The sequence below is a fragment of the Streptococcus infantis genome (genome assembly GCF_047460685.1).
Lineage (GTDB): Bacteria > Bacillota > Bacilli > Lactobacillales > Streptococcaceae > Streptococcus > Streptococcus infantis_AD.
Genome location: NZ_JASHFS010000001.1, coordinates 115,344 through 200,139 on the forward strand (window position 1 = coordinate 115,344; position 84,796 = coordinate 200,139).

At 39.7% G+C, this 84,796-nt stretch carries 72 protein-coding genes, 1 tRNA gene and 2 pseudogenes (1 of these 75 running past the window's edge); 10 read left to right on the plus strand and 65 right to left on the minus strand.

What is annotated here, in order from left to right; translation table 11 throughout:
- The 5 genes from QM917_RS00530 to QM917_RS00550 all read right to left on the minus strand — a co-directional run.
- Positions 1–20, minus strand: partial view of a hypothetical protein gene (locus QM917_RS00530; protein WP_414284303.1) — the 5' end (the start) only. The gene continues 409 nt to the left of window position 1, outside the view; 20 of the gene's 429 nt are visible here — the first part of the coding sequence; it begins with the start codon at positions 18–20; its stop codon lies beyond the left edge, outside the window.
- A gap of 351 nt (positions 21–371) precedes the next feature.
- Positions 372–755 (minus strand): hypothetical protein, encoded by a 384-nt coding sequence (locus QM917_RS00535; protein ID WP_248035827.1) that lies wholly within the window; start codon positions 753–755, stop codon positions 372–374.
- Positions 756–1,108: 353 nt separating this feature from the next.
- Positions 1,109–1,654: a T6SS immunity protein Tdi1 domain-containing protein gene (locus QM917_RS00540; RefSeq protein ID WP_414284304.1), complete on the minus strand. Its 546-nt coding sequence runs from the start codon at positions 1,652–1,654 to the stop codon at positions 1,109–1,111.
- A 173-nt stretch (positions 1,655–1,827) separates the two neighbouring features.
- Positions 1,828–2,034, minus strand: coding sequence for a hypothetical protein (locus tag QM917_RS00545; protein WP_414284306.1), 207 nt, complete (start codon positions 2,032–2,034; stop codon positions 1,828–1,830).
- 25 nt (positions 2,035–2,059) lie between these two features.
- On the minus strand, positions 2,060–2,566 hold the full coding sequence (locus QM917_RS00550) for a hypothetical protein (RefSeq protein WP_414284308.1): 507 nt from the start codon (positions 2,564–2,566) through the stop codon (positions 2,060–2,062).
- A gap of 537 nt (positions 2,567–3,103) precedes the next feature.
- Between QM917_RS00550 and QM917_RS00555 the strand changes: the two genes are divergently transcribed.
- Positions 3,104–4,315 (plus strand): ATP-binding protein, encoded by a 1,212-nt coding sequence (locus QM917_RS00555; RefSeq protein ID WP_371608508.1) that lies wholly within the window; start codon positions 3,104–3,106, stop codon positions 4,313–4,315.
- A 354-nt stretch (positions 4,316–4,669) separates the two neighbouring features.
- Here the strand turns inward: QM917_RS00555 and QM917_RS00560 are convergent, their stop codons facing one another.
- Positions 4,670–7,273, minus strand: a complete 2,604-nt coding sequence (locus tag QM917_RS00560) for an SEC10/PgrA surface exclusion domain-containing protein (RefSeq protein WP_414284310.1) — start codon at positions 7,271–7,273, stop codon at positions 4,670–4,672.
- Positions 7,274–7,405: 132 nt separating this feature from the next.
- Between QM917_RS00560 and QM917_RS00565 the strand changes: the two genes are divergently transcribed.
- Complete coding sequence (locus QM917_RS00565; protein ID WP_128863751.1) at positions 7,406–7,744, plus strand: helix-turn-helix domain-containing protein; 339 nt, start codon at positions 7,406–7,408, stop codon at positions 7,742–7,744.
- A 368-nt stretch (positions 7,745–8,112) separates the two neighbouring features.
- Here the strand turns inward: QM917_RS00565 and QM917_RS00570 are convergent.
- The 9 genes and pseudogenes from QM917_RS00570 to pbp2b form a co-directional block, all read right to left on the minus strand.
- Positions 8,113–8,567, minus strand: a pseudogene (locus QM917_RS00570) (IS630 family transposase); the annotation flags it as partial.
- Between the two features lie 123 nt (positions 8,568–8,690).
- On the minus strand, positions 8,691–9,083 hold the full coding sequence (gene rpsI, locus QM917_RS00575; protein ID WP_000075973.1) for a 30S ribosomal protein S9: 393 nt from the start codon (positions 9,081–9,083) through the stop codon (positions 8,691–8,693).
- 18 nt (positions 9,084–9,101) lie between these two features.
- Entirely contained in the window at positions 9,102–9,548 is a 447-nt protein-coding gene (gene rplM / locus QM917_RS00580; protein ID WP_001044622.1) for a 50S ribosomal protein L13, read from the minus strand.
- Positions 9,549–9,707: 159 nt separating this feature from the next.
- Positions 9,708–10,415, minus strand: a complete 708-nt coding sequence (locus QM917_RS00585; protein ID WP_414284312.1) for a TIGR02206 family membrane protein — start codon at positions 10,413–10,415, stop codon at positions 9,708–9,710.
- Positions 10,416–10,535: 120 nt separating this feature from the next.
- The gene (locus QM917_RS00590; protein ID WP_414284314.1) at positions 10,536–11,147 is read right to left on the minus strand and encodes an NUDIX hydrolase; all 612 of its coding nucleotides are present in this window, start codon (positions 11,145–11,147) and stop codon (positions 10,536–10,538) included.
- On the minus strand, positions 11,134–12,507 hold the full coding sequence (locus QM917_RS00595; protein ID WP_414284315.1) for a UDP-N-acetylmuramoyl-tripeptide--D-alanyl-D-alanine ligase: 1,374 nt from the start codon (positions 12,505–12,507) through the stop codon (positions 11,134–11,136). Before QM917_RS00595 ends, QM917_RS00590 begins: the two co-directional genes overlap by 14 nt.
- A 53-nt stretch (positions 12,508–12,560) precedes the next feature.
- Positions 12,561–13,604 (minus strand): D-alanine--D-alanine ligase, encoded by a 1,044-nt coding sequence (locus QM917_RS00600; protein WP_414284316.1) that lies wholly within the window; start codon positions 13,602–13,604, stop codon positions 12,561–12,563.
- A 174-nt stretch (positions 13,605–13,778) separates the two neighbouring features.
- Positions 13,779–14,375, minus strand: a complete 597-nt coding sequence (gene recR, locus QM917_RS00605) for a recombination mediator RecR (protein WP_315639846.1) — start codon at positions 14,373–14,375, stop codon at positions 13,779–13,781.
- A gap of 10 nt (positions 14,376–14,385) precedes the next feature.
- Entirely contained in the window at positions 14,386–16,443 is a 2,058-nt protein-coding gene (gene pbp2b, locus QM917_RS00610; RefSeq protein ID WP_414284318.1) for a penicillin-binding protein PBP2B, read from the minus strand.
- Positions 16,444–16,617: 174 nt separating this feature from the next.
- Here pbp2b and QM917_RS00615 point away from each other — a divergent pair, with 174 nt between their 5' ends.
- Positions 16,618–17,463, plus strand: a complete 846-nt coding sequence (locus tag QM917_RS00615; protein ID WP_075231529.1) for a MurR/RpiR family transcriptional regulator — start codon at positions 16,618–16,620, stop codon at positions 17,461–17,463.
- 324 nt (positions 17,464–17,787) lie between these two features.
- Here QM917_RS00615 and QM917_RS00620 read toward each other — a convergent pair whose 3' ends face one another.
- From QM917_RS00620 to QM917_RS00700, 17 genes are all read right to left on the minus strand, one after another.
- On the minus strand, positions 17,788–25,137 hold the full coding sequence (locus QM917_RS00620; protein ID WP_414284319.1) for an SIALI-17 repeat-containing surface protein: 7,350 nt from the start codon (positions 25,135–25,137) through the stop codon (positions 17,788–17,790).
- 323 nt (positions 25,138–25,460) lie between these two features.
- The gene (locus QM917_RS00625) at positions 25,461–26,345 is read right to left on the minus strand and encodes an ROK family protein (protein ID WP_414284320.1); all 885 of its coding nucleotides are present in this window, start codon (positions 26,343–26,345) and stop codon (positions 25,461–25,463) included.
- Between the two features lie 15 nt (positions 26,346–26,360).
- On the minus strand, positions 26,361–27,278 hold the full coding sequence (locus QM917_RS00630) for a dihydrodipicolinate synthase family protein (protein WP_248035138.1): 918 nt from the start codon (positions 27,276–27,278) through the stop codon (positions 26,361–26,363).
- A gap of 164 nt (positions 27,279–27,442) precedes the next feature.
- The gene (locus QM917_RS00635; protein ID WP_070460764.1) at positions 27,443–28,093 is read right to left on the minus strand and encodes a YesL family protein; all 651 of its coding nucleotides are present in this window, start codon (positions 28,091–28,093) and stop codon (positions 27,443–27,445) included.
- 20 nt (positions 28,094–28,113) lie between these two features.
- Entirely contained in the window at positions 28,114–28,566 is a 453-nt protein-coding gene (locus QM917_RS00640; RefSeq protein ID WP_311523630.1) for a YhcH/YjgK/YiaL family protein, read from the minus strand.
- Positions 28,567–28,766: 200 nt separating this feature from the next.
- The gene (locus tag QM917_RS00645) at positions 28,767–29,609 is read right to left on the minus strand and encodes a carbohydrate ABC transporter permease (protein WP_001183246.1); all 843 of its coding nucleotides are present in this window, start codon (positions 29,607–29,609) and stop codon (positions 28,767–28,769) included.
- A 15-nt stretch (positions 29,610–29,624) separates the two neighbouring features.
- A complete protein-coding gene (locus tag QM917_RS00650; RefSeq protein ID WP_075227343.1) occupies positions 29,625–30,491 on the minus strand; it encodes a carbohydrate ABC transporter permease in 867 nt (288 codons plus the stop codon).
- A 233-nt stretch (positions 30,492–30,724) separates the two neighbouring features.
- Positions 30,725–32,050, minus strand: coding sequence for an ABC transporter substrate-binding protein (locus QM917_RS00655; RefSeq protein WP_153225117.1), 1,326 nt, complete (start codon positions 32,048–32,050; stop codon positions 30,725–30,727).
- Between the two features lie 114 nt (positions 32,051–32,164).
- Positions 32,165–32,863, minus strand: a complete 699-nt coding sequence (locus QM917_RS00660) for an N-acetylmannosamine-6-phosphate 2-epimerase (RefSeq protein ID WP_001135642.1) — start codon at positions 32,861–32,863, stop codon at positions 32,165–32,167.
- 387 nt (positions 32,864–33,250) lie between these two features.
- Positions 33,251–36,772 carry an SIALI-17 repeat-containing surface protein gene (locus QM917_RS00665; protein ID WP_414284321.1) on the minus strand — a complete coding sequence of 1,174 codons (3,522 nt, stop codon included), beginning with the start codon at positions 36,770–36,772 and terminating at the stop codon, positions 33,251–33,253.
- Between the two features lie 623 nt (positions 36,773–37,395).
- The gene (locus QM917_RS00670; RefSeq protein WP_414284322.1) at positions 37,396–41,955 is read right to left on the minus strand and encodes an SIALI-17 repeat-containing surface protein; all 4,560 of its coding nucleotides are present in this window, start codon (positions 41,953–41,955) and stop codon (positions 37,396–37,398) included.
- A 368-nt stretch (positions 41,956–42,323) separates the two neighbouring features.
- Positions 42,324–43,307 carry an acetylxylan esterase gene (locus QM917_RS00675; protein ID WP_414284323.1) on the minus strand — a complete coding sequence of 328 codons (984 nt, stop codon included), beginning with the start codon at positions 43,305–43,307 and terminating at the stop codon, positions 42,324–42,326.
- A gap of 539 nt (positions 43,308–43,846) precedes the next feature.
- Positions 43,847–44,773, minus strand: a complete 927-nt coding sequence (locus tag QM917_RS00680; RefSeq protein ID WP_414284324.1) for an ATP-binding cassette domain-containing protein — start codon at positions 44,771–44,773, stop codon at positions 43,847–43,849.
- A 10-nt stretch (positions 44,774–44,783) separates the two neighbouring features.
- Positions 44,784–45,851, minus strand: coding sequence for an ABC transporter ATP-binding protein (locus QM917_RS00685; protein WP_414271179.1), 1,068 nt, complete (start codon positions 45,849–45,851; stop codon positions 44,784–44,786).
- A gap of 8 nt (positions 45,852–45,859) precedes the next feature.
- Positions 45,860–46,786 (minus strand): oligopeptide ABC transporter permease OppC, encoded by a 927-nt coding sequence (gene oppC, locus QM917_RS00690; RefSeq protein WP_414271180.1) that lies wholly within the window; start codon positions 46,784–46,786, stop codon positions 45,860–45,862.
- A complete protein-coding gene (locus QM917_RS00695; protein WP_371620815.1) occupies positions 46,786–48,282 on the minus strand; it encodes an ABC transporter permease in 1,497 nt (498 codons plus the stop codon). Before QM917_RS00695 ends, oppC begins: the two co-directional genes overlap by 1 nt.
- 65 nt (positions 48,283–48,347) lie before the next feature.
- The gene (locus tag QM917_RS00700) at positions 48,348–50,327 is read right to left on the minus strand and encodes a peptide ABC transporter substrate-binding protein (protein WP_414271181.1); all 1,980 of its coding nucleotides are present in this window, start codon (positions 50,325–50,327) and stop codon (positions 48,348–48,350) included.
- Positions 50,328–50,507: 180 nt separating this feature from the next.
- On the opposite strand from QM917_RS00700, the gene QM917_RS00705 reads away from it, so the two are divergent.
- Both QM917_RS00705 and QM917_RS00710 read left to right on the plus strand, forming a co-directional pair.
- A tRNA-Cys gene (locus QM917_RS00705) sits at positions 50,508–50,578 on the plus strand.
- A gap of 300 nt (positions 50,579–50,878) precedes the next feature.
- Positions 50,879–51,070 carry a hypothetical protein gene (locus tag QM917_RS00710; protein ID WP_414284326.1) on the plus strand — a complete coding sequence of 64 codons (192 nt, stop codon included), beginning with the start codon at positions 50,879–50,881 and terminating at the stop codon, positions 51,068–51,070.
- 621 nt (positions 51,071–51,691) lie between these two features.
- Here the strand turns inward: QM917_RS00710 and QM917_RS00715 are convergent.
- The 11 genes from QM917_RS00715 to QM917_RS00765 form a co-directional block, all read right to left on the minus strand.
- Positions 51,692–53,023 (minus strand): hemolysin family protein, encoded by a 1,332-nt coding sequence (locus QM917_RS00715; RefSeq protein WP_414284327.1) that lies wholly within the window; start codon positions 53,021–53,023, stop codon positions 51,692–51,694.
- A 116-nt stretch (positions 53,024–53,139) separates the two neighbouring features.
- Positions 53,140–53,970, minus strand: coding sequence for a DNA/RNA non-specific endonuclease (locus tag QM917_RS00720; protein WP_414284329.1), 831 nt, complete (start codon positions 53,968–53,970; stop codon positions 53,140–53,142).
- Between the two features lie 151 nt (positions 53,971–54,121).
- A complete protein-coding gene (locus QM917_RS00725; protein WP_414284330.1) occupies positions 54,122–54,310 on the minus strand; it encodes a DNA-directed RNA polymerase subunit beta in 189 nt (62 codons plus the stop codon).
- Positions 54,303–55,589 carry a UDP-N-acetylglucosamine 1-carboxyvinyltransferase gene (murA, locus tag QM917_RS00730; RefSeq protein ID WP_414284332.1) on the minus strand — a complete coding sequence of 429 codons (1,287 nt, stop codon included), beginning with the start codon at positions 55,587–55,589 and terminating at the stop codon, positions 54,303–54,305. The genes QM917_RS00725 and murA overlap by 8 nt, the downstream gene beginning before the upstream one ends.
- Positions 55,590–55,614: 25 nt before the next feature.
- Positions 55,615–55,845 carry a DUF1146 family protein gene (locus tag QM917_RS00735; protein WP_414284334.1) on the minus strand — a complete coding sequence of 77 codons (231 nt, stop codon included), beginning with the start codon at positions 55,843–55,845 and terminating at the stop codon, positions 55,615–55,617.
- Positions 55,846–55,900: 55 nt separating this feature from the next.
- Entirely contained in the window at positions 55,901–56,938 is a 1,038-nt protein-coding gene (locus tag QM917_RS00740; protein WP_414284336.1) for a SepM family pheromone-processing serine protease, read from the minus strand.
- Positions 56,922–57,410: a pantetheine-phosphate adenylyltransferase gene (coaD, locus tag QM917_RS00745; protein ID WP_414284338.1), complete on the minus strand. Its 489-nt coding sequence runs from the start codon at positions 57,408–57,410 to the stop codon at positions 56,922–56,924. The genes QM917_RS00740 and coaD overlap by 17 nt, the downstream gene beginning before the upstream one ends.
- On the minus strand, positions 57,400–57,939 hold the full coding sequence (rsmD, locus tag QM917_RS00750; RefSeq protein WP_371608428.1) for a 16S rRNA (guanine(966)-N(2))-methyltransferase RsmD: 540 nt from the start codon (positions 57,937–57,939) through the stop codon (positions 57,400–57,402). Before rsmD ends, coaD begins: the two co-directional genes overlap by 11 nt.
- A gap of 60 nt (positions 57,940–57,999) precedes the next feature.
- Positions 58,000–58,992: an aspartate--ammonia ligase gene (asnA, locus tag QM917_RS00755; protein ID WP_075230243.1), complete on the minus strand. Its 993-nt coding sequence runs from the start codon at positions 58,990–58,992 to the stop codon at positions 58,000–58,002.
- A 252-nt stretch (positions 58,993–59,244) separates the two neighbouring features.
- Entirely contained in the window at positions 59,245–59,928 is a 684-nt protein-coding gene (locus tag QM917_RS00760; protein WP_049549553.1) for a Bax inhibitor-1 family protein, read from the minus strand.
- Positions 59,929–59,982: 54 nt separating this feature from the next.
- Positions 59,983–60,723, minus strand: a complete 741-nt coding sequence (locus QM917_RS00765; protein WP_414284339.1) for a TrmH family RNA methyltransferase — start codon at positions 60,721–60,723, stop codon at positions 59,983–59,985.
- Between the two features lie 33 nt (positions 60,724–60,756).
- On the opposite strand from QM917_RS00765, the gene QM917_RS00770 reads away from it, so the two are divergent.
- Positions 60,757–61,035 carry an acylphosphatase gene (locus tag QM917_RS00770; RefSeq protein ID WP_001174500.1) on the plus strand — a complete coding sequence of 93 codons (279 nt, stop codon included), beginning with the start codon at positions 60,757–60,759 and terminating at the stop codon, positions 61,033–61,035.
- Between the two features lie 77 nt (positions 61,036–61,112).
- Positions 61,113–62,039: a membrane protein insertase YidC gene (yidC, locus tag QM917_RS00775; protein ID WP_414284340.1), complete on the plus strand. Its 927-nt coding sequence runs from the start codon at positions 61,113–61,115 to the stop codon at positions 62,037–62,039.
- A gap of 142 nt (positions 62,040–62,181) precedes the next feature.
- On the opposite strand, the gene QM917_RS00780 is transcribed toward yidC, so the two are convergent.
- The 18 genes from QM917_RS00780 to QM917_RS00865 form a co-directional block, all read right to left on the minus strand.
- Complete coding sequence (locus tag QM917_RS00780; RefSeq protein ID WP_414284342.1) at positions 62,182–63,270, minus strand: sensor histidine kinase; 1,089 nt, start codon at positions 63,268–63,270, stop codon at positions 62,182–62,184.
- Complete coding sequence (locus QM917_RS00785; protein WP_414284344.1) at positions 63,240–63,926, minus strand: response regulator transcription factor; 687 nt, start codon at positions 63,924–63,926, stop codon at positions 63,240–63,242. The genes QM917_RS00780 and QM917_RS00785 overlap by 31 nt, the downstream gene beginning before the upstream one ends.
- A 61-nt stretch (positions 63,927–63,987) precedes the next feature.
- The gene (locus QM917_RS00790; RefSeq protein ID WP_414284346.1) at positions 63,988–64,707 is read right to left on the minus strand and encodes an ABC transporter permease; all 720 of its coding nucleotides are present in this window, start codon (positions 64,705–64,707) and stop codon (positions 63,988–63,990) included.
- A gap of 1 nt (position 64,708) precedes the next feature.
- Positions 64,709–65,494 carry an ABC transporter permease gene (locus QM917_RS00795; protein ID WP_414284348.1) on the minus strand — a complete coding sequence of 262 codons (786 nt, stop codon included), beginning with the start codon at positions 65,492–65,494 and terminating at the stop codon, positions 64,709–64,711.
- Between the two features lies 1 nt (position 65,495).
- Positions 65,496–66,206 (minus strand): ABC transporter ATP-binding protein, encoded by a 711-nt coding sequence (locus QM917_RS00800; protein ID WP_414284350.1) that lies wholly within the window; start codon positions 66,204–66,206, stop codon positions 65,496–65,498.
- A gap of 198 nt (positions 66,207–66,404) precedes the next feature.
- The gene (pflA, locus tag QM917_RS00805; protein WP_001287990.1) at positions 66,405–67,199 is read right to left on the minus strand and encodes a pyruvate formate-lyase-activating protein; all 795 of its coding nucleotides are present in this window, start codon (positions 67,197–67,199) and stop codon (positions 66,405–66,407) included.
- A 133-nt stretch (positions 67,200–67,332) separates the two neighbouring features.
- Entirely contained in the window at positions 67,333–68,586 is a 1,254-nt protein-coding gene (locus QM917_RS00810; protein WP_414284351.1) for a diaminopimelate decarboxylase, read from the minus strand.
- A 72-nt stretch (positions 68,587–68,658) separates the two neighbouring features.
- Positions 68,659–69,483: a pur operon repressor gene (gene purR, locus QM917_RS00815; RefSeq protein ID WP_414284353.1), complete on the minus strand. Its 825-nt coding sequence runs from the start codon at positions 69,481–69,483 to the stop codon at positions 68,659–68,661.
- 102 nt (positions 69,484–69,585) lie between these two features.
- Positions 69,586–70,527: a 3'-5' exoribonuclease YhaM family protein gene (locus tag QM917_RS00820; RefSeq protein WP_000703215.1), complete on the minus strand. Its 942-nt coding sequence runs from the start codon at positions 70,525–70,527 to the stop codon at positions 69,586–69,588.
- On the minus strand, positions 70,517–71,773 hold the full coding sequence (rmuC, locus tag QM917_RS00825; RefSeq protein ID WP_414284355.1) for a DNA recombination protein RmuC: 1,257 nt from the start codon (positions 71,771–71,773) through the stop codon (positions 70,517–70,519). The genes QM917_RS00820 and rmuC overlap by 11 nt, the downstream gene beginning before the upstream one ends.
- A 1-nt stretch (position 71,774) precedes the next feature.
- The gene (locus QM917_RS00830) at positions 71,775–72,437 is read right to left on the minus strand and encodes a thiamine diphosphokinase (RefSeq protein ID WP_414284356.1); all 663 of its coding nucleotides are present in this window, start codon (positions 72,435–72,437) and stop codon (positions 71,775–71,777) included.
- Positions 72,400–73,056, minus strand: coding sequence for a ribulose-phosphate 3-epimerase (gene rpe / locus QM917_RS00835; protein ID WP_414284358.1), 657 nt, complete (start codon positions 73,054–73,056; stop codon positions 72,400–72,402). The genes QM917_RS00830 and rpe overlap by 38 nt, the downstream gene beginning before the upstream one ends.
- A 10-nt stretch (positions 73,057–73,066) precedes the next feature.
- Entirely contained in the window at positions 73,067–73,945 is an 879-nt protein-coding gene (rsgA, locus tag QM917_RS00840; RefSeq protein WP_414284376.1) for a ribosome small subunit-dependent GTPase A, read from the minus strand.
- A gap of 1 nt (position 73,946) precedes the next feature.
- Entirely contained in the window at positions 73,947–74,819 is an 873-nt protein-coding gene (gene rsmA / locus QM917_RS00845; RefSeq protein WP_414284360.1) for a 16S rRNA (adenine(1518)-N(6)/adenine(1519)-N(6))-dimethyltransferase RsmA, read from the minus strand.
- A gap of 19 nt (positions 74,820–74,838) precedes the next feature.
- Complete coding sequence (locus tag QM917_RS00850; RefSeq protein WP_414284361.1) at positions 74,839–75,552, minus strand: dimethyladenosine transferase; 714 nt, start codon at positions 75,550–75,552, stop codon at positions 74,839–74,841.
- An 89-nt stretch (positions 75,553–75,641) separates the two neighbouring features.
- Positions 75,642–77,069 (minus strand): SseB family protein, encoded by a 1,428-nt coding sequence (locus QM917_RS00855; protein WP_414284362.1) that lies wholly within the window; start codon positions 77,067–77,069, stop codon positions 75,642–75,644.
- Between the two features lie 132 nt (positions 77,070–77,201).
- Complete coding sequence (rnmV, locus tag QM917_RS00860) at positions 77,202–77,765, minus strand: ribonuclease M5 (RefSeq protein WP_075232259.1); 564 nt, start codon at positions 77,763–77,765, stop codon at positions 77,202–77,204.
- Complete coding sequence (locus QM917_RS00865) at positions 77,762–78,538, minus strand: TatD family hydrolase (RefSeq protein WP_414284363.1); 777 nt, start codon at positions 78,536–78,538, stop codon at positions 77,762–77,764. The genes rnmV and QM917_RS00865 overlap by 4 nt, the downstream gene beginning before the upstream one ends.
- 155 nt (positions 78,539–78,693) lie before the next feature.
- Between QM917_RS00865 and QM917_RS00870 the strand changes: the two genes are divergently transcribed.
- Both QM917_RS00870 and QM917_RS00875 read left to right on the plus strand, forming a co-directional pair.
- Complete coding sequence (locus tag QM917_RS00870; RefSeq protein WP_414284365.1) at positions 78,694–80,538, plus strand: APC family permease; 1,845 nt, start codon at positions 78,694–78,696, stop codon at positions 80,536–80,538.
- A gap of 81 nt (positions 80,539–80,619) precedes the next feature.
- Entirely contained in the window at positions 80,620–80,790 is a 171-nt protein-coding gene (locus tag QM917_RS00875) for a hypothetical protein (RefSeq protein ID WP_414284367.1), read from the plus strand.
- Between the two features lie 43 nt (positions 80,791–80,833).
- Here the strand turns inward: QM917_RS00875 and QM917_RS00880 are convergent, their stop codons facing one another.
- From QM917_RS00880 to QM917_RS00895, 4 genes are all read right to left on the minus strand, one after another.
- Complete coding sequence (locus tag QM917_RS00880; protein ID WP_414284369.1) at positions 80,834–82,798, minus strand: peptide ABC transporter substrate-binding protein; 1,965 nt, start codon at positions 82,796–82,798, stop codon at positions 80,834–80,836.
- 133 nt (positions 82,799–82,931) lie between these two features.
- On the minus strand, positions 82,932–83,066 hold the full coding sequence (rpmH, locus tag QM917_RS00885; RefSeq protein ID WP_000831905.1) for a 50S ribosomal protein L34: 135 nt from the start codon (positions 83,064–83,066) through the stop codon (positions 82,932–82,934).
- 507 nt (positions 83,067–83,573) lie between these two features.
- Complete coding sequence (gene cadX / locus QM917_RS00890; protein ID WP_049549049.1) at positions 83,574–83,912, minus strand: Cd(II)/Zn(II)-sensing metalloregulatory transcriptional regulator CadX; 339 nt, start codon at positions 83,910–83,912, stop codon at positions 83,574–83,576.
- A gap of 11 nt (positions 83,913–83,923) precedes the next feature.
- Positions 83,924–84,538, minus strand: coding sequence for a CadD family cadmium resistance transporter (locus QM917_RS00895; protein WP_414284371.1), 615 nt, complete (start codon positions 84,536–84,538; stop codon positions 83,924–83,926).
- 28 nt (positions 84,539–84,566) lie between these two features.
- Here QM917_RS00895 and QM917_RS00900 point away from each other — a divergent pair.
- Positions 84,567–84,671: pseudogene (locus QM917_RS00900) on the plus strand (FanG protein); the annotation flags it as partial.
- Between the last annotated feature and the right edge of the window lie 125 nt (positions 84,672–84,796).

Sequence of the window (84,796 nt, forward strand, 5' to 3'; positions counted from 1 at the left end):
AATTCTCTATAGCAATCCATACTAAAAACTTTCCTCCGTTAAGAAAGTAGCTCCCTAACTATCATAATATCTTACAAGTCAACAGTCAAGTCCAGTATCGTCAGCCACTTCACCCTTATAGGCAACTGGCTGACAAAACTTGTCTGTACTTGTCTTTCTTGCGCTTTAGAGGCTATCGTGACTGGATTCTAGAGCTTGTCCATCCTTGGTCTGGCATGTCACAGAGTCTGATATAAAGATAAGTCTCGCATTATTTGAATGATTATTGGGAGACTTTGTGCCTATTGAACAGTAAAAACACTTGAATCAATCTCTTCAAGTGTTCTTTATCTGATAATTCTAATTTGCTAATTGTTTATTGTCTTAAGATCTTATAACTCTTTGATTTCTATGGACTTGCAAACTATATTATATCCATCATAACCATCAAGATATAAAGAATAATGCTTTAATTCTTGATTCTTGTTCATTTCTTCAAAAAGATTCCTGTTGGCTTCCATTAACTGTAGTATAATTGAAGAATTAAATATTTCTAAAACTTTATCATAAGCTTCAATTGTGTTTGCCGAAAACAATGCGTTCGTCTTTGAAAAATAGTGGACTTCTTGAAAGATCAATTCAACTTCTGAATAGATATCATCACAATCGTATCCCTTTAAATTGATACAAATAGTTGTACCTGAAAAAGTTATTTGAGGTAACTCAGACAGAAGTGAAGAAAACATTGGAAGAGTGTATATCGTTTTATTTTCCATTATTCGTACCCCCTCTAGATCTTACAGTAGAAATAGTTAGTTTATTACGTAGCAGCTGCTCAACAGTAGTTTATTATGAAATGAGTTAGCGATAGTATCAGGTACATAGCACTGATCTAGGAACTCCTGCAACTGTTAACGCTTGAGAGGTTCTTGTGTTTTTTCTAACAACGAAGGGGTTATGATTAACTCTCTCTATCTCAGTTGCAATACCTACCATAGTAGTTAATCCCTGAATTCCTAATAATTTAGGCTCTTTAGCCAATAATTCTCCAAGCTCTTTACAGAAAAAGTTACCTTTAAAATGAAGTTGAGACCACATTATCTCAACTTCACTTTATCATTATTTTTCCTTAGCTCTCAAATCCCACTCCGCCTGTAATCTGGGTAATGAGGTCTAAATGTTCTTTTATGCCGACCTTGTCAATATTGGTTAGATCCCTTTTTCCTCCCAGTACCAGAAGAGGAACAAAGCCAAAGCATTGATTGTAATCCAAGCTCCCATACTCCTTAACCGCTTCTTCATAGAAAGGAATATCAAAAAAATCTTCTAAAAAACTATCATCATCTAAAAATTTGATAAAATGATCCATCCGTTGTGTCATCACATCAAAATCATTGTTCGCATAATAAATGATATCAATAAAGCCGTTCTGAGTGTAGATAATTAGATCCCCAAAACAAGTAACAAATAATGGAACTCCATTTACTCCTCTGAAATATGTAGCTTCTACAAATTCTATATATTCTTCTGGATTGATAATTTTTAGATAACCATCAAGTAAAAATCCCAGTCCATATTGTTTCCACAATTCCACTAATTCATCTGGAACCTTTGAGGCATACTGTTTAATGACTTCTTCTGGCATAGCTGCAAATTTGGTAAATTGTAAGTTCATTTTTTCTCCTAGTATTGTAATTTAACATTTAAGTAAATTTTATTTAAGTCTTCAAAAGGTGTGGTTCTAACGATTTCATCCACAACATTATCTTTAATAGTAATTGCTGTAATATTTTTAGACTATAGCGAAATTATCGTAGAATCTATCCCAAACTCTAGAAAATTTTATTTTTAACCGAAGTAAAAAAATAAATCTTTACAAAAATCAATCTCCTCTTGAGTTAAATCTCCGTTTTTTTCTTTGTCTAAACTATATAGCACACCTCTCACAGTATTAACAGACTTTGCTTGCTCTAACATTTGTAAACGTATGTCTGGATTATCAATGTATTTAATAATAATATTACATAATTTTTCTTTAACATCATCATAATTCATATTAGTCACCTATAAGATCCACTTTTTAAAATTCAATTACCGAATTAGTTTTCAATTGTGGATAGCTTCCTTTCCCATATTCGGGATAATAAGATGTGATTGGCTCCAAAACTTTTCCTGTATCTCCGGCTTCCTTAGGAACATACACATTATCCATTATCTGAAGTGTATCAAACTCTCCACGAAGCTTCGCATTACTCCAAGCAGGAGATATTTGATAAGCATCTTGCACCTTACTAGCTGAATCAAATTTAGATAAACCGATGTAACTTCCAGGGGCTTCCATAGTTCTCATTGTCTGTTCAGCATACTTAGAATCCATATAACGATAGGCCGTTGATGACAAAATTCTGCCATCAGGCGATACATAAAAATCCGATTTAGATGTAACTTTAGGCGCTGGTAAAGCTAACACAGGATCTGGTGCCAGCAAGGTCTTACTAGTCGGTCCAGGCAATGCTAGTTGCTGAACAGGAGTTACATCCTTGCGTGGCCTCGTGACTAGTAAATCCCCTGCCGTCAGCTTCGTCATAAGCACATCAACCGTAGGAACTCAAACTATTTGGCACTTAGGCCTTCAGTCACTGCCTTAATAAACTGCCGTCCTGACTATCATAATATCTTTCTCATACATAGTCAAGTTCAGACACCAAAAAGACATCCAAGAGAAAATCCTTGAATATCCGTAAACGTTGACAGCATCTTATTGATTAAGGTTTTGAGGCAATTAACTTTGTCAGTTCACAGTTACATTTATAAGCAACTAATTGTGGCAAGCACAACATATAGAACTTTGAAAATTCAGGAGGTTATCACTTTTTGTTTTTGTAGCTTATGTAGTTGAGAAATACGAACTACTGCATCACAAAGATGATATAGTTTGATAACAAATGTACAGTTTCTTCGTGTCAATGCAATTTTTTCTATCGTCGTTTTCTATCCTAAAGACATTTAAATAGCCTTATGTTTTATTTCTAATAAATTGAAAATAATAAAATAAATATAAAATTATTTACAAAAATTTGAAAATAATTTCTATTTATATTATACTATATTTGAGGTATCTATTATGAACTATATTAAAAGACCACATTATTTAGATTTTTTAAGAAGACATCGTGATCGACAAGTCATCAAAGTTGTGAGTGGAGTGAGACGAGCTGGTAAATCTGTTCTCTTTCAACTCTATAAAGAGGAACTACTAGCAACTGGGGTAGACGAAAATCAAATCATATCCATCAATTTTGAGGATCTAAGTTATTATGACCTGCGACATTTTCAAACATTATTTGCTTATATAAAAGAGCAGTTAGTTGGAGAGAAAACATACTATATCTTTTTAGACGAAATTCAACATGTTGAAAAATTTGAACTAGTAGCAGATAGTCTATTCATCTTACCAAATGTTGACCTCTATTTGACTGGATCCAACGCCTACTTTATGAGCAGCCAATTAGCTACAAATTTGACTGGTCGGTATGTTGAGATAGAGGTTCTTCCTTTATCATTTGAAGAATATCTATCAGGTCAATCTCTCACAGAGAATTTGAATACAACAGAAATTTTTAACAATTATCTCTTTAGTGCTTTCCCTTACTTATTACAAACAGCATCTTACGCTGAAAAAATTGATTATCTCAGAGGAATCTATAACTCAATACTGTTAAATGATATTGTCACTAGATTAGGAAATCCAAATCCTACAATTATTGAGCGCATTGTCCGAACCCTTCTCAGTAGTACGGGAAGCTTAATATCGACAAATAAGATTCGCAATACCCTGGTCAGCCAAAACGTTTCAATCTCCCATAATACTTTGGAAAATTATTTGACGACTTTGACAGATAGTTTACTTTTTTATTCCGTTCCACGTTTTGATGTAAAAGGTAGAGCATTATTGCACCGCTTAGAGAAATATTATCCCGTTGATTTAGGTTTACGACATCTCTTATTACCAGACCACAAAGAAGACATTGGCCACATCTTAGAAAATATTGTATATTTGGAATTAAGACGTAGATATTCACAAGTATATGTTGGTAATTTAGATAAATATGAGGTTGATTTTGTTGTTGTAACTGATCTTGGTCACTACGCTTATTATCAAGTCAGTGAAACAACACTTGCTCCAGAAACATTAGAAAGAGAACTTAGACCACTAGAAGCCATTAAAGATCAATTCCCAAAATATCTATTAACAATGGATACGATTCAGCCAACAGCCAATTACAATGGTATTGAGAAGAAAAACATTATAGATTGGTTACTAGAAAAATACTGAACCCATAAATTGAGACACAAGAAAAACACTCCTGTCAAAATTTAGTGAAACTATGAACAGGAGTGTTTTGTTATGACTGAAAAAGCTTATTCAGTAGAAGCTAATTTAGCCTTCATCAAAATACTGGAATACATCATCACTTCCATCAAGCTGTAGGAAACTTATAGAAAAAGTATTAAATAATTACCAAAAGTAAAACAGTTACGCCTACATGTAAAATTACTAAAAAGCATCGAATCTTGATAAGATAATCGATAAAATAAGTATTAACGAATATCAAAAGTTTACCTTATATAAAATTTTTACATATCAGAGCAACACCATAGAAAAGAGAGCATGGCGCTCTCTTTCTTTTTATCTATTATATTTTCGTTTTCCTACTAAAGCGATGAGTCCAAGACTTGCTCCAAGCGCCGCTAGGAGACTTGATTCTCTCGTTCCAGTATTTGGAAGTTGTTTCTTGGATTCTGCTTTTGCATTGGTAGCTTGTGCAGGCGCTTGATAAGTTTTATCGTCTTTAGTTCCTACCGTTACTTTCTCTGCTGTGTAATCAACCACATTCCCTTTACCATCTACTACTGGTACTGGTTTGTAACCTGCTTTTTCAATCTCTTTACGCTTAGCTTCTACCTGCTCGCTATATAAGGCGAAGAGTTTATCATAAGCCTCTTGGTCGATTTTTTGTTCTTCCAACAACTTGTCAAGGATAGCTTGTGATTCTTTCAAAGCAGTTACTTTCTGATTAAGAATAGTTTCTTTTTCAGAAAGGACTTTCTTAGCTTTAGCAAGGTTAGGCTCTGCGTTAAGCAAGGATTCAAGGTCAGCTTTAGCTTCTTCAAGCGTCTTAGTAGCTTGTACTACTTTGTCTTTAGCAAGGTCAAGATTGTTTTCAGCAATCTGTACTAGTTTTTCAAGTTCAAGCAATTTATCTTGTTCAGTTGCTAGGTTGTTCTTAGCATTAGTAAGGTTAGCTTCTTTTTGAGCAAGGACATTCTTAGCATTAGTAAGATTTTCTTGTTTTGTTTTCACATCAGCAGTTAAAGCTTCTAGTGCTTTCTCAGCATTTTCTAAGCGCTTGTTAGCATTAGCAAGGATGTCTTGCGCTTGTTCAAGTTTGCTTTGAGCAGTCGGCGTTTTCAAAGGTGTAGCCTTAAGAGCATCCAATCGTTTTTGAATTGTTTCCTGCTCCCCTTTAGCCTTGATATTCGCAAGCGAAGCACTTGTTTTTTCACGTTGTGCCTGAGAGTTTACAGTCTGAGCATTTAATAAAGCAGAATTTGCAGTATTATAGGCTTTTACAATACTTTCTGATGTATTATTGTTAGGTACTTCAGTCCTATCCAGCTTGTTTCCAGCTTGATTATCAAAAACTGAGATGAAGTGTGCGCTTGTACGTCCTAGACTCTTAGAAATATCTAAAGCAAAATATTCTTTAGTAGCACCTCGAACAGAAGATACACCTGTTAAGTTTTGAGCGTGCATCCACTCCCAACCATTAAATAGCAAGTCAGAAATACTTTTATAAATCCAATTCTTAGCATCATTCATTGTATGGATTTTATCACCATCATTGCTACTGTTGAGATTTTCAAGGTATTGTTGAGTATCATCCTCATAAGTAGGCAATCCATACTTCCGAGCCACGTTATTTACTGCTTTACTATCGTGACCTTTTCCGAATCCCCAATCATCAGCTACGTAACCGTCAGTCACTTCGTCAGCAACTTGAAGCATACCTTTTGTTACAACAGTTTTAGGCGTTCCAAAACGCTCGCGGATTTGGTTAAGTAGATCACTCGCAAATAGAGAAAGCTCTGTCATTTGCTCTGTTGTCAAGTTATTAGCATCAACACTAATAGCTTTATCATTAGCATTTCCTTTGAATTTATTCAAATTCAAATTTTCTTGGTTGACCGATTTTAAGATAGACTCTACTTTCTCTCTATGTTCTTTCCACTTATCACGTTCATCCAAAATGTCATAAGGATTATTTACATAGGATTTCAAGGCGTTAACATACTCATCAGTAACTTGGAAAGTGTTAATAGACTTATAGCTAGCTTCAGCCACAGTAAATGTATCCTGTGCTTTTTCAAGAGCAGTTTGTGTCTGGTCAGCTTTATTAGTAGCATCAGTCAGTGTAGACTCTGTGCTTACCACTACCTTACTCGCTTCTGTCAACTCGTTTTGGACGCTTGAAATTGCATCTTCAAGATTTTTGTCGTCTGACTTAGCTTGTTCCAAGACCTCCTCTGCATTCGTCAACTGTTCTTGTGCTTGTTTTTGGAAAGTCTCAGCGTTTTCCTTTTCTTCGACAACTTTCGCTTGACCTGTACCGTCCAAAATAGCTTGGGCATTATCTACATCGTTCTGAGCATCTTTAACCTCATTTAAAGCATCCGCTACTTTTTTCTCAGACTTATGAACTACATGTTCTTGGTCTGCGACAACCTCTTTTGCTTTGTTAAGGTCTTTTTCAGCATTCTTCTCTTGGTTTTCTGCGTCAGTTTTACCTTTTTCAGCACTAGCAACTGATTGCTTGTGCTTTTCAATGTTTTCTGGAGTCGCTTTATCCTTGGCTTGTTGAGCATTATCTACTTCAGACTGAGCATTATCTTTTTCAGTCTGCGCTTGGTCTTTTTCAGTCTGCGCTTGGTTTTTCTTAGCTTGTGCTTCTCCTACTGCTTGGGTAGATTTGTCAAGTTTATCCTTGGCCTCGTCAACTTGACCTTTTGTGACTTCCTTAGTAGGAACTTTCACTTCAGTTTTCTTAGGCGCTTCTTTCTCTACCAAGGCTGGTTCGGTTTGAGCAGTTGTAGGCAATGGAACCTCTACTGTATCTGCGTGAGCAGTTCCGATTGTGCCGACAAGACTTGCAGTTGCTGCGATGGCAGAAATAACCGTACCCGTATACAATTTTTTAGCAGTACTATGACTATTTTCCGTAGCTTTTGACATTTATAAACTCCTTTTGTACAATGCCCTATGCATTTTATTAAACTATAGTACTATTTTACCATACTTTTATCGTTTTTGGATAGTTTATTATACTTATTTTTAGAGAAAACAGATAGTAAAATGGTAGATAACATGGAATATAATAAATTACAAAAGCATATCGCTTTTCGCATACGTGAGTGTAGAAAAGCACAGGGATTAAGTCAAGAAAAATTATCTGAAATCGCTGGCCTAGGTGTTAAAGCGATTCAAAATATAGAAAACATGAAGTATGATTTTAAGATAAAAACTCTTGAATCCGTAATCAAAGCTCTAAATCTAACAGTAGAAGAGTTTTTTAATCTACAATCATATGAATCAGAAAGAGAAGACTCCCCAGAAATACTTTTTGAAAATTTAACAAAGTTACCAAAAGAAAAACAAGGAAAAATTATATCTTCATTTAATGAAATTGTAAAGAATATCAAATAAAACCCAGCCAAAATAAATTTTGGTTGGGTTTTATTTTACAATCTTGCTTATTTTAACAAATTTCTTCAAAAATTCATTAAAAATTTTCTACTTTTGTTCTACCTTTTATTTTTACATACGATTTCATTAACCTATCAAAATCTTCACCATCTGACTTTAACTCTAAATTGAGTGAATAAGCTACAAACATAACACATAATATAAAAAAATAACTTCCTATTGCTACAAAATAGGTTTGTTGATACTATCACGCTTTTGATTATAACAACTATGATTTCTCTTTGCATTGTACAATCATAATAAATAAGAACTAACATGTTCTGTATTTTAGAAAAACGTATAAAGTCAAATTTTTTGGCTCTATATAGTCAATTGAAACAGGACAAAAGAGCCTCGAAAAAAGTATTGCAACTTGGCAATACCTTTTTGAGGTGTTTTTTGATATGAGCCCATTTCTTCTCAATAGGATTGTACTCAGGTGAGTAGGGAGGAAGTGGTAAAAGTTTATGACCAAATTCTTCACATAAGAGCTCTAGCCTACCCATTCTATGGAATCTTGCATTATCCATAATACTAACTGATGGTGTATTTAATATTGGTAAGAGAAACTTCTGAAACCAAGCTTCAAAAAGGTCGCTCGTCATTGTTTCTTCGTAAGTCATTGGAGCGATTAACTCACCATTTGTTAGCCCTGCAACCAAAGAAATCCTCTGATATCTTCTTCCAGACACTTTACCTCTTATTGCCCTTTTAATGAGCGACCATATTCTCGATAAAAATAAGTCTCGAATCCTGTTTCATCAATATAAACAGGTGCTAAGTGCTTCTCTAAAACAATAAGGTGAAAATAAGGTGGACTTCGAGGTGAACTTTTTCAAAAAACACGAAAAAAGCACCCATGAGGTAAACTCTTGAGTGCTTTGAAACGTTGATATAATCGTATTGATTAACGTTTTGAGAATTGTGATGCTTTACGAGCTTTCTTAAGACCTGGTTTCTTACGCTCAACTTTACGTGAGTCACGTGTAAGAAGTCCTGCGCGTTTCAATGAATCGCGGAAGTCTGGGTCTACTTGAAGAAGGGCACGAGCGATACCGTGACGGATAGCTCCTGATTGACCAGCGTATCCACCACCTACAACGTTAACGAAAACGTCGTATGAACCTACAGTTGAAGTAACTGCGAATGGTTGGTTGATGACAAGACGAAGGTCAGCGTGTGGGATGTACTCTTCAACATCTTTTTTGTTAACAGTGATTTTACCAGTTCCTGGAACAAGGCGAACGCGTGCAACAGCGTTTTTACGACGTCCAGTACCTGCATATTGTGCTTGTGACATACTTTATTGTTCCTTTCCTTAGATAAGTCCTGAAATATCAAGAACTTCTGGTTGTTGTGCAGCGTGAGTGTGCTCAGCTCCAACGAATACTTTCAATTTCATACCTTGAGCGCGGCCAAGAGTATTGTGTGGAAGCATACCTTTAACTGATTTCTCGATCAAACGTACTGCATTTTTAGAACGAAGTTCACCAGCAGAGATTGATTTCAATCCACCTGGGTGGTTTGAGTGAGTGTAGTAGATCTTATCAGATGCTTTTTTACCAGTCAATTTAACTTTTTCAGCATTGATAACGATTACGAAGTCACCTGTATCAGTGTGTGGTGTGAATGTTGGTTTGTTTTTTCCGCGAAGTACGCTAGCAACAACTGCTGAAAGGCGTCCAAGAGGTACATCAGTTGCGTCAACAACGTACCATTTGCGTTCTACTTGGCCTGGTTTAGCCATGAATGTAGTTTTGTTCATGATTTCTCCTATATGAATATCGTTTTTGTTTACAGGGCGGATGTTCCGGTCCGCAAGTTATTTGAAAGGTTCCGGGGCCTTACAAATGGGGTAAACAATACCGTCTACTATTGTATCAAAATTCTCAGATAAAAGTCAAGAGATTGGGAAAATATTTTTTTATTTCTGCCAGATTCTCAATCTTTTTTCTTCCTGCTCCTGAAGGATTGTCTGAAAAATTTTAGAGACTAAATAAATGGCACAAGTCAGGAATAGCGTAACCACTAGATAATTGATCAAACGACCGTGGTCTCCAACCAATGGCGGTTTTGTCAAAAAGCCATAATCTCCACCCGTCATTAGATTGACCACAAAGATCACAGCATTCAGTGAAGATGTGATGATTAGGGTTCGTTTGAAGTCCAATAAGCTAGCATCGTAGTCCTTCAAAAGATAAATCAAGGAATTTCCAAAGAGAGCTAAGTGTCCGAAAATAAAGGACAGGATGGCAATGTGGGGGAAGGGATAGGGATCTGGCACTGGATAAATAAAAGCTGCCAAGGGGCCAACGGTTCCAAGTAGAGTAAAATATTGCTTGTATCTAGATACTCCAGGAAGCAAAAGCACTACAAACATAGCCAAACGGCAATGATAAAGGGGTAGACTTTCAGTTAGAGGCATCTGATTTACTAAATACCATCCGTAGAGCAGGATTAGCTGTACCGCCTGTAAAATCTGGAAAAATCGCTGACAGGCCTTTTTCTCACCATAACGATAGGCAAGAAACACAGTCAATGCTAATAAGGTAAATAGACTTCCATACCAAAGAAGGTCAAACTGGGGTGGCTCCGTCGGCTGCGTACTAAATAAAGCTTCCCAAAAATTCATGTAACTTTCCTCATTTTCATATAAGCCAATCTCTTACTGATTTTTATAGAGCCTAGCTTACATTTATTTCTTATAATTTTGTGTAAAAGAAACTGTCGATCTTAATATAAAACAAAGCTTCTAATCAACATATTGTTCCCGCTCACCCTGATAGACCTGCCATAGAATTTCCATTTGTTCTTGGGTTATTCGTTTTTCAGATAGGGGTGGGAGATTCTTGATATCAAAAAATTCAAGTTCTGCAATTTCTTGATTTTCTTGAAATTGTCCATCCAATAACTGACAGTCAAAGACGAACTTGGCATACTGTTTGTTCTGAAGTTGAAAGCGATTGGTATCAAAAACCGCTAATAAAGAGCCTACTTCTGCCGAAAAGCCTGTTTCTTCCTGAACTTCTTTTCGGATATTTTCCTTGGGAGAATATCCTACCTCGCCAAAGCCACCAGGTAAGGCCCAAGTATCCTCTCCTTGCCCTCTAACCAAACAAATCTTCTGATTTTGAACAATCCATGCCCTTACATCCATCAAGGGAGTTGCATAGCTACCTGTCGGTTTTAAAATTGCAGTCAATTCCTCTTGATCAAGCTCTGTTTGATCCTGCAAGACACTCCATAAAATCTGACGTAAATCCTCATAACGTTCACGGTCATAAGGATCCTTTGAATAGGTCAAGCCAGTATCAGTGATAGCTAACATTCTCTGAATAGCTTTGGCGAAATCAGTTGTGCTCATTTTCTAGGCTTTCTACTAGCTTGGCTAGATTCATAGAGTTCGAACCTTTAAGCAGAATCTGGTCATGTGCGCCAAGACTTTCCTTGACCTGCTTGACCATAGCTTCAAACTGGTCTTCTTCAGCTGTTTTCTTGAAGTAGTACACATGACCGATTGGGAACATTTGACTGGCTAATTGAGCCAAGTCAGCGATGTCTTCACCGTAGAAAATTACGGTATCAAGGGCATCGGGTGTAATGCTCAAAATCATTTGATTATGAAGTTGAACAGACTGGTCTCCAAGTTCTTTCATATCCGCCAGAACTGCGAGTTTCTTGCCACCTTCATTGGCTGGGATGGCTGAGAAAGTCTCCAAAATCAACTTCATAGCTGTTGGATTTGCATTGTAGACATCTGATAGGATATCCGCACCGTTGGCTGCTTTTTTCCACTCGGTACGATTGCGGGTCAATTCTAGATTTTGGAAGGCTTGACCAATCTGCTCCTCAGTCACTCCCTCTTGAAGAGCAACATAAGATGCAATCATGGCATTGGTCGCATTATACTTACCAGTCACAGGCAAGTCAAGAGCCTGCTCTAAGAAATTGGCCTTGAAGGTTAAGCTATCCTTACGCTCAATCAATTCTGTAATTTCGAGTTCTGCACCTGGACCAAAACGAACTACTTTTTGGTCAGCAGGTAGATAATCCTCTACAATGGGGTCAGCCGGTGCCAAAAGCAAGGCACCCTTTTCCATCCCATCAGCGATTTGTAATTTCCCTTTTGCAATTTCAGAACGGTCCTTGAAGAAGGCCAAATGAGCTTCTCCTACCAAGGTCACAATAGCTGTCTTTGGATGAGCTAGTTCAGATAAGAGATGGATGTCTCCTAGGTGATCCTGTCCCATTTCCAAGACCAGCTTTTCGGTATCATCCGGCATATGGAGAACCGTGTAGGGAAGGCCAATCTCGTTATTATAGTTCCCTTGTGTTTTGTAGGTTTTGTAGCTTGTTGAAAGCAAATGAGCCAACATATCCTTGGTAGTAGTCTTCCCATTCGAACCTGTAACAGCAAAGACATCGACACCAGTCTTTTGAAGGTAATAGGCCGCAAGATTTTGAAAGGCTGTCAAAACATCTTCTACCAAGATATAAGGATGACCTTCTACTTCTTTCTCTGATAAGGTTAAAGCTGCGCCATTTTCAAAAGCTGTCTCGATAAAGTCATGACCATCACGCGCCCCCTTGAGTGGCAGAAATAAATCCCCCTCAGAAATCAATCGACTATCAAACTCTGCCTTAACTAGTGGACTATCCACATAGCTAGTCACATCATTTTTTGCACCGACGACACGCGCAACTTCGTGAATCGTAAGTTTCATATTTACTCCTTTAAAAAGGGGCAAGAAGTCTCTTCCCGCCCTTATGTCTGTCTTTACAATAGGTGCGCTTCACGCTTATTAAAACTTTCCTTAGCAAGATCAACCAAACGCTCGATTAGTTCTGGATAGCTAATTCCCATATTGTCCCAAAGCAAGGGATACATAGACCATTGGGTGAAGCCTGGCATGGTGTTAAGCTCGTTTAGGAAAACTTCTCCCTTATCTGTATAGAAGAAGTCGCAACGCGACAATCCAAGTCCACCGATAGCACGGAAGGCAGTTTCTGCATTTTTACGCATGACAGCTACCACGTCATCACTGATTTTGGCTGGGATGTCCATACTAATCTTGTTATCGATATACTTGGCATCATAGTCATAAAAAGCTACATCTTTGACAACTTCACCAGGAAGCGTGCTTTTGACATCATAGTTTCCTAAGAGACCAACCTCGATTTCACGCGCGTTGACTCCCTGCTCTACTAAGACACGACTATCGTACTTGAAGGCAAGCTCTAAAGCTTGATGGAGTTCTTCTTTATTTTCAGACTTAGCAATCCCAACACTAGAGCCCATATTGGATGGTTTGGTAAAGACTGGGTAACTTAATTTTTCTTCTACTTCTGCAATCTTAGAAGCCAAATTATCCCCTTCAACGATAGCTACGTAAGGAACTTGGTCAATCCCAGCAGACTCCAAGACACGCTTGGTAGTAATCTTATCCATAGCAAGACTCGAAGACAAGATGTTGCAACCAACATAAGGCATTTTCAAGACTTCTAGAAAACCTTGGACAGAGCCGTCCTCTCCCATCGGTCCATGAAGGACTGGAAAGACTACTGCTCCTTCTTCGTAGATAGCACTTGGAGCAATTTTCTTGTCCCAATCGATTGTTTCATTGGTCATGAGACGGTCTTCCTGCCCAGGAGTTTGGGTAAATTCTTGGGTTTTGATAAAGTCTCCAGACTGGCTGATAAAGAAGGTTTTTACTGTGAAACGATCATAGTTAACCGCACGCATGACACTCTCAGCTGACAAGATAGACACTTCACGCTCTGCACTGCGTCCACCATATAATAGAATAATTGTTTGTTTCATATGATTGTCCTATTTCTACTAGAATACTCGCCTTTTAGTATATCACATTTGTCTATTTTTTTAAACTTGAATAGCATAAAACAAGAAAAGAGACTGGAAGAAAAATGGTCCAGTCTCTGTGTTCTTAAAATTTTATACCTGCTAGCTAATTATTTAGCGATTGAACCTCATAGACTAGAGTTCGGTACGATTTTCGATGGCTCTTAAGAGTGTTACTTCATCCGCATACTCGATATCAGCTCCCACTGCTAGACCTCGTGCTAGACGAGTAACCTTGATCCCTGCAGGTTTAAGAAGTCGAGAGATATACATAGAAGTCGCCTCACCATCAGCAGTTGCATTGGTGGCTACAATGACCTCTGAAACCTCGCTATCCATGAGACGTGTCATGAGACTTTTAAGATTGATATCGTCAGGGCTAATCCCATTCATTGGTGAAATGAGGCCGTGCAAGACATGGTAAAGTCCGTGATATTCTTGGATATTTTCCATAGCCGCCACGTCTCGACTATCCTCTAATACTAGGATAGTTGATTGGTCACGGCTAGGATCAGTACAGATGGAACAAGGATCATCATCCGTCAGACGTCCACAAACAGAGCAATAGGTCAATTCTCGTTTAGCTGCTAGAAGATTTTTAGCAAATTCATTGACATCGTCATCAGACATCCCAATGGTATAAAAGGCCAGTCGGGTCGCTGTCTTAATCCCGATACCTGGAAGTTTAGAATAGCTGTCAATCAACTTAGCAATAGGTGTTGGGTAAAGCATGGCTTCCTTTCTAGTTCATTGGATGGTGTTGGTTGTAAAGATTGATAATATCGCGCGCAATCGAAGGTCCGACACCGTTGGTTAGGTTGGTATTGTGAGGGAAGACAACTGCAACTGCAATCTGAGGATTATCGGTTGGGGCATAGGCTACTGCGTTGGTATTGTCGGATTTTTGGCCACCATTGACGTAACTTTCGGCTGTACCGGTTTTTCCGCTGATGGAGACTGCTGCCCCATTTGAAAAGGCACGACCTGTCGTAAGAGCACTTGTCCCGTGCGATACTTGGTAAAAGCCTTGTTGCAAGATAGACATGTCAGACTCAGAAATATTGATTTTATTCATTTCCGTGCTGTCATTTTGCTTAATGAGTTCTCCTAGACCACCTTGTTCGTTGTTGTCGTAGACTCCTTCCACGATATGAGGAGCTAAGCGGACACCATTATTGGCAATCGTTGCCACATACTGAGCTAACTGCATCGGTGTGTAGTTGTCGAACTGTCCAAAGGCATTATTTAGATAGTTGGCCAAATCGTAGTCTTTAGGAATAAAACCTGTTGACTCATCTGGTAAATCGATCCCTGTTGACACGCCCAAACCATATTCACCAAAGGTTGAGCGAAGTTTTCCCATGGCAGATTCAAGATTGTTGGTTCCTACTGTCATATTAGGCTGATAAGTTTGCCCCATAATTCCAAGAGCTGTCTGGACCATGTAAGTATTGGATGAATATTCCAAGGCCTCAACAGCTGTGATCGGGAAGGAACCGTAAGAAAGGGTGTACCATGAATTGATCGGTGCAGAACCTTGAAAGACAATTGGTTGGTCTGTTAGGGTTTGATTACCTGATAACACACCATTTTCCCAACCTGAACTGATGGTTGCTGCCTTAACGACAGAACCTGGAACAAAAACATTGGTCACTGTGCCTAGTGAGTCTGGAGTCAATTCACCAGATTCCAGATTGTGCTTGATCCCTGACATGGCTAGAACAGCTCCTGTCTTAGGATTGAGGGCAACCGCATAGACACCTTCCGAATATTGGGCACCTCCGTTTGCAAGTTCAGAGTTAAAATAGCTTTTCAGAAGGCTATCTACACTATCCTGGAAGGCCAAATCAATGGTCAGTTTAATGTTTTTACCCTTGCTACCTTCCTCAATATTTTCTACACTTTCCATATCTCCATGTTTGTCGAGATGGATTTCTTTAACAGTACGTTTCCCTTGTAGGACTTCCTCATATTGTTTCTCAAGGTAAGAGGTTCCAACACGGTCATTGAGGGAATAACCTTTTTTAAGATAGGCATCTACTTCCTCAGCTGGAAGGCCTGATTTTTCACTTGAAACACTTCCTACGATAGAGGCCAGAGAGGTTTCAAGAACCTTGCGATCCCACGAAGTCGAGATGCTAATCCCAGGTAACTCTTTAGAGGCAGAAGCAATTTGAGCGACCTGAGTATCGCTTAAGGGATCCGTTTGGATATTGCCTGTTGCAAAATTTCCAACTGCATTGAGCTGACTAAAGAGATAAATTACCTTCTTTTCATCCTCTGTATAATTAGTTTGGCTAGAGGTAACACTCTCAACAGCATTGTTATAAAGATCCGATTCAGAAAGTTGATTACCATCTGAGTCAAAACGCTTATCTTTTGGAAGAGCCTCTACCGTTTTTTTATAGACAGCTGGGTCCGCTAGATAATAATCAGCCATCTGACGTTCTGTCAAATTTGGAGAGGAAACTGTTACATACGTTAAAAGTTTAGTAGAAATATCCTTTAAATCTGTAGCCGTCATCTTATTACTTCGTGTGAAAGCCACGACTTGTTTGACGGTATTTTCTACCAAGGGTTTTCCAGCTGCATCATAGATTTCTCCACGAGCAGACCCCGTTGTTACTCTAGTTTGGCTAGCAGATGCTAACTTGGCTTCATAGAAATCCTTATTTACAAATTGCATATAGAGCAAGCGACCAATGATGGTCATGAAGAGCAAAATAACGATTGCAAACAATAAATTAAGCCGAGTCGGTATCGAATGGCTATTAAATTTTCTCATACAAGGCAGTCTCATTTCTAATCAAAATCTTACTCTTCATTGTACCATAATTTGATGAGAAAATTATGGAAAAAGAAAAGACTTTTCCTTTTTATCCAAAAAACAAAGCAACTGTGGTATAATTAAAATGAGCGCTATTTTATAGATTTCATTGATAAAAATTTTAACAAATAACTACAAGGGAGGCCCATGAACAAGCAAGACATCTCTACGATTATTGATCTTCACTTTGAAGAAATGACCGATTTAGAGCAAGAGATTGCCCGCTATTTTTTGCAGGCAGATACCATTCATGATGACTTGTCTTCTCAGCAGGTCACTCAAAAACTTCATATTTCTCAGGCCGCTCTCACTCGCTTTGCCAAAAAATGTGGCTTTACGGGTTATCGAGAGTTCATTTTCAAATACCTACAACAAATTGACAACCTTTCAGTCCCTCAGCAGGATATGAACCCCTTGACTCAACGAGTCTTGAGAAGTTATACAAATATCCGTGAAATGTCTCAAGAATTGATTGATGATGACCAACTGGAGCGCATTGCCCAAATGATTGATCAATCAGAACGCGTCTATTTTTTTGGGACTGGAAGTTCTGGCCTCGTTGCACGTGAGATGAAATTGCGTTTCATGAGACTTGGAGTCGTTTGTGAGGCTTTGACAGATCCAGATGGTTTCGCCTGGACAACCAGTATCATCGATGAAAAATGTTTGGTCTTTGGCTTTTCCCTTTCAGGAACAACTCCATCCATCATTGACAGTCTACTAGACGCTCAAGATATGGGGGCTAAAACTGTTCTTTTTACTAGTACGCCTAGCAAGGAAACTCAGGAATTTACAGAAACTGTACTGGTAGCAAGCCAGAGTCAGGCTTCCTATATCCAACGCATTTCTGCCCAACTTCCTATGTTGATCTTAATTGATCTACTCTATGCTTATTTCCTAGAAATTGACCGTGAGAGTAAAGAAAAAATCTTTAACAGTTATTGGGAAAATAAAAAACTAAATGGCTATCGTAGAAATAGAAGGTCTAGATAAGCCTTCATCCCTATCAAGTAAACAAGCATATGAGTAACCAGCGATTAAAGTCGCTGGTTTTTAGTTTGCTCAAGTCCTATAACTGATGACTTATGCACATAGAACTTTACACCTGATTCTTGATATAAAAAAGCGAACAAGACCAGCTTCTGTTTATCAGAAAACTCGTTTTGCTCGCTTTTTATAATTGAGATTAGTTATTGGTTCCAATCTCTAAAGTTTGGACAGTTATTACAGCAGTTTCTTTAAACAATGCTACTATTCTGCAATAACTTCCCACGAAATCTATACTTTCTCAAAAGTGTTTCTTGAGTTTGACAGATTCTATTCGTCTTCTTTTTTCTTTCCCATTGCAGCTAAGCCAAGAAGTGCTCCTACAGCTCCCAAGCTTGCAAGGGTAGCAGTTTCTTTTGCTCCTGTTTCAGGGAGAATGTCTTGACGATTTGCAGGTGCTTGATAAGTCTTTTCTTGTGACATAGCCTGAGCTACATGTGACTGCTCATCCTTGTATTCTGGGAGCTCATGGACAGTTGCCTCTGCTCCATTGACACCACCTGTGAACTCTGGAACATCATGGATAGCTGCTTCTGAACCATTTACTCCACCAGTAAACTCTGGAAGTTCATGACTAGCCGCTTCTGAACCATTGACACCAACAGTAAACTCTGGAAGTTCATGACTAGCTGCTTCTGTTCCATTGACACCACCTGTGAACTCTGGATCTTCTCCACGAATAACTGCTTCAGAGCCATTTACTCCACCAGTAAATTCAAGAAGTTCATGACTAGCTGCTTCTGTTCCATTGACACCACCTGTGAACTCTGGATCTTCTCCACGAACAACTGCTTCAGAGCCATTTACTCCACCAGTAAATTCAGGAAGTTCATGACTAGCTGCTTCTGTTCCATTGACACCACCTGTGAACTCTGGATTTTCTCCACGAACAACTGCTTCTGAGCCATTTACTCCACCAGTAAATTCAGGAAGTTCATGACTAGCTGCTTCTGTTCCATTGACACCACCTGTGAACTCTGGATCTTCTCCACGAATAACTGCTTCTGAGCCATTTACTCCACCAGTAAATTCTGGAAGTTCATGACTAGCTGCTTCTGTTCCATTGACACCACCTGTGAACTCTGCTACTTCATGAATCGCTGGATCTGTTTTACCTGTTTCAAATTTCTTAGTTCCGACTAGTACAATCTCATCTTGTGGTTCTTCAACAACTTCGCGAAGTTTTTCAGTACGGCTTCCATCCAATGCTACTTCGGTGATGATACGTTCTTTACCTTCACGACCTACTTGAGACACGCTAGTTTTACCTTCTGGAAGAGTTGGATCTTCTTGCTTCACTGTCTTGAAGCCTCTTGGTTCTTCAACTACCTCAAGACTTGGTTGACTAAAGCTCAATTCTTTAACACCTTCAGCTGGCTCAGATGTTCCTTCATAAGTACCAACTTCGATGACACGATCTTGAGCTTCTTCACGTTCAACCTTAACTGTCTTACGTGTATCTCCCTCTACTTCTACATAAGTCGTTACTTGACCTGCTTTACCTTCTGAAACAACTTGTTCCTTACCTTTAGCTAGGAAGGCATTCTCACGACGAACAGTATTAAAGGCGATTGGTTCTGTCGTTACTTCAAGGCTTGGTTGCGTTTGAACTAAGACCTTATCTCCTTCAGCTGGAACTGTTGAATGTTTTACTTCCTCTTTCGGAGTCGCTTGAAGTTGGTTGATAAAAGTTAGAGCTGCTTGCAAGGCTTTGTCTACCGCATCCTGTGTCTTAGCATCTCTGATGGCAGTAAGGGCTTGCTCTCCAAGTTCAACCAGTTTTTCCTGTGCAGCTACATCATCGACAAGTTCAGCAGCTTTTTTCTCGACTGCTGCAGCCAATTCTGCAATCGCCTTATGGCGGTCAACTTTAGACTCTTCTGGTTTCGGATCCTCTTTCGGAGTTGCTTGAAGTTGATTAATAGCAGCTAGAGCAGTTGCCAAAGCCTTATCTACTGCATCCTGACTCTTAGCTTCTTCGATAGCAGCAAGAGCTTGTTCTGACAACTCAACTAGTTTCTTCTTAGCTTCTTTATCGTCACCAAGTTCTTTAGTCTTTCTTTCGATCGCTTCTCCCAGACTTGCCATAGCCTTGTCGTAGTCGATGGTTGGCTCTTCTGGTTTGCTTGGTTCTTCTGGTTTTGGTTCCTCTTTCGGAGTCGCTTGAAGTTGATTGATAGCAGCTAGACCTGTTGCCAAAGCCTTATCTACTGCATCTTGAGTCTTAGCTTCTTGAATAGCTGAAACAGCTTGCTCTGCCAACTCAACTAATTTCTTCTTAGCTTCTTTATCGTCACCAAGTTCTTTAGTCTTTCTTTCGATCGCTTCTCCCAGACTTGCCATAGCCTTGTCGTAGTCGATGGTTGGCTCTTCTGGTTTGCTTGGTTCTTCTGGTTTTGGTTCCTCTTTCGGAGTTGCTTGAAGTTGATTGATAGCAGCTAGACCAGTTGCCAAAGCCTTATCTACTGCATCCTGAGTCTTAGCTGCTTCAATCGCTGCGATTGCTTGCTCGGACAACTCAACTAATTTCTTCTTAGCTTCTTTATCGTTGCCTAGTTCCTTGCTCTTGTTTTGGATGGCCTCTGCCAGACTTGCCATAGCCTTATCATAGTTAGGTTCTTCTGGTTGGGCTGGTGGTTCTGGTTTTGGTTCCTCTTTTGGAGTCGCTTGAAGTTGGTTGATAGAAGTTAGAGCTGCTTGCAAGGCTTTGTCTACCGCATCCTGAGTCTTAGCTGCCTCAATAGCAGCAAGAGCTTGCTCTGATAACTCAACTAGTTTCTTCTTAGCTTCCTTATCATCACCTAGTTCCTTGCTCTTGTTTTGGATGGCCTCTGCCAGACTTGCCATAGCCTTATCATAGTTAGGCTCTTCTGGTTGAGCTGGTGTTTCTTCGACACCGTAGTTTTCTTCCTTATCAAGGATCGTTTGCAGAACTGTTGCTGTTTTCAGAACTTCTTGTGCATTTGCAGAACTTGCTGAAAGTTGTTCTGATAATTTGTCCAAGTTTGACTTGAAGGCTTGACGAGCCTCTGGAGTGTTTTTCAAGGCTGTTTGGTCAAATTTAGCCAATTCATCCTTCCAGTTTTTCATAGCTTGAACTAATTCTTCTTTGGTATAAAGAGCGCTATCCTCTCCACGAGTGATGAACTTATCAACTTGAATACCAATATTTCTAGAGGTATCATTTCGTTTTGGATCCAATTGCAAGGTTACAGCGTGCCAACCTTCTTCAAGTCCAGTCAAACGAACAAGAGTCTGATCACCTTGACGTGTAGTTGCTGTTCCACTGAAGTACTTCTTACCATTGACATCAGTAGCATTTCCTTGACCATCTTGATACTCAAGTTCTTTACCATCCAGAGTTACCTTGTAGATACCATGTCCAGGATCAACAAAACCTTTGATTTCAAGACCTGTTCCGTAGAAGTAAGCTGTTACGCTAGCATTTTTCTTTTGCTCTTCAGTCAAACGACCAAAGGATGCCCAAGACTCAGTGTTTTGGTATTTGCCAGAAGAATTGGTTTCATGGTGCCAACCTGGGCTATAGTCAAGTTGACTGGCCTGATCATCATGACTGACTTGATCTTTTTGAAGCAATTCAGCTTTCATCACTCGAATCGTTGCTTCTGAAGCAAAGCCAAGCAAAGCTTCATCTGAAGCACTCGTCATTTTCACTTTGAAGTCAAAGATAGAGTCAGCTTGCTCCGTAAAGTCAATTGTCGGAATTGTCAAAGTCTTTTCTGTTTCACCATCTTGGAAGGTCAAATCAGCCGTTGTATCCTTATAAACTTTACCGTGAACCCCTGTTCCTGGCTCAGTCACAACATGAACTGTCGCAGCTCCCTTGCTACCACCAACACGTTTGATGGTTACAGTAACTGGTTGTCCTTTTTGAACTTCATAGGTTGTTTCTTTCAACTCAAACATACCTTTACCAGCATTGTTGAGCGTGTAGATACCTTCAGTTGCAATAGCTTTTCCAGTCTTGTTAACGAGTTTGATGGTATGTTCACCTGGAGCCAAGTCATCTGTTTCATAAACCATCTGGCTACGTTTACGAGCTGCATTATTGGTTTGTACATCTGCAACCTTTTGACCATCCACGTAAACCGACATTTCACCGTGGTTTGGATCCACTGTAGATACGACATAAGCCTTAGTTCCGTTGAAACGGTAGGTTACGCTTGCATCTTTTTGGTTAGTCCACATAGATGTTCCGCGGATACCTTCAGATTCGTCATACCAAGTTGTATTTGCTTTATCTGCTGTTGTATTTGAATGGTAGTCCAATCCAAGAGGGTAACCATCTGTCTTCTCGATACTGCTTGGAGTCTTATAAACAGAGAAGTTTGTCAAAATAGGTGTTGCTTGCGCACCAGTAATAGTCACACGAATCTTTTGTGCTTCTACTGGTTGACCTTGGATTAGGCGACGATAACCAATAGTTGAGCCTTCACCGTATGGTACCCAACGGCCATTGAGTTCAACTTCAACCTTGAAGCCAGAGATACGCTGACCTTTAGCGATATCTTCTTTGAGTTCAATCACGTCAAAGCGTCTCTTTTGACCAAGATCGACAGTAAATTCACCTGTCTTAGCATCATTTGCTAATGCCCAGCTAGTATCATCCTTACCATCTGTTAGGTGGCTTGCTTGATACAAGTGATTCTTACGAGTAGAGCTTGCAGTTACAGTTGCACCCTTAGCAAAGTCAGTCGCATACATTTGATCCAAGGTTGCTCGGAATTCTTTCAAACGAGCGACGTCTGCATCTGCGAATTTACCTTCTTTATTTGGTGGAATGTTGAGTAGAAGTGGCGTTCCACGACCAACAGACTTGAAGTAGATATCCATCAAATCTTTGATTGATTTCGGTTGTTGATTGTCATGGTAGAACCAACCTGAACGGATAGAAACGTCTGCTTCACCTACAGAGTACATATCACCATCTGGATCCCCGTGGTTGAGATAGTCATTTCGAACATCATCAGTGATTTTAGCTTTCTTGACCTTATGCCAGACTGGATCTCCTGCGATACCACGTTCATTACCGATCCAACGGACACTTGTCGGTTGAGCAGAGAAGATAGCGATATCTCCTTCAGCTTCCTTGATGTACTTGAACCATTCGTCAAAGGTATAAGTTACTTTTTGAGCTCCACTACCACGCGCACCGTCCATCCAAACTTCGATGAATTTACCATTGTTACCGTATTTAGGATTTCCAAGGATTTCCTTGAGTTGGTTGAGATAGTATTCGTTATACTCTTTTTCAGTTGAAACATGATATTTAGGGTTATTAGCATCCCATGGTGATAGGTAAACACCCATATTCATGTCATACTTAGTCGCTGATTTAGAGATTTCTTCGAGAAGGTCTCCCTTACCATCTTTCCATGGACTAGCAGCGACAGTATGTTTTGTGTACTTAGATGGGTAAATTACAAATCCATCGTGGTGTTTTACAACCATGATTGTTCGTTTGAAGCCAGCATCCTTCAAAGTCTTAATCCACTGGTCTGTATCAAGGTTAGTTGGGTTAAAGTTTTGAGGATTTTCTCTACCGTTCCCCCACTCAGAGTTGGTATAAGTATTCATACCATAGTGGATGAAGGCCGCCAATTCTTCCTTGTGGTAGTCCAATTGAGCCTTGCTTGGAAGTGGTCCGTAAGCAGCAATTTCTGTTTCTTCATCTTTTGGATCAACTACTGGAGTGACTGGTGTTACTGGTTTTGGATCTTCAATCTTTTCGTATTCAAAAATAACTTGGTTCACTCCTTTGTGTTGGATGGTAGCTTCTTGACTTGCATTTACTGCACGGTAGCCCGTGATTTCTTTAGCTTGGAATCTATGGACAAAGGAAACTTCATATTCTTTTCCTTCGTTGTTGTCCACAGTTGCAGGTGCCAATTCTTGCTCTGTACCTTTCAAGCGGTAACGAAGGTCGAAGGAACCTTTATTGACTTTATAAACAACCTTGATAACGCGAGTTCCTGCAGGAGCCTTGCTCACAACGCTATAATCCTCTCCCCAGGCATCTTTTAGCTGTTTATTGACAGCTTTGCCATCAATTGATACAATCTCATATTTTTCTTTATTCTTCTTGAAGAAGTCAGTCTTTTCAATTTCTGTTTTATAGTTATAGTCGAACTGAGTTCCAACTTCTGTCTTTTCAACAAAAGTATCGTTTTCTTTGACTGGATTATCTTTCTGGTCTACGTGTTCGATAACAACTCGTCCATATTCAACACCTTCAAGAAGAGTTGCTACACCGCTTTCATCGAAAGAGTATTTATTTTCGCCAATAACTGCTGTCTTATTTCTGAGCATTTCTCCCTCTGGAGTGAAATAATAACGGCTACCGTTATCGCCTTGATACCAGCCTTTAACACCGTATTTATCAATGATTTCTTTGACCCATGCCAATTGTTCTGGCGAGAGGACAAGACCTCCACCGAAACGGTCTTTTTCAGGAATGTTCATATTATCAACTGTACCACGTTGGTGAATACCGATAACTTTACCATCACCGTTGATGATACCTCCACCTGAAAGACCTGATACAGAAGTCAAACGGTAAGTTACACCAACAGTTCCCTTATCATCATACTTTTCAGTACCTTTAACAACACCATCAGCCTTATACAATTGACCAGGTACGATTGGTTCTTTCAATTCTGGAGAAGTAGAATCTGTTGGGTAGCCGATCGTGCTAACTGGCTCACCAGGGTTATAGGTACGGTATTCAGCTAAAGGAGTAAAGGTTGCAGCCTTATTTGGGCTTGCAATCTGTACTGGAACTGGAGCCACAACCAAGGCTAGGTCATTTTTGTACCCTTCACCAAACTTCTCTTTATTCCAGAAATGGATGTCCTTTTCTTGGAACAAAACAGTTTTTCCTGAAGTTGGTAAAGAATTATTCTTAGCAGAATTTGAACCTACATTGTAATAGAACTTAGCAGTGTCACCGCCTAAGATATTACCAGCATTGGTTTCGGCATCCTTCTTCAAGAAATTGTGAGCCACTGTCAACATGATGTTTGGAGCCACAAAGATACCAGAACCAGAATTGAGGTAACGCTGAGTTCCACCACCTGCTAGAGGTGAACTGAAAATTGTATAAACCATCGCTGCTGATGTAGCTGGTTGACCGTCATAATTGATATGCTTAAGGTCTTGTCCGCCATTGATAATAGCTCTATTTTCTTTTTCGCTTTCAGATGGAGCCACTTCTGTAGGTTTCAAAATGCTCTTAGTCTCTACTTGTGGACTTTCTTTCTCTGAAACAATGGCTGAAGTGTCCAGTTTTTTCACTGGCGTATCAGGATAAGCTCGATCAGGAATTTCTTCAGGGAGTAAATCACCTGATTCTTCTACTGCATTTTCTGCAAGAGGAGCTGGTTTTTCAGCTACTTCTTTGGCAACTTCTGGAGTTTCCTTGTTTGTATCTGCCACTTCTTTTGCTTGACCATCCACTTCAAGTTTTGGTTCTGTCACAAGTTCACTAGCCGCAACATTCCCAGAAGCAAAAAAAGCAAGACCAACTGCGACAGAAGCAACACCAACAGTCAGTTTACGAATACTAAATATTCTACCTTTTTCTAAAAAATATTGTTTCATCAAATACTCCTACTATTCTAGAGCAGTCAGCTACTGCCAAAGCCCAGCTTTAGCTGGCGACATTTTTTATTTGATTCCCTAGCTTAAAACTCTGTTCCTAAGCTATTTATTTTTGGGTAAGTTCTTTTAGAGAAATCGCTTACATTTTTTGAAAATAAAATAAGGCTCAAATTAGCAAAAATTTTACCTAGAGTTTCTGCAGTATAATAAATATACTATATTATCCCGAAAAATGCAAGGGCTTCCAAAGCTTTAACTAGATTTTTACTAAATGCTTTTGCTACTATTTACCACTAAAAAAATCCTAAAGTGGCAAGGCCAGCTTAGGATTGTTTTGTTTTGAAGTGATAGTATGCACCAAGCATACCTGCAGTATTTTGATGATGCGCAAATTCTAATCTTGTTTTTTCCGCTAGACTTGGAACAAGCGCATTTTTTAGAGCTTTACGAATTTTCGGTTTCAAAATCGCTTCCTGCCCCATAATACCACCACCTAGTATAACAACCTCTGGATTGGCAACATAACAAATGTTAGCAAGACCTTTCCCAAGATAGTCTACCATACGGTCAATTCCCTCCATACAGAGTTTATTGCCTTCTGTAGCTTCTTTGAAAATTCTACGACCATTCCAATGGGCTACTTCTTCACCATGAGCCTTAGCTACATACTCAACCAAGGCAGTTGTAGAAGCTAAATCTTGGAAAGCCCCATCTTGCATATGCATATAGCCAACTTCACAGGCAGAATTACTAAATCCATGGAAAATCTGGCCGTCAATGATTAAGCAACCGCCGATACCTGTTCCGATGGTCAAACATAGCGTTATTCCTGCACCTTTTCCAGATCCAGAAACAGCTTCTGCTAGCCCTGCACAGTTGACATCATTTTCAATTTCACAAGGAACTTGGAAACTTTCTTCAATTTCTTTCTTAAATTGAGTCCCTGCATAGTTCGGGATCTGTGGACCAGCATAGAAAATCTCACCCTTATCAGGATCAACCATTCCCGCTGAGGAAATAGCCACACCTGTCACCGGTCCTTTTTCTAGATAGCTAGCGACAATATCTTTTGTTTTCTGTAAGATATGTGGACCGCCCTTATGAGCCTCAGTCGCTACTTCGTGAGACTCAACAAGTTGTCCATCTTGGTCAATCAAACCATATTTGATATTAGTTCCACCAATATCAATTGCAACATAATTAGTCATAAAGCCTCCTATTGATTAGAGGAAACGCTCCTTAGTTTCACGAATCAATTGAGCAGCTGCTTCTACAACTGGACGATCTTCTTCGGTCACTGGTGTAAGTGGAGAACGAACTGATCCGATATTAAGTCCTTCATTGATTTTCAAGACTTCTTTGATAACGCCGTACATATTTCCATGCGCAGCAGTCAATTTACCAATAATAGCGTTGATAGCATATTGCAATTCACGCGCTGTTTCTAGGTCTTTGTCCGCAATCAATTGGTTGAGTTTCAAGAAGAGTTCTGGCATAGCACCATAAGTACCACCGATACCAGATTTAGCACCCATGAGACGTCCACCTAGGAATTGTTCATCTGGACCGTTAAAGACGATATGATCATCACCACCAAGACTAACAAAAGTTTGGATATCTTGAACTGGCATTGAAGAGTTTTTAACACCGATAACACGTGGGTTCTTCAACATTTCTGTGTAAAGACTTGGAGTCAAAGCAACACCTGCCAATTGAGGAATGTTGTAGATAACGTAGTCTGTGTTTGGTGCTGCTGCACTGATGTCGTTCCAGTATTTCGCAACTGAGTACTCAGGCAAACGGAAGTAAATTGGTGGGATTGTTGCGATAGCATCAACACCCAAGCTTTCTGCATGACGAGCAAGTTCGATACTGTCTTTAGTATTGTTGCAAGCCACGTGAGCAATAATGGTCAATTTACCTTTAGCAACTGCCATGACTTCTTCCAAGATCAATTTGCGGTCTTCTACGCTTTGGTAGATACATTCACCTGAAGAACCATTGACATAAAGTCCTTGAACACCTTTATCAATAAAGTATTGCACCAAAGCACGAGTACGTTCTGGGCTTACTTCGCCCGCATCATCATAACATGCGTAGAAGGCAGGAATGACGCCTTCATATTTTTTTAAATCTGACATAGATTTCTCCTAAGATTTCTTATTTTCTGCTCTGGGCAGATGATTTTTTACTATTTTAGTATACACCTTGTGAAAAGCGCTTTCAATACATCTCAGCCACTTAGATTTTAATTTCTATTCATCTCCCATAGCTTTTCATGTTTGAAAGTAGTTTCATATCATTTTCAATCTGCTTGATATTTAGCAAACAATTTTTCCATTAATCCAGCTTGGCAAAAGGCAAGAAGGCCAAAGCCAAAAAGTAGAAATGCTGATCCACCGAGCACTAGAGTAAAGCCCGATAGATAGAGAAGCATCATGATTAATAAAATAATCGCAAACATCAAGAAGAACCACACGAAGTTAAAGCTAACTAAGAGCAAGCCCTTTTGAAGAACTTCTTTCCAAGTTAAGTCATAGCGTGCTGCAATTGGATAACTAGCCAACATAACTAGGGTTAAAAATATCAGTATTCCCAAGCAAATGGCTTTAATGAGCTGGAAGCCTAGGCTGGTTTGCCCCCAGAATAGAGATAAATCAACAACGCTAATCAGAAAAATTCCTAGTTCCAACAAACCTAACTGGAGACCTAATTTCAAATTTTGCTTAAAGGCTCTCATATAAGTTTTAAAAACAGGAACACGACGACTACTCTTAACTTCGAAGATTGTCTGATAGAGACTGATTTTTGCAACACCGATCGTCACAATAGGCAAACAAGACACAACAAAGAGCAGATTAACCGTCACGATATCTAAAACCTTCTCACAAAATCGCATAAGAAAGTTATCCGTATCGAATGCCGCTTTTATCAATCCAGATCCTTTATGTGCCATTGTTTGCTCCTCCTAACTGACTAATCGATTAAAATTTTAAATAAGTATTTGCGAACTTTATCTTCCATACCTGCATAGCCATTAGGCTGATGAGGTTCACCTGGGAAAAAGACTGCAAAATTGTGATAACCCAATAAAAGTGGGTATTGTTCGTGGCAATGAACAAAGCCGATATCACTAGCTTCGTCAAAGGCTACAGCCTCATCTTTGACACGAGAACCATAGCTAGAGTACTCATGCCCTTCAACCAACAAATGCAAATCTGCATATTTTTTATGATGCTCAAAGCGATCATTTTCCTCTTGGTTAAGAACATTTTCCTGTACAACTAAGAAAACCTTATCCCCATCAATCTCGTATTTTCCTAATTCAAAGCTATCCTTACGATGCTCATAGAGATAATCGATGGCCTTATCGAGATTTGGATGAATTCCCTTGTAAAAGCTAATGTTTTTTAAATCATCAAAAATCATAGTAATTTCCTTTACCTGATTGTTACCTTCAGACATACGATGTCTAGCCAGTAAGTTTATAAGTGTCTAACAAAACTTCGTGAAGCAAGCAACTCCTCTCCATTTTGTAGACACTTATATATCCTGTATTCTCTTAGTCTATCAACTATACTGCTGCATACTGATAAACAGATTGTACTATATTCAATTTTCGCAGAGTACTATCCTTTGACTGCTCCCATAGTAATCCCTTGAGTGAAGGATTTTTGGAAGACAAGAAAGACTGTTACGATTGGTACAGCTGCAAGGGCAGCCCCTGCCATGATCAAACCATAGTTAGTTGCCATCTCGGCCTGCATAGTCGCAACCCCGAGTGAGATGGTCAAGTTTTGACGTGAAGTCAACATTACCAATTGCATGAAGTAGTCATTCCAAGTATTGATGAAAGTGAAGATTGCAAGAGCTGCAAATCCTGGTTTTACAATAGGGAAGGCTACGCTCCAGAAGGTACGAATCTCGCCACATCCATCGATTTTAGCAGATTCGAGCAATTCTGTAGGAATGTTTTCACTGAACTGTTTCATAAGGAAGACCCCGAATGGCCATCCGATTAAAGGCAAGATAACTGCCCAAAGAGTGTCATGGATTCCCATGAAGTTGACGATACGTACCAATGGTACAAGGACAACTTGTTTTGGAAGAGCCATGGCAGCGATAAAGATTGCAAAGAGAATGCGTTGTCCATAGAAACGTTTCTTAGCCAATACATAACCTGCTAGTGAAGAGGTTGCACAAACCAAGAACATGGTTACCAAAGAAATGAATACTGAGTTCCACATCCATTGCAAGGCTGGGTTTTGCACCATCAATTGTTGGAAGTTCTCCATTGTTGGAGCTTTAGGGAACCATTGTGGTGGAATCATAATGGTATCTGGTTGTGATTTGAATGCACCTGTCAAGATCCAGTAGAATGGGAAGATAAACAGTACAGTCAACAAGAGCAAAATGATTGTTGAAATAACAGTAAAGGCTGTTAATGGTTTCTTTTGTTGTGTAGGTTGCATAGCTGTCTCCTTTCCTTAGTATTCTACATCGTTTCCGAGGATCTTGAATTGAGCGAAGCTGACAAGGGCAATCATAACTGCCAAGAATACACCAATAGTATTGGCATAGCCATATTCAGTCAATTGGAAGGCTTTTTCGTAGAGGTAGTACATAAGTGTACTTGTTGAGTAGTTTGGACCACCAGATGTCAACAATTGAATCAAGGCGAAACACTGGAATGAGTTGATGGTTGTAATGATTGCGATATAAAGAGTTGTTGGAAGGAGGCTTGGCCATTTAATCTTCCAAAACACTTGGAATTCAGTCGCACCGTCAACACGAGCTGCTTCTACAAGTGAGTTATCAATATTACCCATTGCAGCGATGTAGAGAATGATTGGTTGACCAACTGATGTTGTCAAAAGGATAATCATAATCGCCATCAAAGCCCAGTTTTTATCTCCCAACCAAGAAATGTTTTGGCTGATGATATGGCTTGACTTAAGCACGAAGTTCAAAATACCTGATAGTGGATCGTAGATCCATTTCCATACTACTGTTACGGCAACACTACCTGTTACTACAGGAAGGAAGAAGACGAAACGGTAGAAAGATCTAGCGATGGCATTTTGTTGGTAAGTTTGTGATGCTACAAAGAGCGAGAAGAGTACAACGACTGGTACAGACCCGATAACCAAGATTACGGTATTAATCAAAGATTTTGTAAACACAGGGTCTTTAAACATACGAATGTAGTTGTCCAAGCCCACAAACTCAAAGCTAGTCATCGAATAGTTGAAGAAACTTGTGATGAAGCCCATGATCATTGGAGCTAAAACGAAGACGGTAAAGAAGATTAATACTGGTGCTAGGAATGCGTAGGAAATAATAGTTTCCCGCATGCGAATTTTATTGATTTTCACAGTTGGCACCTCACTTTCACATAGTTTTGTTTTTTTGACTGTTATCTGACCCTGATCTAAAATCAAAATGAAATTTTTCTAAGATTCGTCAATGTAAAAACTTCATTTTAATTTTGACCTGTCAGTTGCTTCTATTTCAAACAAAAGTCCCCCTTTTCATACACAGATATGCTCAGGGAAAAGGGGGGAACTCAGTTTTTATTTAGGGCTTATTATTTAGCTGCTTTTTTGATTGTTTCATTCGCTTTTTCAGTGAATGCTTTCAATGCTGCAGCAGGTTGTTCGTCACCATTTGATACAGCTTGCAACATTGGGAACCAAAGTGTTCTCATTTCAGCAAATCCGTCGATTGTGTTGTAATATGGTGAGTAGTATTGAGTCCAACCACTGATTGTTTCCATACGTTTGTCATCGTAAAGTTTTCCAAATGAAGTACGAACTGGGAATGCTCCTGTACGAACTACGTCTTTAGGACCCCACTCTTTATCATCAGCGATAAATTGGATAAATTTCTTAGCTGCAGCAACTTTCTTTTCATCTTTGTTGTTAAATACTGCAAATCCGTTTACAAGGTATTCAAGAGCTGGTTTGCCAGAATCAGATGGGAATGGAACTTCAACCACTTCAACTTTACTTGCTTCCAAAAGTTTAGCTTGGATACCGTTTTGAGCTGGTGCCCAAAGGATTGTGTAAGAAGTTTGACCGTTTGCAAAGTTTTGGATGTCTGCTCCACCGTCAAATTGTGAACCGTTATTCAACAAACCATCTTTGATCCAGCTAGCTGCTTTTTCAAGACCTTTAACGAATTTAGGATCGTCAGTTGTGTATTTAGTTACTTCTTTATCAGTTACAGAACCGCCGTAAAGGTTAGAGATGAAGGCACGTGTTCCTTGGTCTCCCCCTTGACCAGAACTGAACAATGAACCTGGAGTGTATCCTTTATCTTTAAGTGCTTTCAAGACTTTTTCAAAATCATCAGTTGTCCAACCTTCTTTAACAAGGTTAGCTACACCAGCATCTTCCAACATTTTCTTGTTCATAGCCATGTAGAATGGTGCAGAACTGATTGGATACATGTATGCTTTGTCACCAGCTTTACTTGCTTGTACGATGTTTTCGTTGTTAACATCTTTCACAAATTCATCTGTAAAGAGGTCATTCAACTCAGCCAATTTACCATTTTTACCGTAATTGATGATACGACCTGGTGCATCGAAAAGTACATCTGGAGCTGTACCAGCTTCGATAGCTGTTGTGATTTTTTCTGGTCCAGATTTGAAGTCGATTGTTTCTAATTTAACTTTGATATCTGGATTTGCTTTTTCGAAAGCTTCGATGATAGATTTTTCATAAGTTCCAACACCGTCACCAGATTTTTCTTGAGTAAATACCGGGAATGCCCACCAAGTAATTTCTGTTGTTGCTGCTGCATCGCCTGATTTGGCAGCATCTTTGTTAGCGTCTGATTTGCCACAAGCAGCAAGTGATAGAACCGCAGCACCCGCAAGTACTGTACAAGCTAGTTTTCTAAATTTCATTTGTATTCTCCTAATTGATAAGCGTATCCATATTGGATAATGAGCAATGTCGACTTTGTATACGTTTTCATTTTTTCCTACTAATCAACCACTCTCCTCGTTTTTTATATTGTGTTATTTAAGACCCGCAACAAATCGTTCCGTAATCTCTTTTGGTCTAGTAATAGCGCCACCAACTACGATACCTCGCACTCCGTAACCTAGGATTTGCTTAGCTTGTTCTGGTGTGTGAATTTTTCCTTCAGCGATGACGTCCACCCCTGCATCACAGAGTTTCTTGATGAGTTCAAAGTCTGGGCCATCCACTTTTGGACTGTAAGAAGTGTAACCTGATAAGGTTGTTCCGACAAAGTCAATTCCCGCTTCAACTGCTGTTAGACCTTCCTCAAAGGTACTTGTGTCAGCCATCAAGAGTTGATTTGGATATTTTTCTTTGATCTGACGGATAAATTCTTGGATCTCCAAGCCATCATGACGTTCACGCTTGGTACAGTCAAGAGCAATGACTTCGATGTCAAGAGCCGCTAGTTCATCCACTTCCTTCATTGTAGCAGTAATGAATGGTTCTTGCGGTGGATAGTCCCGCTTGATAATCCCGATAATCGGAAGTTTAGTGACCTCTTTAATTTCCTTGATATCTCGAACACTGTTTGCTCGGATACCGACTGCACCACCTTGTTCAGCTGCTTTCACCAACAAGGGGATAACTCCTCCCGCTTCTGTGTAGAGCGGTTCATGAGGAAGTGCCTGACAAGAAACGATGATTCCATCTTTGATTTGTTCAATCAAGGCTTCTTTACTAATTTGTGGCATCTACTTTCCTCCTTTTCTTTTCCTTTGTGTTTATGTGACTATTATAGCTTATTATTAAAGCGCTTTCAACAACTTGTGCTAGAATAGATTGGAGTTTCAAAACAATTTTATGCAACAGTTTCTTCTGAAAGTAGTTTCAGGGATCTAACATCTATCCCAACACCTCTTAAATCTTAAAACCAGCCCTTTTTTAAAGAAAAAGGCCGTAACTAATTTTCGTTACGACCCTTTCTAACTAATACTCTTCGAAAATCAAATTCAAACCACGTCAGCGTCCCCTTGCCGTACTCAAGTACAACCTGCGGCTAGCTTCCTAGTTTGCTCTTTGATTTTCATTGAGTATAAGATTTAGTTTCACTAAGGAAACCTTCAATTTTAACGATTTGACTAATCTTCTTTTCTCTTCCCCAAAGCAAACATACCAAGGAGCATCCCAACAAGTCCTACAAAAGCAAGGACAGTGGCATCTTCACTTCCTGTCTTAGGAAGAACATCTTGACGAACTGCAGGTGCTTGATAAGTCTTATCTTGTGCCGTAGCCTGAGATACAATAGACTGCTGACCTGTGAACTCTGGGACTTCCTGGACTGCAGATTCTGCAGCATTGACTCCACCTACAAATTCTGGAAATTCTGCTTTTGCTGCTTCTACTGCATTCACACCACCTGTAAATTCTGGTACTTCATACACAGCTGCTTCACTACCATTGACTCCACCTGTAAATTCTAGAGATTCTGCTTTTGCTGCTTCTACTGCATTCACACCACCTGTGAATTCTGGGACTTCATGCACAGCTGCTTCACTACCATTAACTCCGCCTGTGAATTCTGGAAGTTCTGCTATCGGTGCTGCTTCTTCGCCTACTGTACCAATAGGTTCAGTATACTCTGGGAGCTCCGTTACAGCAGCCTCTTCGCCATTCACCCCACCTTCGAATTCTGGTACTTCATGTACAGCTGCTTCGCTTCCATTAACTCCGCCTGTGAATTCTGGAAGTTCTGCTATCGGTGCTGCTTCTTCGCCTACTGTACCAATAGGTTCAGTATACTCTGGGAGCTCCGTTACAGCAGCCTCTTCGCCATTCACCCCACCTTCGAATTCTGGTACTTCATGAACAGCTGCTTCACTACCATTGACTCCACCAGTAAATTCTGGAAGTTCAGCAATCGCAGCTTCTACACCATTAACACCACCTGTGAATTCTGGTACTTCGTTAACAGCTGCTTCACTACCGTTGGCAGCTCCAGGAATACCTGCTCCTTCAAGACTCACCGGAAGGTTGTGCATACTCTCGATCGCTCCAGAAGCAAGGCCAGTTATCTCCTGACCTAGATCTGACTTATCTATTGTGAATAGAAGAGTCTTAGTATCGTACTGGGTCATAAAGTTTATTTTTTTACCATTTGCCAACTGAAGTGTTGGGATTTTGTTAACCAAAACTTCTGAATCAAACTCTACTGCAAGAATTCCTGGCCATTTTTCAATAACATTTTTAACTTTGGTTTCTTTAGGAGAAATTCTTTCCTTCGTCAAGAAATCCCAGTTGAATTTCTTGAAGGATAGAGTATAAGGATTGCCACCAGCTTCATGATGTTCATACAAGAGACCAAATTCTTTTGGTCCGATCTGTTGAAGTGAGTTATAGGCATACTCCCCTTCTTGAATCAAATGATGATGCAGCCAAGTCAACTCGCCATCTTCTTCTACACGAGCCACTCGAATGTAACCATTCTTACGACCTGGGCCATTGGCATTTGCTAGAAGGATGTACTCTTTACCATCTTGAACCGTATGAGTCGCCGCCATTTGAACATAAACATCAGGTACATCATAGCGTGCTACATAGTTGTCCCATGTAATACCACCATCATTACTTGTCGCAACCTGCAAATCACCTGTCAAACCACGCATAAAGAGTTTCAACTGACCATTATTCAATTGAACAACAGAAGCTTCCGTATTTTGAGCGTAGTAATTGTTCATGTTGCTTGAATCAACTACTGTACCATCATAAAGTGTACGGTTATCATTGACACCGCCACCCATATGCCAAGTCTTACCATGGTCATCTGAGTAGATGATACGAGATGATTGAGAACCGTTGAGGTGGTTAGTACGGTTTGTCGTATAAACAGGAACGACGATACGACCTTTATGAGGTCCATTCTGGAGGGTAATGCCCACTCCAGGTCCCACACCTAAGAATTTCATCCAATCAGCTTTGACCATTGGGGTAATATCTTGTGGTGCAGACCAAGTCTTACCGTCATCATCACTGTAAGACATCCATAGGTAGCTGTCTTTAGCAATTCTAAATGGAGAAGTTTTATTGCTTGTAAAATAGATATTTCCTAGCAGTTGCTCACCCTGATAAAGATCACCTTTATCACTATAAGCCGGCTTGACTGGATTTACAACAACACGGTAATCCGTTGCCTGACCATCTGGTGTGTAGACAACACCATTTTCACGAATGGTATAGGCTCCATTTTCTCCTTCACGATAGAGAATTTGGTAGGTTTTCCCATTAATTTCTTTATAAGCTTCCTCTTTTTCAGCTGACATCCCAAAGATACCTTTTCCTTCTGGGAACATATCATAGACAGAAAAGATGCGCTTGGTTTCAGTATCTTGGGCTAAAACCATATCGATATTTACTGGTGAACCAACAGATGGATCAGTAGCTTTTGGATTGTCGCGTAGATTCGTAAGTGTGATACGATCGCCCCATGTTTGACCCTGATCTTCACTTCGTTTGACGACCATACCGATATCGCCCCAGTCATAGTGGTGCAAACGACGTTCGTCAGCTCCAGCAATCAAAGTTCCCTTGTCAGTCTTAAGGAGGGCTGGAATACGATAGCTATTAATGCCATCTGGATTTGACTGCCCATTTTTACCAGCTTCAAAGACATCCTTTTTATCTGTTATCTCAGCTCCTTCTGGAAGCTTTTTCTCTAATTCGGATCTTTCAAATAGGTAGCTACGATTTTGAACTTCTTCTGGACTCAAGGCACGATCATAAACAGTTAGATTACGAACTTGTAAACCTGCCCCCCAAACCATACTTCCTGCACGATTTGTGGTACCAATTTGCATATGATTCACATCAGGCATATCTTTGATAAAGCGTCCTGATTTCTTACTTGTTCGTGACAAAACTCCGTTTACATAGAGACGAACTTGCCCATCTGGAGAATCTGCACTTGGTCTTTCAACTGTAAAGGTTACTGAGTTCCACTGACCTGGTTTGACAGTTAATGGTGCGTCTGTGTATCTATCATAAAATTGGTCGCCGTTTTGATCGCGGCCCTCAATCAAGGCAACGTTGTTGTAAACAGCCATGGTGAAATATTCATTTCGAACCTTATCACTTGAGACTGAGAAAAGGTTGTAAAATGCTGGCGCAGAAGCATCTGGTTTGAACTCCATATGAATGGTCGCGTTTTGAAGTTGTTTCAGTTTGCCTAATTGCTCTGTCAGATCAATTCTATTGCTATTTGCAGCATTAGTCTCTACATCTTCCTTTTCAAGAACAGTATTGACATTTTCCAACTCTCTAGCATAGTAATCACGTGGAAGTGCAGCTGGATCTTTTTCGGTTTCTCTAGTTGCTGTTGCAGTTGTCTCTGTTGCAGTTGTCTCTGTTCCAGTATGTGCTTCTGTAGATGCATGTGTGACTGTATCTACCCCATTAGATTCCGTAACATTCTTTTCAACGATCTCTGCTTTTTCAGGCTGTTCCTTTTCGACACTAAGCTCGGTGGTCTCTTTACTAGTGACCGTTGATTCTTGTGCCAATACTGGCGATGCACCAAAAACAACTGCTCCAATAACGACTGAAGCGGCTCCTACTGTAAATTTGCGAATTCCGTATCGTTGTTTTCTATCCAACTGATTATGCTTCATCTTTCTTCCTTTCATTTTTAAAAATAAAGCGCTTTCTTTTTCGCTTAAAATTTTTAGCCATCTGACTAAATGACAAAAATTACTTTTTCACGAATGGTTACACTCGCTCTTTCAAATTTTCTCTCACTTAACGACCCATCGTTAACTAGAGTCTCCTACTCCTTTCAAATTTTATCTTATTCTCATTATATAATAAATCCTCCCCTTTTAAGAGAGATTGAGATAGAACAGATTATACTTTCAGTTTTTGAAACATAAGTTCAGACATTCGAAACTACTTTCGGATGCTTTGGATTTTTCTAACAGAAAATTGCTTCATTCGGTTGAATCGTTTTTTTAATGAACTTTATCTCAAACTTATACTCAATGAAAATCAAAGAGCAAACTAGGAAGCTAGCCGCAAGCTGCTCAAAACACAGTTTTGAGGTTGTGGATAGAACTGACGAAGTCAGTAACACATATACGGTAAGGCGAAGCTGACGTGGTTTGAATTTGATTTTCGAAGAGTATTAACTATTTGACTCCTGATTTATCTAGATCAAAAAGGCCGTAACTAGTTCTAGTCACGACCCTTTCTAATATAAGATCAAATTTCTCTATGAATTTCGTTGATTTTAACTATTTCATTGATCTTCTTTTTTCTTACCTAGGGCAAACATGCCGAGGAGTATTCCTACAAGTCCTAGAGAGGCAAGAGGAGCAACAGCTTCACTTCCTGTTTCAGGAAGAAGTTGATGACGAGCAGCAGGGGCTTGATAAGTTTTATCTTCTGCCATGGCCTGAACCACAATTGACTGTTCTCCCTTATACTCTGAGACCTCATGGATAGCAGCTTCTAGCCCATTAACACCACCTGTGTACTCTGGAACTTCTAACTTAGCGGCCTCTACTCCATTGACACCACCTGTGTACTCTGGAACTTCTAACTTAGCAGATTCCACTCCATTGACACCACCTGTGTACTCTGGAACTTCTAACTTAGCAGATTCTACCGCATTGACACCACCTGTATATTCTGGCACCTCTAACTTAGCAGATTCTACTCCATTGACGCCACCTGTGTATTCTGGAACTTCTAACTTAGCAGCCTCTACTCCATTGACGCCACCTGTGTACTCTGGAACTTCTAACTTAGCAGATTCTACTCCATTGACGCCACCTGTGTATTCTGGAACTTCTAACTTAGCAGATTCTACCGCATTGACGCCACCTGTGTATTCTGGGACTTCTAACTTAGCAGATTCTACTCCATTAACACCGCCTGTATATTCTGGCACCTCTAGCTTAGCAGATTCTACTGCATTCACACCGCCTTCGAACTCTGGACTTTCTGCCTTAGCTCCTTCTTCGCCATTGACACCACCTTCAAAGGTTGAAGTGTCTGACTTAGCTGCTTCTACTGCATTAACACTGCCTTCGAACTCTGGACTCTCTGCCTTAGCTCCTTCTTCGCTATTGACACCACCTTCAAAGGTTGAAGTGTCTGACTTAGCGGACTCTACTCCATTCACACCGCCTTCGAACTCTGGACTCTCTGCCTTAGCTCCTTCTTCGCCATTGACACCACCTTCAAAGGTTGAAGTGTCTGACTTGGCTGCTTCTACTGCATTAACACCTCCTTCGAACTCTGGACTTTCTGCCTTAGCTCCTTCCTCACCATTGACACCGCCTTCAAAGGTTGAAGTGTCTGACTTAGCTGCTTCTACTGCATTCACACCGCCTTCGAACTCTGGACTCTCTGCCTTAGCTCCTTCCTCACCATTGACACCGCCTTCGAAGTCTGAAGCGTCTGACTTGGCTGCTTCTACTGCATTCACACCGCCTTCGAACTCTGGACTTTCTGTCTTAGCTCCTTCCTCACCATTGACACCACCTTCGAACTCTGGACTTTCTGCCTTAGCTCCTTCCTCACCATTGACACTGCCTTCGAAGTCTGAAATTTCATGAACCGCAGCTTCCCCTTTTGAAGTTTCCACTGGAATATATTCTGGAACTTCATGGAAAGCGGCTTCTTCTCCGTTCACACCACCTTCAAAGGCTGGCACATCATGAACGGCTGCTTCGGCATCATTGACTCCACCTTCAAATTCCGGAACTTCGTTAATAGTTCCTGGTGGATTTTCTTCAACCTCTATTTCTGGAATTTCATGAACGGATGCTTCCTCGCTGTTCACACCACCCTCGAAGTCTGAGACTTCATTGACTGCTGCTTCAGCACCATTCACACCGCCTTCGAATTCTGGGACTTCGTTAATAGTTCCTGGTGGATTTTCTTCAACCTCTATTTCTGGAACTTCATGAATAGCGGCTTCTTCGCCGTTCACGCCACCATCAAAGGCTGGCACATCATGAACGGATGCTTCCTCTCCGTTAACGCCACCATCAAAGGCTGGATCCTCCTGAACTGTACCTTCACCATTGACTGCACCTGTAAATTCTGGGACTTCATGAATTTCCACTTTTGCACCATTTTTCCCACCAGGGACTCCTGCACCTTCAAGACTTACAGGCAAATTATGCATGCTCTCAATTGCACCATCAATAATTTCTGTAATTTCTTGACCAATATCTTCCTTGTTTACTGCAAATAACAATGTTTTGGTATCGTATTGCGTCAAGAAAGCAGCAAAGTTCCCATTTGCCAGTTTAAGAACTGGTGGTTGATTCACCAATACTTCAGAATCAAATTCTAGAGCAATGACATTTTTGCTCATCTCCACAGCATTTTTCACAGTTGCTTTTGTTGGAGCAATTCTATCCTTGCTTAAGAAATCCCAGTTGAATTTCTTATAAGACAAGGTGTATTCATTTTGAGTGGCAGTTGCATGCTCATAAAGCAAGCCAAATTCACCATTTCCAAGATCTTGCAATGAGTTATAAGCAAATTTACCACTTTGAATTGGATTGTGCTTGAGCCAAGTCAAATCTCCGTTAGCTTCCACTTGTGCCAAGTGTACCAAACCATTGTAACGTCCTGGACCACCTGCGTTGCTGAGAACGATATATTCCTTACCATTTTGTACAGTGTGAATAGCAGACATTTGAACGTAAACATCTTTGATTTCTGAATAGCGTTTTACATCTTTTTCCCAAGTCGCTCCGCCATCTTTACTTGTCGCTACTTGAAGATCACCTGTCAATCCACGCATGAAGAGTTTGAGATCCCCATTATTCAACTGAACAACAGTTGACTCAGTATTTTGAGCACCTGGATTATTCATGGTTGAAGAGTGAATTGTTTGGTTGCCTACTGGGCGGTTATCATTGACAGCTTCACCAGCGTGCCAAGTTTCACCATGGTCATCTGAGTAAATGACGCGTGAAGACTGAGAACCACTTAGGTAGGATACGTTATTTGTAGTATAGGCAGGGATAACAAGACGCCCTTTATGAGGTCCTGAATGTAAGGCAATACCTGTACCAGGTCCAGTACCTAAGAAGTGCATCCAGTCCTTACGAATGCCGTATGTAATATCTTTAGGTGCAGACCAAGTTTTTCCATCGTCATCGCTATAAGACATCCAGAGATAGTTGGTGTTTGAAACTCTAAAGATATTCTTGTCGCTATAATCGAAGTAGACATTACCAATCAGTTCTTCACCTTTATACAAATCACCCTTATCACTATAGGCTGGTTTCTTAGGATCAACTACAACACGGTATTCTGTCTTTCTATTTTCAGGGTCAAAGACTTCACCTTTTTCACGGATTGTATAACGTCCTGCTTCACCTTTTTTGTACAGAACTTGGTAAACCTTGTCACCAATTTGCTCATAGGCTTGTGGTGCTTTTCCTGGTAAATCTCTGACAGCTTCACCTTCTACGAACATATCAAAAATAGAGAAGATTCTCTTAGTTTTCGGATCTTGGACTAGGGCCATGTCAATGTTGACTGGTGATCCCGCATGAGCTCTTCTGGCATTCTCATTATCACGAGGATTTGAGATGACAATTCTATCTCCCCACGTTTTGCCCTTATCATCACTACGACGAACAACCATACCGATGTCGCCCCAGTCAGAGTGATGCAAACGTCTCTCGTCTGCTCCAGCAATCAAGGTTCCCTTATCAGTTTTCAGCAGAGCTGGAATGCGGTAGCTTGCGATACCATCTTTATTTGGCTTGCGGTTCTCACCACCTTCAAAAACATCCAGTTTATCAGTAACTTCTGCTCCTTCAGGAAGTTTCTTCTCCAACTCTCCTCTTTCAAAAAGTTGGCTACGTTTTTTAACTTCTTCTGGAGAAAGAGTACGATCATAAACCGTTAGATTACGGACTTTTAGATTAGCACCCCAGAAGTTTTTGCCTGTACGTTTTGTTGTACCGATTTGTACATGGTTGACATCTGGCATGTCTTGGATGAAGCGACCAGACTGAGGACTTGTTCGCGACAATACACCATTTACATAGACGCGAACCTGACCTTTTGGTTGGTCTGCATTTGGTCTTTCAACTGTAAAGGTTACAGAGTTCCACTCACCTGGCTTAATTTTCAAAGGAGCAGTTTTATAATCACCATAGAATTGGTTTCCATTGGCATCACGACCTTCAACGATAGCTGTGTTATCAAGGATGGCCATAGTGAAATACTCATTTACTTTGGTATCACTAGAAACTGAGAAAAGGTTGTAAAAACGTGGAGCAGATGCATCTGGCTTAAACTCCATATGAATGGTCGCATTTTGAAGTTTTTTAAGCTTGTCGAGCTCCTCCTTCATGTCAACTCTTTGACCGTTTGAAGGATTGGTTTCAACATCTTCCTTCTCTATAACAGTATTGGCATTTTCCAACTCTCTGGCATAAAAGTCACGGGGAATGTTTCCAACTTCTTCTTCGTCTTCACTCTCTGTAGCTGGAGTTTCGTTTGATGCTTCTGTTTCTGTTGGTTTTTCAGAGCCTGGGTTTGCTTGCAACTCTTCACGGCTCACTTCTGTTCCACTATTATTTACTGTGGTTACTTGACCTGCAAGCTCCTTATCTAAATTAGCTAGACTTCCTGTCTCTACTTCCTTAGGCAATTCTGGCAAAGATTGCCCCGCTGTTTCACCATTCGCTGATGGTACCTCTTGAGCCAAAGCAGGGGCAGCACCAAAAACAACCGCTCCAATCACTACTGAAGCTGCTCCAACTGCAAATTTCCGAATTCCATATCGCTGTTTTCTATCAAAATGTCTCTGTTTCATGTGTTCTCTTCCGTTATTTTAAAAAATAAAGCGCTTTCTTTTTTGCTTAAAATTTTTAGCCTTTCAGACTAGCTGCAAATAAGAAACTGTATTATTGAATGGAATTGCCATTCTTTGTAAATGAAATGCTGTTGCTCTTTTATAAATTCCAAGTTAAAAGATTCGCAACTAGCTATACTCCTTTCACTTTTTATCTTAACCATATTATATAATAAATATTCTAAATTTTAGACTTTATAATCCATAATAGATTCTACTTTCAAAGATATTTAGAAGTTTCAAACTACCTGAAACTACTTTCTCATTATCTGAGTCACATAAAGAAAAGACTGTAGTTCATTCGAAACTACAGAGCTTTTTTTCAATTTTTAGTGACCAAGATAGGTAAAGGGGATCTCACTACCACACAACCAGTTGTAAACTTGATCATTGACATGAACATTCATGGCTTCGTGAGCATATTCAGGCATGATACGATAACTCTTTTCACAAGTCAAACGGTTGTAAATAGCAAACTGAGTGATTGGATAGCAGACATCGTCATCAAGTCCAGTAATCATCCGAACTTCCCCCTTAATACGATGGGCAAGATTTTTTACATCGATATAGCTAAGTGTTTCCATAATCTGCTCTTCTGTCTCATGGAATGGGTCATGGAACTTAAAGTAACGAAAAAGCTCATCATAGGCTTCGCTGGTATTTCCAATCTCTATCACTCGTCTAAAGTCTGATAAAAATGGATAAATAGCAACGGTTCGCTTGATACGTGAATTTAACCCCGCAGCCACTAGAGCCAGCGCTCCTCCTTGAGAAGCTCCATAGCTTGCTAATTGGCCTTCATCCACTTGTGGGAAGCTAGCGACAATCTCAACTAATTGATAAATATCAAGATAAACATCCTTATAGAAGAGTTGCTCTTTTCCTTCTACTGCACCACGAATGATTTGGCCCTTAACTGTATTTCCAAGAGGCGAGCGTAACCCATCTTGCGAATAACCAGACTGCCCACGGACATCCATAGATATGACACCATAACCAGCGACTGTAAAGGCTAACATATCTGTCCAATCCCAACAGCGTCCCATATACCCATGGAAGTGGAAAATGACAGGTACTTTCTTTTCTGATTTTGGTAAGACCACTCTCGCATAAACGAGCCCATCACGTGTACCTTTAAAAGTTAGCTCATAACACTTCACATTTGGAATACGAAAATCACGTTCCTCTAGTTGGTAATCTGGCAAGACTGAAACCTTCTCTATTTCCCCATCCCAAAAATCGTCAAAGTCTTGCGGAACTTCATCTCGCCCTCTGTAAGTTTTCATTTCTTCTATTAGTGCTGGATTTCTCATAAAACCCTCCTTAATTTTGTAACCGTTACCATAACTCTAGCACATAAAGGAAAGCAATGCAAGACTGATATTTTAAATAGAAAGTGATTTTAATTTTGAAGATTCATCAGAGCTAGTCTGAAAGTAGTTTTATCCATTCCATTCTGTATACATTCAATACACTTTCAAAGAATAACAGCTTCTTTTCTCTCTTCTCCAAGAGTCATTGAAGACTAATCTTATACTAATTCAAACTAGGTCAGCTTTATCTGCAACCTCAAAGCCGTGCTTTGAGCAACCTGCGGCTAGCTTCCTAGTTTGCTCTTTGATTTTCATTGAGTATTAGCATGTTTTCGGGTATATATAGTGGATTGAAATAAGATGCGAACAGAGAGATTAGGAAAGTCAAACTAATTTCTAGAAATATTTTTAGCAGTTGTAGTGTACTGTTCTAGATTCAATCTACTATAGTTGTCTATCTTTAAACTAGTGTTTTTTACAAAATAAAAAAGTTTCATAATCTTAATAGAATTGTTCTACCAAGATTACAAAACTCTTTCTTATTTCAAATCTTTTTTATAGCGTTCCAACTCTGCTTGGTTTGCCCAAACATAGTGACCTGGACGAATTTCAACCATAGACGGTTTGTCAGTCTCATAGTCATGTTGATCTGGATCATAAACTTTCAAGACTTTTTTACGTTCCAAGATCGGATCAGGGATTGGAACCGCTGATAGGAGAGCTTGAGTATATGGATGGATTGGATTGTTAAACAATTCTTCCGTCTCAGCCACCTCAACAATGACACCCTTGTAAATTACCGCGATACGATCAGAGATGAAACGAACTACTGACAAGTCATGGGCAATAAAGAGATAAGTCAAGCCCAATTCCTTTTGGAATTTCTTAAGCAAGTTCAACACTTGGGCACGAACAGAAACGTCCAAGGCTGAAATTGGCTCATCAGCAATAACAAAGTCTGGTTGCATAACCAAGGCACGAGCGATACCAATACGTTGACGTTGTCCACCTGAGAACTCATGTGGATAACGTGTCAAGTGTTCTGCCAAAAGTCCAACTTCACGAATGATATTTTGAACTTTTTCTTTTCTTTCTTCCTCATCTTTAAACAGATGATAGTTGTATAGACCTTCAGAGATAATGTAGTCAACGGTTGCACGCTCATTCAAGCTAGCTGCTGGGTCTTGGAAAATCATCTGAATTCGACGGATTAACTCCGAAGCTTGTTCACGTGATTTCTTTCCGTTAATTTTTTGCCCTTCAAAAATGATGTCCCCATTGCTGGTGTCATTAAGACCGATAATAGCACGACCAATCGTTGTCTTACCACTTCCAGACTCTCCAACAAGTGAGAAAGTTTCTCCTTTGTTGATAAAGAAATTGGCATTCTTAACAGCTACAAACTTTTTACTTCCTTCACCGAAGGAAATCTCTAAGTCTTTAATTTCTACTAATTTTTCAGACATTTCCTTCCTCCTAGTCCTCAAGATGTGTAAAGCCCATCTTTTCACGAATCTTGTCGTGTAAATCTGCAATCACCGATGGTTTTTCAACTTTTGGAGCTTGTTCATGAAGCAACCATGTCTTAGCCCAATGAGTATCAGATACTGCAAACTGAGGTGCTTTTTCCTCGAAGTCAATCTTCATAGCATAATCTGAACGAAGAGCAAAAGCATCTCCCTTCAATTCAGTATAAAGCGATGGAGGTGTTCCAGGGATTGAGTACAATTCACCTTTGTCATCCGCAAGTTGTGGCAAGCTTGACAAGAGGCTCCATGTATATGGATGACGTGGGTCGTAGAAGATTTCTTCAACAGTACCATATTCAACAATTTCACCAGCATACATAACTGCAACTTTATCAGCGATACTTGCTACGACACCTAGGTCGTGGGTGATAAAGATTGTTGTAAAGTGGTATTCGTGTTGAAGTGACTTCAACAAATCAATAATCTGTGCCTGAATGGTCACGTCAAGAGCTGTTGTCGGCTCATCACAGATAAGAATGTCTGGACGACAAGCAAGAGCAATCGCGATAACGATACGTTGACGCATTCCCCCAGAATATTGGAAAGGATACTCGTCAAAACGTTTCTCAGAATCTGGAATACCAACTTTATTCATATAGTCAATAGCCATCTCTTTAGCTTCTTGCGCAGTCTTGCCTTGGTGTTTAACAATAACTTCTGTGATTTGACTTCCGATTGTCTTGATAGGGTCTAAACTGGTCATCGGATCTTGGAAGATAGTTGCAATCTTCGCACCACGAATACTTTCCCATTCTTTATGAGAAGATAAGGTTGTCAAATCTTGTCCTCGGTAATTAATACTACCTTGTGCAACACGACCATTTTCTTCCAACATTCCTGTGAATGTTTTTGTCAAAACTGATTTACCTGAACCTGACTCCCCAACTAACGCGAGGACCTCTCCCTCAATCAAATCGATGGAGACACCTCGAATAGCTGTCAAAATCTTGTCACGAACATCAAATTCCACGACAATATCTTGAGCAGTCAAAATTACATTTTTTCCTTTTATCATGTCTACTCCTATCTATGTGTACGTGGATCACTAGCATCCGCTAGGTTTTGACCAACAACGAACAGTGACAAGGATACCAAGACCAAAGTTGTCAATGGAATCCAGAAGAGGTATGCATTTGTCGTTACGTTTTGAGAGTAATCTGAAATCAAACGACCCAAGCTAGGAACTGTAATCGGCAATCCAAGTCCAAAGAATGATAGGAAAGCTTCATATGAGATAAAGGCTGGAAGCATTTGCGACGTACTCGTAACAATAACAGATACCAATTGTGGCATAATGTTTTTCACAATAATCTTATAACTTGGTGTTCCCAAGGTTCGTGAAGCAAGGTTATACTCTAAATCACGGTATCGTAACATTTGGATACGAATTGAGTGAGCAACATTAATCCAGGTTGTTACACTCATGGCAAAAATCAAGTTCCAGAAACCTGCACCGATAGAGTAAGTCAAAACAATAACGATCAAAAGTGATGGGATATTGTTGATAACGTTGTAGACCTCCATCATGATACGGTCAACTGATTTTGAGATCCCCCAAATTCCACCAATGACAACACCGATAAAAAGGTTGACAAAGGTCGCAATGACAGAAATCAAGATAGAATTACGAGCTCCAAACCAGACACCATCAAAGAGAGATTTACCATTACTATCTGTACCAAACCAATGCTCAGCATTTGGTTTAATGTAACGAGCGCTAAAATCATTTACCTTACTTACATCATTGAAGTCAAAATCAGAGAACATTGGGTAAATGAAACTCATCAAAACAACTGCAATCAAGATACCTAGCATGATTACTGTTGATTTCTTCTTCAAAAATTGTCTAAAAACAGAACCCCAGTATGAATAGGCAGGAGCATCAATTGCTTCAGAGGCATAATCATCACGTTTTACAAACTGAAATTTTTCATTACTAATTGTAGACATTATTTGCCTCCTTTCTCTGTCAATTTAATACGTGGGTCAATAATGGTCATCCAAATATCTCCAATAAGGTTTGAGAAGATTGAGACACAAGTGAAGATAAAGACGAGACCAACTACCATATTATTGTTTGAAGCTTTTACAGAGTCGATCAACATTTTACCCATACCTGGGAAGGCAAAGACTGTTTCAGTAAGAGTTGCTCCACCAATAACACCAATAATTGAGCCTGGGATACCAGAAACGAGTGGTACCATAGCATTTTTAAAGATGTGCTTATCAGAAATCTCTTTCTCAGACAAACCTTTAGCACGAGCAAAACGAACGAAATCTTGTGATTGCAAGTCAATCATATAACGGCGAATCCAAATTGCCATAGTAGGTGCTCCTAGCAAGCCCAGAATCACTGCAGGAAGGACATAAGAACGCCAATCACCAGCACCCAAGATTGGGAATGAGTCTGGGAAGCCGATTGAAGAACCAATCAAACGAATAATATAGACTAGGGCAATCGTTGGAAGAGCCAACAAGAACGTTAGAGTCCCTGTTGAGAAACTATCAATCCAAGTGTTTTTGAAACGAGCCATTGCTGAACCAAGAGGAATCGCAATCGCATATGAAATCGCAAGACCAATCAAACCAGTGATAGCAGAACTTGCAATCATAGATGGGTACTGATAGTTGCTCTCAGTAGCTGTATATGGATCATCTTTACCGTAGTTGGCTACTTCACGAGCATCAGCTTGACTCGGAGATTTATAAGTTCTTGAGTAAATATTTACTGATGATGTTTTCTTACCAGTTGGGAATTGAACTTCAGAAGTCTTCGTTTGTCCTTGTCCTTGTGTAATAACTTGAAGAACAGGAGTATTTGCATAAGTTGGATAAGAATCTCCTAGGTTCAAGTTGACAAAGTTTTGGTGAACAAATGGGAACTGACTATTGAAGTACAAGAGGTATTTGTGTTTAGTACCTGAACCCACAAGAGACCAACCGATAGCAGGATCATTCTCAAAGCGCAAATAACGCTCTAAGTTAGGATTCTCAGGGTCTTGGATCTTGTTTGTATGGTCAATATCAAGCAAGTTTGCATAGAATTTAAACACACGTTCAAAAATAGGAATTTCACGTGTAGCGTAGAATTGTCCACTCTCTGTAAACTCACCTAGAGTCCAACCATTCCCAAGTTGTTGGATATATTTTTCATAGATTGCTTTATTTGTATCATTTGCATCTACTGTAACAGAAGAGTCAATGCTACTAGCTTTTTCCTGCAACTCTTTCGTATCATAATATTCGATATAACCCATACGCTCAAAGACGGTATTTTCATAGTTATCACGTTTATCAGCTGTGGTTGCAATTTTATTGTAGTTAGTATCTTGTTTGAAGATCAACTTCCGTGGAACCATCGTATAGATGATTGTGTAAATCAAGGTCGTTACTAAGAAAATAGAAACCAACGACCGCAAGATACGCATAAAAACATATTTTTTCATATTATTTCCTTTAAAATCCCAAAAGAACCTTCTCCTTTAGGAGAGAAAGTTCTGATGAGCATTATTTATTTCACATGACTCGCTAACTCTTTTTGAGCTTTTTCGTTTGATTCAGCTTTTTCTTTGAGCCATTTTTCACGAGCTTCTTTGTACTCTTTGGTTGTTACAGTGTTAGCTTGCAATTTAAGGTACTTGAAGTATACATCTGAACCTTTATCACCAGATTGAGTGTAAGAGGCCGAGAATGGTACTACACGAGAAATAACTGGCGCTGCTCCTGAAGATGACATAGCTGGAAGGAAGAGTGAGCTATCTGTCAACCAAGCTTGAGCTGCTGCATATTTCTCATAACGTTTGTTAAGGTCACTTGTTTCATTACCAGCTTCTTCAAGCAACTTGTCGTAGTCTTTCAAACCAACTTGGGTAACTGCTGGATTTGATGGATTGTCATAACCCATATAAGTCTTTGTTTGCTCGCTGTTACTTGTTTGCAAGATATCAAGGTAAGTTGATGGGTCTTGATAGTCTGGGTTCCATCCAACGGCACCTGAAAGATCCCAATCCTCAGCTGCTGCATTCGGAGCATAGTAAGTGATGTTAAATAATTCATCTTTTGTTACTTGTTGGATATCGATGATTACATTTTCTTCACCAAGAACTTTTTCAACAGATTGTTTGAAGGACTGAATACGCGCAATGTAGCTCTTAGCAGTTTGGTCAACTGGAATATCCAAATGAATTGGGAATTTCACGCCATCTGCTTCCAAAGTCTTCTTAGCTTTAGCAAATTCTGCTTTCGCTTTATCAGCATTGTAAAGACCATCTTGGCCATCCGCAAAGTTTACATCTTTCCACTCATCACCATAAGAAACAACTTTCTCAGTGACCAAGTCACCAAATGTTTTTTCACCTGCAGAAACAAAGTCTGGTTTTACAAATAGATTACGAACAGCAAGGGCTGCTCCATCTTCACCATTGATCTGAGCAGAGTATGCTGTACGGTCAAATGCAAAGTTCAAAGCTTGACGGAAGTCTTTGTTAAGAAGGGCTTTCTTAGTAGAAGTCTTTTCATCATCAGTTGTTTTTGATGTATATTTATAGCTTTGACGGTCAATATTAACACCCAAACCAGCAATACCAGCTCCTTGTGGAGTATAGTAAATGTTGTCTTTGTATGTTTCTGCGATTTTAGAATAATTTGAACTTGTTGGGAAGAGACGGGCGTAGCTGTATGCACCACTTGTAAAGTTACGTTCAATTGATTCTTGGTCTGAACCATCATAGAATGCAAGCGTCACAGTGTCTAAGTGAACATTATCTTTATCCCAATATTGCTCATTCTTCACAAACTCAACAGAAGACTTAGCAGTTAATCCTTTAAGCAAGAAAGGACCATTGTAAAGCAATGATGTTGGATCTGTTGACTTACCAAAGTCTGAACCTTTTGATTTTTCAAACTCTGCATTCAAAGGCCAGAAGATTGCGTAAGACATTTTAGAATTCCAATATGGCTCTGGTTTGTTCAAAGTGTATTGAAGAGTGTAGTCATCAACAGCTTTTACACCAACAGTTGAAAAGTCAGTTGAGTTCCCAGCCACATAATCTGCCAAACCTTTTACAGAATCTTGAGCAAGATACAATGCTTCTGATTTCTTATCAGCTGCGTGTTTCAAACCTGTAACAAAGTCATTAGCAGTTACTTCTGCATATTCTTCACCATCAGCTGTGAGCCATTTTACACCTTTACGAATCTTATAAGTGTATGTCAATCCATCTTGAGACACTGACCAATCTTCTGCAACTGCAGGAGTGAGGTTACCATATTTATCATTTGTAAAGAGTCCATCGATACCATTTGAAGTGACAACTTTTGTACTTTGCTTACCAGAGATAAGGTAGTCCAAAGTTTCTGGATCAGCTGTATATACATATCCGTATGCTTTTGGAGCCTCAGCATTAGATGATTTTGAAGAACCGCAAGCCGCGAGAACACCTGTTGCAAGTAGGGCTACGCCTGCTACTGCAAAAATCCGACTTTTTTTCATATTACTTAACTCCTCTTTTGAAATTAATAAGATAATGCTTATTATACCACAACCACTTCAAAAAGTAAACGAATTTTCAGAATATTTTGTCGCACACATTTTGAAAGTCGGAAAACTTACATTTTCAGAAAAGAAACTATTGACGAGATTTAATTTAAAAGGTATAATAATAAAAGTTAAGGCGGTATAGCCAAGTGGTAAGGCACGGCTCTGCAAAAGCTTGATCGTCGGTTCAAATCCGTCTACCGCCTTTTTTATACTATTTTATAGGAATTTATCTGAAAAGAAAGCCCGATTTTACGGGCTTTTTTGTTTTTCTTTTAGGATAAAAAAGGATAACTTTAAAAAATATTTGGGGCGAGTTTGGGGTAAAAAAATTTCATCTAAGCTATTGATTTTATCTAACTTTAGTTGCAGAATGGATATGTAAGGTACAAAAAACTATGGAAGTAAATTTAAAAATTAGAAAAACCACCAAGCGTGAAAAAGTTGAATTTTTTATTGGACTTCTTCTACTCCTATTTGTAGTTTGGTATTTTATGAGGTAATATATGCTAGTAAATATTGAAGATATCCGCTGGCTTTTAGACAATGCCACAGCCTATGCTATCAGCAAAAATTGTGGCGTATCTATTCAAGCTGTGGATAAATATAAAAATGGTGTGTCAGATATTATGAATATGCGTTTAAAACACGCTATCAGCATGACTGCTTATTCCCACACACTACAAGAAAAACAGTGAGCCTTATCGCTGTTTTTTCTGATTTCAGGCCAGATAAAAAATCACGAACATTTTATATTTATAATTTAATTATTAGTTAAAAAGGAGAGTTTTTACTGTTGTTTAGGGTTTAGGGCGAAAAAAAGCCCCAACATTGAATTGGGACTAAAGATTATAGGCGGACGGATTTCAACCGTCGTCTTGATAATCGCACATGCTTCAATAGCTAGATACTACTAAATTTCGTGTACCCTCGCTAGATCCATCACTTTCCAATGGTGCTATACCACGTTTTCACTCGTAAACTACTATCCTATTTCTTTTTCTACTATAGCAAGATTTGACCGTTTTTTCAACTATTTTCATATCTTCAGAACTCAAAGCATGAGTTCCTCCATATTCGTCATGATTATAACCATAGCGCACATGTGACAAAATTTGAACTCCGTTTACCTTATGGAGTTCACCTTCAAGATCAATCTGCTTGTTTCTTTTGTTAACAAAATCATGATAAGTTACTGACTATTTTACACCTTATTTATTGATTCTACCGCCTCTATATTATCAAAGGCTCCTACAGGAGTCTTTTCTTTTTAACTACTAGAAAAGCTTTATCAGTTCTGCTCTGATAAAGCTTTTGTTTTATTCTGTTTCTTCTTCTGATTCAAGTTCTTGAATTTGAACCTTAAGCTTGGTTACACGTCCATTTTTGACCTTATCATTAGTTAGGGTGATATGCTTATTGCTACTTTCTAACTCATAGCTAAGTTTTTCTGATGTTGGAATAGTTCCCACACCGGTCAAATAGTAACCAGCGATTGTATCTACATCATCACTTTCAAGTTCAACATCAAAGTAAGCATTAAAGTCATTTAAATTCATTGTCCCTTGGACGATATAGGTATCTTCGCCAATTGTATGAACATAAACTTCAGCGCGGTCAGTTTCATCATCAATTTCACCGACAATCTCCTCAAGGAGATCCTCCAGCGTAACTAGACCAGCCATACCTCCATACTCATCCAGAAGGATAGCCATCTGTCTTTGAGTATTTCTAAACTCTTTTAATAAATCATCCACAAAAATAGTTTCAGGTACAAAGAGTGGATCTTGTAAGATTCGCTTCCAGACGATATTGTCAAACCCGCTGACAAAGGCTTCTTTAAGGAGACTCTTAGTATGAATCAATCCAATAACATTGTCCTTATCTCCATCATAAACAGGAATCCGAGAAAAATTCTGTTTTAAGATACTTTGGATAATGGTTTGAGTGTCATCCTGAATATTTACCATGAAAGCATCGGTTCGAGGAACCATGACTTCACGTGCCATGAGCTCGTCTAGCGAGAAAATCCCTTGTAACATTTCAATTTCATCAGCATCCAAGGTTTCTTCACTCTTAGACAACATGTACTCAATCTCATCACGAGTCATTTTTTCATCTGCATCGTCAAATGTCATCGGTGTCAATTGACTCAAGAGATTAGTTGATGCTGAGAGCATCCAAACGAAGGGACTCACAATCTTACCAAGAGCAATAATAAACGGAACTGTTCTGATAGCCAAGGCATCCTTAAGATTTAGAGCAATTCGCTTAGGATAAAGCTCACCAAAAACAATAGAAATATAGGTCAAGAAAGCTAATGATAAGAAGCTAGCTACCGCATAGGCAGTTTCACTATTTCCCATCCAAGAGGCAATTAACTCTCCAAGTGAATCTGCTAGTTTAGCCCCTGACAAGATGGTGATCAAGGTGATACCAACTTGAATGGTTGATAAAAAGTGATTAGGGTTTTCAAGCACCTTTAGCAAACGGATATAGCGTTTATCTCCCTCTTCAGCTTTTTGCTCAACACGTGAACGACTAAGTGAAACCATGGCCATTTCTGTTGCAGAGAAAAAGGCATTTAAAAAGGTCAAAACAACTAATAAAACAAATTGCAGTAACAAATCCTGACTGCTCGGGTCTTCCATTTTCCTTCTCCTAAAAAGTATAATTGAAACTATTATACCATATTTTCCAATTTCTACACATTATTTTACGATTTCAATAGTTAATCCCCTATCTGAGGAGATAAGGGATTTTTAGTCTATTTTGCTTTGGTAACCGTAACTTGACCTGTTCGGTAGTCAAGCTGAATTCCATTTTGGACATTCGGAATGACGACGTTAAACTCCAACTCCCCATCAGAGGACTTGGCTTCAATCTGAGAAGCTGATGGTACCAAATCTTGCTCAGTAGCATAGAGTAATGTCACGCGGTAACGAACTCGTTTGTTTTGATCTAGAGCTTTTCGAACCAAGCTCTCATAGTAGTTTTGGCCTGTCGAATCTTCGGCACGCGCTTGGTTGGCCCAAGCTGTCTGAACAGCGATATTTTTAGGATTGCTAGTAGAAGCATCAAAGCCATCTAACCCACCGATCAAGGCATAGCCCAACAAATGCCCTCTATCGACCGCATGGTTGTAACTTCCCTTTAGATTCTTAACCTGATGCCAGCCTGCTGGCGTCCAAGAAGTCGAGCCATTCCCAGTCTCTTCACGATCTTTGTACTGTCTTGTCGCTTTTGACATAAGGGCATTAGCGACGGTTGGAACCGTCTCCCCACCTACAGTTTTTGTCTTGTTATCAGCATAGGGTTTGCTTGAAACCTTTGCATCCAAATTTGTCTTATTACCATTGACGATAAATGCTCCTGCTCCATTCCATTCAAGAGAACCCTTTATTTGTTTTTTGATAGAATCTGTCAGGACACTTTCAGCTAATTCTTGACTTGGAGCATCCGATGCTTGCGACTTCTGCTTTACTTGCGTCTGAGGCGCAGAGTTGGAAGTCTGCATCTCCTTGATATAATAACTTCCTGCTGACAAGAGCAGAAAAAGCAAGAGACCTACTAGAGTCTGTCTAGTTTTTTTATTCATATTTTCTCCTTATACTCTTCGAAAATCTCTTCAAACCACGTCAGCTTCACCTTGCCGTACTCAAGTAGAGTCTGCGGCTCTCTTCCTAGTTTGCTCTTTGATTTTCATTGAGTATTACATTCGATTCCTAGAAAAAGGCTGGTGTCCCAGCCTATTTCCCTGTAAATTTTGTGATAAGTTCTTGCCATTTTGCTGGCGCCAAAATAGCCCAAGGGTCTTCCCCTTTTCCTAGTATGCCATAGCCAATCATCAAACCAATAGCAAGAGCTAAAACACCTAGAAGGAAAACTAGCATAACCAAGACAAAACGACGCAATACATATTTGGCTTCTTTATTCATCTTCATCAGCTTCCACACTTACCCGTTCAATCTTAGCGCCTAACTGAGCCAATTTTTCATGGAAACGGTAGTAACCTCTATCCAAGTGGACAAGTTTCCCAACAACCGTCTCACCTTCAGCCACTAAGCCTGTCAAAATCAAGGCTGCACTGGCACGTAAGTCTGTCGATAGAACTTCTGCACCTTGGAGAGGCTGTCCTCCGACGATACGGGCTGTATCACGGATGATTTCAGAGTGCAAGCCCATACGACGCATTTCCTCTAAATGTTGGAAACGATTCTCAAAGACTGTCTCTACCATGGTTGACTCACCTTGAGCAACAGTCATCAGAGCAGTGAACTGCGCTTGCATGTCTGTCGGAAATCCTGGATGTGGTAATGTCTTAACATGAACCGCCTTTAGCTTGTCCCGCTGTGAACGTACACGAATCCCTTCATCCTCATCAATGACTTCAACACCCATTTCGAGCAATTTAGCTATCAAGGGACGGTTGTGTTCCCAAATGGCATCTTGAATCAAGACATCTCCACCGGTCATAGCAGCTGCTACCATGAAGGTTCCAGCTTCGATACGGTCTTGCACAACATTGTGAGTCGCACCGTGCAATTTCTCAACACCCGTAATGGTAATAGTTTCTGTACCAGCACCTTTGACTTTGGCACCCATTTTATTTAGGAGAACAGCTAAGTCTACAATCTCGGGTTCACGCGCCGCATTTTCAATGACAGTAACGCCATTAGCAAGAGTTGCTGCCATCATCAAGTTTTGAGTAGCACCTACACTAGGGAAATCCATGTAAATATGAGCACCTTTCAAGCCTTCCGCCTTAGCCTCAATATAACCTGCTGTCTGAGTAATTTGAGCCCCCATTGCTTCGAGTCCCTTCAGGTGAAGGTCGATAGGGCGACTACCGATGGTACAGCCACCTGGCATAGAGACCTTTGCATGTCCTACACGAGCCAAGATTGGCCCCAATACTACAATAGAAGCACGCATCTTGCTGACATACTTGTAGGGAGCTTCTTCTGTGATATCCCCAGTTGCATCAACTTCGACAATATGGGTATCCTGATCAAAGTCAACTTGAGCATGCAATCCACGAACCACTTGGTTCATGGTAAAGACATCTGATAAGATTGGAACATTTTTTAAAACAGTTTTTCCTTCACTTGCTAAAATAGTTGCCGCTAGCAGAGGCAAAACTGCATTTTTTGCGCCCTCGATGGTGACACTTCCAACCAAGCGATTATCGCCACCTCGAACTACAATTTTTTCCATAAAATATTTTCCTTTACTTACAATTTTAGAATAGCGCTCTAACTGCTTCTTGCCAGAGTTGGTAGAGATTTAGGAAAAAGGAACTTATCAGATATCCTAAACCGATACTACACAATACTACCAAGAGTCGAATCTTCCCCACATTGTCCTTGGTCACCTTCAAAATCTGATCCCATTTGACCAAATCTTTCAAGAGTTGAAAAACCAGATAGACAAAAAACATATGGCTACTGAGGGTAAAAAACAATTGAATCATCGGCCTATTATACCATCTTCTCTTTTTCTACGCTAGTTTATGGCTCCCCTACTTTTTAGGGATTATTTTTCAAATAGTCAATCGCATCCTGAAGTGTTTTTACTGGAACAATCTTCATATCTGTCTTGATCATTTCAGCAGCTTCTACAGCTGTGTCATAGTTACTTTTTGCATGTGGATTGGCCTTTTTAGCTTCTTCCGTTACTGGATTGTTAGGAGCAAAGAAGACTGTTGCTCCTTTTTTAGCTGCGGAGACAACCTTTTTATCAATTCCACCAATATCACCCACATTACCATCTCTGTCAATGCTTCCTGTACCAGCTACAATACGACCATTCCGAAGAGTTGGTTCTGCAATCTGTGTATAAATGGATAAACTAAACATGAGCCCAGCACTCGGCCCACCAATTCCTGCTGTTGAAAAACGAATTGGGACATCGCTAGTCACTTCCGTGCGGTCAATCAGGCCAATCCCGATTCCATTTTTCCCATTTTCCAGCGTAATAATTTTCCCTTCGGCAGACTTGATTTGTCCATCTTCTTCATAAGTGACCTTAACCTTATCTCCCAGAGTTTGAGAATTGACATAGTCGACTAAATCTTTAGAACTCTCAAAAGTCTTGTCATTAACCGCTGTTACTGTATCAGCAATATTGAGAACCCCCTTGAAAGTCGAGTTATCTGTCACAGTCAAAACATAAACACCCAGATATTTGAGCTCAATTTCCTTACCTGCCGTCTTTAGGCCTTGATATTTGGCCATGTTTTGCGAAGTTTCCATGTAAAACTGGTTGATTCGCATAAATTCCGCATCTGACGAACCACCAGTCATTTCTTTGGCGCTATGTATGTCCGTGAAAGGAGTTAGCCAGGCATAGACTAAGTCAACCATTCTAGCGTGCTTAACTCCAACCGTCACAAATTGGTAGGAACCTTCCTCTTGGTCAGGTTGGTTATTAACTTGTAAAACCTTTCGAATATCTTCAGAAGTTCCCGGCACCTCGATATAATAAGGCAGGGGCACCGTAAAAGCGATAAAAGTGATAATGAGCCCAATAATGAGATATAAGGGCCATCTAGTTTTTTTCTTCATTGTTTAACTCCTCTAGGACAGCATTTGGTACATACCCGCTGATATCTTGACCAAATTTCAATAGTTCTCTCACAGCTGAAGAGCTGATGTATACATGCTCTGGGCGACTGTGGAGGTAGATTGTCTCCATTTCTCCTGCTAGTTGATGGTTGTAAAAATCAAAACTGGCTTCATACTGAAGATCTGTTGCATTACGCAAGCCACGCACCAAGACCTCTGCGCCTAATTTTCTAGCAACATCAACGACTAATTCATCGTGAGAAGCTATGACTTGAACATTTTTGAGATGTGTCACTGCTTTTTCAACAGTTTTCTTTCGGCTCTCTATCGTCAAAAATCCTGTTTTATGAGGATTATAAAAAATTCCCACATACAATGTATCAAAGAGCTTACTTGCACGCTCAATGAGATCCAAATGTCCATTGGTCATCGGATCAAAAGAACCTGTAAATAGCCCAATCTTATCTGACATAAACCGTCACCTTACTAATCCCATATATTTTTTCCTTCCAGATACCCAAACAGGCGATTTCTTCTGGAAGTTCTACTGTTTTATCTGTTTCGCAAACCACCATGACATCTTCTGAAAAAAGATTTCTCTCTGCCATTTTTTCAATATCTGACACGATTTGTTCTTTTGCATAGGGAGGATCCAAGAAAATAAGATCAAAGACTCCATCCACCTGCTCCAAAGCACGACTGGATTCCATTTTCAATAATTGAAATTTAGAGGTTTCCTTAGTCATCCGAATATTTTCTGCGACAATACTCTGGGCCCTGCGATCTTTCTCAACCAGTACTGCACTGGACATTCCCCTTGAGACAGCCTCGATGGATAAACCGCCACTACCAGCATAAAGATCTAACACACGTCCACCTTCAAAGTAGGGACCAATCATATTAAAAATAGCGCCCCTGACCTTATCTGATGTCGGTCTAGTTGTTTTCCCGTCTAGCGTCTTTAATGGACGCCCTCCGTAGATTCCTGATACGATTTTCATACCGTATATTATACCAAATTCTTATCAAAAAAAGAAAATCGAACCTTACGGCTCGATTGATTAAAGAATATTTTCGTAAGTATCTCTCACTTCTTGAGGCCAAACACTGGTTTGAACTTCTCCGATATGCTTTTTACGAAGCAGGAACATAGCCATACGAGACTGACCGATCCCTCCACCGATTGTCAATGGGAATAGTCCATTTAGGAGAGCCTTATGCCATTCTAAAGTTAAACGGTCTTCGTCTCCTGTAATAGCTACCTGACGGCGAAGAGTGTCTTCATCGACACGAATTCCCATTGAAGATAACTCAAAGGCTGCACCAAGATTCTCATTCCAAACTAGAATATCCCCATTCAGACCCTTATAGCCATTTTCAGATTCTGTTGTCCAGTCATCGTAGTCCGGTGCACGACCGTCATGAGGTTTTCCGTCTGATAGCTCTCCACCGATACCGATCAAGAAGACCGCTCCAAATTCCTTACAAATGGCATTCTCACGTTCTTTTGGAGTCAAATCCGGATAACGTTCGACCAATTCTTCTGTATGGATAAAGGTAATCTGTTTTGGTAAGATAGACTCAATATCGTAGCGTGCTTCGACTGCAAGTTCTGTCAAACGGATGGCCTTATAAATCTTTTCTACTGTTTCTTTAAGATAAGCAAGATTGCGTTGTCCGTTTGGAATAACTTTTTCCCAGTCCCACTGGTCCACATAGACTGAGTGAGTTGCATCTAGCGAATCTTCATCTGGTCGAAGAGCTTTCATGTGAACAAAGAGACCTTCTCCTTCACCAAAACCAAATCGAGCCAAGGTATGGCGTTTCCACTTAGCAAGTGAATGCACCACTTCATAAGTTGCATCGGGAATTTGGAGAACCTTGACTTCCACGGCATTCTCCACACCTGATAAATTGTCCTGCATCCCATCCCCAACCTTACTCAAGATAGGACCTTGTACCTCAACCACTTCTAACTTATCTTTTAAATACTGGGTAAAGGTGTTTTTTACAAAGGAAATTTCTTCCTGTTGATGGATAAAACTTTTCTTCATACATCTCTCCTTTTGAATAATAAGATGATTATACCCTTTTGCCAGTAAAAATGAAAGTAAAAATTAAAAAAGAGGCTGGGACTTTTGTCCCAGCCTCTCAATTGTCTTTGGATTGTCGAGCAAGACGCAGTGGTTGAGTGGGCTCTACTACGCTGATTTCATCAGCTTTTACAGCCCTACTCAACTGTGCGGAGGTGGGACGACGAAATCGAATTCTACCGAATTACCGATTTCTGTCCCACTCTCAAAAAATCAATCGTCACTACCGAAAATACGGAGCAAGCTAAGGAATACGTTGATAAAATCCAAGTAAAGACTGAGCGCCAAAGAAACTGCCCAACCTGTTGCAACCTGACCACCTGACTCCTCATAAACATAGCGAATCTTTTGGTTGTCCCAAGCAATCAAGCCTGCAAAAACGAAAACCATGATAATGCTGATGATATAGTCAAAAAGGCTACTGTTTAAAAAGATATTGACAATCATAGCTAGTATGAGGCCCACTAAAGCTGCCAACAAGGCACGTCCCATACCGCTCAAATCCTTCTTAATCACAACTCCGATAAGAGCCATCACAAAGAAGAGAGCTGCACTAGAAACAAAGGCTGTTAAAACAGTACCTGGGGTATAGAGCGAAACAACGAAACTCAGTGTAAAACCGTTTAAAACGGAATAAAGCAAGAAAATTGGCAAGGCTGCTGGACTGTTTTTTAAAGCCATACTACTCGCTACATAGACCAGAGCAACTTCTACAAAGCCCGCAACTATTAGCCATACACGAGCATTCATCATAATTTGAACGAGCAAATCCTGGAAAGTTGTCAACATGAGTCCTGAGACAAGGGCTGATAATCCAATTCCCAAACCTACAAAAGCATAGACTTTTGCATAGAACTGATTCAAACCAGAACGTTCTTGAATAATTGTTTGATTCATATCTTTTTTCTCCTTATGAAATCTTTTTACTGATTATAACAAAAATAAACTATTTTAACTCAAATAAAACATGAGTATGCCTGCAGCAATAGCGACATTGAGGCTTTCAGCCTGCCCTTTCATGCTGATATGAACCAGTTGGTCCGCCTGGTCTGTCATGAATGGACTAATGCCTTGACCTTCATTCCCCATGACTAAGACGAAATCCTCTAGTCGAGCAAGTTCACGATAATCTTTAGAATTTTGGGACAAGGTAGTTGCTAGAATGGGCAAGTTATTATTTTTAGCCTTTTCTACAAATGTTTCAACAGACATGCGATAAATAGGCAAATGGAAATGGCTGCCTTGCATGGAACGAAGAGTTTTGAGGCTATAGATATCTGCTGACTTGCTTGAGACAATGACTCCAGAAAAACCTGCCGCATCTGCCGTTCGAATCATAGTCCCCACATTTCCCGGATCCTGCACATCTTCTAAAAAGAGATACTTGCCTTGGCTCAAATCTGGTAAATGCTCCTCCTCCTTTTGAACAATGGCTACAATGCCCTGAGGAGTTTGTGAATCTGCCAAATCAAGCAAGATTTCTTCTGTCACAAGGACAGTCTGAGGATAGTCTACTAATTTTTCACCATACTCTGCGAGAGCAAAAATTTTCTCAATCTTTGCACCAGCCTGAATAGCTTCTTCAAACAGATGCCAGCCCTCAATCAAGTAAGAGGTTTTCCGATATTTTTTTTGATGCAATTTCTTGGCATTTTTCACCACAGAATTGGATTTAGAGGTTATAATAGTCATAGAAATATTATAACACACTCAAGGAGGTTTGGTATGCAAAAGGTTAAAATGATCGCCCAAGGTCGCGTCCAGGGAGTGGGCTTCCGTTGGGGAGTCTATAGTCTGGCTCTAGAACTAGGTGGCATCACGGGTCGTGTCTGGAATAACGATGACGGAACAGTTGAGATTTTGGCTCAAGCTGAGTCTTCTGCCATTATGGCTAAGTTTATCCAAGAGATCCGAAAAGGCCCTACACCTTTCTCTAAAGTAACCTACCTAGATGTGCAAATGAGTAACTTCCCATCCTATTCGGATTTCAAAGTCGCAAATTAGGTCCAGAGAACTATTGTATATTTTCCAAAAAAACAGTAGAATAGAAAGGTATAATTTTTAAAGAAGGAATAAAAACAGTGAAATCAATTAAACGAATCGCTCTCTCAGTCATGGGAGTGGCTATGCTATTAGTCTTGACAGGTTGTGTCCAGGTTGATAAAGCAACAGGTAAGCCAATTGGTCCCGTTTGGGATTTCTTGGGTGCTCCGATGGGAGAAGCTATCAAATACTTCGCTAATGACCAAGGCCTCGGTTTCGGTGTTGGAATCATCATTGTAACCATTATCGTCCGCTTGATTATCCTCCCACTTGGTATCTACCAATCATGGAAAGCAACGCTTCACTCTGAGAAGATGAATGCTCTCAAGCATGTTCTTGAACCACATCAGACTCGTCTGAAAGAAGCAGAAACACAAGAAGAAAAACTCGAAGCCCAACAAGCTCTCTTTGCTGCTCAAAAAGAGCACGGCATCAGCATGTTTGGCGGCGTGGGATGTTTCCCTATTCTCATTCAAATGCCTTTCTTCTCTGCTATCTACTTTGCTGCCCAACATACTGAAGGAGTTGCCCAAGCAAGCTACCTAGGAATTCCTCTAGGCTCACCTAGTATGATTTTGGTTGCCTTTGCTGGTATCCTTTACTATCTTCAATCACTCCTTTCTTTACATGGAGTTGAGGATGAAACTCAAAGAGAACAAATCAAGAAGATGCTCTATATGAGCCCTCTCATGATTGTCGTGTTCTCTGTCTTCTCACCAGCCAGCGTTACACTTTACTGGGTTGTCGGTGGTTTCATGATGATTCTTCAACAATTTATCATCAACTACATCGTTCGTCCAAAACTTCGTAAAAAAGTACGCGAAGAATTTGCTAAGAACCCACCAAAAGCAAGCAAAACTTCAAGCACTCGTAAAGATGTTACCCCTGAACCAGCAACAGCTATCACAACTTCTAACAAGAAGAAAAACAAAAAACGCAATGCTGGAAAACAACATTCTAGATAAAGCTACGTGTGTTATCCAATAATTAAAAAAACGAATGATGATAAATAGTTTTCATGAACTAGGTATCATCATTCGTTTTTATTATCCACTTTCACATCTTAATTTATTTCAATCCTATGATAACAAATTAGTAAGTAAATCACTATGATTTAATACACTTCACAGTCATTAAAACTTCTGCTCCCTCGTCTCTATTCCTCAGTTCGACTTGACCTTTATGCAGTTTTGCAACTCTACATACAAAACTAAGTCCAATACCATAATGTTGCTCTTTAAACGATCTAGCTTTATCCATACGATAAAAGAGCTTCCCAAAATTAGTTAAAACTTCTTCTGGAAATTCAGAGCCATTATTCCATATACCTATTTTTAATTCTTTTCCCTCTTGCTCTACTCTAATTCTAATTTTAGGATTCTGTTTATCTGCGTACTCCAAAGTATTTGTTAATATATTTTGTATCGCTCTAACCAAAAGATTTAAATTAATGTGATAAACCTCATCATCTCGAATAGACTGTTCAAAATTTATTTTCATTTGATTTTGAATGATGAAATATGCCTCATGCTCCAGTATATTTACAAAATCTAAAGCATCACAATACATCCATTCCGCCTCATCATCATAGTAAGTTTTAGAATAATGAATCAACTGATTAAAATAATCAAGTAAGCATTGACTAGCACGAACAATATCTGCTAAACATTCTTTAGACTGCTCATCTTTAGTGGAAGTGTGCAAAAATTCTGCATTCCCTTTGATGATAGTTAGAGGTGTCTTCAAATCATGAGAAACTGCTGAAACCTGAAACATCAAGTCTTCTTTCTGTTGCTTCTCATCATCTAATAGCTGTCGAATACGATCTTGCATCACAATAATTCGATTTCCTGTCTCACGAAATTCCTTAACTGTTAATCTTTCTGTACATTCGCTTTCTAGCCACATACTATTTTCATAAATCAAATTCATTTCATAACTTAGTTTTTTCAACAATTTACCAATGTGATAACTTATTAAAATAATCAATAAAACACAAATATATATCCATGATGACACATTGAAAAAAATTGATTGAACATCATTATTTTTAAGAGGCTTCCCATCCTCCATTATTTGTATGGATACAGAAGCTAAGGGAATAAGATAAGCTAATAATAAACCAAGACCAAACTGCCAAATAATTCTCCAACAGGTTTCTCGAATTAATTGTCTAAAACTTTTGACTCTACCCATTGATATCCTCCACCGTACAAGGTTTTAATTGGATTCAGCTGATAAGGTTTCAGCTTTTGACGAATTTGATAAATATACTCTGAAACCGAACGTAAAAGAGCTTCTGAACTTTGTGGATATAGATAATTATAAATTTCCTCAATTGAGTATATTTTATTTGGGTGACTTGCTAGAAGGCTGACAATATCAAATTCCCTTCTCGTCAATGGAACCTTATCATTCTTTATAAATAGTTCCTTACTATCAGTATATAGTACAAGGTTCCCGCTTTTTATCTGATGAGCAGTTCCTTTAGTTCGTTCTTCACGACGTAGGTGCATTTTCACACGCGCTAAAAGCTCCTGCATACTAAAAGGTTTCATAATATAATCATCGGCGCCTGCATTAATTCCAGCTACCAAATCTTCAGCCATATCCTTAGCAGTTATAAAACAGATAGGAACAGTTATCTGATCGCGAATCATCTGACAGATTTCTAAACCACTAACAGGCATCATAATATCTAACAAAATCAAGTCAAATTCTGTAAAATCACAAAGATCAATCTCTTCTATGTTATTTCGTATGACTACTTCATATTTTTCATATTCTAGTACCTTTTTAATTAGGCGAAGAATAGCAAGATCATCATCTACCACTAATATTTTGTAAGCCATAACTCACCCCCTTGAATATATTATAACACTAACTGAGAAAAAGACAGGATAGCCCCTATCTTTAGCGTACATTTCTTTCTCTAAGTATCAGTGCAGCAACTATAAAAATAAGTAATAACCAAACTATTTGTATCCCTAAGCCTTGCCACACTGGATAATAAAGTGATAAAGGATGGATATAGTAACAGTTCATACTAGCTAGTAAGGGGAAATTTCTAAATAAAAAACTGAATTGTAATAACATTTGCCCTAGCCCCAATAAAAGCGATAAACTTATTCCCAAAATTAAGGTAAAAGACCGGAAAATAAATACAAAAATACCACTTAAAAGAGAGAAGGTTAAAATAGAAATACAAACTGGAAATAGGATTGTTAGAATATTTTTAATGTTGCTAAAAAGATTGATATTGTAATATCCTTGAGCAAATAGTATACATACTGATATTACAGCTAGCAATAATACAATTTCCACACATAACACAATAGCTAGTTTACATATTATAAATTTTAAACGATTTGGACAGGTAAGAAAACTTGTACGAAGGCTAGAACCTGTAAATTCTTGACCGATAAATAGTACAGCTAGACTAATAAAACCTGCCTGTCCTAAATAGAGACTTTGCAGCAGCTGTTCCAAAACAAAGTATAGGGTCAACTGATCCGGTTTACTATTTAAAAAAATAACCATCGGCGGAACGCAAAGTAATAGAGCACCTATAATCAACCAATGCCAAGGATTCATAATAAACTTGAGATACTCACTTTTTAATTGCTCTTTCAACTCATTCCCCTCCTCCAACATCTGACTGAAGTACGCGGTAAATTGCCAAAGCCAAGAATGACAAATTCCAACAAAGTAAAAGCAAAATATTTTGTAAACTATTCTGTTCTAACATTTGTGGAGATGTAGCAATCAATCCATAGCTCAATGAAACTGGAAGAAATTTTGCAATTGATATATGATCGGCTAAGAATGTTCCTAAATTGTAGACTTGAGGAAGCAAAAACAATAGGGGAACAAGGGCTTTTTTAAATGTTAAAGCCAGAATATAGGCTAAAAGTCCCAACAATGTCCAAGCTATACTGTCCAAAAACATATAGAACCAAACTGTCCCATTTAGTGAAAAAAGCAATAAACCATCTTGTCCTAAAACATAATGTGTCATGTTAATCGTCAGAAATATTGATAGGAAGGAAATGACAAAAGAAAATACCAGCCAAATGAATGTCTTTGAAACTAGGAGAGTAATTCGACTCGTATTAGAGAGGAGGCTTGTGCGAATAGCAGAGCCTTTATACTCTTCAGCTCCGTAGATTGAGCCTAAGATAATCATAAAAAAAATGCCAACTAGAGTAACATCAAATCCTAAAAATTCAATAGGTGGAATAGCTTCTACTAACTCTGGATTTGTCTCTGGTGTAGCATGGATACCAACTGAAACAATTTGAGAAGCACCAATATTTGCTAAAAACGTTTGAAATACCAGTATCAAGAATAGTACAATACGAGTAGCTCTCTTATAAAGTAATTTCAAGATTTCAGAATGAAGAGAGTAAATAAGTCCCATGTCACTTCCCTCCCTCTGTTAAACTAAAGAAGACTTCCTCTAGTGAAGAAAGATTTTTCATCACTTCTTGTAAAGTCCCTTTTATAAGAACTTTGCCTTTATTTATGATAACTACATCATCTGTTACTGCTTCCACTTCCGATAATATATGAGATGACAGTAAGACGGTCTTCCCTTCTTGAGCTTGTTTTTTTATAAACTCTCTAAACCACCGAATTCCTCTTGGATCCAAACCATTTGTCGGTTCATCCAATATCAGATATTGAGGATTCCCTAATAAAGCTGTTGCAATTCCCAAGCGTTGCCCTTCTCCTAATGATAATTTCCCAATTTTAGATTTTTTCTTATGGCTAATATCCACCATATCCAAGACTTGCTCAATGCGCTGACTGGATATCCCATTACTAGCAGCAACAATTTTCAAATGTTGATAAACAGTCCGATCATCAGAAGCTCCGACACTGTCAAATGAAGCTCCTACAGTCTTTAGAGGAAATTTTAATTCCTTATAAGTTTGATCTCCAATTTTGGTAAGACCAGATGTTGCTTTGTCTAATCCTAATAAGATACGTAAGGTTGAACTTTTACCAGCTCCATTTGGGCCCAGGAAAGCAGTCACTCTACCTGCTTTTGCTTCAAAAGAAATATCTTTTAAAATTTGAGTTTGGCCATATGACTTACATAGATTTTTAATGGTAATACTTTGTTTCATAGATGTCTCCTGTTCAATTTGTTGGTTTATCGTTTTAAACAAGTATATATTAACCAATAATTTTCGGATTTTTTTCAGAATTTTAAATCTTTATAAAATCTGTATTGTCATATAAATCATAAAAATTTTGTTTAATTTAATCTTATTTGTATTTATTTGTGTAAACTTAAAAGCCCGATGTTTCCATCAGGCTTCTTTTTATCCATGTACACGTTTCATGTAATCTTGATAGCTTTCTGTATCCATCAATTCCTTAGCATTCTTAACACGATCTGCTGTTGGAGGTTTAACTCCTTCAAGTGAATACGGAATCCCAAGTTCACGCCATTTGAACTCACCCATGGTGTGATAAGGCAAGATTTCAAACTTATCAACATTTTTGAGAGTTTTTACAAACTTACCAAGTTCAATCAAATCTTCATCGCGATCTGTCAATCCTGGCACTAGCACATGACGAATCCAAACAGGTTTACCGATTTCTGACAAGTACTGAGCACAAGCCAGAATATTTTTATTGGTTTGACTGGTAACAATCTTGTGTTGTGCTTCGTTGATTTCCTTGATATCAAGGAGAACCAAGTCTGTCACGGCCATTAACTTGTTGAACTTTTCTAGATAGCGTGGTTTGTTACGGAATGGAAGGGCACAAGTATCCAAGGTACAGTGGATACCCTTTTCTTTTGCCTTGGTAAAGAGAGCAATCAAGAAATCAATCTGCAAGAGGGCTTCTCCTCCGCTGACTGTGATACCTCCCTTGTCTCCCCAGAAACCACGATAACGAAGCGCTTCTTCTAGAACATCATCTACTGTTCGTACACGAGATTTATTGGTTTCCATAGCCCAAGTATCAGGGTTATGGCAATATTGGCAACGCATCTGACAGCCTTGCAAAAAGACAATAAAACGAATTCCAGGGCCATCTACCGCCCCAAAACTCTCTGTCGAATGCACCATTCCTGTCACTTGTCCATAGTCAATTATTTCCTCAGACATATCGTTACCTTCCTTGAAAACGTTTTATAGTCTTTATTATACCATGACTGAAAAGAAAAACCACAGATTTTGCCTATTTTTTAGAAAACAATCTGTTTTTCACTTTCAACTTTCATGATTTTCAAAATATTTATTAATCCTTGTCAAAATCAAAGCCATAGAGAGTCGCAAAATAGTCCTCTGGTCGCTCTGCTCGGCGGATCAAGCGTGCTCCACCGTCCTCTGTATAGAGAATTTCTGCTGAACGAAGCTTGGCATTGTACTGGTAGCCCATAGAGAAGCCATGCGCACCTGTATCATGAATGACTAACAAATCACCAATTTCTGTTTGAGGCAGTTCACGATTAACTGCAAACTTATCGTTGTTTTCACAAAGAGAACCGACAACATCAACTACTTCAGTCTGACCATCAGGATGCATCATATTGGTGATGTGGTGATAAGCACCATACATAGCTGGTCTCATAAGGTTAACAGCTGAGGCATCTACTCCTAGATAGGTACGGTAGGTTTTCTTTTTATGAGTTACTTTTGTGACTAAAATTCCATGAGGTGCCAACATAAAGCGTCCTAGCTCTGTAAAAATCTTAACTTGACCAAGACCTGCTGGTGTGAGGACTTCCTCATAAACCTGACGAACTCCCTCACCAATTACAGCGATATCATTTGGCTCCTGATCTGGACGATAGTTGACCCCGATACCACCTGAAAGATTGATAAAATCCAGTGAAATACCTAACTTTTCCTTGATTTCTACTGCCAATTCAAAAAGCTGACGTGCTAATTCTGGATAGTAGAGATGGGTCACTGTATTGGAAGCTAGAAAGGAATGAATTCCAAAGGTTTTAGCTCCCTTTTCTTTCAAGATGGCAAAGGCTTCAAAAAGCTGTTCCTTAGTCATCCCGAACTTAGCTTCACCAGGATTATCCATAATGTCCGTACCCAGTTCAAATACGCCACCAGGATTGTACCGACAAGAGATAATCTCAGGGATGCCTGCTGCACGCTCTAAATGTTCGATATCTTCAAAAGCATCTAAATTAATCGTCGCACCTAATTCTCGCGCATAAGCATACTCTCTATCTGGGGTGTTATTAGATGAAAACATCATATCCGCCCCTGTAAACCCAAGCTTGTGACTCATCAAGAGTTCTACATAACTAGAACAATCCACTCCACATCCTTCTTCTTGCAAAATCTTCAAGATAGCTGGGGTTGGGGTTGCTTTAACTGCGAAGTATTCTTTAAAGCCCTTATTCCAAGAAAAGGCTTTGTTTACTGCGCGTGCTTTCTCACGAATCCCTTTTTCATCGTAAAGATGGAATGGGGTTGGAAACTCCTCAACAATCTTTTCTAAGGAATTACGTTTAATAAATGGTGTTTTCATAGGACTCCTTCATATTCATTATCAAAGAAAGGCTGGGACGAAAGTTCCAACCTTTGTATTTCAAGTCAATTCTTATTTTTCTGTATCGAAGATATTTCCAACTTCAACTTCAATTTGTTGGTTCTTCACATCAATATTTGTGACTCTCAAGAGTGACTTGTAGTCGAACTGTTGTTCACGGTCTTCCTGTGCATTATCAGCAAAGACAGCTACACCAGCCAACTCTGAATCAAACTCAGACAAGAGGCTAATCATCCCGTTAATGGTTCCTCCACCCTTCAAGAAGTCATCGACGATTAAGACACGACTTCCTGCTTTGAGGCTACGTTTTGAAAGGAACATCTTTTCGATACGGTCACTAGAACCTGAAACATAGTTTACACTAACAGTTGAACCTTCAGTGATTTTCAAGTCGCGACGAACAATGACAAATGGAACGTTGAGAACATTTGCCACTGCATTTGCGAGCGGAACCCCTTTAGTAGCCACAGTCATAACGGCATCAATCTTCTGATCCATAAAGCTCTTAGCAATGATACGACCGATATTTTTCAAAATAGCTGGAGTGCTCAATAGGTCAGATAAATAAATGTAGCCACCCGGAAGAATACGGCCACTCTCTGAAAGTTTATCACGAAGCTCTTCGATAATCGTTTTAGACTCAAGGGTAGAGATCGATGGTGTAAAAATAACACCACCACCAGCACCTGTCACCGTTTGAATATGACCGATTTCAATTTCTTCGAAAGCACGCTTAATGATGACGATATCTTCAGAAATAGACGATTTGGCAGATTCATACTTTTCCGCAAAGGTGTTGAGACTGGTTAATTTGTATGGATTGTTAATCAAGTAATTGGAAATGACAACCATCCGATCACTTCTTCTTAATTTCATTATATTTTTACCATTCTTTTTTATTTAGTCTTTTTCTCATTATATCACACTAAAGCAAAAAAACGAACTTTATTGCCTAAATAAAGTTCATTTTTTTAGTTTCTAGTCTAATTTCGGCTTGTAGAAGGAACGATTGTCCATAGCAAAGACTTTATTGGTCATTTCTCCCTCATCAACAAGGGCCAGAGCTGTTGTCATCATCATCATGCTGGCATCCAAATTATCAATCATATGAATAATTTCTGCTTCCATCACACGAGGACGAACAGGACTACCATACTCAAGGAGACCATGGTGGCTGAGAATGACATGGCGAAGAAGTACAACCTCTTCTCTGGTATCATCAATTCCAAGTTCCATTACTGCTTTGGTAATCTCACTATCAATCAGAGCAATATGACCGATAAGGTTTCCTCTTACTGTGTACTCTGTCTGGTCAGGACCTGTCAACTCAATAACCTTGGCTAGGTCGTGCAACATAATTCCCGCATAGAGCAAGCTCTTATTGAGCTGAGGATAAATATCTGCAATTGCTTCTGCCAAACGAACCATAGTGGCAGTATGATAAGCAAGACCTGTTTCAAAAGCATGATGGTTGGTCTTAGCAGCTGGATAAGAGTAGAATTCCTTGTCATACTTGGTGTAGAGATTCCGAACAATTCGCTGCCAAATTGGATTTTCAATTTTAAAAATCATCTGCGCCATATACTCACGAATCTCTTTGGCATCTACTGGAGATTTAACCTTGAAGTCCGCTGGGTCATTTGGTTCGCCAGGTTGTGGTAAGCGAAGGGTGATTTGATTAACCTGAGGCGTATTGTTGTACACTTCACGACGACCTTGCATATGGACTACTTTCCCTGCTGTAAAGGTTTCAACATTGTGGGGTTGAGCATCCCAGAGCTTCCCTTCGATTTCTCCACTATCATCTTGGAAGGTGAAGGCTAGGTAGTTTTTCCCAGCACGTGTCTGTCTCAGGTCAGCTGACTTGATCAGGTAAAAGCCTTCAAAAAGCTCATCTTTCTTCATGTGACTAATCTTCATATTCTTCCTCATCTTCTTGGAATTGGAGCAAATCAAGCGCAGGCTCACCTTCTGATAACTCAATGTGACGAAGCGTTCGCTCGATAGCTGTAGTACGACGGTTTAATAAATCATCAATATTGCCAGAGGCATGTTGGAGATGTTTTTGTGCCTTGACCAGAATACCTCCAAACTTGCCAAATTCTGTTTTGACACTAGCTAGAGTTTTACTGATATGGTCAGCACTCTTTTGGATATTAAGAGTCTTGAAGCCAACTGATAAGGAGTTAAGAAGAGCCGACAAGGTACTTGGACCTGCAACGATAATTTGCTCCTCCCGTCTCAAATCATCAAAGAAAATTGGATTGCGAACGATTTCCGAATAGAGACCTTCTGTCGGAACAAACAAGACTCCAAAATTAGTTGTCCGAGGTGGCGCCAGGTACTTACTCTTGATATCCTTGGCAAAACGCTTGACGCTTGCTAGGAGAGACTTACGGCAGCGCTCGATTTCATCCTTATCACCTGCTTCATAGACTTCTTCCAGACGGTAATAATCCGCCAATGGAAACTTAGAGTCAATCGGTAGATAAACATATTCTTGGTCGCCTTGCCCAGGCAACTTGATGGCGTACTCGACTCGCTCACTCGAATTTTCAACCGTTGCAAATTCTCGTTCATACTGGGCAGGTGTCATGATGTCCTCTATGATTTGCCCCAGTTGTAATTCACCTAGAATTCCTCGCGTTTTAGTTCCAGAAAGGACTTTATTAAGCGCACCGACATCTCGCGCAACCGTCTGCATTTCACCCAAACCTCGATTGACAGATTCCAGTTGTTTAGAAACCGTCTCGAAGGAGGCCTGCAAGCGTGTCTGCAAGGTCTTTTCTAGCTTTTCCTCGACCGTTTGGCGCATCTGTTCCAAGCGTTGCTCATTTGACTCCTGCAAGGCCTGTAGTCGTTGGTCAGTCTTATCTCTGGTTTGGAGAAGGTTTTCGTTCATCTCTTGGCGCACCTGGGTCAGGCCCTGGTGCAACTCGATTCGCACCTCCTGCAAACGATCGCTGACAGCCACTTCCAAGTCTTTTTGATCCAACTGGCTGGCTTGTCGAGCTTGTTCAAATCGATAATCTAGCTGGTCTGATAGGTTATCTGCTTGGTCTTCCAAACTCTTGGTCAGATATTTTTCCTGCTTGTCCTGCCTTTGCCAAATGAGAAAGAGGCCGGCTAGATTAGCAACTAATAAAACAACAAGTAAACTTTCCATCCTACCTCCTGTCCTTACTATGCAGCACAACCACATAGCCATCTGGGCAAGTCACTGACACTTCCCTATCTATATATTCGTTAGAAGCGTAAACTTTCTTAAAGAAAAAATTCTCCTCTGTCAGTTCATACTTGGCACCGAGTATTGTCAAACGACTATCCCTCACAGGCATAAAAGCAAGGTAATCATAGTCCGAACGTGGTTCAAGTCGACTGATTCCTTCTGGGCAATAGCTAATCAAGTTTTGCCCATCCTCAATCTCTATTTGATGCATATAGGGCGCCAATTTAGAATTGCTGGGCAGAAAGACATTAGCCAGCATATGATCAATACGACCACCAAGAGCACCAAAAATGGTTACCTGAGCTTGAGGCATTTTTTCAAAAATCGTTAAAAGCGCTAGTTCCAGATCCGTATCATCTTTTTCTGGCTGGGCTTGGACAAAGTGCTGGGCATTCGCCTGAATCAACTGACGTTCTTCTACAGTAACAGAATCAAAATCCCCAACTGCAAGAGCAAGAGGAAGTTTTTCCTCTAGTACCCAAAGCGAGCCTCGGTCCACACCGACATAGCAATCAAAATCTGTTCGATAGTGACCACGGTCTCCACCAGCAAAAACTGCAACTCTAGTCCAGTTCTTTTCTGAGAGCTTGCACTCGTTCATTGACATCTCCCTTAAAGACATAGGATCCTGCTACAAAAACTGTTGCACCAGCTTCTTTGGCTTGAGCAATGGTTTTATCATCAATCCCACCATCCACTTCGATCTCAAAGTTCAAACCTTTTTCCTCACGAAGGGAAACCAATTCACGTATCTTATCCATGGTTTCTGGCAGAAATGCTTGCCCACCGAAGCCAGGATTCACCGTCATAACTAATACTTGGTCAACCAAATGAAGAACATGCTTGATAGCTTCAACAGGCGTACCAGGATTGATGACTACCGAAGGTTTAACACCGAAAGAACGAATCTTTTGAAGAGCCCCATGGATATGAGGTGTTGCCTCGACATGGATGCTGATGATATCCGCTCCTGCACGCGCAAAATCTTCTAAATGATGTTCAGGATTTGATACCATCAAGTGGCAATCAAAGACCATCTTGCTGTGAGGGCGAAGGCTTTCAACCACACCTGCACCAAAACTGATTTGTGGCACAAAGTGACCATCCATGATATCAATATGGGCGTATTCTGCCCCAGTTGCTTCTAGGCGTTTAATTTCACGTTCAAAGTTGGCATAATCTGCTGCCAGAATTGACGGAGCAATCTTGTATTGAGACATAGGTTTCTCCTTATTTTGGAATTTTTTTGCTGACTTTTTTATAAGTTTCTCTACGATTTTCAATCTCACTGAGGAATTGCAAATAGTTGTCAAAACGGAAGGTAGCAATGATGCCCTCTTCTACTGCTAGTTTCACTGCGCAAGATGGCTCATGGGTATGAGTACATGTACGGAACTTGCAGTCTCGACTGACACTAGCAATTTCTGGAAAGGCTTGATTAAGGTCTTCTGCTGTTGTTACTTCGTAATCCAGCGATGAAAAACCTGGTGTATCTGCAATCTTACCACCATTGAGATTGTAAAAACTAACCGCTCGAGTGGTGTGACGACCGCGACCCAGACTATCAGAGATTTCTCCTGTTTCGAGATTGAGATCTGGTGCGATTTTATTGAGGAGGGTTGACTTCCCAACACCTGTCTGCCCCATGAAGACCGTAACTTTATCTGTCAACAAGGGCAAGAGTTCCTCTTTACTCGTCACAAAATCGTAACCAATAGCACGATAGGTCTGCTGGTAAAAATCCAGTTCTCCCCCATCTTCCAGTAAGTCCATTTTGGAAATATAGACGATAGGATGAATGTCCTTGTGCTCCAAAAGGACCAAGAAGCGATCCAACAAGTTGCTATTAAAGTCAGGTTCTTTGACGGACATGATAACCACAGCTTGGTCAATATTGACAATGGGTGGGCGAACCAGACTATTTTTTCGTTCATGAATCGTGAGAATATAACCTTCGGAATTTTCCTCCGCAGAAAAATCTACCCAATCTCCAACGTAGGGCGTGTGACCTTTTTTACGGAAATTCCCACGCGCACGTGTTTGATAAACCTGACCATCACTTTCCACATAGTAGAAGCCCGCCAAGGCTTTAATAATTTGTCCCTGCATCTTAGAGTCCTTGTCCTTTAAGCGCATCTGCTAGACTGGCAAATTCTTCTAAGCCAAGAGCTTCACCGCGTACACTTGGGGATAGTCCGGCCTGGTCCAAAGCCTTAGTCAATTTATCCTTGACTTCTTCAGTCTTGCCAAAGTAACCTGTCAAGTTATTCCACAAGGTCTTACGACGATGGGTGAAACTAGCCTTGGAAACCTTAAAGAAGAAGTTCTCGTCTTCCACTGCTACAGCTGGCTCTGGACGGCGTACCATTTTCAGGATAGCCGAGTCCACATTTGGCGCTGGCACAAAGACCGTACGAGGTACGATAAAGGCTACCTTAGCTGTCATGTAATACTGAACTGCAATCGACAAACTACCATAAGCCTTGGTATTTGGTTGAGCAGAGATACGATCCGCCACTTCTCTTTGCATCATAACCACAAACTCACTAAAAGGAATGCCACTTTCAATCAAGTGCATGAGAATAGGGGTCGTGATGTAGTAAGGTAAGTTGGCTACTACCTTAATAGGCAGGTCAGGATTTTTAAAATTTTGGATATGCTGCGCCAAATCAACCTTAAGAATATCTTCGTTAACTACGGTCACGTTGTCAAAATCACGAAGGGTATCTGCTAAAATCGGTACCAAACGGTGGTCAATCTCAAAGGCCATAACTTCAGCTGCACGCTCAGCCAAAAATTCCGTCAAGGCACCAATCCCTGGACCAATTTCAATAACATTGACCTGGTCATTAATCTCAGCCGTATCCACAATCTTTTGAAGGATATTGGTATCGGTCAAGAAATTTTGCCCGAAGGATTTTTTAAAGGTAAAACCGTGACGCTCCAGCACTGCCTTGGTCACGCTATAATCTGCAATTCTCATTTATTCTCTTTTCTATTTATTAGCTAAAAATAATATATAAAACCCACATAATTCCTAGTGACAACAAAATCCAAAACACTAAAAGAACACGAGGTTTGCTCCCTTTTGAATCAGATCCAGTCGTATCTAGCACTTTCTTATCTTCTTGGGGGTTCATTTTCTTCAGTTCATCCTGGTAGGCAACCGAATCTAGAATATTGTCTTCTGGCAATAATTCTGAAGCATAATAGTCAGGAAAACCCATAGCAAGACCAATTAAGTTCTCTTCTGTCAAAGAAAAATCTAAATCTTTGGGTTGATTTTCCCGAATAGCCCGTATATTTTTTAACAGTTTATCAGAAACAACAGACACTTGGTCCATAAAAACAACATCTAAAAGATCAAATCCGAGTACATCACCGTCTTTGACATTTGCAAGAATATAACGGACAAAGTCATCATATAGTTGCACGGATTGCGGGGCATTCTCTTCTAAAAAAGACCGGTTTTTGAGGGCATTCTGCTGGAATTTTTCAATAGAAAGCAAGATATCTACATTCTGCTCTTGGTAAAATCTTTCTGCTTGCTCTTCATCTTCTTCGAGTTCTTCTGCTGTTTTCCATAGAACAATCGGAGCTTTTAAATCTTCTTCATCCCAAAACAATTGCCAAAAATAAGGTATCGTGTAGATGCCTTCTGTTAAGATACGAGCTTCATCTCCGTTTTTTAAGTAAATATAACTTCTATTTGCCATATCATTTCCTTTCACAACCTTTGAAAAAGGTTAGTGGTTCAAGTAGGATGTAGATAAAACTATATAGTTTCCTAATGTAAAGAAACTCTCTAATCTTTAGCTCTGCCTTCTAGTTCCTCACTGAGCTCTTGCATCTCTTTAAAAGCTGTTAGACTAACATAAGCACCCGCTTCATAGTATTCCGTTGGGTTTATGGCATAGTCAAAGCCTTCAATCATGCCTCCAGCTTCTTCAATCATGCCATTCCACTTTTCATCAAAGACCATTCTCAGACGTTTCCAATCAGTAAATACTGGAATTGAATTTCGTCCATCTTTTCCCTCTCTAACGGGAATATTAAAGTTAGCGTCTTTTTCCAAAACAAAGGAATTCCCTTCTGAATTATCCTCTGGGAATCCTGATGCTGCATCTAATGGAAGCAAGAATTTTGCTTTAGGCATAGCCATAGAGAAGAACTTGTAGTAAAGCCCATAAACTATTTCTTGCTCTTCTGTAGTCGGTTGATCCATCTGTCCCATCAGGAGCATCCATCTTACCAGGTCAGGATTCATGACAGGCACTTGTATTTCTGGCAAATCAGAAAAATCTGGTTTTTGAACCAAGGCTGAGGCACTGATACTAACTTCCTTGGAATTAAAGATTGCTCCCAAGGCACCATTTAAGTAAAAGGCTGTCCCAAGGAAATTCTCAATCCCTTTTTTATCTTCCGTATTTTCAATCAGTTTTACAACTGAGTTTGGTCGGCTGTCAATGGTTTCCTGAAATTGGCGATACCAAGATGGTGTCAAAAGCATAATCATGGGATCAGTACACAGATAACCTTCCTCACCTCTATCATAAGTAGTTGAAAAGAGGTAAGGTTCGCCTGTTTTTTCTGAATAAACTGCATAAACTGCATCTGCTTCTAAGAGCTTATCCTTAACGATTTCCGCTAGACGTTCTAACTTGCGAGTGTTGGATTGGTAGCTTTCTTCGCTTTCAGTTTCCTGATTTTGACGGCATTTCCATAAAAAGAGACGTAAAATCTCTACGCTATCATCAAGACTAGCTGCCAAATAGTCTTCATTAGTCAATTGACCTTCTTGAATGGCTACAAAAGCACGATAAAGAGCATCTGAATAGCTAGATAATTTTTGCTCTTCCTCAATACCTGAACTAAAGAGCACACTTCCTTTTTTCAGTTTATCCAAAGAAGGAATCCTATCAACCACTAGATGGGCAAGAACTTCATCAGTTAGACTATCTGCATCCTTATTCTGACTGCTGAGTTTTTTAACCTCTACAGTACCAAGACTTTCCATTCCTTGGTCGGGATTGCAAAACTGCAACTGATCTCCAACCTTGAGACTACCTTCTAGACTTCCAACAATCAATAATTGATTCGTTTCCTTCATCGGGAACAAATCTAGAACTCCAATACATGCATTGTTTTTAGATTCTTCTCTTTCTTTCTGTGCTTCACTTATTTCAGTTGCCTCTGCAGTTTCCGTCTTTTTTAAAAAATCAAAGATTCCCATAACTTTTCCTCATTAACTCCACACAAGGCTAATCCCGTGGAGCACTTTTCTAATGCTTGCTATCAAGCCTGATTAAACCGTATATGCTTACTTCTATTGTATCATATTCCCCCTACATTTTGGGGGAGTTTCTCAATCCTCATAAGATTTCATGGCATCTTCAACTTCAGCTAAACTGATGCCAAATAATTCTAAACGCTTGAGAAGTTGTTTCCCATTGGAATAACCAATACGTAGACTCTCTCCTAGATATTCTCTGCGTTTTCGGCTATCTGCGCCTGCTAGAAAACCAAGACGAATCAAGTCACTACGGCTAATGTCAAAGTCGCTTTCTGCTTCAAATTGCTCTGTGACTTGTTCCAGCGCTGTTTTCAGATCTTCATAACTGGCATGTTCGATTCCTAGGGAACGTCCTTTGGTCTTGGACTTTGGCACTGCCTCATCACGTTTTAGAAAAGCGTGTTGAACTGTTGGAACAGCCGTCATAATCATCCGGCGAATGCGTTCCCCATTAAAGTCAGGATCTGTAAAGACAATCACCCCATGACGTTGGTGTAGACGTTGGATTCGTTCAAGATCTTGCTCATTGATAGCAGAGCCACGAGTCTCATAGGTCTCCACATCAAAATAACGTTTAAGATTGGCCGTATCATCACGCCCTTCGACTACGATGACTTGGGAAATTTTCTTTTTCATAATTTACTTCCCAGTCCAAAAATTCGTTCCGCATTTGCACTTGTCGCAGCAGCTAATTCTTCTGTTGTCATGCCACGTAAGTCAGCAATAAAGTCCACTACATAGCGCGTGTAAGCTGTCTTGTTTTCGCGACCACGCTTGGGAACGGGTGCCAAGTAAGGCGCATCTGTCTCTACCAAAATCTTATCCAAAGGTAACTCTTTAGCAGCTTCCTGAATGTCTGTCGCTTTTTTAAAGGTCACCACTCCAGAAAAGGAAATAGTCATACCAAGCTCCAGAAACTTCTCCGCCCACTCCAGAGAACCTGAGAATGAGTGCATGATGCCACCACGGGGACCAACTCCCTCACTCTTGATAATCTCATAGGTATCTTCTAGCGCATCACGGGTATGAACCACAAAAGGCAAGTCCAGTTCCTTAGATAGCTGAATCTGACGACGAAAAACCTTTTCTTGAACTTCCTTAGATGCCGTCATCCAGTGGTAGTCCAAACCAATCTCCCCCAAGGCAATCACTTTGGGGTGTTTTAGTTTTTCCAACAAGTAATTCTCAACTTCCGTTGTATAGGTTCCTGCTTCCGTTGGATGCCAGCCAATCGTCGCATAGAGTTGGTCATACTTGTCCACTAGTTCAAGAGCACGCTCAATAGTCGGTTTGTCAAAACCAACAATATTCATCCGAGTCACACCCATTTCAGCTGCTACGGCTATTTCTTCTGCTTCTCTTCCTGAAAATTCTTCCACATTCAAGTGAGTATGTGTATCAAAAATCATGTATATTCCCTCGTTTTTTCTATCTTCTATTATACCAAAAAAACTAGTCTCATCCTTATAGGAAAAAATATTTTGAAATCACTCATTTTTCTTGACGGTATTTTTTCGTAGCAGTATAATAACTCTTGTTGAAATTTTTCAGAAAAGGAAAGAAAATGTTTACAAAACTAAAATATACCTTTATTGGTCGTCCCCTTAAGTCCTTAACTGAAGGCGAGGGAGGACTACTTGGAAAAACGCAGGCACTCGCAATGCTATCAAGCGATGCTCTATCATCTATTGCCTACGGGCCTGAGCAGGTCGTCCTCGTCTTGGCCAGTCTTTCTCCCCTCGCTATTTGGTGGAGTCTTCCTATCGGCATTTTTGTCCTCTTACTATTAGCTAGCCTGACCATTTCTTATAGACAAATCATTCACGCCTACCCTCAAGGTGGAGGTGCCTATATGGTAACTCGAGAAAATCTATCTCCTGAGCTAGGTTTGATTGCTGGAGGAAGCCTGCTTGTTGACTATATGCTAACAGTTGCCGTATCCGTGGCTGCAGGAGCTGATGCTATCACAGCAGCACTGCCTACCCTCCACCCCTATAACCTCCACATCTCCATTTTTCTGGTCTGTTTACTCATGCTTTTGAATCTAAGAGGTTTGAAGGAATCCGCCAGTTCTCTGATGATCCCAGTCTATCTCTTTATCTTTAGTACGGTCTTCCTCTTATTGTTTGGTATCTTCCAACTATTGACAGGTTCTCTCAGCTATCATGCAACCTCTGCAATTGGTCAAACCGTCCCAAGTCTCTCAATTGTCCTAATTTTAAGAGCCTTCACCAGCGGTTCAGCTTCACTAACAGGGGTTGAAGCCATCTCAAATGCTGTTCCATTTTTCAAGACCCCTAAAGAAAAGAACGCAGCTCAAACACTGACCATCATGTCTCTGATTCTTGGATTTCTATTTGCAGGAATTACCTTCCTTAACTACTGGATGGGGATTACACCTCAACACGGAGAAACAATCCTTTCACAGATGGCTAAAGGAATTTTAGGGGATTCAGCTCTCGGTCAAGTTGTTTATTATCTCTTCCAATTTTCAACAGCCCTCATCCTTGCCGTAGCTGCAAATACTGGTTTTTCTGCCTTTCCGATGTTGGCTTACAATATGGCTAAGAACAAGTACATGCCTCATCTCTTCATGGAAAAAGGGGATCGCCTAGGCTACTCAAACGGTATTCTAACCTTGGCCTTTGGCGCTATGATCCTTCTGCTCATTTTTAACGGAAATACAGAACGCTTGATCCCTCTTTATACCATTGGAGTTTTTGTCCCCTTTGCACTTTCTCAAACAGGGATGGTTCGCCATTGGAAAAAAGAAAAAGGCTCTCATTTCTTAAAATCTGCCTTTGCTAACATCCTCGGCGCTATCATTTGTTACGCTATCGTTCTTATCTTACTCTTCTTCAGACTTGGAGATATCTGGCCCTTCTTCCCAATTATCCTAGTCTTAACCTTCCTCTTTTTGTCTATCCACAGTCATTACCAAAAAGTGGCCAAACAACTTCGACTTTATGAAGGAATTCAAAAGAAAACCTACGATGGCAATGTTGTCCTTGTCTTAGTGGGAAATGTTACTCGAGTAAGCGTCGGAGCTATTAACTATGCTCAAAGTATTGGAGATGAAGTTTTGGCCATGCACATTTCCACCAAGGAAACCGAAGAAAAAGACCAAGAAATCCTCCAAGAATTTGCCGATTACTTCCCAAATATTACTCTTAAAAACATTAATACCAGCTATCGCGATATTATCACACCTACAGTTCGATATGTTCGAAAGATTTCTCAAGAAGCCAAGAAAAAGAACTACACGGTTACAGTTCTAGTACCCCAATTTATCCCTAACAAACCTTGGCAAAATATCCTCCACAATCAAATGAGTCTCAAATTAAAATACGCTCTCAGATGGCACGAAGATGTCGTCGTTGCTAGCTACTCTTATCATTTGAAAGAATAAAGAAAAGGCATTACCAGAACCAACAAGCTTCTGGTAATGCTTTTTTTCTGAATCTAGTCCCTAAAATTAGACTTATACTCAATGAAAATCAAAGAGCAAACTAGGAAACTAGCCACAGGCTGCTCAAAGCACTGCTTTGAGGTTGTAGATGAAACTGACGAAATCAGCTCAAAACATGGTTTTGAGGTTGTAGATAAGATTGACGAAGTCAGTTACCTATACCTACGGCAAGGCGACGTTGACGCAGTTTGAAGAGATTTTCGAAGAGTATTAAAATTTTATTGATAACCTTCTTCTATTGAACGTGGTTAGCCAAATCTTCTTGGGCTTTTTTATTTGACTCCGCTTTTTCTTTTTGCCATTTTTCATAAAGTTCCTGGTACTGTTTAGCAGTCACAGGTTCCTTTTGCAATTCAACATATTTGTAGTTGTCCGCATCTCCCTTGTGTCCAACAAATGAGAAGGCCCCTGTAAATGGAACAGTCTTACGGAAGATTGGATTAGCTCCTCCACTTTGAACTGGGAGGAAGAGAGCGCTATCTGTTAGCCAAGCTTGAACTTCGGCAAATTTTTCATAACGTGTTTGCGTATTTTCATTCTCACTATCTGCCGCATCCAACAACTTCTTGTAGGTAGCTAGACCGAGTTTTTCCTTGATATCATTGTCTTTCCCTGGAGTCAAGCCAAGATTTTTCAACTGAGAACCAGAGTCTGGATCCAAAAGGTCAAGATAGGTTTTCGGATCTGAGAAATCTCCACTCCAACCTGAGATATCGATGTCATAGTCCTTTTGATCGGCGGTATCAGCAAAGAAGGTAGCATTGTCTTTCTCATCTGGTGACAATTGAATGATATCAATAACCACATTATCTGATCCAAGCGTTGCTTCAACTGTCTGTTTGAAGGAGCTTGCCTGCTGAACGTCCAACTTAGCAGTTTGGTCTACCAACATATCCAAGTGGATAGGGAAGGTCACGCCTTCTGCTTGCAAACTTTCTTTAGCCTTGGCAAATTCAGCCTTGGCTTTTTCAGGATCCAAGAAAGCTGCTTGGGCATCGTTTAGATTGATGTTAGACCACTCTGTACCATAGTTGACCATCTTTTCATTGACAGCATCTCCAAAGTTTTTGCCACCGATTTGAACAAAGTTACTTGGTGTGACTGTGTTTCGAAGGATTCGGTCAGCTCCATCTTCTCCATTCGTCTGGGCAGCATAGGCATGACGGTCAAAGGCAAAGTTAATAGCCTGACGGAAGTCTTTGTTTTGCATTGCTAGACGAGAATCCTTCTTTTCTTTGTCCGTCTGTTTCATGGTTTGCTTGTAGCTTTGACGATTGATATTGAAGAGATAGTAGAAGGTTATAGCGTTTTGAGGGGTATAGGTAATCTTATCTTCATTCCCTTTTTTCAACTGATCAAACACAGAGCTTGTTGGGAAGATACGCCCGTCTGTATAGTTGCCTTCCAAGAATCCTCTAGCCAAACTATCTTGGTCTGAGCCATCATAGAAGGAAAGTTTTACTTTCTCAATCTTCACATTGTCCTTGTCCCAATAATTAGGATTCTTTTCAAACTCAATCAAAGATTTTGATGTGAATGATTTGAACAAGTATGCCCCATTTGACAGGATACTAGATGGAGTTACACTTCCAAATTCGTCCCCCTTAGATTTCAAAAAGGCTTCATTGACTGGACTCAAAATTCCACCTGTTGTCTTAGAATTCCAGTAGGACTCTGGCTTGTTTAAGGTATATTGGAGAGTATAGTCATCGACTGCCTTGATACCGACAGCCTCAAAGTCTGATGATTGACCCTCAACATAGTCCGCCAAACCTTTGATAGAGTCTTGCACCAAGAACAAGTTTTCTGCCTTTTTATCCGCCGCATACTTGAGGCCTGTCACAAAGTCATGAGCTGTTACCTCTGCATATTCTTCCCCTTCAGAGGTATACCACTTGACACCTTTACGGATTTTATAGGTATAGGTCAAACCATCTTTTGATACTGTCCATGATTCAGCCATGGAAGGAACCAGATTGCTATACTTATCATTTTCCAACAGTCCATCAATCAAGTTTGTCGTAATGCTAGACGTCGAGCCACGTGTCGAAGTAATGTAGTCTAATGTATCTGGATTGCTAGCAAATACATAAGAGTAGGTTTTATCAGATGCATTTGACTGTGTCGAGCTACAAGCTACCATCAAGAAGCTAGCACTCAAAATTCCAACCCCTAGTAAGAGAGCTTTTGATTTTTTCATAAATATTCTCCATTTATATAGTATATGAAATATTATAGAAAAAATAGAAAGCTTATACAAACTATTATTTTAGGGCAAAACAAAAGCCAGTAGACTCGAGTTCCTACTGACTTCATTGTTGAATTCGTTTGGATTATGCAGCCAAAACTTTGCGTCCTTTACGACGACGAGCTGCCAATACGCGACGACCGTTTTTAGTTGACATACGGTTACGGAATCCGTGTTTACGCGCACGACGTAGTTTACTTGGTTGATAAGTACGTTTCACGATGAATACCTCCTCATAGATTTTGTATTCGTTTAGCCGGCTATAAAGTGATCAGTTACTAAACATACTTTACTATTCTATCTGATTCTTTTGCATTTGTCAATAGCTCTGACAAATGTTTCCAGCTTTTTTGCTGAGGGGATAATTTGAAAATCCTTCCAATTTACTTTCGAAATCTATAAAATATCTAATGTACTAGTAATTTACCCAATTGGTACACTCAAAGTTCCAAGTTTTTCCTCTTGAAACCTTCCGCCTGCCTATTAAATGTAAAAGGTGTTTTCTATATTTTCCTTCTGTCACTTCTTGCATTTAAAAAGCAACAACACCGTAGGATGACGATTCTACCGTCTTTTAATTGGCAATAAACAAGATATTTAGTAATAATCCTTTCTAGTTATCATCGATTAAATCTCATTTTTAAAAAAACTAATATGTGTAGTTATCTAAAACCTCTATCTATTCTTCTTAAACAACACAAAAACGCTCTAGACGTAAAAATAGTTGTTATCCTAGTTGATTAAAAAAATCTCTGATTTCCTCATCTTTTATAAAATAATATATAATTTTCCCCTCTCTTCTAGTGTCCAAGATGTTTTGATTGGCTAGTTTACGAAGATGGTGGGAGGCAGATGCCATACTGAGATCTAGTAAACAGGCTATATCACAGACACAGAGTTCTTCAACAGCAAGGAGATAAAAGATGATATTTATCTGTTTATTATCGGTAAACTTTGTTAAAATGCGAAGTGATTTTTGGACTTTTTCCTTTTCAAGGTAGTTCATTGCGGTTGTAACATTTTGTTGATTTATAATATTCACTTGGCAGATACTATCTTTTTTCATAATATTTTCTCCTAGCCTAACATAGTCCATAGCATGTCAAAGCTGTTGTTTTCAATCAGGATATACATCCCCAATCCTAAATAAACAACGGCAATAAACCATCTGCTATATTTTTCCAAAGTTTCTCCAACAGAAGGGACTTGTGCCAATTTTTGGGCAGAAAAAACCAAGAGATAAATCATGACTAGAAAGGTAAGTAAAGCCACTATCAAATTCGCTAAATTTAAGGTAATAAAATATGGGACAAAAACACCAATATTGTCAGCACCACAACTTGCAAAAGTAATCATAGCGACTAGAAATATCAGGTTTTTATTATCTTTGCGCAAACCTTCTTTGGCAATAGCTTCTCCATCAGAATCTCCTAAAAGCAAAACTTTGAGACCTAGGAAAATTGGAATCAAACCGAGTAAACCTAAAATCTCTTTACTAGGAATATAATTTAAGACAAATGCAAAAAGTAAACTTAGCAATATTAGACTAACAGAACCTAGAAATTGTCCTAAATAGATGTTAATGATGTCTTTTCTGCTTTTTCTTTTGGCGAAAAATAACATTAGGATAATAAGTAAGTCTACGGCTGTCCCAGAATACAGGATTATTGAAGTAACAACATTTTGAATCATAAAACACCTCATTCAAATATATTTTTGAATGTATTTTAACATTAAACTTTGTAGATGTCAACTTCAGCTCCATCAAAATATAGATAAGAAGGTAGTGTACCAAACATTAAAAAGCTCTGCCATCGAAATGATATAGTTATTTAGTTTTAAAAAAGCACTCTAATGATTCAAAGATATTGGGGACTTCCCTTAATAAATCTGTCACTTTCTTTTTCAAGATAGCCCAAGCCTGCTCAATAGGATTCAAATCTGGTGAAT

Coding starts and splice junctions, on each gene's coding strand:
- QM917_RS00535 (WP_248035827.1), bottom strand. CDS start 755: ATGGAAAATAAAACGATATACACTCTTCCAATGTTTTCTTCACTTCTG.
- QM917_RS00540 (WP_414284304.1), bottom strand. CDS start 1,654: ATGAACTTACAATTTACCAAATTTGCAGCTATGCCAGAAGAAGTCATT.
- QM917_RS00545 (WP_414284306.1), bottom strand. CDS start 2,034: ATGAATTATGATGATGTTAAAGAAAAATTATGTAATATTATTATTAAA.
- QM917_RS00550 (WP_414284308.1), bottom strand. CDS start 2,566: ATGACGAAGCTGACGGCAGGGGATTTACTAGTCACGAGGCCACGCAAG.
- QM917_RS00555 (WP_371608508.1), top strand. CDS start 3,104: ATGAACTATATTAAAAGACCACATTATTTAGATTTTTTAAGAAGACAT.
- QM917_RS00560 (WP_414284310.1), bottom strand. CDS start 7,273: ATGTCAAAAGCTACGGAAAATAGTCATAGTACTGCTAAAAAATTGTAT.
- QM917_RS00565 (WP_128863751.1), top strand. CDS start 7,406: ATGGAATATAATAAATTACAAAAGCATATCGCTTTTCGCATACGTGAG.
- rpsI (WP_000075973.1), bottom strand. CDS start 9,083: ATGTCACAAGCACAATATGCAGGTACTGGACGTCGTAAAAACGCTGTT.
- rplM (WP_001044622.1), bottom strand. CDS start 9,548: ATGAACAAAACTACATTCATGGCTAAACCAGGCCAAGTAGAACGCAAA.
- QM917_RS00585 (WP_414284312.1), bottom strand. CDS start 10,415: ATGAATTTTTGGGAAGCTTTATTTAGTACGCAGCCGACGGAGCCACCC.
- QM917_RS00590 (WP_414284314.1), bottom strand. CDS start 11,147: ATGAGCACAACTGATTTCGCCAAAGCTATTCAGAGAATGTTAGCTATC.
- QM917_RS00595 (WP_414284315.1), bottom strand. CDS start 12,507: ATGAAACTTACGATTCACGAAGTTGCGCGTGTCGTCGGTGCAAAAAAT.
- QM917_RS00600 (WP_414284316.1), bottom strand. CDS start 13,604: ATGAAACAAACAATTATTCTATTATATGGTGGACGCAGTGCAGAGCGT.
- recR (WP_315639846.1), bottom strand. CDS start 14,375: ATGCTTTACCCAACACCTATTGCTAAGTTGATTGACAGCTATTCTAAA.
- pbp2b (WP_414284318.1), bottom strand. CDS start 16,443: ATGAGACTGCCTTGTATGAGAAAATTTAATAGCCATTCGATACCGACT.
- QM917_RS00615 (WP_075231529.1), top strand. CDS start 16,618: ATGAACAAGCAAGACATCTCTACGATTATTGATCTTCACTTTGAAGAA.
- QM917_RS00620 (WP_414284319.1), bottom strand. CDS start 25,137: ATGAAACAATATTTTTTAGAAAAAGGTAGAATATTTAGTATTCGTAAA.
- QM917_RS00625 (WP_414284320.1), bottom strand. CDS start 26,345: ATGACTAATTATGTTGCAATTGATATTGGTGGAACTAATATCAAATAT.
- QM917_RS00630 (WP_248035138.1), bottom strand. CDS start 27,278: ATGTCAGATTTAAAAAAATATGAAGGCGTCATTCCTGCCTTCTACGCA.
- QM917_RS00635 (WP_070460764.1), bottom strand. CDS start 28,093: ATGGCACATAAAGGATCTGGATTGATAAAAGCGGCATTCGATACGGAT.
- QM917_RS00640 (WP_311523630.1), bottom strand. CDS start 28,566: ATGATTTTTGATGATTTAAAAAACATTAGCTTTTACAAGGGAATTCAT.
- QM917_RS00645 (WP_001183246.1), bottom strand. CDS start 29,609: ATGCAACCTACACAACAAAAGAAACCATTAACAGCCTTTACTGTTATT.
- QM917_RS00650 (WP_075227343.1), bottom strand. CDS start 30,491: ATGCGGGAAACTATTATTTCCTACGCATTCCTAGCACCAGTATTAATC.
- QM917_RS00655 (WP_153225117.1), bottom strand. CDS start 32,050: ATGAAATTTAGAAAACTAGCTTGTACAGTACTTGCGGGTGCTGCGGTT.
- QM917_RS00660 (WP_001135642.1), bottom strand. CDS start 32,863: ATGCCACAAATTAGTAAAGAAGCCTTGATTGAACAAATCAAAGATGGA.
- QM917_RS00665 (WP_414284321.1), bottom strand. CDS start 36,772: ATGAAGCATAATCAGTTGGATAGAAAACAACGATACGGAATTCGCAAA.
- QM917_RS00670 (WP_414284322.1), bottom strand. CDS start 41,955: ATGAAACAGAGACATTTTGATAGAAAACAGCGATATGGAATTCGGAAA.
- QM917_RS00675 (WP_414284323.1), bottom strand. CDS start 43,307: ATGAGAAATCCAGCACTAATAGAAGAAATGAAAACTTACAGAGGGCGA.
- QM917_RS00680 (WP_414284324.1), bottom strand. CDS start 44,773: ATGTCTGAAAAATTAGTAGAAATTAAAGACTTAGAGATTTCCTTCGGT.
- QM917_RS00685 (WP_414271179.1), bottom strand. CDS start 45,851: ATGATAAAAGGAAAAAATGTAATTTTGACTGCTCAAGATATTGTCGTG.
- oppC (WP_414271180.1), bottom strand. CDS start 46,786: ATGTCTACAATTAGTAATGAAAAATTTCAGTTTGTAAAACGTGATGAT.
- QM917_RS00695 (WP_371620815.1), bottom strand. CDS start 48,282: ATGAAAAAATATGTTTTTATGCGTATCTTGCGGTCGTTGGTTTCTATT.
- QM917_RS00700 (WP_414271181.1), bottom strand. CDS start 50,327: ATGAAAAAAAGTCGGATTTTTGCAGTAGCAGGCGTAGCCCTACTTGCA.
- QM917_RS00710 (WP_414284326.1), top strand. CDS start 50,879: ATGCTAGTAAATATTGAAGATATCCGCTGGCTTTTAGACAATGCCACA.
- QM917_RS00715 (WP_414284327.1), bottom strand. CDS start 53,023: ATGGAAGACCCGAGCAGTCAGGATTTGTTACTGCAATTTGTTTTATTA.
- QM917_RS00720 (WP_414284329.1), bottom strand. CDS start 53,970: ATGAATAAAAAAACTAGACAGACTCTAGTAGGTCTCTTGCTTTTTCTG.
- QM917_RS00725 (WP_414284330.1), bottom strand. CDS start 54,310: ATGAATAAAGAAGCCAAATATGTATTGCGTCGTTTTGTCTTGGTTATG.
- murA (WP_414284332.1), bottom strand. CDS start 55,589: ATGGAAAAAATTGTAGTTCGAGGTGGCGATAATCGCTTGGTTGGAAGT.
- QM917_RS00735 (WP_414284334.1), bottom strand. CDS start 55,845: ATGATTCAATTGTTTTTTACCCTCAGTAGCCATATGTTTTTTGTCTAT.
- QM917_RS00740 (WP_414284336.1), bottom strand. CDS start 56,938: ATGAAGAAAAAAACTAGATGGCCCTTATATCTCATTATTGGGCTCATT.
- coaD (WP_414284338.1), bottom strand. CDS start 57,410: ATGTCAGATAAGATTGGGCTATTTACAGGTTCTTTTGATCCGATGACC.
- rsmD (WP_371608428.1), bottom strand. CDS start 57,939: ATGAAAATCGTATCAGGAATCTACGGAGGGCGTCCATTAAAGACGCTA.
- asnA (WP_075230243.1), bottom strand. CDS start 58,992: ATGAAGAAAAGTTTTATCCATCAACAGGAAGAAATTTCCTTTGTAAAA.
- QM917_RS00760 (WP_049549553.1), bottom strand. CDS start 59,928: ATGAATCAAACAATTATTCAAGAACGTTCTGGTTTGAATCAGTTCTAT.
- QM917_RS00765 (WP_414284339.1), bottom strand. CDS start 60,723: ATGACTATTATAACCTCTAAATCCAATTCTGTGGTGAAAAATGCCAAG.
- QM917_RS00770 (WP_001174500.1), top strand. CDS start 60,757: ATGCAAAAGGTTAAAATGATCGCCCAAGGTCGCGTCCAGGGAGTGGGC.
- QM917_RS00780 (WP_414284342.1), bottom strand. CDS start 63,270: ATGGGTAGAGTCAAAAGTTTTAGACAATTAATTCGAGAAACCTGTTGG.
- QM917_RS00785 (WP_414284344.1), bottom strand. CDS start 63,926: ATGGCTTACAAAATATTAGTGGTAGATGATGATCTTGCTATTCTTCGC.
- QM917_RS00795 (WP_414284348.1), bottom strand. CDS start 65,494: ATGGGACTTATTTACTCTCTTCATTCTGAAATCTTGAAATTACTTTAT.
- QM917_RS00800 (WP_414284350.1), bottom strand. CDS start 66,206: ATGAAACAAAGTATTACCATTAAAAATCTATGTAAGTCATATGGCCAA.
- pflA (WP_001287990.1), bottom strand. CDS start 67,199: ATGTCTGAGGAAATAATTGACTATGGACAAGTGACAGGAATGGTGCAT.
- QM917_RS00810 (WP_414284351.1), bottom strand. CDS start 68,586: ATGAAAACACCATTTATTAAACGTAATTCCTTAGAAAAGATTGTTGAG.
- purR (WP_414284353.1), bottom strand. CDS start 69,483: ATGAAATTAAGAAGAAGTGATCGGATGGTTGTCATTTCCAATTACTTG.
- QM917_RS00820 (WP_000703215.1), bottom strand. CDS start 70,527: ATGAAGATTAGTCACATGAAGAAAGATGAGCTTTTTGAAGGCTTTTAC.
- rmuC (WP_414284355.1), bottom strand. CDS start 71,773: ATGGAAAGTTTACTTGTTGTTTTATTAGTTGCTAATCTAGCCGGCCTC.
- QM917_RS00830 (WP_414284356.1), bottom strand. CDS start 72,437: ATGAACGAGTGCAAGCTCTCAGAAAAGAACTGGACTAGAGTTGCAGTT.
- rpe (WP_414284358.1), bottom strand. CDS start 73,056: ATGTCTCAATACAAGATTGCTCCGTCAATTCTGGCAGCAGATTATGCC.
- rsgA (WP_414284376.1), bottom strand. CDS start 73,945: ATGCAGGGACAAATTATTAAAGCCTTGGCGGGCTTCTACTATGTGGAA.
- rsmA (WP_414284360.1), bottom strand. CDS start 74,819: ATGAGAATTGCAGATTATAGCGTGACCAAGGCAGTGCTGGAGCGTCAC.
- QM917_RS00850 (WP_414284361.1), bottom strand. CDS start 75,552: ATGGCAAATAGAAGTTATATTTACTTAAAAAACGGAGATGAAGCTCGT.
- QM917_RS00855 (WP_414284362.1), bottom strand. CDS start 77,069: ATGGGAATCTTTGATTTTTTAAAAAAGACGGAAACTGCAGAGGCAACT.
- rnmV (WP_075232259.1), bottom strand. CDS start 77,765: ATGAAAAAGAAAATTTCCCAAGTCATCGTAGTCGAAGGGCGTGATGAT.
- QM917_RS00865 (WP_414284363.1), bottom strand. CDS start 78,538: ATGATTTTTGATACACATACTCACTTGAATGTGGAAGAATTTTCAGGA.
- QM917_RS00870 (WP_414284365.1), top strand. CDS start 78,694: ATGTTTACAAAACTAAAATATACCTTTATTGGTCGTCCCCTTAAGTCC.
- QM917_RS00875 (WP_414284367.1), top strand. CDS start 80,620: ATGAAAATCAAAGAGCAAACTAGGAAACTAGCCACAGGCTGCTCAAAG.
- QM917_RS00880 (WP_414284369.1), bottom strand. CDS start 82,798: ATGAAAAAATCAAAAGCTCTCTTACTAGGGGTTGGAATTTTGAGTGCT.
- cadX (WP_049549049.1), bottom strand. CDS start 83,912: ATGAAAAAAGATAGTATCTGCCAAGTGAATATTATAAATCAACAAAAT.
- QM917_RS00895 (WP_414284371.1), bottom strand. CDS start 84,538: ATGATTCAAAATGTTGTTACTTCAATAATCCTGTATTCTGGGACAGCC.